Raw genomic sequence first — 115111 nt, 5'->3', positions numbered from 1 at the left:
GGTTAAATAAGCGTGAAGTGCAGAACGACACCACCGCCAGCATGGTGCATCCGGTGGCGAAAATCATCGAATATATCTCTGCGTTCAGTCCACTGTCGCCAGGTGATGTGATCATCACCGGTTCACCGGGCGGCGTGGGGAAAAAGCGCACGCCACCGCTGTTTATGTTCCCGGGTGATGAGATAGAAGTGGAAATTGAGAAGATTGGCCGTCTACATCATTACGTAGCCTAGCGCCCGTCATACTTCGAGCCGCAGCTGCGTTGACTGCGTGTGCTCACCCCAGTCACTTACTCATGTAAGCTCCTGGGGATTCTCCCACTTGCCGCGTGATTCGGCCTTCGGCCTCACCCTGTGGGCCAGCGCAAGCGCTGTTCAAAAGCGCCGTAAGGCACTTTTGTGCTGCAACTCGAATTATTTAGGGCGTGCTGTCTGTAAAAATCTCACCACGCGGCTGCGGTTCAACTGCAGCCGCAGCGCTTCGCCTTCGCGCGATATCACAAACCGCTTCTCCCACGGTCCGTCCTGCGCGGTGGCTAACACCCGACCACCTCCCAACGATTGCAAGCTGGCGCGTATCGCCGCCGGGCCGATGCCCATGATGAGGCTGTCGCCTTCAATCACCATCTCGCTGCGCCACGGCTGTGCAAACCAGCGGCCTTGCATTTGCTCAAGGCTGGCACGGTCTGCCTGCACCGGCACAAAACGACGCGGTGCATGACCAATTTCACCGACAATCGCTGTGCCAGCATGGCGTAACTGCATCGGAAACGTGCTGGAGAGTGAGACCGCATCGCCATGCGCATCGGCACGCCATAAGGTTTCACCGGCACCGAGCCAGGTCGCTGTCACGCCGTTGATCTCCAGCCAGTCGGCGGCGTCTTCCGCCACATACAGGCCAGGCGTGAGATCGTGCCCTTTCTCCGGCAGTGTACGATTAAGCAGCGCCGCCATCACGCGCAGGGCGCTTTCCGAGGTCGCGACATCCTCGCGGTTCGCGACAATCGCCACACCCAGTTTCAACTCCGGATGCAGCAAGAAATAACTTTTATATCCGGCATGCGATCCACCGTGGCCAAACAGCGTCTGGCTGCCCAACGTAGTGCTGGTGATGCCCAGCCCATAGCCGCTGATGCGGCCATCATTCAGGCTGCGTGGTGCGGTCAGGCGCTGCAGCACGCCCGCGCCTGCACCGTTGTCGGCCAGCAAGCTTTGCAGCCAGCGCGTCAGATGGTGGATGCTGCCCGTGACACTGCCAGAGGCAGAAAGATGCAAACCCGCGCTGGCGAGCTGCCACTGTGCGCCGTTTTGCCAGTATCCCGGCACCAGCCCCGGCACGACATCAAACCAGGTTTCCGGCGCGATCAAATTGATATCCAGCGGCTCACACACATACTGTTGCAGCAGATCGTTGAACAACACCCCTTTGGCTTTGAGCGCTTCCTCCACCAGACGATAGCCCGTGTTGGTGTATGAAATCTCGCTGCCGGGCGCGTAATTGAGGTCGCCTTCCTGCGCGATAAAATCCAGTAACTCTGCGGCGCTGGTGGCGTTGTACACCGACAATCCCAGCAGCGACAGGGTTTCACGCACGTCAGGCAAGCCGCTGCTCATATCCAGCGCCTGGCCGACGGTAATCTGGCCGTTAGCCCCGGTGAGCTGCGGCAGATGCTGGGCAAGCGTATCTTCCAGTTGCAGGTAGCGACGGCCTGGCCCGGTCACCAGGGCGGCAAACAGATGCTTGGTGATCGAGGCAAATCGCACCACGCTGTCAGCGCTGAAGGGCGTTTGCTGGGCTAAGTCGGCCAGCCCGGCGCAGTGGGTGGAGTGAATCTGATGGGCATCAAACAGTACCATGGCGCCGCCCGGCGCGCCTGGCTGCTGCCAGCTTTGGGTAATCTGTTGTGCCACCTCTGCGGCCTGTTGCCAGTTTGCGGTCATGCCGGTTCCTCCAGCGTCATGCTGAGATCGAAGAGTTGAGCGGTATGCGGATGTTGGATGCGCCGCGCGCGCAAATCCTCTGCGCTCAGTTGCTCCACCATCTCACCCTGCTGCATCACCCCAATGCGTTGACACAGATGCGTCACCACCGCGAGGTTATGCGTCACCATAATGTAAGTGAGTTTGCGCTCAGAGCGTAGATCGCTGAGTAAATTGAGGATTTCAGCCTGTACCGACACATCCAGCGCGGAGGTCGGTTCATCCAGCAGCAGCACTTCCGGCTCGGCGATCAGGGCGCGGGCGATCGCCACACGCTGGCGCTGGCCGCCCGACAGTTGATGCGGGTAGCGGAAACGCACGGCGGCAGGCAGGCCAACTTCACTTAATGCCTGGCTGATGCGCTGCTCCGCGCGATCAAGCTGATGTACCAATAACGGCTCATGCAGAATGCGATCAATGGTTTGACGCGGATGCAGCGAACCGAACGGGTCCTGAAACACCATCTGCACCTGGCGATAGAAGGCGCGGCTGCGTTTAGCACTCAGCTGCATGCCGCCAAACTGCATACTGCCTTGCCAGTCGGCATTCAGCCCAGCAAGCGCGCGTAAAATGGTGGATTTTCCCGAGCCGCTTTCGCCGACCATGCCAAAGCTTTCGCCGTTCGCGACGGCAAAGCTGACATCTTTCACCACCTGGTGCACGCCGAAAGCAATGCGCAGGTTATCGATTTGAATCATGAAGTTGCCTGTTAATTCTGAATGTTCTTTGTCACGGTGCGCATTAATACGTCATCGTGGCCCGTGCGGTCATTGGCCAAGTGCGCAGAAATGCGCACCCTACGGGTTTGTAGGGGCGGCATTTATGGCGACCGTGTTACCAGGCCTGGATTATTCCCGCCACGCCGCATCGCGCTGTAGTACCGGCAAACGCTCGCGAGGATGTTTCAACGACGGCAAACAGGCCAGCAACCCGCGCGTATACGGATGCTGCGCCTGCTGTAATTGCCCGGCCTCCAGCAGCTCGACGATCCGTCCGGCATACATCACCGCCACGCGATCGCAAAAGTGCGACACCAGCGGCAGATCGTGGCTGATCAAGATCAACCCCATACCGCGCGCCGACACCAGATCGTCAATCAACTTGAGGATCTCCGCCTGCACCGTGGCATCCAGTGCGCTGGTGGGTTCATCCGCAATCAGCAATTCCGGGTCCGGTGCCAGCATCATGGCAATCATCACGCGCTGGCCCATGCCGCCCGACACTTCATGCGGGTAGCGCTTCGCCACTGCGGCTGCATCACGAATCTTCACCTGCTCCAGCAGGTCAATCGCCGCCAACATCGCGGCTTTGCGGCTGCCGCCTTTGTGCTCGCGCCAGGCTTCAGCAATCTGCTGTCCAATGGTCATAACCGGATTGAGCGAATATTTTGGGTCCTGCAGGATAAAGCCCACGCGCTTACCGCGAATCTGACGCAGCACTTTCTCGCTGGCACCGCGCAGATCAATACCATCGAAACGCAGCACATCGGCGTTCACTTCGGCGTTGCCGGGCAGGAGCTGCATCAGGCTGCGTGCGGTCAGGGATTTGCCCGAACCACTCTCGCCAACGATGGCGAACTTCTCGCGGCCGACGCTAAAACTCACGCCGCGGACCGCTTCAAAGGTTTCCGTGCGACTGCGAAACGCAATACGCAGGTTTTCAATTTCCACCAACATTTAGCGCTCCTTGGGATCCAGCACATCACGCAGACCGTCGCCGAGAAAGTTAAACGCCAGTGAGGTCAGGAAAATCGCGATACATGGCATCAGCGGCACCCACCACTCGCTGAACAGGAAGCGGCGTGCGGTGGCAATCATCGTGCCCCATTCAGGCGAAGGGGGCTGTGCGCCCATACCAAGGAAGCCCAGGCTGGCGGCAGTGATGATGATGGAACTCATATCCAGCGTGATGCGCACAATCAGGCTCGGCACACACAACGGCATAATGTGGCGCAGGATAATGCGCATTGGCGAGGCACCGGTCAGCCGACTGGCGGCGATAAAATCGCTGTGGCGGAACTGCAGGGTTTCCGCACGCGCCAGACGGGCATACGGTGGCCAGGCGGTTAAGGCAATCGCCAGAATCGCACTCTCCACGCCGGGCTTGAGAGCGGCGACAAACGCCAGCGCCAGAATCAAACGCGGAAAGGCGAGGAAGATATCGGTAATACGCATCAAGGCTTTATCGACAATCCCCCCGGCATAACCGGCGATACAGCCAATCAACAGGCCGAGCGGGGCGGTCAGCACCACCACCGCGATCACCATGCCCAGCGTGGTGCGTCCGCCGTAGATAATACGCGTCCAGACATCACGGCCCAGCTCATCGGTGCCGAGCCAGTGAGCCGCAGACGGCGCGGCTAAGCGGTTATCCAGATGCTGTACACTGGGGTCAAATGGCGTTAACCACGGCGCAAACAGCGCCAGCAGTAGCATCACGGCAATCACCGCTAATCCAGCCATCGCCAGCGGGTTGCTGCGCAGACTGAGCCACAGGCGATAACGACGGCCCCACACCGCCTGACGGCGATTCGCTGGCGTGTCATCCAACAGCCAGTCACGAGAGAAGAAGATCATTTTACGCGCGGGTCCCAAAGTCGATAAAGAAGGTCAGCCAGCAGGTTGAGCAGCACATACACCGTGCCCACCAGGAGCGTTGCACCCACTACAGGGTTCATGTCGGCGTTCATCAGAGAAGTGGTGAGATACTGGCCGAGACCCGGCCAGGCAAAGACGTTTTCCGTCACCACCGCACCCTCCAGCAAACCGGCATAGGTCAGCGCCAGCACGGTCACCAGCTGCACGGCCACGGTAGGAAACGCATGCCGCCAAATCACCCGGCGTGATGATAATCCCTTGGCACGCGCGGTGATCACGAACTCGCCGCTCAATGCATTGAGCATGAAGGTGCGCGTCATACGCGTGATGTAGGCCATGCTGAAGTAAGCGAGGATTAACACCGGCTGCGCCATGTGCGCCAGCGCATCCCAGAAGGCATCGGTCTCACCTGCCAGCAGTGAGTCGATGGTGAGGAATCCGGTGACCTGCGGCACCATATCCTGCCAGATAATGTCCTGCCGACCTGGGCCGGGCGCAATGCCCAACACGGCGTAGAACACCAGCAGACTAAGTAATGCCAGCACGAACACCGGCAGCGAGTGTCCCGCCAGGCACACCACGCGAATGGTTTGATCCACCCAGGTGCTCTGCCGCACTGCCGCCCACACGCCGAGCGGAATACCGATCAGCGCCGCGATAATGATCGCGGCCGTGGCCAGCTCCATGGTGGCGGGGAAAAAGCGCGCAATATCGGTGGTGACCGGATTCGAGGTCAGAATCGATCTCCCCAGATCGCCATGTAACAGCTGGTTGAGGTAATGGCCAAACTGAATGTAGAGGGGCTGATCCAGTCCCATTTCCACCCGCACGCGATCCACTACCGACTGCGGTGCGTTATCACCCACCGCCGCCAGCACCGGATCGGTGGGCATCACGCGACCAATAAAGAAGGTCAGTACCGACAAACCAAACAGCGTCAGCACCAGGCTTCCCAGAGTGCTGACGATTTTTTTCAGTAATGGCATCAGGCTTTTTTCACCTGATCATACGGCCACTGCTCCAGCACGGTCATGTGTACATCTTTGATATTCTTGCCGCAGGCGACGTTTTTGGTCTTCTGCATCATGAAGATAAACGGACTCTTCTCACGGCCTAACTGCTGAATCTGCTGATAGAGCGCGATGCGTTTGGCCGGATCCGGCTCGTGCAGCGCCTGTTCTGTCAGCTTATTAAACTCTTCATCAGACCAACTGCAGCGCCATGCCAGGGTACGCGCACGTGCGTTGTCGCTGTTATCGGTATTGACGCAGAAAGCTTCGGTGTTGGAGTTAGGATCGAAATAGTCTGCACCCCACACGGTGAGCGCCAACTGATGCTGACGGGCACGCATTTTGGTCAACACCTGACGGTTCTCGGCGGCAATCAGCGACACTTTGATGCCAATCGCACCCAGCTGCGTCTGAATGGCCTGGGCAATATCCGGGTAAGGCTGCATGGAGTAGTGGTCGAGGGTGATCTCGAAGCCGTTCGGATAACCCGCTTCTGCCAGCAGTGACTTGGCTTTCGCCACATCTTTGTGGAATGGCGTGTCGTCCAGCGCGGCGGGGAAGCCACTCGGCAGGAAACTTTGATGGGTGATAAAGCTCATCGACAGGATGTTTTTCTGGATGCTGTCGTAGTCCAGCGCCCACTTCAGTGCCTGCCACACTTGAGGATTTTTCAGGTATTCGTTATTGGTGTTGCACGACATCAGCATGATGGCCGACAGCGATTGATTCACCAGAGACACGCTGCTGTCGTTTTTCAGCGGCAAAAGTTGTTCAGTCGTCAGATCGTAAGCCGCATCGACATCGCCTTTCTTCACCATCAACGCCTGTGCGGCAGGGTCAGCAATGTGCTTGAGGATCACGCGCTTAATCTTGCTCTGCGCGGCATATTGCGGGCTCAGCTCCAGAATCACCGTCTCACTGGCTTTCCAGGTGCGCAGGGTGAAAGCTCCCGAACCGGCGCTGTGCTGCTTCAGCCAGACATTACCAAAGTCATTGTTCTGCTGATTGGCTTCACAGGCTTTCTTAGACACGATGCTGCCCACGGTGGCGGACAGGCAATACAGCAGGAAGGTTTCTGCTGCCGGTGCGCCAAGTTTCATTTCTACGGTATGGGCATCTTTCGCCGTCACCATCTGGGTGACGTTGTCTTTGGTGAAGCCAAACTGGTTGATGATAAAGGCCGGGCTTTTATCCAGTTTAACGATACGTTCAATCGAATAGGCGACGTCTTCTGCCGTCAGTGGCGTACCGTCGGCGAATTTTGCCGCCGGATCGAGGTGGAAGGTGTAAGTGGCGTTATCGCTGCTGACATCCCAGCTTTTTGCTAACTGACCGATGACCTTATCCGCTTTTTGAGGGTCGGGGGTGACCAAGCGCTGGTACATGTTGCCGCAAATCTGCCCGCCAGTGGCTTCGAAGCTTTCATGGGGGTCGAGGCTGGTGATGTTGTCGAGCTGCATGGCCATTACCAACATGCTGGGCGGAGTATCGGCAAACGCGGTGTTGAGGCTGAGATAAGAAAAAGCAGGTACGGCTGCGCATCCTGCGAGAAAACGTCTTCTGGTTACCATGACAACTCCAAGTTATTGATTATTAAAATTAAATTATTTTATTTTGCTCTTTTATGTCTTGACTTTCCCCGTGTGCAGGGGGATTAATAATGGGATTAAGTCAATTGTTTCACGCTTGAATGCTTGCCTCTTTTTGGTGCAACCTGCCCCGCTAATTGGCAGCGCTTGCGCTTTCTCCCGAACATGGAACCGATACAACATGTCTGACACGCTTAACCTCGACATACCGGTCTTTGACGGTCACAACGATGTGCTCAATAAACTGTGGCAGCACCATCAGCCTGATGCGGTGCAGGCATTTCTGCAGGGCACTGGCCGTGGCCAGATGGATCTTCCCCGTATCCGCCAAGGAAATATGGTAGGTGGGATTTTTGCCACCTGGGTGCCGTCACACCCTCTGATTGCAAGAAGTGCGCCAGACCTCTCAGATTTTCCTCAGGAAATTATTGGCGCTGCGCGTGAGGCGACTTTTTCGATGCTGGCGCTGCTGCTGCGTATTGAGCAGGCTTCTGCAGGGCAGGTGAAAATTTGCCGCAGCGCGCGCGACATCCGCGAGTGCATGGCGAAAGGCGTGCTGGCGGTGGTGATGCATGTGGAAGGGGCCGAAGCGCTCGATACTCATGGTGAGCTGCTGGATATTCTCTATGCCAGCGGCTTGCGTACTTTGGGGCCGCTGTGGAGCCGTCCGAATCAGTTTGGGGATGGCGTGCCGTTCCTTTACCCCTCATCACCGGATATCGGCAACGGTTTGACGGCAGCGGGCAAGCAGCTGGTGCGCGATTGTAATCGCCGCCGCATCATGGTTGATCTGTCGCACATGGATGAAAAAGGCTTCTGGCATACCGCGGAAATCAGTGATGCCCCGCTGGTGGCGAGCCACTCCAATGCCCATGTTATTAGCGCGCAATCGCGCAACCTCACCGATCGTCAACTGGCGGCGATTAAAGAAACCCACGGCTTTGTTGGCGTTAACTTCGCAGTGCCGTTCCTGCGGGAAGATGGCGACCGCCATGCACCGACCACCGTTGATGCCATCGTGCAGCACGTGGAATATCTGCTGGAAAAAGTCGGCGAAGATGGCGTGGGCTTTGGCTCTGATCTGGATGGCGCGACCATGCCGGGGGATATGAAAGATGTCGCCGGTTTCCCGTTGATCGTCAACGCATTGGCGGCACGCGGTTATTCGCGTGAGCTGCTGGAAAAAATCTGCCATGGCAACTGGCTGCGGGTGCTCGAAGCCACCTGGGGCGAATAATCATGCGGCTGCGTCATATTGAAGTGTTTCAGGCGATTGTGCAGACCGGCAGCATCAGTGCGGCGGCGCGATTGCTGAATGTGTCGCAGCCGAATGTCAGCCGCGTGCTGAATCATGCCGAACAGCAACTCGGTTTCGCGTTGTTTGAGCGGCGGGCGCAAGGGATGATTGTTACCGCAGAAGGGCGGCGTTTGCTGCCGGAAGTGGAAGATCTCTACCAGCGTTTGCAGTCGATTACCCAGCTAACCGAGCAGCTGCGACGCGGCGAGGGACAAATTGTCCGTGTCGGTGCGGCACATGCTTTTGGTCAGATGGTGTTAGCCCCGGCGCTGGTGAACTGGCGTCAACAAGCGGCGTCGGTGAGCGTGGAGTTAGTGACTGAACACTTCAGTACGCTGTGCCAGATGATCATGGATAATCAGCTCGATTTTGCACTGGTGTTTGGTCAGCAGGTAGATGCCGATTTGCTCGCGGAGCCGCTGTTTCAATCCTCGATGGTGGCGTTATTGCCGCAGCACCACACCCATAACGCTCCCGCCACGCTGGAGTGGCTGTGCGCCAATAACCTGTTAATGATGCAGAACCATGACCCGCTGGGCCGGGTGCTGCATCGCGCCCTGCGTGATAAAGGTCTGGACCCGGCGGTGTCACTGTCGATTAAAACCTACTCGGTGATTGCGGATATGGTGCTGGCGGGCGGCGGTGTCGGCGTGGTGGATCTGTTCACCGCCTGCCGCTATGCCGACCAGCTGAAGTTACTGCCGGTGGCACAGCCGCTGCCGTTTGAAGTGATGCTGATTAGCCGCCGCGATCAGCCGCAATCGCAGTCAACGTTGCAGTTAAAACAGGTGATTCGCAACAAGTTATGGGAAATTGCACGTCAGTGTGAAACGCGGTTTTTTACCAGGTCGGCATAAATGCCGACCCTACGAAATCACGTGAAATCCCTGTAGGGTGCGCATGAATGCGCACCTGGATTACACCCCATCCGTAATCGGTTTACGTACTAACACCAAATACGCCAGCGCACCCACCACCGTTACACCAGCGCAGATCATCAGCGCCAGGCTAAACGATTTTGTGGTATCCAGCACCCAACCGGTGATCACCGGCGCGAACGAGGCGAAGACAAAGCTGGCGAAGTTCTGGATGCTGCCTACTGACGCCGTCATTCGCGCGGTGACGTTGGCGTGAATCAAGCCCCAGCACGATGTCCCGGCAAAGTGGATGCAGAACAGGGCCATACCGATCAAGGTAACGGCGCTGGTGGTATCTGTGGCGCGGGTGACGAAGGTCGTGAAGGCCGCAGACAGCAGCATGCCGCTGACAATCGACACCTTACGTACTTTCACCGCATCCATGCCGCGACGCACCAGTGCATCCACCACATAGCCATTCAACAGCATGCCAGCTGCACCAAACAGGAATGGAATCGCCGCCAGCAAACCGGTGCTTTTCAGATCCAGATGATAAGTGGATTGCAGATAACCCGGCAGCCAGGCGATGTAGAGCCATGCGGTGTAGTTAATGCCGCTGAAGCCAATCATCATGCCCCACATGGTGCGCTGCTTAAACAGGCCGCGCCACTCGGCAAAGCTCAGCGGCTCTTTGCGTGAGGCCACACTGCCCGCCTGCAAATAGTGGATCTCTTCGCCGCTCAGTTTGCTGTTATCGCGGTTGCGATACATCAGATACCAGCCGATGGCGAGGAACATGCCGAGCACGCCGATGGTGACGAACATGCCACGCCAGCCCATGACCAGCATCATGGCGGCCAGAATCGGAGGCGCAACGGATAAGCCGATCATCGAGGCGGCGTTAAACATGCCCATCGGCATACCGCGATCTTTGATGTTGAACCAGTCGTTGATCACTTTAACGCCGCACGGGTTCATCGGCGCTTCACCGATACCGAGCCCGATACGCACCAGCACAAACTGGGTGAAGTTATGCACCAGACCGGCCGCCGCCTGGAACAGTGACCAGATAAACATCCCCAGTGCCAGCATGATACGTGGCCCTTTACGATCAAGCAGCGCACCACAGGGCAGCTGCGCTAAACCGTAAGCCAGCGAAAAGGCTGACAGCAGCACGCCAATCTCGGTGGCTGACAGCCCCAGTTCACCCCGGATGGTCATATTTGCCACCGACAGCGAACTGCGATCAAGATAGTTAATGATGGCGGCAAACAGCAGCAGCAACATCGCCGTCACCTGAATCTTTTTAATGCGCGGTGAGCGCACTACGTCACTGCGTGCCGGGACAAAATCTTGTCCGTCTGCAGCAGGTGCGGGTGCGGTATCACGACCACGTGCGGATGTATTTTCCATTGCAACCTCCCAGGTATGGGGTCTTATCGTTATCAACTGTTGGGATCCTGCGGCAGCGAAACGGTGCTGCCACAATGGATTGCTTTGGAGACTAGAAGTAAACCGATCGGGATGTTGCGAGGATGTTTCAGATTCGTGCGGGCGCTTATGCTTTGTGGTTTTTAATCGGTTTTTAATTGTACTGACGAATACAGCGGATCATCGATGACTTCGCCGTGCCGAGATGGTTATGCAAGGCGCATAACGCTTCCACATCCCGGCGGCTAATCAAGGCTGTCAGAATCGCCATATGCTCTTCCAGTGCCACAATATTCCGCTGCTTCAAATCGGTCTCATCCCATTGATAATGCGAATGAAAAATCACCGATATAATTTCCAGTGACTGATTGAAAAACGGGTTGTTGGCGGCGGAAAGAATCAGCGTATGCATCTCCTTATCCAGTGCAGCAAAGTGGCGATAGTTGCTGGCAATGGTGTCGCGCATCGCCCGGTGGCGATCTAACAGATCACGCGCCTGAATCCAGCGCTCATCCTCTGAAGGCAGATTAAGAAAGCGCGTCAGGGCATGGGTTTCCAGCATTTCACGCAGTTCGAACAGGTTTTCAGCGTAAGTCTGATCAAACTTTTTCATGCGCCAGTGCCCGCGTTTCACGGGTTCCAGCAGATCGTAACGCATAAAGCGCAGCAGAAATTCGCGCACCACCACCGGGCTGGCTTTCACCTGCTGTGCCAGCTGCAACTCGCTAAAGTTGTCGCCGGGCATCAGCTGGCGCTGGTTTATCAGGTTAAAAAACGTCTGCTCGAACTGCAGCGCCTGCTGATCGATCGGCGGGCTGAGGGCGCTAAAACCGTCGTCTTCGCTGGGATCGCGTACGATAACGTAGGTCTCTTCGACTTTATCCAGTACGCCACGCTCATGCAGATGTTGCAGGGTGTGGCGCACGGTGGTGCGGCTGATATTAAACATTTCAGCCAGCGCTGCTTGCGGTGGCAACGGAGAACGAATGTGACGTTTGGCGATGCCCTCCAGCATTTGATTAATCACATTCTGGCGCAAATTTTGGCTTCGACTCATCGGGTTCTCCGGTTTTTTATTTATTAAAAACCACACAAAGCCCAAAAAAATGGCGCTGCTTCACACTTCCGCAGGTGCAAAAAGCGGTTATCGCTGATTTTCGCCATAACTGCGACATCAGCACAGGAGAAGCCCATGACAACAATGAAAACCCTGGTGGTTGCCGAGCCGCGCAACATGGTGTGGCAGCAGCGTGAAAAACCTACGCCTGCCGCGCACGAGATTTTGATTAAACCCATCGCCGCTGGCATTTGTGGCACCGATATTCACGCCTGGGCGGGAAATCAACCGTTCTTCAGCTACCCACGCGTATTGGGTCATGAACTCTGTGGTGAAGTGGTTGAAGTGGGCAGCCGGGCAAACGGCTTTAAGGTGGGGCAGCGTGTGGCGCTGATTCCCTATGTGTCATGCCAGCAATGCGATGCCTGCCTGAGCGGAAAAACCAACTGCTGCGAAAATATCTCGGTGATTGGCGTGCACCAGGACGGCGGCTTCTGTGAGTTTCTCAGTGTGCCGGCCAGCAATCTGCTGGCCGTGGATGAGGTGGCGCCGGAAGCGGCGGCATTGATTGAACCCTTTGCCATCAGCGCCCATGCGGTGCGCCGCGCGGCGGTAGCAGCGGATGAGCAGGTGCTGGTGGTGGGCGCAGGGCCAATCGGTTTGGGCGTCGCGGCGATTGCAGCGGCGGCGGGCGCGCAGGTGGTGGTTGCGGATACCAGCGAACCGCGTCGTCAGCATGTGGCGCAAAAACTGGGGTTAGCGACCCTCAATCCCCTGGCCGAAGATTTTGACGCGGCTTTGCGGGCAGAGTTTGGCGGGCGACTGGCGGCGAAAGTGATCGATGCCACCGGCAGCCCGGCAGCAATGAACGGTGCGGTGAAGCTGATTCGTCACGGTGGCACCATTGTGTTTGTTGGCTTGCACAAAGGCGATCTGGTGATCCCGGATATCGAGTTCCACAAACGCGAAGCCAGCGTATTAGGCAGCCGCAACGCCACCCATGAAGATTTCGCTAAAGTCGGCGAACTGATGGCGAGTGGGCAGCTGCGTGCCGACATCATGCTGAATCGCCATTTCGATTTTTCCACGCTGGCGGAAACCTTTGAGTCAGAGGTGATTAATAATCGTGAGTTGATTAAGGGTGTGATTCATTTCGCACGCTGAGATTGGGCGTATCGGGGTTATAGCCTGCTACTTTTGTCAATGAGATAACGCCAGCCAGGGCCGCTTTGGGTCCGGCGGTCCTCGCGCCGCTCACGCGGTGCCTTCACTTCTCTCGTCAGCCTGACGGACCGACGCAGACGGGACATTCCCTGTCCCGGCTGCGCCTTTCGCCCGCATCCATGCTGGCTCTCCTGGCCTCCTCATTCCGTTCAGCGCTGCGGATTGCCGGACCCAAAGCGGCCCCAGCTTGCTTCGTAGCTAAGGTGCGGAGTGGTGAAGGGCATTGTGAGGCTGCATCTATTCGGCACCCTACATTTGCAGTGCCGCAAAAAAGTGTTCCCGTACGGCTTCGGCATCCACGCCGAGGCACAAGCGCTGTGGGCGGAGTCCGGCAAACGGATCTTCACGTGAGGCGAGGGCGCTCAGGCGTCGTACTGTTTGACCGCGGCTAATCCCTTCGGTCACCACCCGCACTGGCGCTTCGGTCACCGTAAACGCGTGCGGCAATGCCAGCCATGACAGCGTCAAGGTGTCATGCAGAGCCATCCCCTCAAATCCCTCTTTTTGCAGGCTGTAAGCCAGATACGGACGGCAAATCGCGCTCAGCACCGGCTGATTTAACTGCCGGACTTCCTCTGCGGTGATCAACACCTTATGGGTGACATCCAGCGGCAGCACCACCACAGGCAGCGCCGAGGCCAGCACTTGATCGGCGGCATGCGGATCTTTCCAGATATTGAACTCGGCGAAGGGCGACACATTGCCGGAGTGGCCGTCGGTGCCGAATGCACCGCCCATGATCACCAACTCCTTTACCAGCGGGATAATATCGGGCGCCTGGTTGATGGCGCTGGCGATATTGGTCAGTGGCCCAATCGCCACAATCGTGATGGCATGCGGTTGCGCGCGCACGCTATCGATAATGAACTGCACCGCGCTGGGTGCCTCTTCGCTGTGCGGATTGTTGAAGGCATCACCCAGTCCATCGATGCCGTGCAGCGTGGCGGGCGCAGAAGGGGCCAGTGCCAGCGGACGCGAACAGCCTCGATACACTGGCGCATCAATGCCCATCTTCTGGCAAAACAGGCGGGCATTTTTCACCGCCTGACCAACCGCCACATTGCCAAATACCGTGGTAATCCCCAGCAACTGCTGAGTTTTCGCCGCGTAGGCCAGCGCAAAGGCATCATCCACACCGATGTCCGTGTCAAAAATCAGGGTACGCATTGGGATCTCCAATTTTGTATAAATGGAAGCAAAGCGAAAATATCCAGAATATGAATGTGCTACAAACTTGAGGATAAATCAGGAGTAAACATGAAAATAAAATCGCTGATATTTATCCCACCAGCAGGACATTGCCACCGTAATACAGAACTCTTTGCTTTACTCATGTTGCTTGCTCTCTCGGAGAAAGATAAGGCGGCGAATGCTGGGATGACGCGAGAAGAGTTGTTAAAGGACCTTTTTTAAGTAAAAGCGAGTGTACTCTCACGTATTGTCACCCCCGCTGCGCCAGCGTATTATCATGCCGCTAAGGTGATGGCGTGCCACCTTCCCCAACCGCCGTTCTGGAAACAGACGGCTGATGACGCCTGACAACACTCGTATCCCTGCGCGGGAGACGGCGGTGTGTCAGGCGTTTTTCTGTCCTGCCGCGGCCCTGCGCGTAACTCATTTCAGGAGCTCCAAAAGTATGTTGAAGTCGTTACTGGCTGTTGTGCTCGGTGGTGCCGTGGGCTGTTCGCTGCGCTGGCTGATCTCGTTACGTTTTAATGCGCTGTTCCCTAATCTGCCGCCGGGCACGTTGATGGTAAACCTGGTGGGCGGCTTTATCATTGGCGCGGCGCTGGCCTTTTTTGTGCGTAACCCGCACATCGATCCCTTCTGGAAGTTACTGATTGTCACCGGCCTGTGCGGCGGCTTAACCACGTTCTCCACCTTCTCCGCAGAAATTGTCGGCCTGCTGCAAACCGGAAAATACCTCTGGGCGATGTCGAGCGTAATGGTGCATGTTATCGGTTCACTGCTGATGACCTTTGCCGGTTTTGCTGTGGTCAATTTGCTGGGATAAAACCCCGGCGCATCACGGGCTTGAAATAACTCCTAAGAGGTAGATACTGGTCGGTGTTCTGTTGGCGTGACAAGCAGAACCTGTCACCGATTTATCCGGACGATTAGGGAGCCCGTTGATGCGAAGTAACCCCAAATTCCTTAACCTGGTGTTGTTAAACGGTGAACCTGAGCAAAAGCTGCGTGCCGCACGTGCAGCGGGTTTCGAGCAGGTTGAGATCTGGCGGGAAGATGTTGAAGCCAATACAGCGCCGCTGGCGCAACAGTTAGCCCTCGGCTTTACCAACTTGCAGGTGCTGCGCGATTTCACCGGTGCGCCGGATCATCTGCGGCTGCAAAAGCGCGAGGAAATGCGGCAGTTTATCCAGATTGCACAGGCGATAGGCTGCAACACGCTGCAGGCGCCCGCCACCACCCGTGAAGACTGCGTGGCTGAACGTATCGATGAAGATTTGCGCTGGATGGCATCCGAAGCCGCACGTTACAACATGCGCATCATGTATGAGCCGATGGCGTGGTGCAGCGTCGATAATACGCTGCCGCTGGCATGGGAAAGATTGCAACGACTGGATCAGCCGAATATCGGGCTGGTGGTCGATCTGTTCCACATCTGTGCGTTAGGCGGCGATGCTTCGCAGCTGGATGGTATACCCGCCGATCGGATTTACGAGGTGCAACTGTGCGATATGGCGGAGATGCCGCCGCAAGAGCCGGGTGCGCTCAGTAACTATGCGCGCCACCAGCGTTTACTGCCCGGCGACGGCATCATTGAAGTCGAACGCTTTGTCGATAAGCTGAAAAGTGGCGACTACAGTGGGCCGGTGGGCATCGAAGTGTTTAACGACCAGTTAAAAGCGCAGCCGCCGGAAGTGGCTGCGCAACAAGCCTGGCAGGCACTAAACCGCTACTGGCTTTAGTCCTGCAGGCACTGAGCGATAAAGGTCGCGGCCTGCATGGCACCCTGTGAAGAGATGGTGTGCCCGGTGGTGGCCTCATAACGCGCTTCAACCGTCAAACCCGCTGCCTGCAGACGCTGCGCGGCGGATTCCGTCTCGCTGTAGGGAATCACGCCATCCGCTTTGCCGTGAATCAGCAGTGCCGGGGTATGGGCTTGCGGGGTTAATGCGCCATCAAAAGAGAGGCGGCCAGAAAACGCCACCACGCCAGCCAATGGGTAGCGCCCCGATGCCAGCGCATCCAGCGCCATGATCGAGCCCTGAGAAAAACCCACCAGAATCACTTTATCCCAGGCGTCAGCCATCCCGTGCTGCGCCATCAGCTGCTGTAACGTCGCATCAAAGGTCGCACGCGCTTCGCGTACGCGCGCCGGACGGTTTTCTGTCGTGATCCCCGTCAGGCTAAACCACTGGTAACCCATTGCATGTTCAAACGGAAAGGGCGCATTCGGCGAGGCAAACGCCACATCCGGCAGCAGGTTGGCCCAATGGTGACCCAGCCCCGCCAGATCGTCGCCATTACTGCCGACACCGTGTAAAAAAATCACTAATGCTTTTGCCATGCCACTGCTCCTTAAAAACCGTAATCCGCCATATCGGGGCCAACCGGTACAATGCCGTTGGGATTCAACGCTTTGATTGAGTAATAACCCTGTTTGATATGGTCGATGTTAACTGTCTGACGCACACCCGAAACCGCCAGCATACTTTTCAGATAGCGATCGAGCAGCGGATAGTCGCGCAGGCGGCGCAGGTTACATTTGAACAGGCCGTGATAGGCCACGTCAAAGCGGATCAGCGTAACAAACAGACGAATATCCGCTTCGGTCAGGCGCTCGCCCAACAGGAAGGTGCGACCATCCTGCAAGCGTTGCTCCAGCTCATCGAGCTGGCTGAATACGTCGTTGAACGCCTGCTGATAGCTCACCTGAGTGGTGGCAAAACCGGTGCGATAGACGCCATTGTTCAGACGGGGATAGACCGATTCGTTGATCGCGTCGATCTCGGCACGCAGATCCTCGGGATAAAGATCGAGGCTATTGTTCGCCAGATCGCCAAATCCACTGTTCAGCATGCGCAAGATATCCGCTGACTCGTTGTTCACTATAGTCTGCGTCTTTTTGTCCCACAGCACCGGGACGGTGGCGCGACCGGTAAAGTCGGCATCTGCGCGGGTATACAATTCGTGAATGTATTCGGCCTTATTCAGCCAGTCGCGGTCGGAACCGGGATAGTCGCCGAAATGCCAGCCCTGTGCGCCCAACTGCGGTTCCACCACCGATACGCTGATGACATCCTCCAGTCCCTTCAGACTGCGCGCCACCAAGGTGCGAGAAGCCCACGGGCAAATCAGCGCCACATACAGATGATAGCGATCCGGCTCGGCAGCAAATTCACTGGAGCCGTCTGCGGTGATCCAGTGGCGAAAACTGGACGTCTGACGGACAAAACCGCCTTGTTTATCGGTGGCTTGTACCGGATGCCACTCTGCGCTCCACTTACCGTTTACCAACATCGCTCGACTCCTCTGTAATGAGGACGTCAGCATATCGCGCTGCTGGTTTGGTGATAATCCGGGCAAAATGACAATCATTGCTTCCAAATTGGAAGGAATCAGCCGGGTGGATGCTGCTGGAAATGTTCGGCGAGGAAATCAATCAGCAAGCGGGTCTTTTGCGCCAGATGGCGGGCGGGCGGATAGAGGGCAAACAGGCCCAGCGGCGGCGTAGCAAAGTTTTCCAGTAGCGAGACGATTTCACCCCGCTGTAGCGCTGGTGCGGCGATAAAACCGGGCAAACGCGCGATGCCCAAACCGGCAATCGCCGCCTGCAAACAGGCTTCGGTATTGGAAAAACATAAACGGCCGCGAATCGGCATGCTGACGCTATCCCCGCAGGGTGTGACAAACGGCCAGTGCCAGGGATCGCGAAAATTGGTGTCGCTGATACATTGATGGGCGGCCAGATCGCGCCAGTGCTGTGGCGTGCCTTGTTGCAGCAAGTAGGCGGGCGATGCCGCCACGCGAATCGGCACATCACCCAGACGACGGGCAATCAGGCTGCTGTCATCCAGCTTGCCAATGCGAATCGCCATGTCGAAGCCTTCATCGACGATATTAACCGCGCGATCGGAGAAATTGACGTCCAGTTCAATCAACGGATAGTGACGGGCGAAAGCCACTAACACGCTGGCTAGCACTGCGGTGCCGAACGTGCCAGGCGCGCTGATTTTCAGGCGACCGGTGGGCGTGGTGGCGTTTTCACGTACTGTGGCATCCAGCGTATCGAAGGCCTCCAGCAGGGTTTTCACCCGTTCATAGTAGGCCCGACCCACTTCCGTGGGCGACAGTGCACGCGTGCTGCGTTTAAACAGCTGCACCCCCAGTTCTTGCTCCAGCCGTGACACCAGCTTTGAAGCCTGACCGCTACTGGTGCCAAGACGCTCAGCGGCGCCAGCAAAACTGCCCACTTCCAGTACCGCGACAAACATGCGGTCACAATCAAGACGATCCATGGCGGTTCCAGTAAAGGGAAAAGGGTGAGTATACACATTCGTGAATCACGGACGATAAATGGTCATGCCATCATAAATTGCTAAATGCGACAATATGTCGCGCAATTGCATCTGTTGTACGTTAAGCAATGACGTATTGATAGTACCCCTTGCAACAATGTATGGGGTGATGACGACATGAGGTATAGAGATGGCAACCAGCATTCGCTTAGACGATGACTTCGTTGAAGATGTGAGAACTCATGCAGAAGCCATGAGCCGCAGCGTGCCAAAACAGATTGAGCACTGGGCTAAAATTGGCCGCATTGCAGAGGATAATCCCGATCTGACGTTCTCATTTATCAATGAGATTTTACTGGCTAAAGCAGAAATGGATAACGGCAAGGTCAAAAAATATGTGCGCAGAAAAGACCGGACAGGAAGTTGAGGTTTATCAGACCAGCCGTTTCGAGAAGGCATTTAATCGCCTGACGGAACAGGACAAGGAGGGCGTTGATGAAGAAATCGACCGCATCATTGCTAACCCAGATATTGGCGAACGCAAGAAAGGTGATCTGAGCTATCTTTGGGTGCATAAGTTTTACTTGGGTAAGCAGCAATATCTTTTAGGTTACAGTTGGGTCAATCTGAAACTGGAAATCTATCTTCTCAGCCTGGGTACCCACGAGAATGACTACGATGAGCAGAAACGCCACCGTAAAGGCGATTTAAAACTTATCGGTTAACTCAGCTCCTGTTTTAGGGTGCGGCCCTTGGGCCGCCCGATGCTCTAATACCCTGATTGGCATTCAGTGCGCCGCCTCTTTTCCCCTGCCGCAAAACCTGTTGAACTAGGCTTTCGCCTCAAGCTGGCCGGGAGCCATCAATGTCTTTGCTTCACCTGTCATCGCTGGCGGAGATTTCCGCTCTCGAATGGGATGCGCTGTTACCTGACGATCAACCTTTTCTACGCCACGCCTTTCTGCTCACTCTGGAAGAGAGTGGTTGCGTGCGGCCAGAAAATGGCTGGCAGCCCGATCACCTGCTGTGGCGTGAAAATGGCACGCTCAGCGCGGCGCTACCGGGCTATCGAAAACGCAATTCTCAGGGCGAGTATGTGTTCGACCACGCCTGGGCGGATGCCTGCCATCGCGCTAGCATCCATTACTACCCGAAATGGCTGGGGGCGATCCCCTTCAGCCCGGTGACCGGTGCCCGTTTGTTGGGGGATTCTACCGCCATTACCCAACTGCTGGCCGCAATGCCTGACTATTTACAGCAACACAGCCTGAGCGGCGCGCACATCAACTTCACCACGCCGTTCGCCAACGATGTCATGGCGCAACAACCCGACTGGCTGGCACGCCTTGGCATTCAGTATCACTGGCATAACAAAGGCTATCGGGATTTTCAGGATTTCCTCGACACCCTGATGTCGCGCAAGCGTAAACAGCTGCGTAAAGAGCGCGAACAGGTGGCGAGCAGCGGCTTTGAATTTCATTGGTATCGCGGTGATGAGCTGAGCGAAGATCAGTGGGATTTCGTCTACACCTGTTATGCCAACACCTACGCGGTGCGCGGGCAGCGCCCCTATCTGACGCGTCAGTTTTTCAGTTTGCTGGCCGAACGTATGCCGCGCTCGATACGGGTGACCATCGCCAGCGTGCAGGACCAACCGGCCGCCATGGCCTTTTATCTGGTGGATGGTAATACGCTCTACGGGCGCTACTGGGGCTGTCTGGCGGAGTTTGACCGCCTGCACTTTGAAACCTGCTTCTATCAGGGGATGGATTTCGCCATTGCCGAAGGGTTGCAGCGCTTTGATGCCGGAGCACAAGGTGAGCACAAACTGGTGCGCGGCTTTGAACCACAAATCACCCACTCATGGCACTACTTGTGCCATCCGGGATTGCGTGCAGCCGTAGAAGAATATTTAGTGCAGGAACGTGCAGGGATGCGCGCCTGGGCGATTGAAGCGCGCGATGCCCTGCCGTATCGACGTGGCGATTAATCCGCGCCGACAAAACCACCGGTCTGATGCTGCCACAAGCGCGCGTACAAACCGCCGTGCGCCAGCAGCTCGCGGTGGTTGCCCATCTCGACAATTTCACCTTTCTCCAGCACCACCAGGCGATCCATTTTGGCGATAGTGGAAAGACGGTGCGCGATGGCAATCACCGTTTTGCCCTGCATCAGGGTTTCCAGGCTCTCCTGAATCGCTGCTTCCACTTCGGAATCCAGTGCTGATGTGGCCTCATCCATGATCAGAATAGGCGCATCTTTCAGCAGCACGCGGGCGATAGCAATTCGCTGACGTTGACCGCCGGACAATTTCACCCCGCGCTCACCGACATGCGCATCCAGCCCGGTACGGCCTTGCGGATCGGACAGCAGCGGGATGAACTCGTCAGCGCGGGCGCGAATAATTGCCGCTTGCAGCTCATCCTCAGTGGCATCCGGACGCCCGTACAGCAGGTTTTCACGAATCGAACGGTGCAGCAGCGAGGTATCCTGAGTGATCATGCCAATCTGCCCGCGTAGGCTCTCTTGTGTCACCTCGGCGATGTTCTGGTCATCAATCAGGATACGCCCGCCGTTGATGTCATAGAGTCGCAGCAGCAGATTAACCATTGTGGATTTACCGGCACCGGACGGCCCGATCAAACCGATTTTTTCGCCGGGTTTGATGGTGAGATTGAGGCGATTAATCACCTGGCGGCTGCCACCGTAATCAAAACGCACATCTTCAAAACGAATCTGACCGCGCGTGACCTGCATCTCCTTCGCCTGCGGCTCATCCTGCACGCTCAGCGGCTGGGCGATGGTGTTCAAACCATCTTGCACCATACCGATGTTTTCGAAGATGCCGTTCACCACCCACATGATCCAGCCTGACATATTCACCAGGCGAATCACCAACCCGGTGGCCAGCGCAATCGCGCCCACGCTGATCAGTGACTGGCTCCACAACCACAATGCCAGGGCTGAGGTGCTGACAATCAGCAGGCCGTTCAGCGTCGACAGCGTGATATCCATGGTGGTGACCATGCGGCTGGCGTGCTGGGTTTTGTCGGTCTGCTCCTGAATCGCTTCACGCGCGTAGCGCTTCTCCAGATCGTTGTGGGCAAATAATTTGATGGTGGCGATATTGGTGTAGCCATCCACAATGGTGCCCATCAGTTTCGAACGCGCCTCGGAAGAGACCACCGAACGCTGCTTCACGCGCGGCACAAAGAAGCTCAGCGACACGCTGTAAGCGACGATCCAGATAATCAGCGGAATCATTAAGCGCCAGTCGGCTTCGGCGAACAGCACCAGCGAGGTCACGGCGTAAATCACCACATGCCAGATGGCATCCACTAACTGCACTGCGGAATCGCGTAGTGAGTTGCCGGTTTGCATAATGCGTTGGGCGATGCGCCCAGCGAAGTCGTTCTGGAAAAAGTTCAGGCTCTGGCGCAGCACATAGTTGTGATGCTGCCAGCGGATCATGCTGGTCATGCTTGGGTTAATGTTTTGATGTACCAGCATATCGTGCAGGGCAATGATCACCGGCCTTAAGATTAGGGCGACAAAGCCCATCCACAGCAGCACCGGCCAGTTATTGGTAAAAAGGGTGGCGGGTGTGGAGTGATTCACCAGGTCGATAATACGGCTGAGATAGCTAAACAGCGCCACTTCAATCAGCGCCTGCGCCAGCCCGACAATCAGCAGGGCGACAAAGCTTGGCCACACCTGACGCAGGTAGTAGAGATAGAACGGCCATACGCTGGCGGGGGGAGAATCGGTTGGTGCATCCTGGAAAATATTGATAAAACGTTCAAAACGACGATACAACATAAAGTCACTCTTTCCGTTTGGTGAGAGTTAACAGCTTAGTGCAACTAAATAGGGATTACCGACATGGATCTGATCATTCGCGGTCGCGAACCGGCCGATGCTGCCGCTTATCAACGTCTTTTTAGCCATCCAGAGGTGTATAGCTGGACCACGCAACTGCCATTTCCCAGCGTGGCCAACTGGCAGAAAAAGTTCGAGAATATGGATGCTGCTGGCTATATCGGCTTTGTGGCTGAATTAGATGGGCAGATGGTGGGTGAACTGACGCTGTTTGTGGAACAACGCCCGCGTACGCGCCATAGCATCAGCTTCGGTATCAGCGTCGATCCCGCCTTTGGTGGGCGTGGAATTGGCGAGAAACTGATCCGCAACGCCATTGATTATGCGTTCAACTGGCTGGGCGTGATGCGCATTGAGCTGGAAGCGTTTCACGATAATGCGCGTGCGATACGGCTCTATCAGCGCCTGGGTTTTGAGCATGAGGGCGTGAAGCGTAAAGCCTGCCTGCGTAACGGCGAATATCACGACATCGTGATGATGGCGAAACTGCGGGAGTAAATGAGGGGCGGTCTTGGAAACGGTGCGCATAAATGCGTTATTGAGGTCCCTGCGGCCTTTGGCCAGATGCGCATAAATGCGCATCCTACAGGGTTTGTAAGGTCGCCATTGATGGCGACCACGTAACAGTTACTGACTTTTTTCAACGTACTTCTGCATATTCTCTTTGGTCACCAGCTCGAACGGGATCCACACGTGTGAATCAATCTTCTCGCCTTTAATCAGCTTCTGCGCCGCATCCACGGACGCTTTGCCCTGACCGACGGCATCCTGGAACACCGTGACCTGCATTTTACCTTGCGCCATCGCTTTCAGACCATCCGGCGTGGCATCAATCCCGCCCACCAGTACCTTTTTGTTATTTTTCGCCAGCGCCATGGCAGCCCCGATCGCCATCTCGTCGTTGTTGGCGGCGACAATATCAATCGCTTCGCCGTTGCCGAGCCAGTTGTTCATCAGGTCCATGCCTTCGTTGCGCGCATAGTTGGCAGGCTGCTTCTGTACCACTTTCATCCCCGGATATTTTGCCACCACCTGTTCCACATCCTTGGTGCGTTGCAGCGCGCCGGCATCGGTCAGGTTGCCGATCATGATCGCCACATTGCCTTTGTAATTGGCCATTTTCGCCAGCGCTTCCATCTGTAAAGTGCCGGATTCGCGCTCGTCAGAACCGACAAACACCACACCCGCGGGCAAGGTTTTATCACCCGGCGTGCGGTTGACATACACCAGCGGAATCTTCGCCTGCTGCGCCAGCTTGGTCAGCTGTGGGGTGCTGGCGGAATCAACCGGATCGACAATGATGGCATCCACGCCCGCGCCGATAAAACTCTGTACCTGATCGGTCTGGCGACCGACATCACCGCGAGCATCTTCAAACTGCACATCGAGTCCGCGCACTTTGGCTTCTTTATCAATGGAGTGACGAATAATGGTTAAAAAGTTCTGATCGAAGTAAGCCATCGACACGCCAATTTTTTCTGCCAGCGCAGAGGCTGAACTGGACAGCAGGCCAAGTAACAGTATTGCCTTGAGGGTTTTCATCGCGGACTCCAGGGTAAGCTTGTTATTAGAATGAATATTTCAATGAAAAATAAAATGGATCATTGAAATCATTTTCAGCCTACGAGGCGGCCATCATGCTGACAATCGACATGAGTGGATTTTGCTGCGCAGCGCACATTTTGCTCACGGGTGCATCACGATTTGCAGACTCATAGTTATGTTGCGAAGTTTTTTCTCAGGGCTGGCGCACATTCCAGAGCAAAAGCATCCGGTTATTTGGCAATCTGTGCAGCGCCGCACCTCGTGTTGTGGCAGATGCCAAAACTCAGGTGAAATTAACCTATGGATTCCTCCATTCGCACAATGACCAGCTTGCATCAGGCTCTCTATAGTGGCTGAACAGCGAAATTTAAGCGGTATTCCTGATCATCATCGCTTCGGAGCAGGAGGCTCCCTTATTGAGGAATTCAGCCATGTTGCAGAGTCAAAACCGTAAACAGAATAGTCATGTGCGAATCTGGATCCTCTGTCTGATCCTGTTTTTATCCGTGGTGGCTTATGCCGACCGCTCGATCCTGTCGATCTCAGGATCGGCGATCAAAGAGGAGTTTGGCCTTTCGGCGATCCAGCTTGGTCTGATCTTGTCAGCATTTAGCTGGGCATATGTGATCGGTCAGATCCCCGGCGGCCTGTTCCTCGACCGTTTCGGCACCAAAAAAGTCTATGGCGTGACGCTGGCGCTGTGGTCAGTTTCCACCATTTTGATGGGCTTTATTGGGGAGTTTTCCAACGGCATGACCATGGCGCTGGTATTGATGTTTGCGTTGCGCTTTGCGTTGGGCCTGATTGAAGCACCCAGTTTCCCGGCCAATGCGCGTGCGGTGATCATGTGGTTCCCCGGCGCGGAACGCGGGCGTGCCTCGTCTCTGTTTGCTTCGGCGCAATACTTTGCCGTGGCCATCTTCTCGCCGCTGTCAGGCTGGCTGGTATCACGCTTCGGCTGGGAGTGGCCGTTCTTTGTGCTGGGCGGTATTGGCGTGCTGGCGGTGTTTATCTGGAGCTGGTACATGCGCAGCCCCAAACAGCATCCGCATGTCTCCGCCAGTGAGTTGCAATACATCGAGGAGGGTGGTGCGCTGGTGGACATCGACTCTGCGCAAACCCTCAAGGCACGACCGCCGTTAAGTAAAGCGATGTTTAAAACCCTGCTCAGCAACCGCATGCTGTGGTGCGCCTACATTGGGCAATATTGCATCATTGCACTCAGCTACTTCTTTATCACCTGGTTCCCGATCTATCTGGTTCAGGCGCGTGGCATGAACATTATGGAAGCCGGTTTCGCCACTATTGCGCCGGCGCTGTTTGGATTTCTCGGCGGCATCAGCGGGGGGTACATCTCTGACAAGCTGTTGGCAAACGGCTGGAGTCTGTCATGGGCGCGTAAAACCCCCTACATCGTTGGTATGCTGATGGCGGCCTCGCTGATTCTGGCTGCCGTGATCCCGACCAATGCGGGCATTATCGCCATTATGTCGTTTGCCTTCTTCGGTAAGGGCGTGGCGGCCGGCGCAGGCACCTGGACCATTGTCAGTGATACCGCACCGAAAGAAGCCGTAGGCCTGGCGGGCGCGATTTTCAACGGCATCGGCAATATGGCCGGGTTTATCACGCCGCTGCTGTTCGGCATCATCGTCGGTTTGACCGGCAGCTACAGTATTGGCCTGGTGTTCGTTGGCGCACACTGCATTGTCGCAGCACTGCTGTTCTTGCTGGTGATGGGCCCCATCGAGCGCGTTGGTGATGAACAAGATTCGTCGGTAGCATCCTATAAAACACAGGGGAAACATGATGGTATCAAAGCCGTTTAACGTATTGCTGAAAGGCCCGTTGTTGCCGCAGCGGCTGCAGGACAACCTTGATGCGCACTTCGCCACCTCGCGTTTGTGGCAGCAGGATGACCAGGCCGCGTGGCTGGCACAGCACGGTGCCAGTATTGATGCGCTGGTGACCAGCGGCAATGCCCTGATGGGCGCAAACGCGGCGTTGCTGGCGCAACTGCCGAATCTGAAAGTGATTTGCAGTAACGGCGTCGGCTATGACGCGATTGATATCGCCGCTGCCGAAGCGCGTGGCATTGTGGTGACCAATACGCCGGGAGTGCTGAATAGCTGTGTGGCGGATACCGGTATGGCATTGCTGCTGGATGTGGCGCGTCGCATCAGCGCATCCGACCGCTATGTGCGCGCCGGGGAGTGGCTCGCGAAGGGGCGTTATCCACTGACCACCAAAGTGGGCGGGAAGGTGTGCGGCATTGTTGGGCTGGGCGGTATCGGTAAAGAGTTGGCAAAGCGCGCGCAGGCATTTGATATGGATGTGCATTTTTACAACCCACGCTCGCGCCCAGATGTGCCTTATACCCGGCATGATTCGCTGCTGTCACTGGCAAAGCAGGCTGATTTTTTGGTGCTGACCCTGCCGGGCGGCGCCTCGACCCATCATCTGGTGAATGCCGAGGTGCTGCGTGCGTTAGGGCCAAAAGGCTTCCTGATCAATATCGCACGCGGCAGCGTGGTGGATGAGCAGGCGTTAATCGCGGCCCTTGAAGCGGGAGAGATTGCCGGTGCTGGTCTGGATGTCTTTGAGCAGGAACCGTCAGTGCCTGCAGCGTTATTGACACGCGATGATGTGGTGATCACCCCACACCTCGCCAGCAGCACCGTAGAAACCATGGCAGCGATGGCCGACCTGGTATTTGAAAACCTGCTGGCGTTCTCGCAGGGCGAAGCGGTGCTGACGCGGGTGGTGTAAGGCTTGCAGGTCACCATTATTGGCATAATGCTCGTCAGTTAAGCGACTGACGATAACGCCGTCTGGGGTCGCACCGGGGCTGGCGGTCCTCACGCCGCTACGCGGTACCTTCACTTCATTCGTCTGCCTTACGGACCGGTGGCGATGTAACATCCATGTTCCAGCGCCACCTTTCGCCCGCGTCCTGCGGGCTCTCCTGGCATACTCACGCCGTTCAGCGCTGCGGATGCCTGCCCCGGTGCGACCCCAGCCAGCTCATTAGCTTCAGTGCGACTTGTCAAAAAGGGCACGTTGCCTGAAGCTATGACGCCTCTGCTGCCCCCTCAGGGCTATCCACAGCGCTGAGACTTTTACGTTGGGCCAGGAGCCCCACGCGGGGAGGCGTGGGGCAGTTCGCGGCCGACCATGGAGGGTCATCCGCGAACGGTCCGTCCGGCACGACGTGGAAGTCGAAGGTACCGCGTCAGCGGCGCGAGGACGGCCCAGAGGGGGCAGTAGTGGCGGCAGAGCCCGCACAGACCCGCACAGAAAAGAAAGGCCACTTATCAATAAGCAGCCTGAGCCCTTAACTGACAAGCATTACGCCATAAATGGCAACCCTACGATGATCGTGTCTGGTTTTCGTAGGGCGATCACTGATTTAGCCCTTCACACCAAGGCGCAATGTATTGCGTCATGCGAGTCTGCGCACGCTTCTCATGATGTTTTACTGAATCCCAAATTCTTTTTGTAATCCCCTTCAAATACTGACTTTAATGTTAAATTATGCACTTGATTGCTGTGCAATCTGTCATTAGCTTTCCCGCAAGTTTTACTTTCAGGCAGGAAGCAAATGACGGGTGCAATTAAACATTTTAGAGATGATTGGCTTCAGCAATTTTTTATCTATGCCACACCGCACAGACACCCTGCATAGTTACAGACACTACCAATAACGACTGTATGTGGTCGGAAACCAACAGTGAAGAGAAGCCGAAATGAATCAGGCAAAGCGTAAGCCCACCAGTGTAGGTGATGTGCTGCAATATGAGTTCCTTGAACCCCTCCATCTTAAAGTCAATGACTTGGCTGAGATGCTGAATGTACACAGGAATACGGCCAGCGCATTGGTCAATAACAACCGCAAAATGACCACGGAGATGGCGTACCGTTTAGCGGCGGTTTTTGCGACTTCTGTCGATTTCTGGCTCAACCTGCAACGCTATCAGGACCAGTGGGAAGTGGAAAATGATGCCCGCACCCAAGAAGAGTTAAGTCGTGTCACGCCGTTAAATACCTTTTTAGCGCAGCGTGGAATTCAGGTTGCCTGACAAGCACCAAACACGCATGCCTACATAAAATGTCGCGGCGCAATATATTGCGCTTTAACCGCCGCACTGTCGCTAAAGCTATGCGCGATATCACGCCGCGACCCGATAGCACAAATCACTCCTGAAGATTATTTGCTCAGCTGCCGATACCTCTCCTTACCATCCACTGATATTAAGGAGAGATATCGTGATAAAGCTGATTACCGTTGACGAACTGCGGCAAGGAATGTTCATCCACAAACTGGAGGTTTGGTGGCTCAAGGACAAACGCATTCGCAACCAAATGCTGGTCACAGATAAACGCCAGATCGCGATGATCCGCAATGAAGGGATCCAGCAGTTATGGATCGATCTCGACAAATCGGTGCAGGCACCCGCGAAGCCTGAACCGAAAAAAGCGATTCCCCAAACCCCGTTTTTTAAAGAGCTGGATCAAGCGCAAACGCTGTTCAAGCAAGGTAAACCGCAAGTGCTGGCGATGTTCAACGAAGCGCGCATGGGGCAAGGGCTGGATCTCGACTACACGCTGGACCTGGTCGATGAGATTGCCGGATCCATCACGCGTGAACCCACGGCACTGCTCAGCGTGGCGCGCCTGAAGAATCATGATGATTACACCTATCTGCACTCGATGGCGGTGTGCGGACTGATGATCTCGCTGGGCAAGAAAATCGGTCTGGATGAGCACCAACAGCGCCGTGTAGGCATGGGCGGATTGTTGCACGATGTCGGCAAAGCCGCCGTGCCGCTGGACATCCTCAACAAGCCGGGAAAACTCACTGAAGAAGAGTTCACCATCATGCGCCAGCACCCGATTACCGGGGCGCAATTATTGATGGAGGCCGATGCCGGTGAAGACCTGTTAGATATCGCGCTGCACCATCATGAAAAAGTCGATGGCACTGGCTATCCACATGGTCTCAAAGGCGAGGAAATTTCGCTGTTCTCGCGTATGGCTGCAGTGTGTGATGTTTATGATGCGGTGACCTCCAACCGTCCTTACCGTAAAGGCTGGACGCCCGCTGAAGCGATGCACAACATGCTGAGCTGGCGCGGTCACTTCGACAATACGCTGCTGCATGCCTTTGTGCGTACCATCGGTATCTATCCGGTAGGGTCGCTGGTGCGGCTGGCCTCTGGGCGCGTGGCGCTGGTGGTCAAGGCCGGGGAAAAATCCCTGCTGAAACCGAAAGTCCATGTGTTCTGGTCGCTGCATGCGCAGCGCGAAGTCAAACCGGAAGAGTTGGATCTCGGTGACTCATTCTGTACCGACAGCATCACCGGTGCCGAAGACAGCGGCCTGTGGCAAAACGTCGATCTTAATCGCATCTGGGCGCTGGAAACCGCTTAATTCCACAGCATTTTTATACTTTCTTTACGCCAGATTCCTGCCTTTTTACCCCTTCTTTATGCCGCGCCGCGCATGCTTGCAGCACTACCAAATCCTCTGGAGGTTGCTGTGAGCGTGGGCGTGATTGCCGGCATCGTGCTGGTGTTTATTCTACTGGGCTACCTGATTTATGCCCTGCTTAATGCGGAGGCATTCTGATGGCTGCGAATGCATTTTTACTGATTGCGGTATTCCTGCTGGTGCTGATGGTGTTGGCGCAACCGCTGGGGCGTTTTCTGGCGCTGCTGGTGGCCGACAAGCCGCTGCTGCCGCGCACCGAACGCGTGCTGTGGCGACTGGCGGGTGTAGAGAGGGGGGCCATGCGCTGGCCACACTATCTGCTGGCTATCCTGCTGTTCAATGCGCTCGGTTTTGTGGTGCTGTTGGCGATTCTGATGCTGCAAGGCACGCTGCCGCTCAACCCGCAGCACTTGCCTAATCTGAGCTGGGATTTGGCACTGAACACCGCAATCAGCTTTGTCACCAACACCAACTGGCAGGCCTATGCGGGCGAAAGCACGGTGAGCTATTTCAGCCAGATGGCGGGGCTCACGGTGCAAAACTTCCTGTCTGCGGCGACCGGTATCGCGGTGGCGTTTGCGCTGATCCGTGGCTTTGCCAATCGCTCACTGGATACGCTGGGCAACGCCTGGCGTGATTTGACGCGCATCACCCTCTACGTGCTGCTGCCGATCAGCCTGGTGATGGCGCTGTTTTTTGTCTCTCAGGGCAGCATCCAGACCTTTGAACCTTACCATGCCCTCACCACGCTGGAAGGGGCGCAGCAAACGCTGCCGCTCGGTCCGGTGGCCTCTCAGGAGGCGATTAAAATGCTGGGCACCAACGGCGGTGGCTTCTTCAACGTTAACTCAGCCCACCCATTTGAGAACCCGACCGCACTGACCAACTTTGTGCAGATGCTGAGTATCTTCCTGATCCCGGCTGCGCTGTGCTTCACCTTCGGCCAGCATCTGGGCGACCGTCGTCAGGGCCATATGCTGCTGTGGGCGATGACCATTATGTTCGTGCTGGCGGTAATCACGGTGATGTGGGCTGAGGTACGCGGCAATCCACACTTCCTCGCGTTGGGGGCGGACAGCGCCATCAACATGGAAGGCAAAGAGACGCGCTTCGGCATTCTCAACTCCAGCCTGTTTGCGGTGATCACCACCGCTGCTTCATGTGGTGCGGTCAACGCCATGCATGACTCTTTCACCGCGCTCGGCGGCATGGTGCCGATGTGGTTGATGCAACTGGGTGAAGTGGTGTTCGGCGGCGTGGGTGCGGGTCTCTACGGCATGCTGCTGTTCGTGCTGCTCGGGGTATTTATCGCCGGGTTAATGATCGGTCGCACGCCGGAGTACATGGGGAAAAAAATCGACGTGTGGGAGATGAAAATGACCGCACTGGCGATTCTGGTGACGCCTACCCTGGTCCTGCTGGGCACCGCGCTGGCGATGATGACGGACGCCGGACGCGCCGGGATGGCCAACCCAGGCATTCACGGTTTCAGCGAAGTGCTGTACGCCGTCTCGTCGGCTGCCAACAACAACGGCAGTGCCTTTGCCGGTTTAAGTGCCAATACCCCGTTCTGGAACCTGCTGCTGGCCTTCTGCATGTTGGTGGGGCGCTTTGGCATCATCATTCCGGTGATGGCGATTGCCGGTTCGCTGGCGGCGAAGAAAATCCAGCCGGTGGGCAACGGTACGCTGCCGACCCACGGCCCACTGTTTATCGCGCTGCTGATTGGCACCGTATTGCTGGTGGGGGCACTGACCTTTATCCCCGCGCTGGCACTCGGCCCGGTAGCGGAACATCTGCAACTCATTCAGGGATAACGGAATCATGAGTCGTCAACAACTGGCGCTGTTTGATGCGGCGTTAACGCGCACCGCCGTGTTCGATGCGGTGAAAAAACTCGACCCGCGTGTGCAGGTGCGCAACCCGGTGATGTTTCTGGTGTGGCTCGGCAGCGTGCTGACCTCGCTGCTGGCCATCGGTATGCTGAGCGGCCATTTAAGCGGCAATGCCGGCTTTACCGCCGGTGTCGCGATCTGGCTGTGGTTCACCGTGCTGTTTGCCAACTTCGCCGAAGCGCTGGCGGAAGGGCGCAGCAAGGCGCAGGCCAACAGTTTGAAAGGCATCAGTAAAACCAGTGATGCGAAAAAGCTGGCGGAAGCGCGTTACGGTGCCGCATGGCACAGCGTGGCGGCCGATACGCTGCGTAAAGGTGATGTGGTGCTGGTGGAGGCTGGAGACATCATTCCCTGTGACGGTGAAGTGCTGGAGGGCGGCGCATCAGTGGATGAGAGCGCGATTACCGGGGAGTCTGCTCCGGTTATTCGTGAATCCGGCGGCGATTTTTCTTCGGTCACTGGTGGTACGCGCATTCTTTCCGACTGGCTGGTGATCCAGTGCAGCGTCAACCCTGGCGAGACCTTCCTCGATCGCATGATCGCCATGGTGGAAGGCGCCAAACGCCGCAAAACGCCGAACGAGATAGCGCTGACCATTCTACTGGTGTCACTGACCATCGTGTTCTTGCTGGCGACCGCGACCTTGTGGCCATTTTCCGCCTATGGCGGCACACCGGTCAGCGTGACGGTGCTGGTGGCATTGCTGGTGTGCCTGATTCCGACCACCATCGGTGGCCTGCTGTCGGCGATTGGGGTAGCGGGGATGAGCCGCATGCTGGGTGCTAACGTGATAGCCACCAGCGGGCGCGCAGTGGAAGCCGCCGGTGACGTGGATGTGCTGATGCTGGATAAAACCGGCACCATCACACTCGGTAACCGTCAGGCCACGCAGTTTATGCCTGCGCCGGGCGTCACTGAGCAGCAGTTGGCGGATGCCGCACAGCTGGCTTCGCTGGCGGATGAAACCCCGGAAGGGCGCAGCATCGTGGTATTGGCGAAGCAGAAATTTAACCTGCGCGAGCGCGATCTCAGCAGCATGGGAGCCAGCTTTATTCCGTTCTCGGCGCAGACACGTATGAGTGGCGTCAACGTGCAGGATCGTCTGATTCGCAAAGGCGCAGTCGACGCGGTTCGCCGCCATATTGAAGCGAATCACGGTCGTTTCCCGGCAGAAGTCAACGCCAGCGTGGAAGAGGTGGCACGTGCCGGGGGCACACCGCTGGTGGTGGCGGAAGGTGCGCAGGTGCTGGGCGTGGTGGCGCTGAAAGATATCGTCAAAGGCGGTATCAAAGAGCGTTTCGCCGAACTGCGCAAAATGGGCATCAAAACCGTGATGATCACTGGTGACAACCCGCTCACGGCGGCAGCCATTGCGGCGGAAGCGGGCGTGGATGATTTTCTCTCGGAAGCCACGCCGGAAGCCAAGCTGGCGCTGATTCGCCAGTATCAGGCCGAAGGGCGGTTAGTGGCGATGACCGGCGACGGCACCAACGATGCGCCTGCGCTGGCGCAAGCGGATGTGGCGGTGGCGATGAACTCGGGTACCCAGGCGGCGAAAGAGGCGGGCAACATGGTCGATCTCGACTCCAACCCGACCAAATTGCTGGAAGTGGTGCATATCGGCAAACAGATGCTGATGACACGCGGCTCGCTCACCACTTTCAGTATTGCCAACGACGTGGCGAAGTACTTCGCCATCATCCCCGCGGCGTTTGCTGCCACCTATCCGCAGCTCAATATGCTGAACGTGATGGCGCTGCATTCACCGAACTCGGCGATTCTGTCGGCGGTGATCTTCAACGCGCTGGTAATTGTGTTCCTGATTCCGCTGGCGCTAAAAGGCGTGAGTTATCGCCCGATGAGTGCCGCTGCACTGCTGCGTCGCAACCTGTGGATCTACGGGGTCGGCGGATTAGTCGTGCCGTTTGTGGGTATTAAAGCCATCGACCTGCTGCTGACGCTGTTTGGCCTGGTTTAAGGAGAAGAGAAATGAGTCAGTTACGTCCGGCTATTGTATTGTTAATACTGCTCACTTTGTTGACCGGTGCGGTCTATCCGCTGCTCACCACCGGCTTAGCGCAGTGGTGGTTCCCGGCGCAGGCCAACGGGTCATTGATTAAGCAAGATGGCACAGTGCGCGGCTCCGATGTGATCGGGCAGTTGTTTAACCAGCCGGGGCACTTTTGGGGCCGCCCGTCAGCGACGGGCGATACGCCTTACAACGCACTGGCTTCCAGTGGCAGCAATCTGGCGGCGAGTAATCCGGCGCTGGATAAAGCGGTGGCGGAACGGGTGGCCGCGCTGCGCACCGCTAACCCACAGGCGCCCACTGCGGTGCCCGTGGAGTTGGTCACCGCTTCGGCGAGTGGTTTAGATCCGGATATTTCACCCGAGGCAGCACTGTGGCAGGCGCCGCGTATCGCCGCGGCGCGCAATATGGCGCTGAAGGATGTGGAAGCGCTGATTGCCCGCAACACCGAACGCCCACTGTTGCCGTTTATCGGTGAAGAGACGGTGAACGTGCTGCGGTTGAATATGGCGCTGGATGCGTTGCAGGGATAATGACGCAAAAATGGATAACTAATGAACGACGACATCACCCGCCCTGACCCCGATGCGCTGCTGCTTAACCATAGCGACAGCCATCGCGGCAAGCTGAAAATCTACTTCGGCGCCTGTGCAGGCGTAGGGAAGACCTTTGCCATGCTGCAGGAGGCACAGCGGCTACGCACGCAAGGCCTCGATGTGCTGGCGGGCGTGGTGGAAACCCATGGTCGTGAAGAGACTGCCGCGCTGCTAAACGGTCTGGCGGTATTACCCCGTCGTGCCACCGGGCGCTCACGCCATGCAGAATTCGATCTCGATGCGGCGCTGGCACGCCATCCTGCGGTGATCCTGATGGACGAACTGGCGCACACTAATGTGCAAGGCTCGCGCCATCCCAAACGCTGGCAGGACATCGAAGAGCTGCTGGAAGCGGGCATTGACGTGATTACCACCGTTAACGTGCAGCATCTGGAGAGCCTCAACGATGTGGTCGGCGGGGTGACGGGCATTCAGGTGCGGGAAACCGTGCCCGATCCGTTTTTCGATAGCGCCGATGAAGTGGTGCTGGTGGATCTGCCACCGGACGATCTGCGCCAGCGGCTGAAAGAGGGCAAAGTCTACGTGGGCGATCGCGCCGAACGTGCGATTGAAAACTTCTTCCGTAAAGGCAACCTGTTTGCCCTGCGAGAACTGGCGCTGCGCCGCACGGCAGACCGCGTGGATGACCAGATGCGTGCCTGGCGCGATCAGCAGGGCCGCGACAAAGTGTGGCACACGCGTGATGCCATCCTGTTGTGCATCGGTGATGACACCGGCAGCGAGAAACTGGTGCGTACTGCGGCACGATTAGCCGCTCGCCTTGGCAGCGAATGGCATGCGGTCTATGTTGAAACGCCACGCCTGAATCGCCTGCCGGAAGCGCGTCGGCGCGGGATTTTGCGCACCCTGCAACTGGCACAGGAGCTGGGGGCTGAAACCGCCACCTTGTCCGATCCTGATGAAGCGCGAGCGGTGCTGCGCTACGCCCGCGAGCACAACCTCGGCAAAATTGTTACCGGACGCCAGCCGCAGCGGCGCTGGCGGCGCGACAGTTTTGCGCAGCGTCTGGGCCAACTCGGCCCCGATCTCGATTTGCTGGTGGTGGCATTAGATGAACCGGTGCGCGATGCGCCGCATCCGCTGGGAGGAAAACCGGCCAGCAGTGATAAGTGGCGGCTGCATCTGCGTGGCTGCCTGATGGCGATTGCGCTGTGTATTTTGGTCACTATTGTGGGGCGCAGGCTGCTGGTGGAGTTCGATCCTGCCAATGCCGTAATGATTTACCTGCTGGCGGTAGTGCTGGTGGCGTTGCGCTTCGGGCGCTGGCCATCGGTGTTTGCCACGGTAATCAACATCCTCGCCTTCGACCTGTTCTTTGTGGCCCCCACCGGTACGGTGGCGGTGTCGGATTTGCAGTATCTGGTGACCTTTGCGGTGATGCTGGCGGTGGGGGTGATTGTCGGGAATCTGACTGCTGGCGTGCGTTATCAGGCCAAAGTGGCGCGCTATCGTGAACAGCGTGCGCGACACCTGTATGAAATGGCGAAATCGCTGGGCAGCGCGCTTACCCCACAGGATATCGCCGCCACCAGCCAGCGGGTGATTGATGTCACCCTGCAGGCGCGCAGCCAGCTGTTGCTGCCGGATGAGCAGGGCGAGTTGCAGGCGGTCGGTGAGAGCAGCATCGGCACACCGCCGGATCTCGGTATCGCGAAATGGAGTTTCAGCAAGGCGCAACCAGCGGGAGCGGGCACGGACACACTGCCCGCCGTACCTTATCAAATCCTGCCGTTGAAGAGCGGCAATCACTGTCGCGGCTTGCTGGTGGTGGAGCCGGAAAACCTGCGCCAACTGATGATCCCAGAACAGCAGCGTCTGGTGGAAACCTTTACTGTGCTGATCGCCAACGCGCTAGAACGTATGGCGCTGTCGCAGAGTGAGGCGGCTTCACGCCTGGCAGCAGAGCGTGAGCAACTGCGCAATGCCTTGCTGTCCGCGCTGTCACACGACCTGCGCACGCCGCTGACGGTGCTGTTTGGTCAGGCTGAGATGCTGATGCTCGATTTGGCGGGGGAAGACTCAAAATATGTCGGACAAGCCAATCAAATTCGCGAACAGACGCTCAGCACCATTCGGCTGGTAAGCAACATGCTGGATATGGCGCGTATCCAGTCCGGTGGCCTTAACCTGCGTGATGAGTGGGTGGCGCTGGATGAGGTGATTGGCGGTGCATTAAGCAGCATGGGACCGTCGCTGAAAGGGCACGATTTTACACTCGATCTGCCGCCAGAGCTGGTGCTGATCAAAGGCGACAGCGCCATGCTGGAACGCGTATTCACCAACCTGATCGAAAACAGTCTGAAGTATGCCGGCAACGCGGCACAGCACGGCATTCGCGCATGGCGTGATAACGATCGGCTGGAGATTGCGGTGTGGGATAACGGTCCGGGTATCGCGGCAGAAAACCTGACGCGTATTTTCGATAAATTCGCGCGTGGGGATAAGGAGTCCGCTGTGCCGGGTGTCGGGCTGGGTTTGGCGATCAGCAAAACCATCATTGAATCCCATCGCGGGCGCATCTGGGCGGAAAACCGCCCGACAGGTGGCGCGGAGTTTCGTCTGTCACTGCCGCTGCCTGCGGCCCCTGAAATTTCTGAAGAAGGGCTGAAATAACTTCACACAAGTTCGGTTATACTCGACCACTTGTTTGTTGATTAATGGGAAATTATGGAACGTTTTATCGAAAACCTGATGTATACATCGCGCTGGTTGTTGGCCCCGGTTTACATTGGACTTTCGCTGGGGCTGCTGGCGCTGACCATCAAATTTTTCCAGGAAATTATTCACCTGTTGCCCAACATTTTCAGCATTGCGGAAAACGATTTGATTCTGCTGCTGCTTTCGCTGGTGGATATGACACTGGTCGGCGGATTGCTGGTGATGGTGATGCTCTCTGGCTATGAGAACTTTGTTTCTAAGCTGGATATTGATGAGAACAAAGAGAAGCTGAGCTGGCTGGGCAAAATGGATTCCGGCTCGCTGAAGAACAAAGTTGCGGCCTCGATTGTGGCGATTTCATCGATCCACCTGCTGCGCATCTTTATGGACGCGCGCAACGTCGATAACAGCAAACTGATGTGGTACGTGATTATTCACCTGACCTTTGTGCTGTCGGCCTTTGTGATGGGCTGGCTGGATAATATGTCGAAGGTGGAGAAGAAGTAAGCAGGTGGGGGTACCCTCACCCTAACCCTCTCCCGCAAGCGGTAGAGGGGGCCGTTCAGCGTGGTTATTGAGTTATGCACTCACTCTGCCCCAACGCTCGGGTAGCTCCCTCGCCCGCTTGCGGGAGAGGGCTGGGGTGAGGGATGCCATTCCCTCGCTCCCATCATTTCAACACCGGTTGTGTCCCCGCCAGTTTCGGCATCACATCTCTGATCATCGCGAAAAAATGGCGCATCCTGGCGGGATAATAACTGGCCCACGGATAGGTCAGCCACACCGGCAGCGGCGGGGCTTGCCACTCGGGCACCAGCTGAACCAACGCCCCTTTCGCTAAATCCTCTTGCACCACCCACGAAGAAAGAATCGCTGCGCCCATACCAGCCAGTGCCGCTTTGCGAATGGCGTACAGGCTGTCGCTAGCCAGACGTGGCGCAATCGCCAGGTTCACCGCCTGGCTGTCACTCCACCGCTGCAGCATCAGTTCATTACGGTAGAAGCTGGTCAGTGCCAGCCAGGGGAGTTCGGTGAGCTGTGTCACCTCGGCAATCGGCGGATGCTGCGCCAGCAGTGACGGGGAGGCGACCACAAAACGCGGTACTTCAGCCAGCAAAATTGCCACCAGGGAGGGATCGCTCACCACGCCGACCTGGATGGCGCAGTCAACGTTCTCACTAATGAAGTCTGGCGTGCGGTCATTGAGCATCCACTCCACCGTCAGGCGCGGATAGCGCTGCAGATAATCCACCAACGGATCAATCAACTGGTCCTGGCCAAAGGCGTGCGGTGCACGGACCCGCAGCGTGCCTATCGGATCGTCACTGGAACCGGTGAGTTCATCCTCCAGTGCATGCCAGGTTGCCAGTAACTGTCGGGCCTGCGCATAGCAGCGCTCACCATCGTCAGTAAGTTTCAGAGCATGCGTGGTGCGTAGGATCAACTTCAGACCCAACCGTTGTTCCAGCGCCTGTAATCGACGGCTGATGGTGGGCTGCGTGGTGCCCAGCTGCACGGCGGCTGCGGAAAGCGAGCCGCTCTCGACAATACGTATAAAAGTTTGCATCAGTTCAATGCGGTCAATACTGGCTGAATTGCTCATACGCACCATGCATAACAGTTCTGTGTTTGAGCAGTCTACCGCGTATGGCGGCAACGCGCTTTAATAAGCGCACTTTCACGGGGGAAACCAATATGTCAGCCATTTCGCAATCTTCTGCCATGCCAGCGGAAAAACTACCGGCACCGCTGGTGTTTACGCTCGCGGCGGGTGCCGGGCTCAGCGTGGCATCGATTTACTACAGCCAACCGATGCTGGATATCATTAGCAAACAATTTAACGTCGGTATCGGCAGCGTGGGCATGGTGCCGATGCTGACTCAGGCCGGATATGCGCTTGGCATTCTGTTGCTGGCACCGCTCGGTGACCGCCATGACCGCCGCACCATCATCCTGATTAAAGGTCTGCTGCTGATGGCCGCGCTGCTGCTGTGTGGCTTTTCTGGTGGCTTGAATGCATTGCTGATTGCCAGCTTTGTCACCGGCTTAACCGCCACCGTGGCGCAGGATATCGTCCCGGCGTCAGCCGCACTCGCGCCGGAGCGCAGTCGCGGGAAAACTGTTGGCACGGTGATGACCGGCTTGCTGGTGGGGATTCTGCTGTCACGCGTCGTCAGTGGCGTGGTGGCGGAATATTTTGGCTGGCGCACCATGTACCTGGTGGCGGCAGGCGCGGTGTTGCTGATCAGCCTGGCGTTGTGGCGGGTACTGCCCCGCTTCAAACCCGGCACGTCGGTGAGCTACCCGCGTCTGCTGCTGTCGCTGGCGCACCTGTGGCAGCATCACCAGACACTGCGTCGTGCCGCGATAGCGCAAGGGCTGCTGTCGGTAGGCTTTAGCGCTTTCTGGTCAACGCTGGCGTTGATGCTGAGTGATAAATTCCATTTTGACAGCGCCGTGGCGGGGGCATTCGGCCTGGCAGGCGCAGCAGGTGCGCTGGCAGCGCCGTTGGCGGGCAGTGTGGCGGACCGCATTGGCCCAGCGCGTGTCACGCAGTACGGTGCCTCGCTGGTGATGGTGTCATTTGCCCTGATGTTCCTGCTGCCAGTTTTACCGGTTCCGGCACAGATTGGTCTGATTATCATCAGTACGGTGGGCTTCGATTTGGGTGTGCAGGCCACGCTGGTGGCGCATCAGACGCTGGTATACAGCCTGGCACCTGAAGCGCGTAGCCGATTGAATGCGTTGATGTTTACCGTGGTGTTTATCGGCATGGCTACGGGCGCGGCACTGGGCAGTCTGGCGCTGGCTCACTTTGGCTGGACCGGTGTGGTCGCACTCTCAACGCTGGCTGCAGCGCTTGCCTTGATGATCCGTCTGGCGAGCCGCCACCTGAAAAACTGATTGGTATTCCTGTGCCAGGCTTAAGGGAGGATATGATTTAAAAACGGAGCGTTATGAACTTCCTGGCCTGGACTGCCGCCACCGGTGGTCTGCTACTTCTGATGTCACTGGCTTCCGGTTGGATTCACCGTGGGCCAGTGACTGCGTTTGGGCTTTACCTGTTCGCGGGCATCTTGTGCGGCCCGTGGATGTTCAATCTGTTGCAACTCGACATTATCGGCCACGCCAGTCTGGCCGCTCACCTGACCGAAATCGCCATGGCCGCCTCACTGTTTATCACCGGGCTTAAGCTACGTTTGCCGCTCACTGCGCATGCCTGGCGAGTGGGTGTGCGCTTAGCTTTTCCGGCCATGCTGCTCACCGTAGGTGGCATGACGCTGCTGGTGCACTGGATCACGGGTTTTGACTGGGCGCTGTCGCTGGCATTTGGCGCGATTGTTGCGCCAACCGATCCGGTGCTCGCCAGCCTGATATCGGTGAACGATGCGCGTGATGATGATGCTCTGCGCGTGGCACTCTCCAGTGAAGCCGGCATGAATGATGGCTCAGCGCTGCCGTTATTGATGCTGGCGCTGTTAATACTCGCGCCCGAATCGCTGAGTGTCAGCCATCTTAGCGCATGGGCATTAAAAGACGTGCTGTGGGCCATCGCGGGTGGGTTGGGCATCGGTTATCTGCTGGGACGCGTCATCGGCCAGTTAACCACCCATCTACGCAGTGCCCATCAAGACATCGCCCCCAATGACTTCCTCGCTCTGGCGTTAATTGCACTGAGCTATGCGGCAGCACAAGCGCTGGATGCCTCTGGCTTTCTGGCGACGTTCGCGGCGGGTGTCGGTCTGCGACGCGCAGAATTGCGGGTGGTGAAGCACTATCCGCAAGAGGCGGTGTCAGAAGAAGAGCAATACTTGCCTGCTGAGGCACGCGTTAACCCTAACCAGCGTCTGGCGCACGGCGGCAGCGGTATGGTGAAATCAGTGGGTTTGGTGATCGGTGATGCATTGTCATTTGGTGATACCATCGAGCGCCTACTGGCGGCGGGTATGATGGTAGTGCTGGGTATCACGCTGGCGCAGCACTGGAACCTGACAGGCATTGGCCTGGCGCTGCTGTTGTTTGTGGTGGTGCGGCCGCTGGCGGTGTGGATCACCACCTGGCGCTGTGAAATCCCCTTGATGCGCCGCTTGTTAATTGGCTGGCTGGGCATTCGTGGCATCGGTAGTATCAACTACATCGCTTACGCCTGGGTACATGGCCTTCATGGCCCGCAGGCGGAGCAAATGGTAGATATGGCGTTGACGTTAGTGGTATGCAGCATTGTGCTGCACGGCATCACGGTGACGCCGTTATTAAACTGGCGTGCAGCCCGTCAGGCGGCACGCGCACAACACAATCAAAAGTGATTTTCTGGAAATTACTGGAGCCTGTTATGAAAGCGTTTCTGTTTGCTCTTGTGGGACTTTCTCTGTCCGCCAGCGTGCTGGCTGCCGAGGGTGATGATAATCAGATGGAAAATGTCTACGCCAGCCAGCTGTGTCATATCGTTAGCACGGAAAAAAAGGCCAGCGATCTGGATACTTACACCGCGAAGATGAAGTCTCAGCTGGCGGCCAGCCAGTCCTCTTCAGCGGTGGATAAGCCCGAATTCAATGAAGAGACCGCGCAGGAAGTGATCAGTGCGTGGTTGGAGCTGGGCGATGATGAGCGCGCGCAGCTGCGGCACAACCAGCAGCAATGTGAGCAAACAGTGATGACCCAATTCCAGCAGCAGGATTAAAAGTTTTTATCGCCAGAATACGCGCCTTTTCTGGCGCGTTTTTTTATGGATTTTTTGTACAAAATGCGTACATAATCGCCAGCGTCGAAAGTCGACACGCATCACATAACGAGACTCAGCCCACAAGGCTGACAAATATCTTCAATACTGGCGACTGGGCATGAAACTTTCACGGCGTCACTTTTTGCTGGCAACCGGGGCTACCGTCCTCTCAATGACCACGGGCAAACTCTTTGCGCGTGATGACATCATTCCCTTATGGCCCGATGATCCACCGGGCGGCGGCGGGCCGTCTGGTCTGCTGAAAGTCAGTATGAATGGCTCCTGGACCAACATCGTTTCTCCAGCGATTCAACGTTTCCGCCCGGAAAATCCCAATGGCGAAGCGGTGATTGTGGCGGCAGGCGGCGGTTATCGCTTTATCGGGATGGGCCGTGAAGCCTGGCCCGTGGCGCGTTGGTTAAATGCCAATGGTTATACCGTGTATGTACTGAGTTATCGTTTGCCGGGTGAGAAGTGGCAGGCGGGCAATCTCGCGCCATTGCAGGATGCTCAGCGCGCTATCCGTCTGGTGCGTTCGATGGAGCGAAAAGTGCATCTGCTCGGCTTTTCTGCCGGTGGACACCTGCTCGGTATGGCTGCAGCACGCCCCGACTTTATCACCTATCCTGCGCAGGACCCGCTCGATCAAATTCGCCCAACCGTCGACAGCGTGGGGCTGATCTACCCGGTGATCACCCTTGAAGCACCGTACCAGAACACCAAAACGCATCTGATGATGGTGGGCGACCACGCGACGCCAACCCAGGAAGCGAACTGGTCGGTGCAGAACTATGTCACCCGCGCTTATCCGCCCACCTTCCTGGCGCAGGCGGAAGACGATCACACCTCTAATCCTCATAACACTGAAATGATGCGCGATGCCTGCCGCCGTATGCGCGTGCCGGTGGAATTGATTGAACTCAGCAGTGGCGGGCACGGTTTTGGTCTGGGTAAAGCGGGTACGCCATCCGCGCTCTGGGATCAGGCGTATGTGCGGTGGCTGGATAAGCAGAATTAACGCGTGGCAGGTCGCCATAATTGGCGACCCTACAACAGCGTTGGGTGTGCAGAAATGGAATGCCTACGACGATTGTGCACAGTTTTCGTAGGGTGCGCATTTATGCGCACCAGGATGGCCATCTCGTTACGTCAAATTAAAATGCTTATCTGGCTGGTGCGCTTCCGGCAACGGAAAATCATTATTCATCGCCTTCAAATTACGTTCGATATTCACGCACAGCGCATCCAGCGGCAGATGATTTGGAGCGGTGCCGAACGGATCTTCTAACTCCTCCGCCAGCGACTCCAGTGACAGGAAGGTGTAAGAAATAAACACCGATACCAGTGGCGTCATCAGATGCAAATCCGCCACCAGCGCGAACGGCAATAACGTACAGAACAGATAAACCGTGCGATGCAGAATCAAGCTGTAGGCGAACGGAATCGGTGTGCCTGCCAGACGATCGCAGCCTCCCAGATAAGCCGACAGATGGCTGAGATTCTCATCAATACTCTGCCAGACAATATCCGACACCAGACCTTCATCACGCCGCTGCGCCAGCCATTCACCCATGCACAACAACGTTTGAGAGGTGGGCATCGGATGGCCCAGCACCGCGCTGTGCCATTTTTCTGGCAACAAACGTGCTAAGTCAGCCTTTGCATCGGTTTCGCGTAAGCGATGTTTCAGCGCCCAACTAAAGGCCAGCTGCAGCCCAATAAATTCCTGCACCTGCGCTTCACTGATGCCACGCAGACATTTTATCTGCCGCAGCAGTGAGCGCTGGGTGATATGCATATTGCCCCACAGCGTGCGAGCCTCGATAAAACGCGCATAACTGGCGTTGTTGCGAAAGCCGAGGAAGATGGCGATCGACACCCCAATCAGGCTAAAGGGGGCGGTAGTGAGGTGAATGCCAAAGGTGGAGTACCACGGATAGCCGATGATGGCGGCCACCGACATCAGTAAGTTGAGCGACAGGCGAAAGACAATGCTACTCAGCACCGAGCCGTGCCAGTCAAACAGCCGGAGGAACCAGTGTTGATGAGGACGTACGATCATTTTTGCGATGGTGTTTTTTTATGATTTTGTCTGCACAGGTTACGCCCGTTTTTGCCGTGGAGGCAATGTGCATATCGGGTGTTTTTACGCTGAAAATGGGGTGTTTAAGGCGTATTTATTCTTGTAAATCAACTTTCTAAAAACAGTTTGAACAAGTTGTAAAATTCTTTGCGTTATCTCTTCTTCGCCCCTTTCTCTAAAGTTTATTCCAGCAGCACAACACACAAATTTAACGATACCTTTGAGGAATAAATCATGTCTAAACTCGACCTGCTCGACCCACAGAACTCAACTTTGATCTTCATCGACCATCAGCCGCAGATGTCTTTTGGTGTCGCTAACATTGATCGCCAGCAGCTCAAAAATAACACCGTTGCCCTGGCCAAAGCGGGCAAGATTTTCGACGTGCCGGTGATTTATACCTCCGTAGAAACCGAAAGCTTCAGCGGCTACATCTGGCCAGAACTGCTGGCGGTGCACCCGGAATCGAAACCGATTGAGCGTACTTCTATGAACTCATGGGAAGATGCCAAATTCGTTGAGGCGGTGAAGAAAACCGGTCGCAAGAAGCTGATTATCTCCGCGCTCTGGACCGAAGTGTGCCTGACCTTCCCGGCCCTGATGGCGCTGAAAGAGGGCTACGAAGTTTACGTAGTGACCGATACTTCTGGCGGCACCAGCGTCGATGCCCACGAACGTTCTGTGCAGCGTATGGTGCAGGCGGGCGCGGTGCCAGTGACCTGGCAGCAAGTGTTACTGGAGTACCAGCGTGACTGGTCACGCAAAGAGACCTACGATGCAGTGATGGATCTGGTGCGTGAACACAGCGGCGCTTACGGCATGGGCGTGGACTACGCTTACACCATGGTGCACAAAGCGCCACAGCGTCAGGCTTGAGTCACGACTGGCGCGGCAGGCTGATTTTCAGCGCATCGATAAACAGCCGCAGCGCCATCGACTGATGCTGGTTGGGCGGGAACCACAATGCCATGCCTGCCGACTGCACCCGCCAGTCGGCCAGTAGCTCGACTAACTGACCAGATTGAAGCGCCATTTCGGCGTAAAGCGACGGCACATAAGCAATGCCCAATCCGCTGATGGCCGCACTGGTCATCAGCGCGTTGTTATCCAGGGTGATAATGCCTGGCACATCGATCTCACATCTTTCTCCTGCTTTTTCATACTCCCAGCGATAGCGTTTCCCACTGGGCAAACGATGCCGAATACACTGCTGTTGCAATAAATCCTGCGGTTGCTGCACTAACGGATGTGCAGCCAGATAGGCCGGTGCGGCGACTGTCATAAAGCTCAGTGGGCCGCCTAAATGAATCGCCACCATATCCTGCGGCACATCTTCCACTAAGCGAATACCGGCATCGAATCCGGCTGCGGTGATATCCACCAGTGCACCCTGGGCGGCGAAGTCGAGTTGGATGTTGGGATAGTCACGGCTGAAGTCGGGCACCACTTTTTCCAGCAGGACAGTGATTGCCGCGTCGCTGGCGCTGATGCGCAACGTGCCCGCATGCTGCTGGCGGCGCGCGCTGACATCGTGCAGCACCTCATCCATCTCATTCAGCAGTGGGGCGAGTCGATCGAGTAACTGCTGTCCGGCATCGGTGAGTGACACGCTGCGCGTAGTGCGCTGAAACAACTGCACCCCAAGATTGTGTTCCAGCGTTTTCACCAGATGGCTGAGTGAAGAGCGTTTCAGGCCAAGCATCTCGGCGGCACGGCGAAAGCTGCGCTGTTCACTCAGCGTTTTAATGGCTTGCAGTTCTTGCCAGGAGGGTCTTCTCATTGGTGGCTTTTCCTCACCAGGTCATGCGCGATTGGGGAGATTATGACCACCAGTAAAGCGATCTACTATCAGGTTTTCAATAAGAGGACGTCAAAATGAAAACCTGGTTAATCACCGGTGCCAGCAGCGGGCTGGGCCGTTTAATGAGTGAAGATTTGTTGGCGCGTGGCGATCGTGTGCTGGCCTGCGTGCGCCGCACCGCTGCAATGGCGGATCTGCAGGCGCGATATGGCGAGCAGTTACAGGTGATTTCGCTGGATTTGGCCAACACCGTCAGCATCGCGCCTGTGGTTGCCCAAGCCTTTGCACAAGTGGAGCGCGTTGACGTGGTGGTGAGTAATGCCGCCTACGGTTTGTTTGGCGCGGCGGAAGAGTTGAGTGATGCGCAGATCGATCGCCAGATCGCCACCAATCTTACCGGTTCCATCCAGCTGATTCGCGCGGTGATTCCGCTGTTACGCCAGCAGGGCGGAGGACGCATCGCGCAGGTTTCTTCTGAAGGCGGGCAGGTGGCGTATCCTAACTTTAGCCTGTATCACGCCAGCAAATGGGGCATTGAAGGCTTTGTTGAGGCGGTGCGTCAGGAGGTGGCCAGTTTTGGCATTGATTTCCTGCTGGTTGAGCCGGGCCCAACCGCCACTAACTTTGGTGCGGGTCTGGATATTGCGGATGCGCTGGAGGCTTATCACGACTCGGCGTCTGGCCAGTTGCGCCGGGCGATCATGTCTGGTGATTTCGCCATCAAAGGGGATGCAGCAAAATCGGTTACCGCGATGATCGCCACGCTGGATCAAGCAGCCATGCCACTGCGTTTAGCCCTTGGCAGCACGGCTTACGACAATATCGAAGCGGCGCTGGCGCGTCGGTTGGCGGAGCTGCGCGCGCAAAAAGCGATCGCCTATGGCGCGGATGTTTCAGGTTAAAACGCTGAGGCGCAAACCGCACATTGTAACAGGCAAGGAGCGGGCATCGCTGCCACACTAAGCACACAGTTTAAAGGCCTGCACGAAGGGTGGAGGCGTAATTTATTGCGCGTTTTTTAAACCCAGCGCGATAAATCGCGCCGCTACAACAACGGTGCGAAGTCATTTATGCGTGCTTCAATAAGGAGAACAGCAACCATGCAAGCGATGATCCTCAAACAACCTGGCGGTTTAGACCAGCTGCAACTCACCGATCTGCCCGATCCCGGCAAACCGGGTGCTGGCGAGATCCGGGTAGCGATCCACGCGACCTCACTCAATTTCCACGATCTGCTGGTGGCAAACGGATCGATCCCCACTGCGCAAGATCGCATCATGATGGCGGACGGCGCGGGCGTGGTGGAAGAAGTCGGCGCAGGCGTCACCGAATTTAAGCCTGGCGACCACGTGGTCTCCTGCTTCTTTCCGCAGTGGCAAGATGGTTTGCCTTTCGCACAGGTCGGCAATTTTACCCAGACGCCTGGTGATGGTGCCGATGGCTTTGCGGCTGAAGTGGTGGTGCGTCCGGCTCAGCACTTCACGCTGGCCCCTCGTGGCTGGCGGCATGCGGAAGCGGCGACCATCACCACCTCCGGCCTGACGGCATGGCGCGCGCTGGTGGGCGATGCACAGATCAAAGCAGGGGACACCATCGTGACGCTGGGCACCGGCGGTGTGTCGATTACCGCACTGCAAATCGCGAAAGCAATGGGCGCACGCGTGATTGTCACCTCCTCTTCAGATGAGAAGCTGGCGAGGGCGCAAGAGTTAGGTGCAGATGCAGGTATCAACTATCGCAGCACGCCGGAGTGGGGCAAAGCCGTGCAACAGCTCACTGATGGCAGAGGCGCGGATGTGGTGATTGAACTCGGCGGGCCGGGCACCATGGCGCAGTCGATTGAGGCGGTGCGCGTGGGCGGCCATATTGCTTTGATTGGGGTGTTAACCGGATTCGAAGGTTCTGTGCCGACCGCGCAACTGATGGCGAAACAGGCGCGTATCCAGGGGTTGATTGTCGGTCATCGCCGCCAGCAGCAGGACTTTGTGCGGGCGCTGGAACAAACCGGTATTCGCCCGGTGATCAGCGACAGCTACGGTGCGTTGGGTGAGCTGCCTGCGGCCTTCCAGCATCAGCAAGCTGCGGGTCACTTCGGCAAAATTACCGTCGAGTGGTAACCCGTGTCGCCTGTTTCCCCTTTGAGGAAACAGGCTTCACCACATCAGTAGTAATCACCGTGGCGGTAATCCCATGATGGGAAGATATCTGACAGCAGCGCCATGATTTTATCGACATCCAGACCTTTGCGGATCAGCACCGGGCACGGCGTAATTTTACGTTCACCGTTTTGTTGCGGGATCAGGCGACCTTCACTATCGACCATCGACACCATCACGCCCTGTTCGTAGCGCACTTTATTGGCGTCGTTAGGCTGAATCGATTTCACGTAATCATTGGCTTCGATAATTAAATCAGCACGCGATGCAATACGCTCACCAATACCCTCAACTAAACCACGGTTTCCCTGACCTGATGGATTGGCTGAACTGGCGAAAGAGAATTTCCCGTGATCTTCCCACAGCGCTTTCGCAATATTTTCACCGGGACGACCAAATTTAATCACGAAGCAGCTGGTCTGGCGTCCATCCATCATCAGCTCCTTTGAGCCATCATCCGGAATACGCGACAGCGCATCTTCGCGCCACGGTAAAATACAGCCCAGTAAAATATCCTGATCCCAATGTTGCTGATAAATCTGATCAATTTCTGGCGTTAATTGGGCCAGTGAACGCAGTTGTTCCAGTGAGCCGCACAGCACCACGCCCGGCTTGTTGCGCTTGCGCTGCTTGGCTTCAAACTTGCGCTCCAGCCCGGCTTTATCGGAGGTCATGATGATGTAACCCACTTTGGTTGGGCTCACAATCATGCCGCCGTCCTGTGACAAAATCTCGATGGCTTCAGGCTGTAACCCGCCATTCCAGGTTATTTGTTTACCGCTCATGGATCTACCCTATCTGCGTATCAATAGTAAATATGCAGGACGATTACCTGCAATGAAATTAAGGTATTAATTAACCCTTTAATGGATCTGGATTAATTATTTTTGGAAAACCATGCTGAGGATAATAGTACGATAATTAAAAGGTTTGCAACTGATGAAAATAGCGATGGAATGTATAGGGTTAATTTTAAATAACGCCTGAAAACTGTAGTGTTATTTAAAATCTGGCGCTGAAAAGGCATTTCAGCGCCAGGGATAATTAAAACAGCATGGCGTGTGCCACACCTCGCAGTGCGATACCGAGGATGATACCCGGCACCGCGAAGCGGAAAAGACGAGGGAAACGGCTCGATAGCCCAAGGAAGATGCCAATGCCGGGCAGGTCAAAGGTCTGAATCAGCAAACCGGCCGACGCATTGATGTTGTGGGCACTGTACAGACCTTTCTCCACCAACCCCGCTACCACGCCGTAGTAGGCGGTACCCCCTGCCAGACATTTGGTGAGTGCAGGCAAAATGTAGACTTCGGAGATGTTGAGTTTATCCAGCAGCGGTGAGACCAGACGCGTGAGCATTTCAATGCCGCCGGATTCTTTCAAAATGCCTACCACGGACAGCGAGAGAATCAGCATCGGCAGCGAGCCCAGCGCCAGGCGGATGGCATCGGCGCCTGCGCTGTTGATAATCGCAATCAGCCCCATTTTGCTTTCGTTGTTGGCGACCGCTTCGTCTTCATTCAACAGTGCGGTATCGGAGAGCTTGCGGCCAAAGCAGTGATAGGTCGCCGCTGCTGCCAGCACGCCGCCACAGATGGAGATCAGCAGTGCCGCGCTCCAGTTCAGTCCTGCGGGTATTAACGGATAAAAGGCGTTGGCCTGACCCATGGCAAATAGCATCGCCAGAGTCGCCGCCATATGACGATCCGAGGTGCCGCGTTTTTCCATAATCGCTAATGCCGCCAGCGGTGCCGCGAAGCTGACGAAATTAAGCTGAATTAAGGCAAATAAGGCCAACCCGGTAATACCTAACGGTTTTAATAACGGCGTGGAATGACGTACTACAAAATCCAGTACACCTTTCACTTCCAGATATTTCATGATGAATAACATCACCACCATGATCGGAATAAGCGTATACAGTGCAACATCCACCGAAGCTTTGCCCGCGGACATAATAATAGTGATGATATTCATGCCGGTTCCCGACGCCAAATCCACTGCTCACCCTGCGTCAACATTGTGCTCACGCTCCCCTTTCTGCCATTAAAAAACGCCAGCGCGAAGGGCGCCAGCAAAGGCAGAAATAGTAGCCCGGCAGGCTACGCTTGAGTAGTGAAGAAAATGGATTTTATCTTGCGGGAAATGGGAGGAATAGATCATTGAGCACCGGACAATATCCGGCGCTCAATATTAGTCTTCCTGCTGGCGAATATTACGCGCCGTGCTTTGCAGTAATTTAAATGCGTCATATCGGTGATGATGCAGTGCCGAAACTAATGGTTCGGGATGCCAGCTATTTTCCTGGGTCGTCATGCTTTGCATCGCTGAGGTGACATCGCTGTACAGTCCGCTGGCGGTGGCGGCCAGAATCGCCGAGCCCAGCAGCACCGGTTCCGGGCACAGGGTCGATTGCACCGGAAGTTGGCAGCTGTCGGCTAACAGTTGGCGTACCAGCGGATGCTGTCCGGCACCGCCGCTGATCACGATTGAGCGGGTGACAATCCCTTTGCTGGCTTGGGCTTCAATAATTTGCCGCAGGCCATAGCCAAGGCTGCACAATCCTGCGATATACAGTGAGATAAGGCTCGCGACGTCATTGTCCATGCCTAAACCGCAAATCACCGCGCGGGCATAAGGATCGCCAAAGGGGGCACGATTGCCGGCGAACTCCGGCACGATATGCAGGCCTTCCACCAGCCGCACGGTTTCCGAGTCGCTGGCGGCGTTTTGCCGGGCCTGCTCCGCGAGATAAACCGGCAGTGAGAGGTCCGCTGCATCCGCGGCCTGCTGCGCGATGACCGCAGCAGGATGCATCTCCAGCAGGCGATCGATGGCCGCACCCGCCGCGCTTTGTCCTCCTTCGCTTAACCACAAGCCGGGCACCATCGCTGAGTAGTAAGGCCCCCACACGCCGGGCACAAAAGCTGCTTCGCGGGTCGGCGTCATGGTGCAGGATGAGGTGCCAAACACGTAAGCGAGTTTCTCTTCCGGTCGGCCATCCGCGCCCAGCGTTCCCACGCCGCCTGCATGGGCATCAATTAAGCCTGCGGCAATCGGTGTCCCCACGGGTAAACCAAAATCGGCAGCGGCTTGTGCGGTTAATCCATTACCGCAAGGCGTACCCGGTTCAACGATACGTTGTCCAATTCGGGCAAAGTTTTCCTGCGCGAATTCCGGCAGCCCGATGGCATTGAAGTAGTCCGCATCCCAGCGCTGCTCATGCGCCAGATAGTTCCATTTACAGGTCACCGTGCAGGAGGAGCGCGCCGTATCGCCAGTGGCGCGCCAGCTGAGGTAGTCGGTGAGGTCAAAGAAGTGGGCCGCCTGCTGGAATGTCTGCGGATTGTGGGTCTTCAGCCACAGCAGTTTTGGCATCTCCATTTCCGGCGAGATGCGGCCACCAACGTAGTCGAGTACCGGGTGTGCAGTGGCATTGATGGCGTCGGCCTGCTGTGTGGCGCGATGGTCCATCCACACGATGATATTGCGTTCGGCATCGCCCTGCGGGCTGACGGGCAGCGGATGGCCATTGTCATCGATTACCACCAGCGAACAGGTGGCGTCAAACCCGATACCGGCTACAGCTTTAGGATCAATGGCGGCCGTTGCAATGGCCTCACGGATGCAGTGGCTCACCGCCTGCCAAATCTCATTGGCGGATTGCTCCACCACATTACCGTGCGCCCGGAAGGTGGTGATGCGCTGTTTTGCATGTCCCAACAGATTGCCCGCCCGATCAAACACCCCGGCACGGGCACTGGCAGAACCGACATCCACACCAATCAGATATTTTTCGTTGCTCATGCTGCTTCACCTCGAACGGTTACAGGTCAACACTGTTAGGGAGAATAACGATATCGCGCACGGTCACGCCAGGCGATCGCGTCACCATAAACAGCACCGATTCCGCGACTTCAATGGGCTGCATCAGGCTGCCGTTGGCCAGCGCGTCATCCAGCTTCTCTTGCGGCCAGTCATCAAGTAGCGCAGTGACCACCGGGCCGGGCAACACCGCACCGACTCGCACGCCATGCTGCGCCACCTGACGACGGGTTGAATGCACAAAGGCCTGCACCGCGAACTTCGACGCGGTATAGATGGGTTCCCAGACCACCGGCACCACGCCCGCAATGGAACTGGTGAAAATGATGTCACCCGATTTCTGGGCGATAAGATGCGGCAGCACCGAACGCACACAACGGAAGGCGGCGCTGGTATTGAGTTTCAGCACGCGGTCCCAGATCTCGGGATCGCCTTCCGCCACCGGCCCGCCGATATAGGCCCCGGCGTTGGCGTGGAAAATATCCAGACGACCCGTCAGCTTGAGAATGTCATCGAGAATGCCGTCAACTTGTTTGCCGTCCATCAGATCAATCTGCAGCGCGAGTGCCCGAGGGCCCAGCTCCGCCACCAGCTGCTGCAACTTGTCTCCGTCCCGATCGATGAGAACGACTTTCGCACCGGCCTGAAGCAATACCTTGCTGCATTCAAGGCCGATTCCGGAAGCAGCGCCGGTAATGGCGGCGACTTTTCCGTTGAGAGGGTTATGCATGGAGAAGAGGTTCGAGTTCATCTTATAATCCTTTATCAATGGCGTTTTAGGTGGTGCTCAATCGATGAAGCACAACTATCACCCTCACTTCTAACCAGCAACAAAATGCGCAATAAAGGGATGGGTTCTGTGACGGGGATCGGCAAAAACAAGAAAACCACCATTTATGACCTGGCGGAACTCACAGGGGTTTCGGCAAGCGCGGTAAGCGCGATTTTGAGTGGTAACTGGAAGAAACGGCGCATCAGTGCCAGCACTGCCGAGAAAGTGAGCCGGGTTGCGCAAGAGCAGGGCTATGCGCTGAATCGGCAGGCCAGCATGCTGCGCACAACGCGCTCAAAAACCATCGGTATGATCGTGCCGAAATACGACAACCGTTATTTTGGCTCGATTGTGGAAAAGTTTGAGCAGATGGCGCGCGATCGCGGCCTGTTCCCGGTGATTACCTGCACGCAGCGCGATCCCGATTTAGAGCTGGAAGCCGTGCAAACCATGCTGTCCTGGCAAGTGGATTATATGGTGGTGACCGGCGCAACTGACCCCGATCGCATCACTGCACTGTGCCAGAACGCTTCCGTGCCTTCGCTCAATCTGGACCTACCCGGTTCGCTGGCTCCTTCCATCATTTCAGATAACTTCAATGGCGCACTGAGTCTGACGCGCACTTTGCTGGAGAAATGCCCGCAGGCGCTGATTTTTATCGGCGGACGCGCCAGTGACCACAACAGCAAAGAGCGTCTGCGCGGCTTTTTGGCGGCGCATCAGGAACGCCATATTGCGGTACCGGAAGAGAATGTGCTGCTGTGCGGTTATGAGCCAGAAAAAGCGCAAACCGCGTTGAAACGTTACTTTCAGCAGCATCCTGTCGGGCAGTTTGGTCTGTTTGTGAATTCGACGATTTCGCTGGAAGGGGCGGTGCAGTTTCTGCGCGCGGAGAATCTGTTAACGGATGATAAGCATCCCGTCATCGGCTGCTTTGACTGGGACCCGTTTGTGGCGCTGCTGTGCAAAGACATCACCATGGTAAAACAGGATGTGGCAAGCATGATGGACAGGGTGTTTAGTCTGATTGAGAGCGGTGAGCAAGCGATTCAGGTGGTTGAAGTGCCGGTGCTGCAGATGTGAAAAAGGCGGATTTCATTCCGCCTTATCTCTGGTCGCCATAAATGGCAACCCTATGGCGATCGTGCGAGGTTTTCGTAGGGTGCGCATTGATGCGCACCAGGATTACCGCATGGTAACGAACTCTTCAGCCGCCGTGGGGTGAATCGCTACGGTGTTGTCGAAGTCCTTCTTGGTGGCACCCATTTTCAGCGCCACGGCGAAGCCTTGCAGCATCTCATCCATACCGTTGCCGATACCGTGGATACCGACAATCTTCTCTTCTGGACCAACGCACACCAGCTTCATACGACATGGCTGGCGATGCTGCGTGACGGCGGTGTACATGGCGGTGAAGGATGATTTATACACTTTTACCTGATCGTCGCCATACTGCTCGCGCGCTTGAGGCTCGGTCAGGCCAACAGTACCAATCGGCGGATGGGTAAACACCACGGTCGGTACGTTGCTGTAGTCCAGATGCTCGTCCGGCTTGTTGTTGAACAGGCGCTCAGAGAGACGACGGCCAGCAGCCACCGCCACCGGTGTCAGCTCGACGGCACCGGTGTTGTCGCCCACTGCATAGATGCCTTTCACGTTGGTATTCTGGAACTTATCTACGTTGATATAACCTTTCTCGTTCAGCGCAACGCCGGTCACGGAGAGGTTAAGGTTATCGGTGGCCGGTTCGCGACCAATCGCCCACACCAGGCAATCAACGGTTTGCTCATGGCCGTTATCCAGTTGCAGCGTCAGGCTGCCGTCAGCATTTTTGATCACCGCTTTTGGAATCGATTCGGTGTGCAGCGTCGGGCCTTCGGCCTGCATCACTTCCACCAGCGTATCAACGATCAGCGGATCGAAGCTGCGTAGCGGTGCATGCTTGCGCACAAACAGGTGGGTTTCAGCACCCAGTGCATTCACCACGCCCGCCAGTTCCACCGCGATATAGCCAGCACCGACCACTGCAACACGTTTTGGCAGCGCATCCAGCTCAAAGAAGCCGTCAGAATCGATACCGTATTCTGCGCCAGGTACATGCGGATGGCTCGGGCGGCCGCCCGTGGCAATAAGGATATGGTCGGCGGTGAGGGTTTCACCGTTCACTTCCACGGTGTTGGCATCAATAAAGCGCGCGAAGCCTTTGATCACTTCAACGTTATTTTTACCCAGTACGTTATCGTATGAGGTGTGAATACGATCGATGTAGGCGCTGCGGTTCTTCACCAGCGTAGACCAGTCAAAGCGGTTCACGGTGGTGTCGAAACCGTAATCCGGGCCATACAAGTGGATGGCTTCAGCAATCTGTGCCGCATGCCACATCACCTTTTTCGGGACGCAGCCCACGTTGACACAGGTACCGCCCAATTCTTTCGCTTCGATCAGGGCGCACTTCTGGCCATGCATCGCTGCACGGTTAATGGAGGCGATACCGCCGCTGCCGCCGCCAATCGCGAGGTAATCAAAATGTCGGGTCATCCGGAATGTCCATCTGTTGGAAGAAAATTGGCATAGAGTGTAACGCTGCTTGCGCAAGCGGCGCAAAGGTTCAGCCTATGATTATGATAGGGTGTTATTCAGGTTTCGCTCACAGGGAAGAAAACTATGCATCTGACTTTTCTTGGCACTGGCGCGGGTGCGCCGAGCCTGCAACGCAACGTTACCGCCATTGCGCTGACGCTGTCGAAACGCGGTGACACCTGGCTGTTCGACTGCGGTGAAGCGACCCAGCATCAGTTTATGCGCTCCGCGCTTAAGCCCAGCAAGCTGGCAAAAATCTTCATTACCCACCTGCACGGTGACCACATTTTTGGCCTGCCGGGTTTGCTCACCAGCCGCTCAATGGCGGGATTGCTGGAGCCGATGACCATTTATGGTCCGCAAGGTATCAAACAGTTTATCGAGACGGCGCTCAGCCTGAGCGGCTCTTACACCAGCTTTCCACTGGAGATAATCGAAATCGAAGCCGGTGAGGTATTAGATGACGGTGAATTCCGCGTCACCGCCTATCCGATGAATCATGTGGTGGAGTGTTATGGCTACCGCATCGAACAGCATGACAAGCCGGGTTTTCTGGATGCACCAAGGTTAAAAGCCGAGGGTGTGCCACGTGGGCCGTGGTATCAGGATTTAAAACAGGGCAAACGCATTCAACTGGATGATGGACGTGAAATCGACGGTGCGGCGTATCTTGGGCCCGCCACCAAAGGCAAAGTGGTGGCGATTTTTGGTGATACCGGCCCTACCGATGTGGCGCTGCAGTTGGCCGCCAACGCGGATGTGATGGTGCATGAAACCACGCTGGAAGCAGCACTGGCCGAGAAGGCCAATGGTCGCGGCCACTCCACCACGGTTCAGGCGGCCGAAGTGGCCAGGCTGGCGGGGGTGAAGCGCATGATCGCCACGCATTTCAGTTCGCGCTATGTGTCGAGTGATCGGGAGAGATTGCTGGCGGAGTGCCAGTCGGTGTTTATGGCTACCGAACTGGCACGTGATTTCGCGGTGTTCGAGATTTAATGCTGTAACGCGGGATAAGTGAAAAACAGCAGGTGCGTCAGATTCAGCAAGAAATGCACGCCGGTGGCGACCCACACGCGTCCGCTCCAGTGCCACGCCAGGCCGTATATCAGGCCGGCCAGCGTGGCGAAAATCACCAGCAACATGCCGCCGGGGAAATGCGCCAGACCAAACAGCAGAGAGGCGATCAACAGCGCTGCCACGCCACCGATTTTCTGCCGTAGACGCTGTTGCAGATAGCCCCGGAAGAAAGCTTCTTCCGCCAGCGAGACAAAAAACAGGTTCGCCAGCATAAAGCTGCCGAGCCAGTCAGGCCAGTGAGGCTCAATCGCCAGTCCACCCAACAACACGGCGATATACAGCAGTAGCGGGATCGCCGCTAACAGCAGTACCCAGAGGATCTTGTGCGCTGGGGGAAACTTCTGTGTGCGGAACAGCGTCGGCAACGCCGCCAGCAGTACAAACGGAATCAGCGCTTTATCGAAGTTGTAGTAGAAGCTGAACGGCACGCTGTTGGGGCCAGCCTGTAAGTCTTCGATCTGGCGTGGGTTATTGAAACCGGGCAGTAGGTGCAGGAACAAGCCGCCCGCGATCAGCACCAGTAAGGCTTCGCTAATCAGCAGCACGGCACGGTTGGTGGGATTTTCCACTCGAACCCATGCCAGCAACGCGATCGCACCCAGGATGGCAAGAGCAGGCCAGTCGAGCACGTCCTGGAACAGGCCCATCAGCGTCGTCAGCAGCAGCAACAGCACGGCGAGACGTTTGGCAGGCGACAGCACCGTGAGCGCGCCAGCCAGAATGATCCACATAACAAGGGTCCTTTGAAAGAGAGGCGGCTCGGGCGACCCAAGGGCCGCACCCTACAAATCATCTGTAGGGGCGAGCCTTGGCGCGCCCGTTGGCAAGGGATGTGCTTACTCGGGTACGATCTGCGTCACGCTGTAATGGCCCGTACCTGCTGGCACCAGCTTCTGATGCAGCCAAGGCAGCAGCTCTTCCATCTGCGCTTTCAGCTTCCACGGCGGGTTAATCACGATCATGCCGGAGGCAGTCATGCCGCGCTGATCGCTATCTGGGCGTACCGCCAGTTCAATCTGCAGAATGTTGCGGATGTTGCTGGCTTCCAGGTCTTTGATCATGTGTTTGATCTGCTGGCGCAGCACCACCGGATACCACAGCGCATACACCCCGGTGGCAAAACGCTTGTAGCCTTCCTGAATCCCTTTCACTACATCCTGATAATCACTTTTCAGCTCATACGGTGGGTCGATCAAAATCAAACCACGACGGCTCAGCGGCGGGAGTTTGGCCTTCAACTGTTGATAGCCGTCACCACGTGCCACCCGTGCACGGCTGTCTTTGCTGAATTCGTTGCGCAGCAGCGGGTAATCGCTGGAGTGCAGTTCGGTCAGTTCCAGCTTGTCGTCTTCACGCAGCAGATGGCGTGCGATCAGCGGCGAGCCAGGATAGTAGCGCAAGGTGCCATGTGGGTTGAGGTTGCGCACCGCCGACAGATAGGGCTTCAGCAGCTCAGGCGTGTCCGGCTGCTGCCAGATGCGCGCAATACCTTCCAGATATTCACCGGTACGCTCGGCGTGCTCTCCGCTCAACTGGTAACGGCCGGCACCGGCATGCGTATCCAGATACAGGAACGGTTTTTCCTTCTCCATCAACGCGGTGAGGATCAGGCTTTCAACGGTATGTTTGAGCACGTCGGCGTGGTTGCCGGCATGAAAACTGTGGCGATAACTGAGCATAAAAAAGAGAGGTCCGCGGTTGGATCAAAAGGAGTAAAAAACATCGTGTGTGGCGCGATTATAGCCGTGCTGCGTAAAAATTGCTGACGTTTTGGCGCTCGCGCTTTTTTCTTCGTCGGTCCATCCTTAGTGGCATTGATTTTCAGGCTCTCTGACCGCATGTTAGAAAGATTGCGTCGCGCGAATCTCGCGCCCGAACACTACGATGAAAGGACTGCGCTTATGACCAATCCGTTACTCACCCCTTTTTCGCTCCCGCCGTTTTCCGCCATCAAACCTGAGCACGTGGTTCCCGCTGTCACTGAAGCGCTGAACAACTGCCGTGCCGAAGTGGAACGCGTGGTGGCGCAGGGTGCGCCTTACACTTGGGATAATTTAGTGCAGCCACTGGCTGAAGTGGATGACCGTCTGGGCCGTATTTTCTCCCCGGTCAGTCACCTGAATTCGGTTAAAAACAGCCCGGAACTGCGTGAAGCCTACGAGCAGACGCTGCCGCTGCTGTCAGAATACAGCACTTGGGTAGGCCAGCATGAAGGCCTGTATCAGGCTTACCGTGATTTAAAACAGGGCGACAGCTATGCCGCGCTGGATATCGCACAGAAGAAAGCCGTCGATAACGCGCTGCGTGATTTCGAGCTGTCTGGTATCGGCCTCGATAAAGAGAAGCAGAAGCGCTATGGCGAAATCGCGGCGCGTCTGTCTGAACTGGGTTCGACCTACAGCAACAACGTGCTCGACGCCACCATGGGCTGGAACAAGCTGATCACCGATGAAGCGGATCTGGCGGGAATGCCAGAGAGTGCGCTGGCGGCGGCAAAAGCGCAGGCCGAAGCTAAAGAGCAAGAAGGCTGGCTGCTGACGCTGGATATCCCGAGCTATCTGCCGGTGATGACCTACTGTGATAACGCTGCCCTGCGCGAAGAGATGTACCGTGCGTACTCGACGCGTGCGTCTGAGCAGGGGCCAAATGCCGGTAAGTGGGATAACGGCCCGGTGATGGCGGAAGAGCTGGCACTGCGTCACGAACTGGCACAACTGCTGGGCTTCGACTCCTTCGCGGATAAATCCCTTGCCACCAAAATGGCGGAAAACCCGGCGCAGGTCATCGACTTCCTGACCGATCTTGCCAAGCGTGCGCGTCCTCAGGGCGAGAAAGAGTTGGCACAGCTGCGTGCCTTCGCCAAAAAAGAGTTCGGCGTTGATGAGATGAACCCGTGGGATCTCACCTACTACGGCGAGAAACAGAAGCAGCATCTTTACACCATCAGCGATGAGCAGCTGCGCCCTTATTTCCCAGAAGAGCGTGCGGTCAGCGGCTTGTTCGAAGTGGTCAAACGCATTTACGGCATTACCACGAAAGAGCGCAAAGACGTCGATGTTTACCATCCGGACGTGCGCTTCTTCGATCTGTTTGATGAAAGCGGTGAGCTGCGTGGCAGTTTCTACCTCGATCTCTACGCGCGTGAGCACAAACGTGGCGGCGCCTGGATGGATGATTGTGTCGGCCAGATGCGTAAAGCCGATGGCAGCCTGCAGAAGCCAGTGGCGTACCTCACCTGTAACTTCAATCGTCCGGTGCAGGGCAAGCCTGCGTTGTTCACCCATGACGAAGTGACTACGCTGTTCCACGAATTTGGTCACGGTCTGCACCACATGCTGACCCGCATCGAAGCGCCTGGCGTATCGGGCATCAGCGGTGTGCCATGGGATGCGGTCGAACTGCCGAGCCAGTTTATGGAAAACTGGTGCTGGGAGCCGGACGCGCTGGCGTTTATCTCCGGCCATTACGAAACCGGTGAGCCGCTGCCAAAAGATCTGTTGGACAAGATGCTGGCAGCGAAGAACTATCAGGCGGCGCTGTTTATCCTGCGTCAACTGGAGTTCGGCTTGTTCGATTTCCGTCTGCATACGGAATTCAATCCAGAAAAAGGTGCGCAAATCCTCGAAACGCTGCGTGAAGTGAAGAAGCAGGTTGCCGTGGTGCCAAGCCCAGAGTGGGGCCGTTTCCCACACGCCTTCAGCCACGTCTTCGCGGGCGGTTACGCTGCGGGTTACTACAGCTATCTGTGGGCGGATGTGCTGGCGGCGGATGCTTACTCCCGCTTCGAAGAAGAGGGCATCTTCAACCGTCAAACCGGTCAGTCGTTCCTCGATAACATCCTGACGCGCGGCGGTTCAGAAGAGCCAATGGAGCTGTTCAAACGCTTCCGTGGCCGTGAACCGCAACTGGATGCGATGCTGGAACACTACGGAATTCAGGGATAAACCTGCTTGTGAATATCGGTTTAATCGATGAAACAGGCGCCGGAGACGGCGCCTTATTACATCTGGCGCAGCGCTGGGGTTTGCAGCATGACGATCAGTCCGTGATGGCGCTGGTGCTGACATCGGAACATCTTGAGCTGCGCAAACGGGATGAGCCGAAACTGGGCGGCATTTTTGTGGACTTCGTTTCTGGCGCCATGGCGCACCGCCGTAAGTTTGGTGGTGGTCGGGGTGAAGCGGTAGCGAAAGCGGTGGGCATCAAAGGCGGTTATTTGCCGGATGTGGTTGACGCAACGGCGGGGCTGGGGCGTGATGCCTTTGTGCTGGCGGCGTTGGGTTGCCGCGTACGCATGCTGGAGCGCCATCCGGTGGTCGCCGCGTTGCTGGATGATGGTTTACGCCGGGGATATGAAGATGCTGAGATTGGCGGCTGGCTGCGTGAACGGCTGACGTTGCTGCATGTGGTGAGCCAACAGGCGTTGAGTGATATCACACCCGCGCCGGATGTGGTGTATCTCGACCCGATGTATCCGCATCGTCAGAAGAGCGCGCTGGTGAAGAAAGAGATGCGCGTGTTTCAGTCGCTGGTGGGGCCGGATGAAGACGCTGATGCGTTGCTGGAACCGGCGCGACGCCTGGCAAAAAAACGCATCGTGGTAAAGCGCCCGGATTACGCACCGCCATTAGCGGGTGTGGAAACTCAATCTGCAGTGGTCACCAAAAGCCATCGGTTTGATATTTATCCGCCATTGGTTTAATGCTTTCCTGTTAAAAGGTCGGCATAAATGCCGACCTTACCGATGCCATGGTGCGTTGTTTGGGCAGCATTTATGCCGACCAAACAGACGGTTGCGGCTTATTCGTCGTCTGCATCACGCAGAGGCACAATCAACATATCAATGTGCACGGTGTTGATCAGCTGACGTGCTGAAGACATCAGCTTGCTCCAGAAATCCTGATGGTGGCCACACACCACCAAATCCACATCATACTTTTTAATCGCATCCACCAGCACCTGGCCAAGATCGCCGCTGCCGCTCAGGGTTTCACTGATCGGATAACCGGCGTTGGTTGACAGCTCTTTCAGTGCGGTGTGGGTCTCTTCGGAAATGCGCTTCTGCATGTCACCCAGGTTGACGTCAATCAGCCCGGTGTAGAGGTCTGAATAGTTCACATCGACGTGAATGAGAGAGATTTTAGCGTCGTAGGGGCGGGCCAGCGAAACGGCTTTATCAACCAGCAACTGGCTTTCCGGGGAAAGGTCTACTGCAATCAGGATGTGTTTATAAGCCATGATAAAACTCCTTTCTCAAGATTCTGGGGGCAACCCGAAGTTTGCCTTCACGGCGGGCGTTGTCCTTTGCGCACAATGGCGATGAAGCGCCGCCAGCCACAATTTATGCCTACAGGCGTATGTTGTTATGTTTTGAGTATAGCCAGAGTTGTTAACAAATGCTGCAATCTGCGGCTCGCTTGTGAGGAAGATCAAGCGCTATCGCGATTTTCACTCGCGATGAACGAAAATCATCGCTGGAAAAAAATTGAACAGATCTCCTACACTGAAAATGAGTGCCACCGCCGTCTGGGTTACGCGCTCGGGCTCGCATAACAACAATGCAATTCGATTCATCTGTGGCTGGTTTATTTCCCGTGGGGCGTCTACAGCATTTCCCCGCTGCATTCGACGTCATTGCGGCTCCAGCTGGGAGGGGAACATGATCAGCACTATCGCGCTTTTTTGGGCTCTGTGTGTGGTTTGTCTGGTGAATATGGCGCGCTACTTCTCTTCTTTGCGCTCGCTATTGGCTGTGCTGCGCGGTTGTGATCCGCTGCTGTATCAATATGTGGATGGGGCGGGGTTCTTCACGTCTCATGGCCAGCCAAGTAAGCAGGTGCGGCTGGTGCGTTATATCTGGGATAAGCGCTATCGCGATCATCACGACGACGAATTTATTCGCCGCTGCGAGCGCGTGCGTGGGCAGTTTGTGCTGACCAGTGGGCTGTGTTTTCTGGTGGTGGTGAGCCTGATAGCCATGGCGATCTGGCAATAAAAAAAGGGCGACATTGCTGTCGCCCCTCTGTTCTCTACGGAAGGCTTAAATAATCTTAAGGGCAATCCAGTAGAGCGAACCTGACAGCACAATACACACCGGCAGAGTGAACACCCATGCCATGGCGATATTTTTGATGGTGCGGCTTTGTAAGCCACCGCCATCAACCAGCATGGTGCCGGCAACCGATGACGACAGAATGTGCGTGGTCGACACCGGCATACCCGTGTAACTGGCGATACCAATGGAGACCGCTGCGGTCACCTGTGCCGACATGCCCTGCGCATAGGTCATGCCTTTCTTACCGATTTTTTCACCGATAGTGGTCGCCACACGACGCCAGCCAATCATGGTTCCGATGCCCAGCGCTAACGCTACAGCCATGATGATCCAGACCGGTGCGTACTCCACGGTGCCCAGCAGATCGCTCTTCAGCTTGTTGAGGAAGCGCTTATCATCAGCACTGGTCTCCGGCAGCTTCGCAGCGCGGTCAGCGGTATCCGATACGCACATCAGCAAACGACGCATCTGGCTACGCTGATCAACGGTCAGTTGATCGTAGCTGTTCAGATTAGCCAGCAAGCCTTGTGCGCGGTCGATAGCCTGAAGGGCACGACTGCTGTCGCAATGGAACTCATGCGGACCGCCCACTGACTCTTCCGGCGTCGGCACCACAGGAGGCGCCATCTGCACGATGTGCGTCAGTGAATCACCATGCTGCTGATAGTACTGCTGCAGATGATTAACGGCATCACGTGTGCGGGTGATGTCGTATCCGGAGGCATTCATGTTCACCACGAAACCGGCCGGTGCTACGCCAATCAGCACTAACATAATCAGGCCAATGCCTTTCTGACCATCGTTAGCACCGTGCGAGTAGCTCACGCCGATCGCCGAGACAATCAACGCAATACGTGTCCAGAACGGTGGCTTCTTCTTGCCATCGATCTTTTCACGGTCTGCAGGGGTCATGTGGATGCGCGAACGTTTCGTGGTGCCGCTCCAGTAGCGACGCAGCAAGAAAATCAGCGAACCCGCAATCACCAGACCGACAATCGGTGACAGAATCAGAGAAAGGAAAATATTGATCACTTTCGGCAGGTTGAGCGCGTCAACCACCGAGGTGCCGGTCATCAGGGCATTGGTGAGACCAATACCGATAATGGCGCCAATCAATGTATGCGAACTGGAGGCCGGTAAACCCAGATACCAGGTACCGAGGTTCCAGATAATGGCTGCCAGCAGCATGGAGAACACCATGGCAAGGCCATGTGCGGAACCGACGTTCAGTAGCAGATCCGTAGGCAGCATATGCACGATGGCATAGGCCACACTCAAACCGCCCAGCAAAACGCCTAAGAAGTTGAAAACACCAGCCATCACAACCGCCAACTGCGCCCGCATCGCACGGGTATAAATGACAGTAGCGACTGCGTTAGCCGTGTCGTGGAAACCGTTGATTGCTTCATAGAACAATACGAACAGCAGAGCAATAACCAAAAACAGGCCGGTGCTTAGGTCAAGACCAGCAAACAGATGCAGCATAAACGTTACGCCATTTTGGAGGACATGAACGCGGCGCATTATCTGCGACAACACGCATGATGTGAAAGGAAAATATAGTCCCTTTTTGTCTTAATTTTGTCATTAATGCAGTGAGGTAGGGCAAAAAGGCTGAAAAATAAGGCAGTTACATTATGACACATTTGCGGCATTTTTTTGACGCTGGCGCGAATTGCCGCAGATCTCTACAATCAGCGCCTTTCAATCAGGTGGGTTAAGAGCTGTGGACAAGTTTGACGTTATCATTATTGGTGCAGGCGCAGCCGGCATGTTCTGCGCAGCGCAGGCAGGACAGTTAGGTCGTCGCGTGCTGCTGCTGGATAACGGCAAAAAGGCCGGGCGTAAAATCCTGATGTCGGGCGGTGGTCGTTGTAATTTCACCAATATGTACACCGAACCGGCGGCGTATCTTTCGCACAACCCGCATTTCAGCAAATCGGCGTTGGCACGTTATACCCAGTGGGATTTTATCGATCTGGTGAACCGCCATGGCATTGCCTATCACGAGAAAACCCTCGGCCAGCTGTTCTGCGATGATTCGGCCCAGCAGATTGTCGATCTGCTGTTAAAAGAGTGTGAAGCCGGACAGGTGACGTTGCGTTTGCGCAGTGAAGTGCTGAGCGTGGCACGCGACGAGCAGGGTTACACGCTGCAACTCAACGGCTCAGAGGTTCAGGCAGAAAAACTGGTGATCGCCAGCGGTGGATTATCGATGCCGGGGCTGGGTGCCACGCCGTTTGGCTATAAAGTCGCCGAACAGTTTGGCCTGAAAGTCTTCCCGACGCGCGCCGCGCTGGTGCCTTTTACGTTGCATAAGCCGTTGCTGGATCAGCTAAACACGCTGTCGGGCGTGGCATTGCCGACTACCATCACGGCGCAAGACGGCACGCTGTTTAAAGAAGCGATGCTGTTTACCCATCGCGGTTTGTCAGGCCCGGCGGTGTTACAAATTTCCAGTTTCTGGCAACCTGGGGAATTCGTCACCATCAACCTGTCACCGGAAACCTCGCTGGAGGATTTCATCAACGTGCAGCGCGAGGCGCATCCCAATCTCAGCCTGAAAAACAGCCTGGCGAAAATCTTGCCGAAGCGGCTGGTGGAAGTGTTGCAGGAGCTTAAGCAGATCCCGGATGTCACCTTGAAGCAGCTGAATAGCAAACAGCAGGGTGAACTGGTGAATACGCTGCATCAATGGCGCGTGCAGCCCAACGGCACCGAAGGGTATCGCACCGCGGAAGTAACTCTGGGCGGTGTGGATACCACCCAGCTTTCATCAAAAACCATGGAAGCGCGCGACGTGCCCGGACTCTACTTTATCGGCGAAGTGGTGGATGTCACCGGTTGGCTGGGCGGGTATAACTTCCAGTGGGCATGGAGTTCGGCCTGGGCGTGCGCGCAGGCGCTGTAAATATCCGTTTCCATGGCCGCACACGCCAACATGACTTCGCTATTGTGCCGCTTTTCCCGCCAACGTCGAGGCGGGTGCCAGCGTGCTGGGCTGATCCTGTAACAGCACACGTCCCAACAGGCTATCTCTGTTCACCACACCGTATTTCAGATGCGTGGCGATATATTTGCGGTCAAAGCTGGTGAGTTTATACACCGGCGGCAAAATCTCCGGCAACGCATCCACCATCAGCATGCGACTCAGTTTTACCGGCCGCCAGCCGCTCAGGGTTTGATACAGCAACGCACCGGCTTCCGCCTTGCGTAGATAGAAGTTGTACTGATTCTCTTCGCGCAGTGCCTGTTGCTGCGCGATATAGACTACCAGGTAATCTGGCGTTTTAATGCCTTGCAGAATGGTGTCGTAGTTGGGCAGCGCCAGCAGTTGCTGGAAAAATGCGGCAGAACCTAATTCAACGATGGGGCGGAAACAGTCCAGCCAGCGGCCAATAAAGGCATTGTTTTTCGGTGCCGCCAGGAACCAGGATTCAATCACCGGATAATCGCGGTCGCGAATCGACTCCTCGCGATAAAAGGCGATCAGGTCATATTGTTGATCCGCATTGACCGCCAGCAGTTCATCCAGCGTGCGATTGAGAATGATGGTGGCATCCATCCAGATACCCCCATAGCGGTGCAGTAACTCCAGGCGAACCACATCACTTTTATGCGATGCGCGCATATCCGGGTGAACGAACTTCAGGTCCGGCAAATACTCGTGCATGTTGAGGTTGTTAATCACCGTCAGCGCATAGCCGGGGTTTTCACGTGCTATTTTATCAACAAAGATTTGTACTTCAGCGGGCAGCTTTTCACTTTCCCAGTACATCCAAATTTGACGCGGAATCGGCGCAGGGGAATTGGCACGGGCCTGAAAATGGATATCCTGCTCGGCGATCCTGTTGTAGTCGGGCAGGCGCTTACGGGTTGTCAGTTTTTTTTCCGCCAGCAAAGCCAACGAGACCAGATGTAATTTGAGTTTGTTGTCGAACATGGTGATTCCTGTAGCCAGGTCGCCCGCTATCCCAGTTTTTGCCCAAATATGGACCTAAACTGGCCCTGAAACAGCTGGCGCAATGAGCCGATAATGGCCCGAAAAGTGGCTTAAAATTAACAAACAGCGCCGAACTGCTCAATAAATAAACCCGAAAAACCCAACTTTAAGAGAATACGCAGAGGGTGCAGAAATCCGTGCCTTGCAAAGCAAGCGTTTAGCCTCTGTTAACCGGAGAATCTGTTAAGATCGCCGCGATTCTTTTTAAGTTGGCCAATCTCGATATGTTAAAACTCAAATTTTTGCTGCCTGCGGTTATCGTCATCAGTGCCTTGGTCTGGTGGCTGATGCCGCACTACAGTGATGAAGACAAAGGCTATTACATCGCCATGTTTTGTACGCTGACGCACGATGGGCGCGACAACTCAACCCAGGCGATGCAGCAGATCATCGAAGGCAGCAATTCCGATTACGCGCTGCAGAAAATTCATTTTCAGCCAGGTCTTGCAGACCATCTGCAAACCGTGTGGCAGGATTTAACGCCTGAACAGCAGCAACAAGCGCGGCAGGAGAGTCTCTCCTGCCGACGCGTTATGTCTGAGAAATTACTGCCGGGTAAAGTGGTCCAGTAATCATTTTACTGGCATGGCTAATACTGCATCGGTGGTTTTGATTTCAGCGAAGACATCGGCAACGCCTGCCAGTGCGCTCTGCTGCAGTACTTTATGGTCGACGACTTTGTTATCCCAGGTAGCCAGATCGCGCGTGGCGGTGGCATCTTCTGGAATAATCACTGAGTAACCCAGTGGCACTGCATCTCGTGCAGTGGACGAGACGCACATATGCGTCATCAGGCCGGTCACAATAATTTGTTTAATGCCCAGCGCATCCAACTGCTGTTGCAAGTCGGTGCCGACAAACGAGCTTGGCGTGGCTTTGCTAATCACGCGGTCATTTTTACCCGGCTGCAAATCTTTGTGGAATTCGGCGAAGCGGCTGCCTTTGGCGAACAGTGGGCCATCCGCCGCGCCGAGATGCTGCACGAAGAACACCGGCATGCCGTTTTTATGGGCAAATTCAACGATACGCTTACTGTTCTTCAGTGCTTGCATGCCATCGGGAATGGGCATCTTACCGCCGGGGAAATACTCGTTTTGAATATCGATAACGATAACGGCGGTTTGCTTAGCGGTGAGTTGCGTAGTGGCGGTGGCCCCGCTCATGGTGCGAATGGTCGGTGCGTTTTCTGCCGTACGCTCTTCTGCGATGGCACAGCCTGAAATTGCCATCGCTAATGCCAGGGTGCTTGAAGCAAAGAAGTTTTTCATAGTTTGTAATCCTGGGGGTTAAGAGGAAATCAGGGTGACTTCCGATGCCCAGCAGTATGGCGATTCCATCCAGAGTGAAGGAGTACATGGCATGACAAATAGCGTTCACTTTGCGCCAAAAGTGGCTCGCGCAGATGCGCCGATTAAAGTGGGTGTTGTGGTGTTCGACGACATCATCCCGTTCCATCTTTCCGTACCCTGCGCGGTATTTGAGAGGGCGGAACGCGAGGATGGCAGCGCGTGCTACCAGTTGATGATCTGCGCGACCCATGCAGGGCCGCTTAAAACCAACAGCGGGTTTTCAATTATCGCTGAGCATGATCTGGCTCAGTTGGCTGAGGCCGATGTGGTGGTGGTGCCAAGCTGGAGTGATCCGGCAGTCGCTCCACCGCCAGCGTTATTGCAGGCGCTACAGCAGGCTGCGCAGCGTGGTGCGCAGATGGTGGGGTTATGTCTCGGCGCTTTTGTACTGGGCGCTGCCGGGCTGCTGCATCAACAGCGTGCCACCACCCACTGGCGCTGGATGGCCGATTTCGAGCGGCTTTATCCGGATGTTGAGATTGATCGTGATGTGCTCTACATCGACCAGGGGCAGATTGTGACCTCGGCGGGAACGGCGGCGAGTATCGATTGCTGCCTGCATCTGGTACGAGAGCAGTGCGGGGTGGATGTGGCGAACAGCGTAGCGCGCATGCTGGTGGTGCCGCCGCATCGGCAGGGCGGCCAGGCGCAATACATCGAGCAGCCGGTATATCACTCATCGGGCAACGACCGCTTTATGTCAGCGTTGAGCTGGGCAACAGAAAACTTGCAGCAGGCACTTACCCTGGAGCAACTGGCGGACAAGGCGTTGATGAGCCGCCGCAGTTTCACCCGGCGTTTTACCCAAACCACGGGTGGCTGCTTCAGCGAATGGCTGGTGAATCAACGGCTGGCACTGGCGCAGCGATTTTTAGAAAAAACCGATCAACCAGTGGAATTGATTGCGGAAAAAGCCGGATTCTCTTCACCATTAATGTTACGAAGACATTTTAAAAAACATCTGAATACCTCGCCGCTGCTTTACCGAAAAACGTTTCGCGGACGAATGTGAGCCCTGTGTCGTTAATCAGCATTCAATTTATTGAAGTGTTTAAATGACAAAGCAACGAACTTCAATTAAGACCGGAATATTTTTTGATGTAAATGATTCACATTGCAATGAGCGAGCGGGTGACGTATCACCCGTCTTAATGTCACGCATGCTTATTTGATAAATTAAAAAGTTGTAGAGATGGATAAGGGAAATAATCCCTCAAGTTATTAACGCATTACACAATCTATGCGTGCGGGAAATTTCCCATTTCGGGTTACCGGTACGCGCATTTCTTTCACCGTTTCAGTGCTATCAAATTCTTGCTTTCGGCAAATGGCACAGGGATCGGTACTGTCCTGGAAAGACTGCTGGACGTCAGCGCTGAGCTGACGCTTGCGGCAGGCGAGCGGGGTGCATCCCATCATCTGCTTAAACGAGCGCGTGAATGATTGCTGACTTTCAAAATGGTATTTAACCGCCAGGCTGATGATGGGTGCGTTGCTGTATTTCAGCTCGCTAACACAACAAACCAGTTTCTTTTTACGGATGTAATGCGCCAGCGTTTCATGATGATAACGGGCAAATAACTTCTGCAAATACCATTTTGAATAACCAGACTTCAGGGCGATATCATCAATACTTAGACGCTGATCAAGGTTTTCCATAATCCATTTGGTCACCGAGTCAATAACCCCTTCGTTGTATTTCTTCTGCATCATTGTGATCCTCCATTAACTCGGCACAGTGTAAAATAATTAATCTTTCCAATCATCCGATTAACGTAAAGTTTTATCAGGAATTGACTGTTTTATTATTTGTCATCAAGACTGGTCTTGGTTTTCGTGAAAATAAACAATTTCTTGTTGTATCGATGTTGGTTATTTACGCTAATTACTGCCGTTATTATTAACTCAAATTTTTCATCGCTTTGCCGGGCTTAACAGTGAAAGCCTCAACCGAGGCAGGCACACCTCATCAATACGCGATGGCGAATAACGTGCCAAACTGATGGTTTTTTCACTGTCCAGGAGAGGCATGCATGGCTTTTCATTTCTCAGTAAAACAGTCACTTGCTGCAACGTTGATGTCTATATCGTTACTGCAAGCGGCCCCGGCGTTTGCCGCCACAGTGTATGGCGAGCAGCTGGAAGGTTTTTCCTACCCGCATCCGCTGCAGCATTTTAATTTTTCCTCTCAACAGCAGTCGCTCAGCATGGGTTATATGGATGTAAAACCCACGCAGCAGGCCAATGGGCAAACGGTGGTATTGCTGCATGGCAAAAATTTCTGCGGCGCAACGTGGGACGACACCATTAATGCACTGAGCCAAAAGGGCTATCGCGTCATCGCACCGGATCAGATTGGCTTCTGCACCTCAACCAAACCCGCTAACTATCAATACAGCTTCCAGCAACTGGCGCTGAATACGCATCAGCTGTTGCAGCAGTTGGGTATCGAGAAAGCGATTATCGTCGGACACTCAACCGGCGGCATGCTGGCCACGCGCTATGCGCTGATGTACCCGCAGCAGACGCAGAAGCTGGTGCTGGTCAATCCGATTGGGCTGGAGGACTGGAAAGCGAAAGGTGCGCCGTGGCGCTCGGTGGATCAGTGGTATCAACGTGAGCTTAAGCTGAATGCGGCGGGCATTAAAAAGTACGAGCAGAATACCTATTACAGTGGTCAGTGGAAGCCGGAGTATGACAAATGGGTAGATATGCTGGCAGGGTTAAACAGCGGGCCTGGTCACAAGAAGGTGGCGTGGAACTCGGCGCTGATTTACGACATGATTTTTACCCAACCGGTCTATTACGAATTTAAAGACCTGAAAGTACCGACCACCTTAATGATCGGCACGGCGGATACCACGGCGATTGGCAGCGACATCGCACCACCTGCCATTAAGGCGCAGTTGGGACACTACAACGTGTTGGGTAAGCAAGTGGCGCAGATGATTCCTGGCGCGCGTTTAATCGAGTTCCCGGGTTTGGGACACGCGCCACAAATGGAAGAGCCGCAGAAATTTAATCAGACGTTAATAAGCGATTTAGCGCGGTAATTGAAGGCGCGGGCGGCCTGTGTAGGCCGCATCTTACAGGCCGAACGTAGGGGCGTGCCTTGGCACGCCCGGGATGTTATCGCGCCTGCTGCTTTTTGCCGTTCTTGGCGGCGTACATGCGCGCATCGCTGCTTTCCAGCAACTGTTCCAGCGATTGCGGCTGCTCCGGGTCAAATTCCACGATGCCGGACGAGAAGTGCAGCGCATAGCGACGTTCCAGATCGCTGGTTTGCTGTTGCAGGAAGCGATCAAAACGCGCCAGTACGCCCTCCGCATCGTCCTGTTGCAAGCCGTTGAACAGCACCACAAACTCGTCTCCGCCTAAGCGGGCAAAGATATCGGCATGGCGGAAGCTGACCTTCATCGCATCGGCAAAGTCCATCAGGGCGCGATCGCCTTCACGGTGGCCCAGCGTATCGTTGATGGCTTTAAAGCGATCGAGATCGAGGAAGGTCAAGCTGGCTGGCAGCTGCTTCACCTGGCACTCATTCAGCGCCAACTGGCCGAGTGTCATAAACCCACGGCGGTTGGTGATTTGCGTCAGCTCATCCGAGGTGGCGGTCTGGAATGCCACCAGTTCCGCTTCGGCCATCGCCGCGAGATCACGCAGCGTATGCACATCGTCAGCATTAAATTCGCGTGCATGGTGGTCAACGATGCACAGTGTGCCGACCTTCGCACCCGCGGGCGTGCGCAGCGGACAACCCGCGTAGAAACGGACCGGGTTATCGGCGGTATTCACTAAGGGATTATCGTGGAAGCGCTCATCTTCGAGGGCGTTCTCCACTACCATGATATCGTCCTGCAAGATGGCGTGGCCGCAGAACGAGGTATTTCGAGGGGCGGTGGTGCCGCTGGACCCGGCAATGGATTTGAACCATTGATGGTCCTCTTCCAGCAGGCTGACAAGCGCCACCGGCACGCCAAACAAACGACGGGCAAGGCGGGTTAATCGGTCAAAACGCTCTTCTGCAGGCGTGTGCAGAATGTTGAGCGCACGTAACTGGGTCAGACGATGTGACTCGTCCGCAGGCAGTGCAGGTGCTTTCATCGCGTGACTCTTTCTTTTGAATTATTCGGGTACAACATCACTGGTGTTTTACTGCCACGAGGGCATAAAGCGCTTAGCAACAGCTGCGATGTCCGTTGCTAAGCGTAACGATTATCAGAGCACTTTTTGCTCGGCAAGATCAAGGGCGAAATAGCTGAAAATCAGGTCTGCACCGGCCCGTTTAATCGCGCCAAGGCTTTCCAGAACCACATTACGTTCGTCGATAGCACCGGCTTGGGCTGCGAATTTGATCATCGCGTATTCACCGCTCACCTGGTACGCAGCCAGCGGCAGAGTAGTGCGCTCGCGGATATCGCGCAGAATATCCAGGTAGGCACCTGCCGGTTTTACCATCAGTGAATCGGCCCCTTCGGCTTCATCGATCAGTGACTCGCGAATCGCCTCACGGCGGTTCATCGGATTCATCTGATAAGTTTTACGATCGCCTTTCAACGCCGTTCCGGCTGCCTCACGGAACGGGCCGTAGAACGAGGAAGCGAATTTGGTGGAGTAAGACATGATGGCGGTATCAGTGAAACCGGCGGCGTCCAGCGCCTGACGGATGGCTTTGACCTGACCATCCATTGCCGCAGAAGGCGCAATGAAATCGGCACCGGCTTGTGCAGCGACAACGGCCTGTTTGCCGAGGTTGATCAGCGTCTGGTCGTTATCAACGCCGTGATCGCACAGCACGCCGCAATGGCCGTGGCTGGTGTATTCGCAGAAGCAGGTGTCAGACATCACGATCATTTCTGGCACGGTGTCTTTGCAGATGCGTGACATACGCGCCACCAGGCCGTTTTCATTCCACGCATCGCTGCCGGTGGCGTCGGTGTGATGGGAAATACCAAACGTCATCACTGAACGGATACCCGCTTTGGCAATGCGTTCAATTTCATACGCCAGACGTTTTTCTGGAATACGCATCACGCCCGGCATCGCATTGATCGGTACGTAATCATCCACGCCTTCTTCCACGAAGATCGGCAGGGCCAGATCGCTTAGACGGAGGTGGGATTCCTGGAACATTTCACGCATCGACGCGCTTTTACGCAGTCTTCTTGGGCGCTGGATCAGATTGAATTCAGACATGCTTAAACAACTTATGCTGGTGAAAAAAGTGACGACAGTTTACCCCTTTTAGCCAGCGGGGATGAAGGATTGTGTGCTGCGTGGGGAAGAACGGAGGCAGGATTGAAGGGGCGCGCCTTGGCGCGCCCTCTACAAAAGATGTGAGAAGATTACTCGTTGATGTCCGGATGCTGCTGCACCAGGTTTTTGCGTTTCGCCTCTAGCTTGGCGATCTCTTCATCAATATCTTCAATTTTCTGCTCAATATTGTCGTGATGTTCCTGCAGGATCTCACGCGCTTCTTCAATATCTGAAGCCGCAGGTGTGGCACCGCGCAGAGGCTTGTTGGCGGTCTCTTTCATGTAGACGCCGGTGATCAAACCAATCACCGCCACCACCATCAGGTAGTAAGCCGGCATGTAAAGATTATTGCTTGTCTCGACCAGCCACGCGGCAAAGGTCGGCGTCAAACCGGCAATCAGTACCGAGATATTAAAGGCGCTGGCCAACGCACTGTAGCGGATATGTGTCGGGAACATCGCAGGCAGAGAAGAAGCCATCACGCCGGTAAAGGCATTCAGGATCACCGCCAGCAGCAACAGGCCGGCAAAAATCAGGCCGAGCACGCCGCTGTTGATCAACATAAAGGCCGGAATCGAGAAGGCAAACAACGCGATACTACCAATGATGATGAACGGACGGCGACCGAAGCGGTCACTCAGCATGCCCATCACCGGCTGCACAAACAGCATCCCCATCATAATCGCGATGATGATCAGTACACCGTGATCTTCCGAGTAGTGCAGGTTATGCGACAGGTAGCTCGGCATGTAGGTCAGCAGCATGTAGTAGGTCACGTTGGTGGCAATCACCAGACCGATACAAGCCAGCAGACTTTTCCAGTGTTTGGTGGCGATCTCTTTAAACGAAACTTTCGGACCGTCGCGCAGACCCTCACGGTCGCCTTGCTCCAGCTTATCAACGTGCTGTTGGAACGCTGGGGTCTCTTCCAGCGCATGACGCAGATAAAGACCAATAATACCTAATGGCAGAGCAAGGAAGAACGGCAAACGCCAGCCCCACTCGAGGAACTTCGCTTCACCAATCACGGTGGAGATCAGCACCACCACACCCGCACCCAGCACGAAGCCGGCGATCGAACCGAAGTCGAGCCAGCTGCCCATAAAGCCACGTTTGCGGTCTGGTGAGTATTCCGCCACAAAGATCGAAGCACCGGTATATTCACCGCCCACCGAGAAGCCCTGCGCCATTTTCGCCAGCAGCAGCAAAATAGGAGCCCAAATACCAATGGTGGCGTAAGAGGGGATTAAGCCGATACAGAAGGTACTGATCGACATAATGACAATAGTGATAGAAAGGATTTTTTGGCGTCCGTACTTATCACCGAGCATGCCGAAGAACAGGCCACCAAGCGGACGAATCAGGAAGGGAACGGAGAATGTACCCAGTGCAGCAATCATCTGCACACTTGGCGAAGCATCAGGGAAGAACACCTTACCCAACGCATAAGCCACAAAGCCATATACACCAAAATCAAACCACTCCATCGCGTTACCCAGAGACGCGGCGGTAATGGCTTTACGTAAACGGGCGTCATCGATAATCGTGACATCATCCAGCCCAATCGGTTTTACACGCTTCCTACGTAGTTTCATGAGGTTACCCTGTATTGAAATTCACAAAATCCTCAACGCTGCGGACTAGCATTTAGCGATAGTCCGCGGCGTTGAGAAAATTAAAGCATAGCCGCGAAATAGCATTTTTCCCTGGCCAGCCATAGCAATAATTAGGGGGGTAATTATTACATTACGCGACAGAGTATACCGTTTTTGTGTGATATTTGTCATGTTTCAGCCGTTAGTTGTCTATTTTTTGGCTAAAGATAGGGTTTTAACGAATGGAAAGCGTAGCAAATATAATCATGATGATCGTGCGGAAGGCCGCATGTTGCGTAGGTTTTCTGATGGTCTGCGTTGACGAGCGCGTGGCAAAACAAAAATTATATTTTTTCAAGATTGCATGGCGAAAGCTGGCCGGATTGTTGGTGTTATCAGCTGTGGACCGGTGGTCGAACAATCAATTGTGCTGAGATGCCTTGATAGGGTGATAGCAGCGAAATTGTCGCGCAAATAAATAAGAAAATCTTATCAATAAGCGAGGCGGTAAGCTTTGCTTGCCAGCGTGTCCTCATTCGGTAATACTCTGCCGCCTGGCTCAGGTGGAGTGTTCATGTCGAGAAAAAACGCCCGATTGTTTGAGAATCCCTGGCTGTCGCAAATCGACAGTGTAGAAAGGAATCTTATCAATTACGCGCCTGATGCACGGCGTGTTGCGTCTGTTCCTTTGGCTCCAGTGGGTTGGATTGACTGCGGGGAGCGTGCCGATGCGCAGTTAGCTTTACTGGCGCAACAGCCTGATGAATTGCTTAAACGCTTAAAAGACTGGCGGCAAGCAGGGTTGCTCACACGCCAGGCCGCAGAAAGTTTTCGTCAATTACAACGTCTGACACAAACCAGTATTGCGCGTAACCAACCCATTACGCAGCTTGAAGAGTATCAACAGCTGGTTGGGCAATTAACGCCAACCCTCGAACGGATTAACCAACGGCTTAATGCCCAGCGGCAGCCCACTAATATGGCGGATGACAGCCTGGAAGTGGCGTTACGTATCGCTGAAAAGCGCCGCCGATCAGAGTAACGAACGCAGCGGTGCGCCGGTGACCCATCCCTGAATATCTTCAACGGCCTGCGTGAAGTAGGTGCGATAGTTGCTGTCAGCAACATAGCCCAGATGCGGTGTGGCCAGCACGTTGGGCAGCAGACGCAGCGGATGGTCAGCAGGCAGCGGCTCTTGTTCAAACACATCCAGGCCAGCACCGGCTAACTGACCGGATTGCAATGCGGCAATCATCGCCGATTGCTCGACAATGGCGGCGCGCGAGGTGTTAATCAATAAGGCTCCCGGCTTCATCTGCGCGAAAGCGTGGCTGTCGATCAGATGATGGGTGCGTTCACTCAACACCAGATGCACTGAAACAGCATCACTTGCCGCGAGCAGTGCATCCAGCGAGGCCATGCGCTCTACACCACATTCCGCCGCACGTGCCTCAGTGAGGTTCTGGCTCCACGCGCAGACGCGCATGCCAAACGCCTGCGCCACTTTTGCCATTTCGCCACCAATTTTGCCCAGTCCCAGCAGGCCCAACGTTTTGCCCTGCAAACCGAGTCCTAAAGTGTGCTGCCATGGTCCGTTACTGCGCAATGCTTGCTGCTCGGCATAAATGTGACGAGCCAGGCCGATCAGCAATCCCCAGCTCAGTTCCATCGGCGCGGCGCTGCTGCTGGCCGTTCCGCACACCGCGATATAGCGCTCGGCGCAGGCGTGCAGATCAATAGAGGCATTGCGCATGCCGGAGGTGACCACCAGTTTGAGATTCGGCAACCGACCAATCAGTTCGGCGGTGAGTGGGGTACGTTCACGCATCACCACCAGGATATCGGCCTGTTCGATGTGACTGACCAGCTCGTCCTGATTGTCATAGTGTTGAGTGAGTGCGGTCGTGCGAACGGTGGGTTCAAGCGTTGCCCAGTCAGCAAGCGACAGCGCAACGCTTTGATAATCATCAAGAATGATGCAATTCAGACTCATGGTGTTCCTCAACGAGAAGCGGCTGAGAACCCTGCTCATTGAGCCAGGCACGAAGCCGGTCATTATCCATCGGACGGGCATAATAATAGCCCTGAATAAATACCACGCCACGTTGTTGCAGGTAGGCAAATTGTAACGAGGTCTCAACGCCTTCACCTAACACATCCAGTTCCAGCTTGTGGCACAGGTTGATGATGGCATCTAACACCGGCGTTTCCACATCCAGCCCTTCAATGGCGTTGATAAATCCACGATCGATTTTCAGATAGTCCAGTGGGAAAGTCAGTAGATAGGAGAGCGAACAGTGACCGGTACCGAAGTCATCGATGGCGACTTTCATACCGTGGGATTGCAAATGGCGCAGCTTGCGAGCCACCAGTTCACCGTCGTCAATCAGGCTGCGTTCGGTGAGTTCTAAGGTTACCACCATCTGCTTATCTTTAATGCGGCGCGCGAAGCGCTGAATATCCTGCACAAAATCGGCGTGCTGCAAATGTTCTGCTGCCACATTCAGCCCAATATGGAAGCCGGGTTCCACTTCCCAGCTTTGAATATCTTCCGCCATCAGATCCAGCAGATGCTGGGTGAGCGGCACGATCATGCCTTCAGATTCCGCATGGCTGATAAAGATGTCTGGCCGAATCATCTCTCCATTCGGCAGTTGCCAGCGCAGCAGTGCCTCTGCGCCGCTGGTGCGTTGCAGTGCCGTGCTGTAAACCGGCTGATAATGCACGGAAAATTGACGACCCCGTATGGCGCGGCGGATCTCATCGGCCCATGAAATACGGCGGCGCAACCAGTTGGACGTCAGGACCATCAGCAAAATCGAGAAAATGGCGGCCATTGGCAGGAAAATAAACAGTGCCTGGCGCCAGGCTTTGAGCAGTTCCGACCCCGGAATGGAGACGGTGACGCTGATGGGATAGCGGTTTGATTCCGCCCGATAAGCTTCACTCTTGAAATAGAGTTGAGGGGTAACCTCACTTGGTCCGCTGGCAATCACCGCGCCGTTGCTGAACTGCAGGCTCATCTGATAACCGCGTGATTCGCCAATCGCCTGCATAAAGTCCATTAAATACTGGCCGTCAATCACTGCCCAAAAGCCAGTGGTATCGGGCAGTTGACGCACAAACACCACAGCCGGACGGTCGGGTACGCCAAAAGTCCCTTTGATTGACACACTCCACCAGGCTTTACCGGTGATGGGGGGAGGTTGCAGCATCATCTGCGTCAGGGTGCCATTGGTCAATCCAAAGGCCGAGGAACAACTGATATCTTCACCCCGCAGCAAACCCACCGAACGAAAATAGGCGTTCAGCGTGCCGACACGTTGCAGCTGGTTCTCAATTTTTTCACAAGGCTGGTAATGGTACTGACGCAGCTGGGTAATCATATCCCAGGCGTTATCACTCATCTTTTCGGCTTGCGCTAACAAGGCGTTAGCGGTGGAAATCTGTTGCTGGCTCACCGTATGGCGCGCTTCGATGGCTGTGCAAAGGATGCCCAGTACCAGGGGTAATAACCCGGCACAGACAATTAACAGCCAGCGAAAATCACGCGTTCGTTTTTGCGGAGGCACCAGACTTTCCTCGGTCGGTTTAAGCAACAGGATATTGAATACGCTGCGGCGTCAGCAGCATATCACTTCACGGGGCCGTGCATGGTAGCGATTTGATTTTCCTCTGAACTGATACAGGTCAATTTACCGTGTCGCTTTGCGTTAATTGACAATGTTTTGCCGTTATTGGCATTTCCCTGCGGGAAAAGCGCTGTGCCACGATGTCAGGAAAGCATATTGACCTGAAATGAGGAGTGAAAATGAGCACGGAAACCCTGGATGTCATCACCCTGCGGCAGCGGATCAGCGAAGGCGAATGGCAAGCGCGAGTGAAACTGGCTCAGGCCTATCATCTTGCGGCTAAACTGCGCTGGACTGACCATATCTACACCCATTTTTCCCTGCGCGTGCCGGGTGATCAGCCCCATTTTCTCATCAACGCTTTTGGGCAAACCTTTGATGAGATCTCGGCAGAGACGCTGGTGAAAATCGATATCGACGGCAACATCATTGATGATCCCACTGGACTGGGGATCAATCGCGCTGGGTTTGTGATTCATAGCGCGATTCATCGGGCGCGCCCGGATGCGCATGCCGTGCTGCATACCCACACGGCGGCGGGCATTGGCGTCTCGGCACAGCGCAACGGTTTGTTGATGATTTCCCAGCACAGCACGCGTTTCCATAACCGTCTTGGCTACCACGATTATGAGGGTATCGCGCTGGATCTTGATGAGCAGCAGCGCATTGTGGCCGATCTCGGCGATCTCAACGCCCTGATCCTGCGTAATCATGGGCTGCTTACCAGCGGGGGCAGCATTGAAGAGGCGTTTTACAATCTGTACTACCTTGAGCGGGCTTGCCAGGCTCAGCTGGCGGCGCAGTCCGGCGGGGCGGATCTGATCATCCTGCCGGATGAGGTGGCGGAAAAAGCCGCACAGGCGTTTGATAACAGCATTCGCAACCACAAGTATCAGCTGCACTGGGATGCTTACATCCGTCAGCTCAACCGCAACGCACTTTGAGAGTCTCTTGATGAAATGGCTGAAACCGACAGTTTCTGCGCTTCTGCTGTGCGCGTCATTTGCCAGCCAGGCGGCGCCTGATTTAACCAACGTCACCCTGGTGCTGGGCGATCAGGCGCGCAATTTACGCTCGCTGATCGAAGCCGCCGATGTGATGAAAGATGCCCCTTATCACTATCGTTGGGCCAACTTCCAGGGCGCGGCACCGCTGTTTGAAGCGCAGCGTGCCGGTGCGGTGGATACTTCCTACGCCGGAGATTTGCCGGTGCTGATGGCGGCCTCTGGCGGCGTGCCGCTGAAGATTATTGCCACTAACGTGGGAGATGCCGGTTCGAATGGGTTGATCGTCCCTGCGGATTCACCGATCCATAGCGTGAAAGATCTGGCTGGAAAGGAAGTGGTAGTGTCATCGGCGCGTGGCAGCATTTCGCAGCATCTGCTGTATGAAGCGCTGGAAGAGGCGCAGATAAAACGCGATGCGGTGCCGGTGCGTTTTGTGTTGCCGACCGACGCCAGCGCCGCATTTAACTCCGGGCAAATCGCCGCCTGGGCCACCTTTGACCCTTATCTGGGGATTGCAGAACAGCACGGTGCGCGTTTACTGCGTGACGGTAAAGGCTTAACCACCGCACTATCATTTGTCACCGCCACCCAAAGTTCGCTAGACGATCCCGCTAAGCGCGCGGCGATTGCTGATTTCACCCAGCGTTTAGCTAAGGCGCGTGCGTGGGCGCTGGAACATCCGCAGCAGTACAATGCGGTGTACGCACAGCTGACGCGCCTCTCTCCGGAGGATGCGCAGAAAATAACGCCGCGTATTTCGCACGGTATCCGCCCGGTGACGCCGGAGGATGTAGCGAAAGTGCAGAAGGTGTCGGATTTGTTTAGTGAGTTAAAGATTCTGCCCAATAAAGTCAATGTGCAGGCAATTACGGATAACAGCGTGTTTGTTTCTCAGCCTTGAACATGCGCGAGAAATACGCATGTTAGTGCGTAATGCTTGTCAGTAAAGCGCCTGAAGGTCGCCATGAATGGCGACCCTACAAGAATAGATAGGGTTGATCGTAGGGTGCGCATTTATGCGCACCAGCATAAATATTTTTGGCTTAGCTGAGCGGTATTGCGCGATTTCATTCGATTAACGCGGTCGCGATCCCGGCCGTCCATTGCCCAACATAATGGCTAAACGGCTGCCGCCCGGCGTGGTCTCCATTAAAATCTTCGTGACGCTGGTCAGTGGAACCGACAGCAACATCCCTATCGGCCCGAGTAGCCAGCCCCAGAAAATCAGTGACAGAAATACCACCAACGTCGAAAGCCCCAATCCGCGCCCCATTAGCTTCGGCTCCAGCATATTGCCAAACACCATGTGAATTGCGCCAAATAACGCTGCAACAAATAGCGCATCGTAAACACCATTGAGCACCAGTGCCTGAACAAACGGCGGGATGCCCGCGATAATCGGTCCGATGTTGGGAATGAAGTTAAGGATAAAGGCGACGACGCCCCAGAACAGCGCAAACTTCACGCCAATCAACGCCAGCACCAGCCACACGGCAGCACCGGTAATCAAACTGACCAGGGTTTTCAGAGCCAGATAATGTGTGACGCCTTTGAAGGCCTTATGCAGCCCGGCAATGCGGATTTGCGGGTTAATCATGGCATTACGCATCTTATAAGGCAGGTGGCGTACCTCAAACAGCATAAATACCACGGTAAGGATCAGCAGAAGCACATTGGTCATGGCACCGGAAAACTGCTTCAACAGCGTGGTGGCCATATCCATCATCACATTGGGATCGAGCCGTGCAGCCAGCGCTTCGGTAGAGATATTGATATGAAAGCGTGCGGCAACATGCTGAACCACGGCGAGTTTCTGCTCCAGCAAGCTACGAATTTGCGGATAGGTATCGCTGAAGTCACTGGCTGAGCTGGCCATCACGCCTATCAGCAGCAATATGAAGATGAAAATCACGCTAATCACCAGGGTGATCGCCAGGCTGCGCCGCACGCCGCGCCGCATCAGCAGGGTCACCAGCGGGTTAAGCACAATCGCCAGAAAACTGGCGAGTAGAAAGGGAACCAGAATCTCTGATGCGGCGCGAATGCCCGCCAGAATGATCACCAGCATCGCCATCTTGACCAGCATGTTCTGGCCAATTTTTTCCTGTGGCAGGTTGTTCATGCACTCTCCTGAGTCATTTATGGCTCAGGAGAGTGTAGTCGAATGAGAGTAAGTGGTTGTTTAATTAGGAATAAGCGAAACGCTGCATTGCGGTCCTCAACCAGGTGAGCATAAATGCGCACCCTACGGGGGGAGGTAAATGTAGGGGCGCCATTTATGGCGACCAAGGATGCTATTTCCCCTGACGCTGCATTAGGGCGGTAGCGCCCAGCATCAAGGTCAGGCTGGCGAGCAGCGTGACGGTTGCCATCGCCATGCCTTGGCCTACTGAACCTTGTTCAAACTGCCGCCAGATAAAAATCGCCACGGTCTGCGTGCCAGCGGGGGCCAGTAGTAACGAGGTCACCAGCTCACGTGAAGCTACCGCGAACACCATCATCATCGCCGCCAGCAGGCTGGGAGCCACCAGCGGTAGCACAATCAAACGCAGTGCCTGCAAACGTGAAGCGCCATGCACACGCGCCGCCGGTTCCAGCGTCGGAGCCAGTTGACGCAACGCGCTACTGACATAGCGCACCGGCCAAGGCAATAACAAACAGCTGTAGGAAAGCAGCAGGATAAACATTGTGTTGTAAGGCGATACTGGCCAGAAGCCGCGATTCCACAGCAAAATCAACCCAACGCCGACCACCACGCCCGGCATTGCCGCCGGCAGCAGCGCCAGCCCATCCATCATTGCCAGCAGGCGCGTTTTGCCTTCTGAGACGCGCCAGGCAATCAGGAACCCGAGCAGACCGGTCAGCAGTGCCGCCCCGAGCGCTAGCCCAATGCTGGTGGAGAAAGCCCCCAGTGCATCGCCTTGCTGACTAAACAGCGCACCGAAGTGGCGCAGCGTCAGGTTATCCAGATGCAAGCCGCCGGAGAGGGTATTCAGTAACCCGCTCAGTGTCATCGCCCCCAGCGGCAGGATCACCGCCAATACCAGCGTCAGTACGAAGGGCAATAACATCAGCGGTAACCAGCGACCGCCATGGGCGAGTTCCTGCACCACCGGTTTGCCATTGACCGCAGTCACATCACTGCTGCCAGTCAGTTTCCGCTGCAGGAACCAGGCCGTCAGCGCCACCAAACTCAACATTAATGAGAGTGAAGCAGCACCCGGTAAATCAATCGGCCAGTCCGCCAGTTTGGTCTCGATACCGACGGTCATCAGCGTGAGATGCGCCTGGGTACCCAGCGCGGCGGGCACGCCGTACTCTTCAATCGCCAGCGTAAACGCTAACAGCACGCCACCGGCCAAAGCGGGCAAGGTCAGCGGTAGCGTAATCCGAACGAAAGCGCGCCACGCCGAAGCCCCATGCACGCGAGCAACCCAGGCAAGGCGTTGCCCGCTCGCCATCAACGAACGCGACACGGCAAAATAGACCACCGGGAAGATATTCAGCGTCATCACCAGCGTCATGCCGGTGCTGCTGAACAGCAGGCTGTCAAAGTTAACGCCGGTGAGTTGTTCAATATACCCGTTGCGTTGCAGCGCCAGCGTCCATGACAGCGCCACAATGTAGGGCGGGGTGAGGAAGGGGATCAGAAACAGCAGGTCCCAAAGCGCCGCACCCGGCAGGCGAAACAGGCCGCGCAGCGCGCCGAGCGGTAAGCCCAGCAGCAAACTGCACAGCGCGACGCCAGCACCGATTTTCAACGTGCCCAGCCACATCGGCACCAGCTGTGGATCCTTAAACAGCGCCGGTAACGCGCTAAAGGCGCCGCTCCAGTTTCCCTCACCCAGCTGCGGAAACAGCGCTTGCAGCACAATAAACAGCAGCGGCAGCGCCACCAGCAGCACCAGCGCCAGTAGAATCAATCCATTCAGGGCACGCGACATGACTTACTGTCCAAAGAGCGTGCCAAAGCGCTTCAGCACTGCCGCACGTTCACTGCTACCGTCGTTATTAGCGGGCAGCAGTTTGATCTCGGTGAACAGCGGACGCTGCGCTTTGATATCTGTACGCGCGGGCATCAGCCAGGCTTTGGCAACCTGCTCCTGACCTTCATCCGACAGCACATAATCAACGAATTTTTTCGCATCCTCGGCGTGTTGGCTGCTTTTCAGAATCATCATCGGACGCGGTGCGACCACGGTGCCATTCTCAGGGAAGATCACCTTCACGCTCTCGCCCTGCGCGATGTTGTTATAGGTAACGTAATCCACGGCCCCAAACACCGCCGCTTTAGCGCCTTGCAACACTGGCGTGACCGCCTGCGCATTCGGACCACTCATCACCATGCCGTTGGCTTTCAACTGGTCAAACAGCTGCCAGGCTTTTTCACCTTCGCTGTTTTGCAGGCCAATCAGCAGGTCAAGTGACGCACCAGACAGCGCGGGATCCGGCGTAGTGACTTTGTCTTTAAAAGCAGGCGCGGTCAGGTCTTGCCAGGTTTTCGGCTCAGGTGTGCCGCTTTTGGTGTTCCACACAATACCAAGGGCGGAAATACCCTGTGCCACGTAGTTGGCGGTTTTGAACTGATCCGGCACTTTCGCCGCGTTGCTGCTCTGATATGGCAACAACCAGCCACGATTTTGCAGATCTTCGGCGGTATCCCATGACGCGGAGATCAACACATCGGCTTGTGGATTCGCCTGTTCCGCTTCGAGACGTGCCATCACCTTACCGGTGGTGGCCTGGAAGATATTCACTTTAATACCGGTTTGTTTTTCAAATCCGGCGGCAAGACTTTTCGACAGCGAACCCGGACCTGCGGTGTACACCGTCAGTGCGTGGGCGTCATTCATCATCATGGCGGAAGTCAAAATCATCGCGCTGATGGCTCCTTTGTGGCTGATGGCGTTTTTAACTGACTTGAGAGATGGCATTGCGGTCCCCTGAGAGGTGAGTAACGGAAACAATCTGGCCCTGAGCCAGGTGAATAATGCGGTCGGCGAGCGTGTTGGCCTCCTCGCGATCATGCGTGACATACACCGCGGTAATGCCCGACGCGCGCAGCAGATCCGCCATGGTGTGCACCAGGGTTTCGCGCAGGTCGCGGTCAAGGTTGGAGAGCGGTTCGTCGAACAGTAAAATCGCGGGTTTGGCCACCAGGGCGCGGGCCAGGGCGACACGCTGCTGCTGTCCGCCCGAGAGCAACGCCGGTTTACGATCGCCGAAATCGGCGAGACCGACCTGCGCGAGCGCGGCATCGGCCTGTTGCTGGGCGGCGGCTTTTTTCATTCCGCGCATGCGCAGCGGAAACGCCACGTTTTGCACCACGGTCATGTGCGGCCACAGGGCGTAATCCTGGAACACCATACCGAGGTTACGCATTTCCGGGGCATCACAGTGACGCGCAGAAGCAACACAGCGATCGCCAATCCACAGCTCGCCTGCGGTGGGTTGCAGCAAGCCCGCCAGCAGTTTCAATAGCGTGCTTTTGCCGCAGCCGCTCGGGCCGAGCAGCGCCAAAATTTCGCCTGCGGGAATGGTCAGGGAGAGATCGTGCAGAATAGTCAGGTTGTTCACCGACCATCTGAGGTTTTTCAGTTCGATAGGCACGGCATGCTTCACAGACCACCTCCGGTAAAGGAGTGGCACTGAAGCGCGCGCGCCTGACAGCACATCAGGGGCGTCATAACATTTCCTTAATACCCTAAATTTTTCGCGTTGTAGCAAGGCGACAACGTGAAGAATGACGGGTATATCCTCTTTGGGATTTCGTTGCGGGCGAGTTTACGAGGGCGTTATGACGAAATGATGACCAAAAATTAGGGCGTTCTGCGGATGCACCGCGCGTGAAAAGGCGTATAGTTAGTCTCCTATACAAAAATTCCGTCACCCACGAGCGCAATTACTCATGCCTGACCAGCCTGCCGCCGCCCCTGAACACGGCCGACTTCGCCTTAATCTCCTGATCCTCTCCATCGTCAAATTCAACTTTGCCAGTTATCTGACTATCGGCTTGCCATTGGCTGTGCTGCCCGGCTATGTCCATGATGGATTGGGCTACAGTGCCTTCTGGGCGGGGCTGGTTATCAGCCTGCAATACATTGCCACGCTGCTAAGCCGTCCTCATGCCGGTCGATATGCGGATATGTGGGGGCCAAAAAAAGTGGTGGTACTGGGATTGGTGGGCTGTTTGATCAGCGGCATCTGTATTTTGCTCTCAGCGCTCACTGAAGGTCAGGGCGTGCTCAGTTTGATTTTGCTTTGTCTGGGGCGTGTGATCCTCGGCGTCGGGCAGAGCTTCTCCGGCACCGGCACCTCATTGTGGGGCGTGGCGCGTGTGGGGTCGCTGCATATTGGCCGGGTGATTTCGTGGAACGGCATCGTCACTTACGGCGCGATGGCGATTGGTGCACCACTCGGCGTAGTGATCTTCCGCAGCGGCGGTTTGCTGCTGCTGTCTGGCATCATTATTGCCATCTGTGTACTGGCAATTGCGCTGGCCCTGCCGCGTGCGCCGGTCAAAGGCAGTAAAGCCAAACCGCTGCCGTTTCGCGATGTGCTGGGGAAAATCTACGGTTTTGGCCTGATTCTGGCGATGGGTTCGGCGGGGTTTGGCGTGATCGCCACCTTTATCACCCTGTTCTATCAGGATAAAGGCTGGGATGGTGCTGCCTTTGCACTGACGTTGTTCAGCGCGGCCTTTGTCGGCACGCGACTGCTGTTCCCCAATTCAATTAACAAGCTCGGTGGCCTGCGCGTGGCCAGTATCTGCTTTGCGGTGGAAGCGGTGGGGCTGTTTTTGGTGGCCGGGTCCTTCGATCCGTGGATGGCGAAGATGGGTGCCTTCCTTACAGGTGCGGGTTTCTCGCTGGTGTTCCCGGCGATTGGCGTGGTGGCGGTGAAAGTGGTGCCGCAGCAAAACCAAGGCAGCGCACTGGCGACCTACACCGCGTTTATGGATTTGTCGCTGGGCATCACCGGACCAATCGCCGGTTTCATCATGAGTTATGCCGGCGTGTCTCTGGTGTATCTGCTGACCGCGTTGCTGGTTTGTTTAGCGCTGTTTTGCACACTGCGTATGATGAAGCGCATGCCAGAAGAGACGAGGGTGGAGATTAAAGAGAATGCGTAATGCTGCGTGACGACTCAGGCATCCTCTAAATAGTTCAAGTCAGAGCAAGGCGGCAAGTTTGCAAGTCCCCGGGAGCTTACATCAGTAAGTGACTGGGGTGCGCAAACGCAGCCAACGCCGCTATGGCTTTAACTATGACGAGGATGAAAAAAAGGCCTCCGACCGAGGCCAACACTAACAAAACGTGTCATCAGACACAGATAAGGGTTCGTTTCAGGCTTGCAGCAACTCAATGCTGCGGCGAATTTCGCGTTCTATCTCTTTCGCGCCCCATTTTTCCAGCTCAGACGAGAACGGCTCAAATGCATAGATGCCTTTGTAGCCGAGCATCTCCAGGCGTTTCACCTGCGCCACGCTGTTCAGCACATCGCGGTCGCTGAGCATAATGCGTTCTTCATCGGTCAACTCTGCTGTTGGGCGGGTATCCTCCACGCCTGAGAGATGCACCAGACCAATACGGTTTACATCAATTTCCTGCGGAAATTCCTGTTCAGCGTTCTCATACAAATGATGATGGAACGTATCCAGCAGCAGTTTGAACGGCACCTCTGCTTGGGCGATCAGCTTCTGCGTCAGTACCGCAGAACGCAGCGAACTCACCGGGAAACCCAAGGGTTCCACATATCCCTGAATGCCGTATTCAGCAAACAGCGGCGCCAGCTTTTGCATCGCTTCCTGTGTCTGTTCCGGCGAAATCGCGATGCCTTCATTCAACGGACACATCACCAGCGCTTTAGCGCCAATGGCTTTCGCCTCTTGCAACAGAGCCGTGGCTTTCGCCAGTAACGCTTCATCAGGACGGTTGAACGGATAAAGCGCGTTAATGGTCTCGATCTCAATATGGTACTTGTCCGCCAACGCCCGCAGTTGGGATGCGCTCAGGTCGTCGGTGACTTTGCCGCCAGTCATGTCATTGCGCAGCTCGACTTTGCTCAATCCCAGGCGTTGTACCAACTGGAAGAAGGCTTCAATCGAGAGGGCCGGCGCAATTTTACGGTTGATACAGAAACGGGTTGGATCGATGGCCATATTCGGCTCCTGTAAGAGTATGCGGGTAAGATGCTGCAAAGAGAACATTTATTTCATTGTTAGTGAATTATGAAATATCAGATATTGGATCTCCCTCGCAAAAATTTCATATTTCGTTTCGCGTAGTATCAGGCTGGCGTGATTTCAGGGGAATCAGTGTTGTCACAGAGGGTTAGCATTTGCGGAGGAGTGGGCGGGTTTAGCGCCTGTGGAGCAGGGTTTGCGCCCGTATGGCAGCGTAGAGAGAAAAAATGCGATCCATGCCGCTAAAAGGAAATTTTCCAAAAAGAAGTATTTGAAAAATTTATTTCATTGTAATAGCTTCATAGCACGCTTTTCGTATTGCCTGATCAGGTGGCGTTGCGGTGTTAATCGACTGCCTGCAGGGAACTTCACATCAAAGAGGCAACGACATGACTATCGTAGGAAACTTTATCGGCGGCAAGATTACCCACAGCGCCAGCAATGAAACTATTCCGGTATACGATCCGGCCACCGGCAAAGTAGCGCGTGAACTCACCCAGAGCACCTCTGCTGAAGTCGAAAAAGCGATTGAAATCGCTCACGCTGCGTTCCCTGAATGGTCGAAGACTGCGCCGCTGCGTCGTGCCCGCGTGATGTTCAACTTCAAAGCGCTAATGGAAAAGCATCGTGATGAGCTGGCTGCGCTGATTGTCTCTGAGCACGGAAAAGTGTGGTCAGATGCGCTGGGCGAGCTGACGCGCGGTATCGAAGTCATCGAGTTTGCCTGCGGTATTCCGCACCTGATCAAAGGTGAGAACTCCCCAAGCGTGGGAACGGGCGTTGACAGTTACTCGCTGATGCAGCCAGTGGGCGTGGTCGCCGGTATCACCCCATTCAACTTCCCGGCAATGGTGCCATTGTGGATGTTCCCTATCGCACTGGCCTGCGGTAACACCTTTATCCTGAAGCCACCGGCGCTGGACCCATCAGCCTCTGTACGTATGGCGGAACTGCTGAAAGAAGCGGGCTTGCCAGATGGCGTGTTCAACGTAGTGCACTCTTCGAACGAAGATGCCGAACAGCTGTACAAAGACCCGCGCATTGCAGCGGTGAGCTTCGTCGGTTCTTCCGGTGTGGCTGAGCACATCTACAAAACCGCCAGCGCCCACGGTAAACGTGTTCAGGCGTTTGGTGCGGCGAAAAACCACGCTATCGTGATGCCAGATGCCGATCTGGATGCCACCGTGAATGCCATTATGGGCGGCGCGTTTGGCTCAGCCGGTGAGCGCTGCATGGCGTTGCCTGTAGTGGTTGCCGTAGGCAACGACACCGCAGACAAACTGATCGCGCGTTTAACGCCACTGATCAAAGCGTTGCGCGTGGGTCCTGGCATCCAGAAAGGGGCTGAAGAGAACGAAATGGGGCCGGTGGTTTCTGCGGCGCACCAGAAGAAAGTGTTGGGCTACATCGACAAAGGTGAAGCTGAAGGCGCGAAACTGGTGGTAGATGGCCGTGGTATCAAAGTGGCTGGCCATGAAGAAGGTTACTACGTTGGCGGTACCCTGTTTGATAACGTGACGCCTGACATGGTGATCTGGCGCGAAGAGATCTTCGGACCGGTGCTGAGCATCATGCGCGCGACGGATTTCGACAGCGCACTGAAGCTGGTGAACAGCCATGAATTTGGTAACGGCAGCGCGATCTTCACCAGCAATGGCCATACTGCACGTGAATTCGTCCAGAACGTGGAAGCGGGCATGGTGGGTGTCAACGTACCGGTGCCGGTACCAATGGCCTTCCACAGCTTCGGCGGCTGGAAACGTTCGGTGTTTGGTGCCCTGAATGTGCATGGCCCAGATGGCGTGCGCTTCTACACCCGCATGAAAACGGCGACTGTGCGTTGGCCGAGCGGTCAGCAAACGGTTTCTGAGTTCAGCATGCCAACGCTGGGCTAATCTCGCGCAAACAGGAGGAAGAGGATGTCTCTGATTTCGAAAGTGCAGCAGCCAGACAGCAACGGTCGTATTCAGCATGTGACGCCTGAAAGTGCAGGTTGGGAGTACGTCGGTTTTGATGCCTATCTGCTGAAGAAGGGCCAAAGCCTGAAACTGAGCAGTGGCGATAAGGAGCTGTGCCTGGTGCTGGTGGCCGGATTCGCGTCGGTGAAAACCCGTCACGCGGAGTTCCCAAACCTCGGCAAACGTCTGTCACCGTTCGAGCGTATTCCGCCTTACTCAGTTTACGTGCCGCACAACGATGAAGTGGAAGTCTACGCGGACAGCGATCTGGAGCTTGCGGTCTGTAATGCACCGAGCAAGGGTAGCTTACCGGCACGCTTGATTGCGCCGGAAGATGTCGGTGTTGAACATCGTGGCAAAGGGCGCAACCAGCGTCTGGTGCACAACATTCTGCCGGACAACAAAGAAGCCGATAGTTTGCTGGTGGTGGAAGTGTATACCGACGAGGGGGCGACCAGTTCGTACCCGAGTCATAAGCATGACCAGAAAACCAGCCCGGACGAAACCTATCTGGAAGAGACCTATTATCACCGTTTCGATCCAGAACCCGGCTTCGCTATGCAGCGCGTTTACACCGACGACCGTTCACTCGATGAGTGCATGGCGCCGTATAACCGCGATGTCGTGACCGTGCCGCGTGGTTATCACCCGGTGGCCACTATCGCGGGGTACGATAACTACTATCTGAACGTGATGGCCGGTCCGGTGCGTCTGTGGAAATTTACCTGGGAGAAAGATCACGCCTGGGTGAACAGCGACCAGTATCCGCGCAGCAAGTAACCTGTTCGTTGTGCCGTTTTTGTAGGGTGCGCGTTGATGCGCACCAGGCAGACACAGTATGACGCAGATGTAAAAAGGGCAGCCAAATGGCTGCCTTTTTTACATGCATCACGGCCGGCGAAGTTACTCGCCGGTAGTGGTGTTATTCAGCGCTAAAGAGACGGCCAGCGTTTGCGCCAGGCAGAGAGAGGCAACCTGTGAACGGAAGCCATCCACCTGGGCTTCACGCACCACAAAACACACATCGCTGAAGGCGGCGAGCGGGCTCACCTGGCTGTCGGTGATGGCAATGAGGTGTGCGCCGCGTTTGGCACCCAGCTCGACTAACTCCACCGCTTCACGGGCATACGGCGAGTAGCTGATCGCAATCACCACGTCTTTTGGATTCACCATGCTCAGCTGCTCGGTGAACATGCCGCCGAGGCCGTCAATCAGGAAGGCACGACGCTCCAGATGACGCAACGCATACACCAGGTAAGACGCAACGCTAAATGAGCGGCGCAAACCAATGATGTAAATGTTCTCGGCTTCGTCGAGCATCTTCACGGCTTTATTCAGCTGGTCCGGATTCACCTGCATCGCTAACTGTTGCAATGCCTGGCTGTTCACCATGGTGAAGACGTTAAGGATTTCAACCGGGCTTTCCGGGGAGCTGGCACTGTCGTCTGTGGCGGTCTGGCGGAACAGGCGCGCGCGCTCGGTGTAGTTCACGGTCTCTTCCATCAGATGCTGACGGAAAACCTGTTTCATTTCGTTGAAGCCGCTGAAGCCAAACGCATTGGCAAAGCGGATCAGCGTGGAGGGCGGCACATCAGCTTGCTGCGCGATAGAAGCCACGGTGTCGAAGGCGATACTGTTGCTGTTATCAAGAATATAACGAGCCACTTGCTTCAGGCGTTTACTCAGCGTCTCATAGCGACGACGGATATCGTCCTGTAACAAGGTTAATTGGGTTGGATTATTGGTCATTACTTCGGCCCGCTAAAAAAGAAAATATGGCTGGATAATGAGCGCTATAGTACCAGATGGATGGAAAATTTCATTCGTTTGACGCTTTCGTGAAGCTTATTTCATCGGTTTATGAAATGCCTCACAAAATAAGGTGGTTAATGGCGAGAAGGGTGGGAAGCCAAAGAAGAGGCGGCTTTGCAGCCGCCTTTAGGCGCACCAAGGTGCGCCACTACCACGATAACAACCTGTCAGCCGCGTGCCGCGCGCCAGTAGCCAATCAATCGCAGATAATTGCCTTTCACGGTTTCAATCAGCGCTTTGTCATCCAATTCGCCGTTCAGCCACTGGCGTGAAGGTTGACCAAAGATGGTGCGACCCACCGCAAAGCCTTTCACCCACGGTGCCTGTGCGGCGGCGGCGAAACCGGCTTTCAGTTTCTCTTCCGGCGCGTCGAGGCCGAGCAGCAAAATGCCGCGGCAGTGGGGATCGTTTTGTTCGATCAGCCCGCTGATTGACTGCCAGCTCTCCGCCGACAGCGGCGGTAATTTCCACCAGTCTGGCTGAATCCCCAGACTGTAGAAGTGGCTCAGCATATCGTAATAGTAAGATTCATTACGGTCGGGATTGCTCTCCGGCAGAATCACTTCCAGCAGCAATTCGTGGCCGCTCTTATTACAGCCGTTCCACACATCAAGAATCAGCTCATCCTGTTCTTGGCGCAGTTCTGCACTGTCATGTGGATGGTAGAACACCAGACATTTCACCACGTGTTCTGCCGGCCAATCGACCAGCTGTGAACCGATATTACCGTGCTCCAGACGCAGTGGGCGGGAGCTTGGCAGTTCGATGGGGCGACCAATCCACCAGTTTTTGCCGGTAATCGCGTTCAGCGCCTTCTGGCCGTATGTGGTGTCCGCGAGAATACCGCTTTTCTCATTCAAACCGGCTTCGTTTGCCGCTTCCTGCGCAGCCTGCAACAGCAGTACTTTCAGTTGCGGAATCAGATCTTCGCTCACGCCCGCTTCGCGTGCCATGTCGGCCAACTGCTTGCGGTGGTCGAATGCGAACACATTCAGCTCTGGCCACTGCTGTTTACGCGTGGTGACGCGATGCAGATGGTTCAGACGTGCATCAAGATCGGGACGTTTCACGTCTTTATCGCGGCCAAGGAAATCGTCCAGCTCTTCTTTGGTTGGCATCGCCGGGGCGCAGCCATGGCGCGAAACCACCAATGCACCGCACGCGTTGGCATAACGGCAAGCCTGTTCCCAACTCTCGTCGTTCAACCAGCCACGCAGCAGGCCAGACATAAAGGCATCGCCGGCACCCAGTACGTTCAGGACTTCGACACGTACGCCAGTTTGCAGCTTCGTCTGTTCCCAGCTATCTGGAATATCGCCTTCAAACACCACGCAACCGAGCGGACCGCGTTTGCACACCAACGTCGCTTTGCTCGCCTTACGCACATTTTTCAGGGCCGTCAGCGTATCGGTGCTGCCACCCGCGATATGGAACTCTTCTTCCGTTCCTACCACCAAATCGAAATAGTGCAGCACTTCCTGCAGCTGTTGGGTCACTTCACCGGATTCAACGAAACGGGTCTCGCCATCACCCAGTGAAGTCAGCCCCCACAGCACGGGACGGTAATCGATATCCAGCGCGGTACGCAGCCCGTTGCGCTTGGCGATATCCAGCGCTTTCAGCACCGCAGCACGTGTTTGCGGATGTGACAGATGCGTACCCGTCACGGCCACGGCACGGGAAGAGGTGATAAATTCTTCTTTAATATCTTCTGGCACCAGACCCATATCGGCGCAGTTGTCGCGGTAGAAAATCAGCGGGAAGGTGTCTTCATCTTTAATACCGAGGATCACCAGGCCGGTCAGGCGGTTTTTATCCGTAATCAGCCCGTCGGTGTTGCAACCGACACGCTGCAGTTCTTCACGCAGAAAACGGCCGTTGTGTTCATCCCCTACGCGCGCCAGCATCGCTGATCTCAGCCCCTGAATCGCGGTGCCGTATGCCACGTTGCCGGAGGAGCCGCCCAGATACTTGTTGAAGCTGGTCATATCTTCCAGGCGTGATCCGATTTGCTGACCGTAGAGGTCGACGGCGATGCGTCCGATACAAATCACATCAAGCCGCTTCTGTTGTGTACTCATACCTATTGTTTCCTTCTGTGATAAGCAGACACTGCGGGCGAGGCCGCCCTACATCGAGCGCTATGCTTCCGGGTTCTCAAGGTGCCTTATTGGCTTTGGTGGCAGTATGAGGAATAAAAATTCCAAATACAATATGAAATGAAACATCCATCGCGATTTTGTGAGCCAGGTAAAACTCTGATTGATGCGCTGTCTCGGCCGGTCACACTGCATGAGTTTCACGGATGCTCTGGCTTGTGAGCCAGGTCGCAGGAAAATGCCGTGAAATAAAGGAAGCTACTGAAGTGAAATGAAATTTCGTTATCCCGGTTAAATGGCAATGTGCTGTTCCACTTTCTTCCTTATCTTTACTCCCGTATCCCACGTTTCATCGCTGAATTTGATCTCCATCGCAAAATGAAATGTTTCTTCTGTAATCGTGTTTAATGAAAAAAATATTTGTTTATAATCGCCACACGTTTCACTTATCCGCGGGCGCCATTTACGGCAGCTAAACCCGAACCGCGTTGTACTCATCACCTGGGTACCAGCATGTAAAGGAAGAAGCATATGGGCACAATCAGACTTACCACGGCACAGGCGCTGGTGAAATTCCTTGATAATCAGTATCTGAACGTAGATGGCGTTGAAACCAAATTTGTGAAAGGCATTTTCGCCATTTTCGGTCACGGCAATGTGCTGGGACTCGGGCAGGCGCTGGAGCAAGACAGCGGCGATCTGGTGGTGCATCAGGGCCGAAATGAGCAGGGCATGGCCCACGCGGCGATTGGTTTTGCCAAGCAATCACTGCGTCGTCAGATTATCGCCTGTACCTCATCGGTAGGACCGGGTGCCGCGAACATGATCACCGCCGCCGCTACCGCAACGGCTAACCGCATTCCTTTACTGCTGCTGCCAGGCGATGTGTTTGCCACGCGTCAGCCTGATCCGGTGTTGCAGCAGATCGAACAGAGTCACGATCTCAGCATCAGTACCAACGACGCCTTCCGTGCCGTGAGCAAATACTGGGACCGCGTCAGCCGTCCTGAACAGCTGATGACCGCCTGTATCAACGCCTTGCGTGTGCTAACCGATCCTGCCGAAACCGGCGCGGTGACCATCGCCTTACCTCAGGATGTACAGGGTGAAGCCTGGGACTTCCCGGAATATTTCTTCCAGAAGCGTGTACACCGTCTGGACCGTCGTTTACCAACGGCTGCCCAGTTGGAAGATGCGCTGGCATTGATTGCCCGTAAGCACAAGCCGCTGATCATTGTCGGTGGTGGCCTGAAATATTCAGATGCGGGTGACGCGCTGCTGAAATTTGCCGAGCGCTTTAACATTCCGTTCGCAGAGACGCAGGCGGGGAAAGGCACCATCGTGTCTGACCATCCGTTGAATGTGGGTGGTGTGGGTGAAACCGGCTGTCTGGCGGCGAACCTGCTGGCGAAAGAGGCCGACTTAGTGATCGGTATTGGTACGCGTTACACCGATTTCACCACGGCATCGAAATGGATTTTCCAGAATCCAGAGGTGAGCTATCTGAACCTCAACGTCAGCAACTTTGACAGCTACAAACTGGATGCGGTGCAGCTGCTGGCCGATGCGCGCGAAGGTCTGACGGCGCTGGAAAGTGGCCTGAAAGGCTTCGAAAACCATTGGGGCGGTCAGATTGACCAGGCGCAGAGCAAGCTGTTGAAAGAGACACAGCGCGTGTATGCCGCCACTTACAACACGGACGATTTCATTCCTGAAATCGCCGATCACGCCGACCGTGAAGCGCTGTTTGCTGAGTTCGAGCGCCTGACCCAGTCGGTGCTGACGCAGAGCAGCGTGCTGGGCACCTTAAACGAGCAGCTCCCAAAGGATGCAGTGATTGTGGCGGCAGCGGGCAGTCTGCCGGGCGACCTGCAACGCGTGTGGCGCACCAAAGATTACAACTCGTACCACGTTGAGTATGGCTACTCGTGCATGGGCTATGAAGTTAACGCCGCACTGGGCGTGAAGCTGGCGCAGCCGCAGCGTGAAGTTTACGTGATGGTGGGTGATGGCTCCTTCATGATGCTGCACTCCGAGCTGGTGACCTCGATCCAGGAAGGGGCAAAAATCAACGTGGTGCTGCTGGATAACATGACCAACGGTTGTATCAACAACCTGCAGATGGAACACGGTATGGACAGCTTCACCACCGAGTTCCGCTTCCGTAACCCGGAAGGTGGCAAGCTGGATGGCGGTTTTGTCCCGGTAGACTTCGCCGCAATCGCGGGCGGTTACGGCTGCAAAACCTATCGCATCACCACGCTGGCGCAGTTAGAAGCCGCCTTGATTGATGCGCAGAAACAAACCGTTTCAGTGCTATTCGACATCAAAGTGCTGCCAAAAACCATGGTGCACAAATACTTCAGCTGGTGGCACGTGGGTGTGGCGCAAACCTCCACCTCCGAGCGCACGCAGGAAGTGGCAGACAAGCTTAACGTGCACATCCAACAAGCACGTAAGTACTAATACCCTTTAGGCCGGCGTCCGTCGGCCTTGTTTACTCTCTATATCCGACTCTACAGGTGTAACTATGACGCTCAAACTCGGTGTAATTGGTACCGGTGCAATTGGTCAGGAACACATTCGTCGCTGCAATAACGTATTGCAGGGCGCGAAAGTGGTGGCGGTTTCAGATATCAACGTTGAAGGGGCGCGTGCTGCGCTGCAACGTCTGAATATCGAAGCTGAGGTGTATCAGGATGGCCATCAAGTCATCAACTCACCCGACGTCGATGCGGTGCTGGTGACATCATGGGATCCCACACACGAAGAGTTTACGCTGGCTGCGATCGCGGCGGGCAAACCGGTATTCTGCGAGAAGCCGTTGGCGATGAGCGCTGAGGGCTGCCGTCGTATAGTTGATGCTGAGATCAAACACGGCAAACGACTGGTGCAGGTGGGCTTTATGCGTCCTTACGACGCGGGCTACCGTGCACTGAAGAAAGTGATCACAGACGGTGAAATCGGCGAGCCGCTGATGCTGCACTGCGCGCACCGCAACCAGAGCGTCGCTGAGAACTACACCACGGACATGGCGATCACCAATACCCTGATTCATGAGTTGGATGTGCTGCGCTGGTTGACAGAAGACGACTATAAGACGGTGCAAGTGGTATTCCCACGCAGTACGTCTAAAACCCATCCGAAACTAAAAGATCCACAAATCGTCCTGTTCGAAACGCAGAAAGGCATCCGTATTGATGTCGAGATCTTCGTGAACTGCGCTTACGGCTACGACATTCAGTGTGAAGTGGTGGGCGAAGAGGGCATTGCCAAACTGCCTGAGCCTTCTGCCATCCAAACGCGCAAAAACGCGCGTCTCGGCAATGCCCTGCTGACCGACTGGAAAGACCGCTTTATCGAAGCTTACGACGTTGAGTTGCAGGCGTTCATTAATGACGTAAAAGCGGGCCAGCTGTCGGGACCGTCTGCCTGGGATGGTTTCGCCGCTTCCGTGGCCGCTGATGCTTGCCACAAAGCGCAGGAGAGCGGGGCGATTGAGCCGGTTACCATGCCGCCACGCCCGGCATTTTACGCGAAGTAATTGAGCTTACTCTTCTCTCAAAGAATCAGGGATTTGCAATGAACAAAGACAACGTAAAACTGGCGATTGCGCCAATCGGCTGGACCAACGATGACATGCCAGAGCTGGGCAGCGAAAACACCTTCCAGCAGACAGTGAGCGAAATGGCACTGGCGGGTTTCACCGGCAGTGAAGTGGGTAGCAAATACCCGAAAGATCCGGCGGTATTGAAACCGATGCTGGATATTCGCGGCATCCAGATCTGCAACGCGTGGTTCAGCACCTTCTTCGCGAACGGTGACAAGGCGAAAACCATTGACGAGTTCACTAATCATATGAACTTCCTGCATGCGATGGGCGCGCGCGTGATTGGCTGCTCAGAGCAGAGCAAAAGCATTCAGGGCACTACGCTGGCGGTTCTGGAGCAGAAGCCGAACTTTACCGATGAAGAGTGGCGTCTGACGGCAGAAGGCTATAACGAACTGGCTGAGATCGCGGCGAAAAAAGGCATGCGCTTGACGCTGCATCACCATATGGGCACCGGTATCCAGACGCCTGCTGAAATCGATCGCTTTATGGAATCGACCAATGACAACGTTGGCCTGCTGTATGACACCGGCCACATCTACTACTCCGAAGGCTCACAGCAGGTGATGCTGGATGTACTGACCAAATATCTGCCACGTATTTTCCATGTGCATCTGAAAGACGTGCGTGACAGCGTGGTGGCTGAAGTGCGCGCCAAGTCGCTGTCGTTCCTTGATGGCGTGAAGAAAGGCACCTTCACCGTACCGGGCGATGGTGTGATTGATTTCAAACCGGTGTTCAAAATTCTCGACGATTACGGCTACAAAGGCTGGATGGTGGTAGAGGCGGAACAGGACCCGGCGCTGGCCAACCCGTTCGAATACGCGGTGAAAGCGCGTAAATATATTCGTGAGAATACCGGGCTGTAATAAAAAAATGCACCTGAAAAGGTGCATTTTTATGCGGTGCGCATGAATGCGCACACTATATGTAAGGTCGCCATTTATGGCGACCTTTTTATTACGATGCCAGTGACAGCGCCGGTTTCTGACCGTTGGCCGCCAGCCATTCGCGAATGCGCGCCTGCTCTGCTTCCGTCAACCACATGCCCTGTTTGGTACGACGCCAGATGGCATCATCCAACTCGCGCACCCACTCGTGTTTCACCAGGTAACGCAGTTCGGCTTCATAAAACTCATGGCCGAAGTTCTCACCCAGATCAGCCAGGCTGGTTGCGCCTTCCAGTAATACTTCAGTACGGCTGCCGTAAGTACGGGCGAAGTGGCGCGCCATCCCTTCACTGATAAACGGATAACGACGACGCAGACCTGCGGCGTAATCTTCACGTGAACCGGAGAAATCACCGCCCGGCAACACCGCCGTTTTGGTCCAGGCTGGACCCGCATTAGGGTAGTACTTGGCCAGTTTTTCCAGCGCGTGCTCGGCCAGCTTACGGTAGGTGGTCAGCTTGCCGCCAAACACGGACAGTAGCGGTGCCTGACCGTTGTCGTCGTGCACATCCAGCGTGTAATCACGGGTGATCGCCTGCGGCGAATCTGATTCGTCATCGCACAGCGGACGCACACCAGAGTAAGTCCAGACAATGTCCTCTTTGCTCAACTGCTGTTTGAAGTGTCCGTTGAACACTTTCAGCAGATAGCTGATTTCGTTGTCATCAATCTTCACCTCTTTCGGATCGCCTTTGTACTCCACGTCGGTGGTGCCGATGATGGAGAATTCATCCATCCACGGAATCACAAACACGATACGGTTATCTTCGTTCTGCAGAATATAGGCCTGCTTTTCGCGGTGTACGCGCGGTACCACAATGTGGCTGCCTTTGATCAAGCGAATGCCATACGGCGATTTCAACTTCAGACCGTCGTCAAACAGCTGTTTCACCCATGGGCCGGCTGCGTTAACCAGGCCTTTGGCGCGCCAGGTAAAGGTTTTGCCAGTATCGATATCTTCGGCTTCCACCATCCACAAGCCGCCTTCGCGCCATGCGCGGTTGACGCGGGTACGGGTGCGGACTTCACCACCCTGTTTCACCACTTCTTGCGCATTGAGCACCACCATGCGCGCATCGTCCACCCAGCAGTCCGAATATTCGAATCCGCGCGTGATTTCAGGCTTAAGGGCCGATTCCGCGCCAAAACGCAGGCCTTTACTGCCGGGTAAAGTAGTACGTTTGCCGAGGCGGTCGTACATAAACAGGCCCAGACGGATCATCCACGCCGGACGCAGGTGCGGACGGTGCGGCAAGCGGAAGCGCATAGGGAAGGCAATATGCGGTGCCATTTTCAGCAGCACTTCGCGTTCAGCCAACGCTTCGCCCACCAGGCGGAATTCGTAATGTTCCAGATAGCGCAAGCCACCGTGAATCAACTTTGAGCTATTGGAGGAGGTCGCACAGGCCAAATCCCGCGCCTCCAGCATCAGCACTGACAGTCCGCGTCCTGCAGCGTCCACTGCAATGCCGGCTCCGTTAATGCCGCCGCCGATCACGATCAGGTCTTTGGTTTCCACGTCATCTCCTCCGATGTTCGGAATAGTTCTAAAATGTTCGTTTTCGAGCGTAATAATAATCGGAAACCAACATTGATGCCAGCGCTTAACTCAATAAAAACATTTTTGCGTGATATAGCTAACATTCCTGCAGGAAAAAAAATCCATAGCCTTAACTTTTGTCAGGTTATCGCGGCGGCTTCTCAGGTTAAACTAGGCGCTAATTGTGACGACCTAATGAGAGACACCATGGAAAACTTCGAATGTATTACGGTTCAGCAGGCTAACGAGCACCTGGCACAAGGCGCGCAGCTGGTGGACATCCGCGATCCGCAAAGTTTTGCAATGGGCCATGCTACGGGCTCGCTACATCTTTCTAACGACAACCTCGCTGACTTTATTGCACAGGCCAATCACGACTTGCCGGTACTGGTGATGTGCTATCACGGCAACAGCAGTAAAGGCGCAGCACAATTCCTGTCAGGACAAGGATTTAACGCGACCTACAGCATTGATGGCGGTTTTGACGCGTGGCGTGCCGCCTTTCCGGCGCAGGTGGCAACAGGCAGCGTCTGAGCCGATCTCTAAAAGGAAGGAGAGTACGCACGATGCGCATTACACAATTTAACCATCCTCGTATGGCGCAGGCATTTGTCGATTACATGGCCACGCGTGGCGTCACGCTGCGCATAGAGCGCGAGAGTCACTATGTGATTATGCTGGATGATGAAACGCAGCTTTCGCTGGTCGAAAACGAACTTGCGCAGTTCGTTCGCGATCCCAACCATCCGCGTTATCAGGCCGCCAGTTGGCACACCGGTAGCACCGAATCGGGCTTACGTTATGAGCGCAGCAACATCTGGGCGAACATTCGTGAACGCGCAGGCCCGCTCACCATGACCATCATGATCGCCTGTGTAGCGGTGTTTATCATGATGCAGATTGTGGGTGATGATGTGGCACTCGACTGGCTGGCGTGGCCGGCCGACTCCTCACAGTATTTCCAGGTCTGGCGCTGGTTTAGCCATGCACTGCTGCATTTCTCACTGCTGCACATCTTGTTCAATCTGATGTGGTGGTGGTATCTCGGTGGGGCAGTTGAGAAGCGCATTGGCAGCGGAAAGCTGTTTGTGATTATGCTCATTTCCGCGCTTTTAAGCGGTTGGATGCAGGCCAAGTTTAGCGGCGTACTTTTCGGCGGATTGTCCGGTGTGGTCTACGCGCTGATGGGATATTGCTGGTTGCGGGGCGAGCGCGATACCGAAAGTGGCATTTATCTGGAGCGTGGTTTGATGGGCTTCGCTATTGTATGGCTGATTATTGGCTGGTACGGCGCCTTTGGCTTGTCGATTGCCAATGCCGCCCACGTCACCGGCTTGCTGGTGGGTCTTGCTATGGCCTTTGTCGATACGCGCAATATCGCGCGTCGTTAGACAACAAAGAAGAAAACGGCGTTAAGCCGAGGAGAGGGATGTGAAGCAGACGCAACGTCATGACGCCATTATCGATCTGGTCCGGCGTCAGGGATATGTCAGCACGGAAGAGCTGGTGGATCACTTTGAGGTGAGTCCGCAAACTATCCGGCGCGATCTCAACGATCTGGCCGATCAAAATAAAATTCAGCGCCATCATGGCGGTGCGGCGCTGCCTTCCAGCTCCGAAAACACGGCGTGGCAAGATCGCAAAATGATGTGGTCGGCTGAGAAAGCGCGCATTGCTGAGCGCGTGGCGAGCCAGATCCCGGATGGCGCGACGCTGTTTATTGATATCGGCACCACGCCAGAAGCGGTGGCGCATGCGTTGCTCAATCACAACAACCTGCGCGTTGTCACTAACAACCTGAATGTCGCAACCTTGCTAATGGCGAAGCCGGATTTCCGTGTGATTATCGCGGGGGGTGAAATCCGTACCCGCGATGGTGGCATCATGGGCGAAGCCACGCTGGATTTTATCTCCCAGTTTCGCCTGGACTTTGGCATCCTGGGCATCAGCGGTATCGATATGGATGGTTCACTGCTGGAGTTCGATTACCACGAAGTCCGCACCAAACGCGCGATCATTGAAAACTCGCGTTGCGTGATGCTGGTCGTCGACCACTCGAAGTTTGGTCGTAATGCGATGGTGAACCTCGGCAGCATGAGCCTGATTGACTATATGTATACCGATCAAACCCCACCTGCCAGTGTCCTGAAGGTGATTGAGCAGCACGAAGTTCACCTCGAACTGTGTTGATGAATATGCGGGTGCGCATCTTAATGCGCACCCTAGGATCGCCGTAGGGTTGCCATTTATGGCGACCAAAAAGTAGTAGGCAATGCACTGCGCGATGAATCGCACTGCATTAACATTAGTCTGCCTCAACATCGTTTTTTTTCACCACTACCGCATTTCCCTGTCGCTTTTTTCTTCACCTCTGACTTAACTTATCCTTTCTGGTTATGCGCTCGCCCGTCTTTACCGTTAACGGACTCGAAGGGATTGATATGTCGCAGCAAAAATTTAATAAAACACGTTTCGACGCCGCACTTACCCGCCAATGGCAGCATCTTGGACTCACTTCCGCCCAGCAAATGACACCGCACCAATGGTGGCAAGCGCTGAGCAGTGTGTTGGCTGAAATGCTCGCCACCCAACCGCCCGCCACACCGCGTGTGGGCCAGCGCCATGTTAATTATCTGTCGATGGAATTTCTGATTGGTCGTTTGACCGGCAATAACCTGCTCAACCTCGGCTGGTACAACGAGGTACAGGCTGCGCTGGCCGAGCATCAGGTAGAGCTGAGCGAATTGCTGGAAGAAGAGATTGATCCTGCGCTGGGCAACGGCGGATTAGGGCGCTTAGCCGCCTGCTATATGGATTCAATGGCGACCGTCGGGCAGGCGGGAATGGGACATGGGCTCAACTATCAATATGGCCTGTTCCGCCAGACCTTTGATGATGGGCAGCAAAAAGAGGCGCCGGACGACTGGCAGCGTGATAGCTATCCCTGGTTTCGCCATAACGCCGCGCAGGATGTGCAGGTGGGCATTGGCGGTAAAGTGAAGAAAAATGAGGATGGCACGCTGCAATGGCGGCCGAAATTTCATTTAAAGGGAGAAGCCTGGGATTTGCCGGTGGTGGGGTATCGTAATGGTGTGACCTTACCGCTACGTCTGTGGAAAGCCACCAGTGCTCACCCGTTTGATCTCACCCTGTTCAACAATGGCAAATTCCTGCAGGCCGAACAACCGGGGATCGACGCCGATAAACTGACTAAGGTGCTCTATCCCAATGATAATCATGCCGAAGGCAAGCGACTGCGCCTGATGCAGCAGTATTTCCAGTGCGCCTGTGCGGTGGGGGATATCCTGCGGCGTCATCATTTTGCCGGGCGTTCGATTCACAGCTTGCCTGAGTTCGAAGTGATTCAACTCAACGATACCCATCCCACCATTGCCATCCCGGAAATGCTGCGTGTGCTGCTGGATGAACATCAACTGAGTTGGGATGAAGCCTGGTATATTACCAGCCGGGTATTTGCTTATACCAACCACACGTTAATGCCGGAAGCGCTGGAGCGATGGGATGAGCAACTGGTTCGCGACCTGCTGCCGCGCCATATGCTGATAATCCGTGAGATTAACCAGCGCCTGAAAAAAGTGGTGAAGAAGCAGTGGCCGGGTGATCGCGAGATTTGGCACAAGCTGGCAGTGGTGGCCGAAGGGCAAGTGCGAATGGCAAACCTGTGCGTGGTGAGCTGCTTTGCAGTCAACGGTGTTGCCGCGCTGCACTCTGAACTGGTGGTGAAAGATTTGTTCCCGGAATATCACCAACTCTGGCCAAACAAATTCCATAATGTCACCAATGGCATCACGCCGCGTCGTTGGCTTAAACAGTGTAATCCCCTGTTATCTAACCTGATTGATGAAACACTGCAGGTCGAGTGGGCTAACGATCTGGATGCGCTGGAGTGGCTGGCACCTTACGCACGTAAGAAGGCCTTTCGTCAGCAGTTCCGCACCATTAAGCAGCAAAACAAGCTGCGCCTGACGGTATATATCAAACGCGTCACCGGCATTGATGTGAACCCCGATGCGCTGTTTGATGTGCAGATTAAGCGTCTGCATGAGTACAAACGCCAGCACCTCAGCCTGCTGCATATGCTGCACTGTTATCGCCAGCTACGTGAAGATCCTAAAAATCCTGACTTCGTACCGCGCGTGTTCCTGTTTGGCGCAAAAGCCGCGCCGGGTTATTACCTCGCTAAAAACATCATTTATGCCATCAATAAAGTGGCAGAAGTGATCAACAACGATCCGAAGGTGGGCGATCGGCTCAAAGTGGTGTTTATTCCGGATTACCGCATCACGGCGGCGGAATTGATGATTCCCGCCGCCGATCTTTCTGAACAGATCTCCACCGCCGGTTATGAAGCTTCTGGTACCGGTAATATGAAGCTGGCGCTCAACGGGGCGCTCACCATTGGTACCCTGGACGGTGCCAACGTCGAAATTGCCGATGCGGTGGGCGAAAAGAACATCTTTATCTTCGGCAATACCGTCGATGAGGTGAAGGCGCTCAAAGCCAACGGCTATAGCCCGAAAAAACTGCGCAAAAAGAACCCGTATCTCGATGGCTTGTTGAAGGACCTGGAGAAGGGCAAGTTTAGCGATGGCGATAAACAGGCGTTTAATCTGCTGCTGGATAGCCTGACCAAAAATGGCGATCCCTGGCTGGTGCTGGCGGATTTCGATGCATACATCGCCGCACAGCAGCAAGTGGAAGCACTGTGGAAGAATCCAGAGGCCTGGACCAAGGCGGCCATCCTTAATACCGCGCGTACCGGGCGTTTTAGTTCAGATCGATCCATCCGCGATTATCAACAGCGCATCTGGCAGGCCGCACGCTGATGCCAGGTCGCCCAAAATGGCGACATGGCAACGCGATTACACGATTTTGTAGGGTGCGCATTTAGGCGCACCGCGCCAAAGGAGAAAACCATGACGTTCAGCAAACTGGATCAGGACGCGCTGGCCGCCGGTATCGCTGTGGAGTTTATCAACGCCAAAGGTGAGCCGGAAAACATCAGTGATGAGACTAAGCGAGCCCTGCTAGCGGTAATGGATACGCCAGCAGGTAAGTTGCCGCCGCTGCCGCCGGTGCAGGTCTTTACACCGCGCGCCAAACGGCAGCTTATGCCGCAGGGCAAAGGCGAGTTTAGCTGGCAGCTCCAGAGCGAACAGGGCAAAACCTTCAGTGGGACCCTTCAGGGTGGGGAAGCGTTAGCGCTCCCGCCGCGCCTGCCGCAGGGCTATCACAGCTTCACGTTGCGTCAGGGACGCAAACAGTGGCAAACGCGCATCATTATCGCACCACGCCGTTGCTATCTGCCCGAGCCACTGCAACAGGGTGAAAAGCGCTGGGGTGCATTGGTACAGCTTTACACGCTGCGATCTGACAACAATTGGGGCATCGGTGATTTCGGCGATTTGCAGCAGATGCTGGAGCAGGTTGCGGCCAACGGCGGTGATTTTGTTGGCCTCAACCCTCTGCACGCGCTCTATCCGGCTCAACCGGACCATGCCAGTCCCTACAGCCCAACGTCGCGCCGCTGGCTGAATGTGCTCTACATTGATGTCAACCAGGTGGCGGCTTTCGCGCACAGCACCGAGGCGCAGCGCTGGTGGAAGCTCGCCAAAACCCGTAATGCATTAAAACAAGCTCGTGCCACTGATTGGGTGGACTACAACGCGGTCGCGGCGTTGAAAATAGCGGCATTGCGTTTTGCCTGGCAGAGCTGGCAGCCCGAAGCCGATTTTCAGCAATTTGTTGCTGAGGGCGGCGACGCGCTGCGTTATCAAGCGGCTTTTGATGGCATTCTTACGGAACGTGCCGCCAGTCATCCTGACGAATGGGGCTGGGAGAAATGGCCGGAAGGTTGGCGTCACGCGCACCAGCCTGAGGTGCAGCAGTGGTGTGCCGATCATGAAGATGAGATTCGGTTCTGGAGTTGGCTGCAGTGGCTGGCGCAGCAACAGTTTGCGGCCTGCTGGCAGCGCAGCCAGCAACTGGGTATGGCGGTTGGGCTGTATCGCGATTTGGCGGTTGGGGTGGCGCAACACAGCGCAGAAACCTGGCTGGACCCGCAGCTCTATAAGCTTTGCGCGTCAGTGGGCGCGCCGCCCGATCGTCTCGGTCCACTGGGGCAAAACTGGGCGTTGCCGCCGCTCGATCCACATGTGATGCGTGCACGTGGATATCAACCGTTTATCGACCTGCTGCGTGCCAATATGCGTGACTGCGGCGCGTTGCGCATCGACCATGTGATGGCGCTGCTGCGGCTGTGGTGGATCCCTTATGGCGAAGGTGCTGACAAGGGCGCATACGTTTCGTATCCGGTCGACGAGTTGATGGCGATCCTCGCACTGGAAAGCCAGCGGCATGGCTGCATGGTGATTGGCGAGGATTTAGGCACGGTGCCACCGATGATTGTTCGTATGTTGCGTAGTCACGGCATCTTTTCCTGGAAGGTTCTCTTTTTTGAACAGGAAAGAGATGGCCGATATCGCCCACCTTCTGCCTATCCTCGCCAGTCGATTGCCAGCGCCAGTACGCATGATTTGCCGACGTTAAGTGGATTCTGGCAGGCCGGTGATTTGACGTTGGGCGAGAAACTGGGGATGTATCGCGGAAGTGTACTGCAATCACTGCAACAACAGCGGGTCACGCAGAAGCAAGCGTTACTGGATGCATTGCAGCAGGCGGGGGCGGCAATGTCTGCACCAGGCACTGAGCTAGCGAATGAACAATCCCTCACACCTGCGCTAAATTTGGCGATGCATCGTTTTCTTGCTCAGACGGGCAGTGCTTTACTAGGGCTACAACCGGAGGATTGGCTGGGAATGACTTCGCCAGTCAATGTACCGGGTACAGTGAATGAATATCCGAATTGGCGACGGAAGTTGAGCGTCACGCTGGAAGAAATGTTTGATGATAAAGCGGTGCAGCAGGTGATGAAAGCGGTCACCGTGGGGCGCAAAGAAGCATAATAGAGCGGCAGCACGGATGCGCTGCCGCCATAAAATCAGTAGTAAGAGTGCTCACCGCGCTGGTGTTCAGTAAGGTCACGCACACCTTTCAGCTCAGGGAAGGCTGCCAGCAGCTCTTTCTCGATACCATCTTTCAGCGTCACGTCGATCATTGAACAGCCGTTACAGCCGCCGCCAAACTGCAGAATGGCATAGCCGTCATCGGTGATTTCCATCAGCGATACGCGACCGCCATGGCCAGCCAGTTGCGGGTTGATCTGCGCCTGGAGCAGATACTCTACACGCTCAACCATTGGCGCATCGTCAGACACTTTGCGCATCTTGGCGTTCGGCGCTTTCAGCGTCAGCTGGGAACCGAGGTTGTCAGTGACAAAATCGATCTCGGCATCTTCAAGATACGGAGCGCTCAGCTCATCGATATAAGCTGACAGCTTTTCGAACTTCATTTCGGTGTCAGTGGCTTCTACTGCATCGGGTGGGCAGTAAGAAACGCCGCATTCCGCGGTTGGCGTACCCGGATTAATGACGAATACGCGAATTTGCGTGCCGTCTTCTTGTTTCGACAGCAATTTTGAGAAGTGCTCTTGCGCAGCATCAGTAATAACGATCATGGCGATTGCTCAATAGTTGACTAAATTACTTGGTTATAATACGCCCAACACCGACGCTCTACAAGGTACGGCACAGGCAGCCAATATGTACGCTGGACGCGCCTTGCGCCAGTAGGATGCGGCTGATTTCTGCCACCGTGCTTCCGGTGGTCACCACATCATCGATAAGTAAGATATGACGTCCGCGCACCGACATTTCAAGGCGAAAGGCGCCACGCAGGTTTTTTTTACGGGCGCTGGCACGCAACGCATGTTGTATAGCACCCTGCCTTCGACGGCGAACGCCTTCGCGATATTCACAGCCTAACCAGTGCGCCAGCGGCTTAGCCACCAACTCGGCCTGATTGTAGCCACGTCGCCAGGCCCGGCGGCGATGCAGCGGTACACTCAACACTAAATCTATGCGTGGTAAAAGGTTATTGCGCCGATTTGTTAATAATTTTAACAAAAGTAGCCGTGCCAGCATCACTCTAAGTGCGGTCGCGCGGGAAAATTTTAGCTGTAATACCCAATCGCTGACCGGCGGCTGGTAATCACTGACACAGGTTAAGCTCTGCCACGGCAGCGGATGGCGGATGCAGCGGCCGCAGAGCTGGGTACCGCAGGCGGGTAATCCACAACAAGGACAGAGTGTGGGTAAGGGGGGAATCTGCCTGATACAACGGCTGCATATGCCATGTCCCGCGATCTGCAGCGGCAAGCGGCATAGCCAACACAGCGCGGGGATTGATAGCATAGCGGCCTCTTTTTCACTTTTCGGGAGTGTAACCGATGAGTTCGCTTTACTGGCACACCACAGGCGAAGGCGATCGCGATCTTGTGCTGCTGCACGGCTGGGGACTAAACGCGGAAGTGTGGCAAAACATCGTTCCTCGACTTAGCCCGCATTTTCGCCTGCATTTGGTGGACCTGCCGGGCTTTGGCCGCAGCCAGGGCTTTGGGCCGCTGACCTTAGCCGATATGGCGCAACAGCTGCTACCGCAACTGCCCGCGCGTGCGGTGCTGCTCGGTTGGTCGTTGGGAGGATTGGTTGCCAGCCAAATCGCCTTGACGCAGCCGCAACGCGTTAGCGCATTGGTTAGCGTTGCCTCTTCGCCCTGTTTTACCGCTCGCGGCGAGTGGCCTGGCATCAAGCCGGAAACGCTGGAAAGTTTTCAACAGCAGCTAAGTAATGATTTCCAGCGTACCGTGGAACGCTTTCTGGCGTTACAAACCATGGGCACGGAGAATGCGCGCCAGGATGCTCGTCAGTTGAAGGAGGTGGTGCTGTCGCAGCCGATGCCTTCAGTTGAAGTGCTTGAGGGTGGGCTGAAGATCTTGCATGAGGTGGATCTTCGTACTGAGTTACCGCACCTGACGCTGCCATTGTTGCGTTTATACGGGGCGCTGGATGGCTTGGTTCCGCGTCGTATTGCGCCGATGCTGGATGAAGCATTACCAACTTCCCCATCAATCGTGATGGAAAAGGCGGCACATGCGCCATTTATCTCTCACCCTGACGCATTTTGTCAGCATATTATTGAGTTCATCCAATTAGTTGCGCGTTAATTCTGTTGCTGCGGTGGCAAATTTGTCACCAGCGGCAATACTTTTGACGTGAGCTGCACCGCTGCGTGGTGTGAACCTGTCTTTTTTCTCGCCTGTTGTGCTTCGCGGACGCTTACATCCCAATAATGGAAAATATGGATGAGGGTAATGCTATGAAGATGATGAAATGGGCTGTGGCTTCTCTGGTGATGAGCGCGGTGTCGTTTTCAGCGTTCGCTGCAAAGGAAGTGACCAAAGAAGAAGTGCAAAAAATGAATCTTGAAAAAATCGGTACGGTGACAACAACAGCGGAAACGACGTCACCAATGGATGCGAAGCGCGAACTTTCCAAAGCGGCTGACGAAAAAGGCGGGAAGTACTTTCTGGTGATTGCGGGCCGTGAGCATGGCAAATTCAGCGCCACGGCTGATGTTTATAAGTGATTAATCTCGCAGCCACATAAACTGCCAGGCAGCGAGCGATAATGGCTCGCTGCCATCAATTTTCTCCCCGCTGATGACATCCTGATAAAGCTTTGACTGTGGCATTTGTGTCGTGATCTCGCGGCTGCTGAGGTTGAAGATACAGAGTAACCCCTCCTCACTGCCTGACTGATGGCGGCGTAGCATCAGCAGCGCATTTTCACTCTCTAATAACGTCATCGGGTTGTCGGGGTGAAAGGCAGACTGGCGCGTTCGGAGTTGAATCAAGGTGCTCAGGCGTTCATACACCTGCTGACGCAGTGCGTTGCCACCGCTGATCCATGCTTCCATTTCATGCAGGCTGTATTTTTCTCGATTGATCGCGCGGTTATGTCCGGCGGCATGCACGCCTTCATTATCATTGCGCGAACCGAGGATGCTCTGGATGTAAATCGCCGGCACGCCGGGGAATACCAGCAAAATGGCGTGTGCGAGCAAGAATCGACGTAAACGCGTGTCATCATCATCGGTTTGATGATTGAGCGCATCGAGGTAGGTCACGTTGATCTCATAAGGGCTGGTGGTGCCATCGGGATTGTTCTTGTAAGAGACCAGAGCGCCCTCCAGCGCTAACTCACGCACCAGCGCCACAATTTCGATTTCCGACAAAATCCCGCGCGCCGGGTTTAGGCCTATGCCATCGTGCGAAGCGAGGAAGTTGAAGAAAGTGGTGGTGCCATTTCCCGTGTCCAGCGTGCTGGCCCACTGGCGTAACGCACGTGATGAGCCAGAGTGAATGGCGTGCAGCACCAACGGCGGCAGGGAGAACTGATACACCATTTGCGCTTCGTCATGACCGTTGCCAAAGTAGCTGATGTTGTCTTTATGCGGCACGTTGGTTTCGGTGACAATCACCGTACCGGGCGCAACCTCGTTGGCAATGGCACGAAACAGCTTCACTAACTGGTGTGTTTTTGCCAGGTGGATACAGTGGGTTCCAGGCGTTTTCCACATATAGCCGACGGCATCAAGCCGCACATAGTCGGCGCCTTTATTGAGGTAATCCAGTAGCACGCCCACCATGCGAATCAACACTTCCGGATTGGCGAAGTTGAGATCGATTTGGTCGGCACTGAAAGTGGTCCAGATAAAGCGTGTCTCGCCGTTAGCCAGGGTAAAAGGGGTGAGCAGCGGCGAAGTGCGTGGTCGTGTCACCGCACTGAGGTCCGTGGCGGGCGGCATGCTGATAAAAAAATCATCCCAGCCGGGGTCCTGCGCCAAAAAGTGATGAAACCACTGGCTGTGCGCGGACATGTGATTACAGACGAAATCGAACATCAGCCGGGTTTCACTGTGCAAGGCAGCAATATGCTGCCAGTTGCCGCAGACCGGATTGACCTGGTGATAATCAATCACCGAGAAACCGTCATCAGACGAATAAGGGAAAAACGGTAGCAGGTGCACCAGGCTGAAGGTCGATTGTAAGTGCTGCTGATAAAAGCGTGAGAAGCTGGCGAGCGTGGGCTGATCGGATTCGCGGAACTGATCGGCATAGCTGATCAACACCACATCTTTTTCATCCCAGTGCGCTTTGCGTGGCAGTTTAGCGGTATCACGCGCAGCGCGAATGTGCGAAAGCAGGCGCTCACGTGCGGCGACGGGAAAGCGGCCTTCGTAAATCTCATCAAGTAATGCGTTGATTTTGTCCATCAGATCGTTGGGCCACGCGGAAGGTCATTTTTTCACACGGATTTTTTCAGCGTAGACGGTAGGGAGGATTTATCAACTTGAAAGGGGCTTGCAGGGGCGCGTTTTAGGGCGGCCTGAAGGCCGCCCTACACATGATAAGTTTAGCGCTTTTTACCGAAAGCTGCGGCCAGCGCATCGCCCATGGCGCTATTGCCTGCTGGCGCACTGGCAGGTTTTCCGCGAGCCTTGTTGTTAGCGGCTGGGCGGTTCTGCTCTTTGCCACTGCTGCGGTTATTACCGCCGCGCGCATTGCTTTCGCCAGGTTGCTCATCCAGACGCATGGTGAGGGCAATACGTTTGCGCTGCATATCCACTTCCATCACCTTCACTTTGACAATGTCGCCGGCTTTCACCACTTGATGCGGATCTTCAACGAACTTGTCGGAAAGAGATGAGATGTGAACCAGACCATCCTGGTGAACGCCGATATCGACAAAGGCACCGAAGTTGGTGACGTTGGTGACTGCGCCTTCCAGAATCATGCCTGGCAGCAAATCATTCAGCGTTTCTACACCTTCAGCAAACTGCGCAGTTTTGAATTCAGGACGTGGATCGCGGCCCGGTTTCTCCAGCTCTTTAATGATGTCAGTAACGGTCGGCAGACCAAAACGCTCATCGGTAAAGTCACGCGCGTTGAGGTCACGCAAACCACCAGGATTGCCCATCAATTCGTTCAATGCCTGCTCGGTTGCCGCCAGAATACGCTCAACCAACGGATAGGCTTCTGGGTGCACCGTTGAGGCATCCAGCGGGTTATCACCCTGGTTGATGCGCAGGAAGCCCGCACACTGCTCAAACGCTTTGGGCCCAAGGCGGCTCACTTTCAATAGCTGCTGACGGTTCTGGAAGCGACCGTTCTCATCACGCCAGCTGACAATGTTCTGCGCCATCATGCGCGTCAAACCTGCCACACGGGTCAACAGCGCCACCGAGGCGGTATTGAGGTCAACCCCTACGGCGTTCACGCAGTCCTCTACCACGGCGTCCAGTTTCTTCGCCAGCTGGCTTTGGCTAACGTCATGCTGATACTGGCCCACACCGATAGATTTCGGATCGATTTTCACCAGTTCGGCCAGTGGATCTTGCAGACGGCGTGCGATGGAAACGGCTCCGCGCAAAGAAACGTCTAAATCCGGGAACTCCAGTGCGGCCAGTTCAGAAGCCGAATAAACGGAGGCGCCCGCTTCGCTGACGATCACTTTCTGCGCGTGAATCTGTGGGAACTGCTTCTGCACGTCGAGGAAGAAGCGCTCGGTCTCGCGTGAAGCGGTACCGTTGCCGATGGCCACCAGTTCAACCTGATGTTTGGCACAGAGCGCGGCAACGGAGTTCGCCGCTTTTGCGACTTGTCCGGTGTGCGGATAAATCGTGTCGGTCGCGACTAATTTGCCGGTGGCATCCACCACGGCGACTTTTACACCGGTACGCAGGCCTGGATCGAGGCCCATGGTCGCGCGCATGCCAGCCGGAGCCGCCATCAGCAGATCGTGCAGGTTGCGGGCGAAGACATTAATTGCTTCATCTTCCGCGCGTTCACGGATGGTGCCCATCAGCTCGGTTTCGAGGTGCAGCAACACCTTGATACGCCAGGTCCAGCTCACCACGGCTTTACGCCAGCTATCCGCCGGAGCGTTATTCAGACGCAGTTGCAGGTGCTCGGTAATCAGTGTCTCACCGTGGCTTTCACGGGGTGCTTCGTCAAATTGCGGATCGGCATTCAGCGACAGTTGCAGCACGCCTTCATTGCGACCACGGAACATCGCTAATGCACGGTGCGAAGGCACAGAAATCAGGGCTTCATGATGATCGAAGTAATCGCGGAATTTCGCGCCTTCCTCCTCTTTGCCTTCCACCACGCGGGACACGACGTGCGCATTCTTCCACAGATAATCACGCACTTTCGCCAGCAGCGTAGCGTCTTCGGCAAAGCGTTCCATCAGGATGTAGCGTGCGCCGTCCAGTGCTGCACGCACGTCGGCAACACCTTTATCCGCATCGACATAACCCGCTGCCAGCTGTTCTGGGTCCTTTGAAGGATCGTGCCACAGCGTTTCGGCCAGCGGTTCCAGACCGGCCTCAATGGCAATTTGACCACGGGTACGACGTTTCTGCTTATAAGGCAGGTAAAGGTCTTCCAGCTCGGTTTTGTTCAGTGTGTTATTGATCGCGCTGGCGAGTTCTGGGGTAAGTTTGCCCTGTTCGTCGATGGATTTTAGAATCGACTGACGGCGATCTTCCAGCTCACGCAGATAGCCAAGACGGCTCTCAAGCTGACGCAACTGGGTGTCGTCCAGCCCACCGGTCACTTCCTTACGATAACGTGCGATAAACGGCACGGTGTTCCCTTCATCCAGCAAGCGAACGGCTGCGTCAACCTGGTCGGCGCGCGCCTTCAGCTCACTTGCGATAATCTGGCTCAGTGAATCTTTCATCATCATTAACAATGCTTACACAGGGTTGGAAATAGGGGACAGTTATACGGATTGAGACTGCAAATTGCCAGCCGGGGCCAGGTGAATCCGTCTTTTTCTGAATACAGCGCGCACATTACGGGGCATGCCTTGCTGAAGGTTGAGCAGTCGCTTATTGTTGGCTTATTGAAGACCTGAAATGCAGTTACCACGAGTAGATGTGATGAAAACTCAACTGATTACCCGCGAAGGCTATAACAAATTACGTGCCGAGCACGACCATTTGTGGAATGAAAAGCGTCCGGAAATCACCAAAATTGTCTCCTGGGCTGCGAGCCTGGGCGATCGCTCAGAAAATGCCGATTACACCTACAACAAGCGTCTGTTGCGCCAGATTGACCGCCGTGTGCGCTATCTGCGCAAGTGCCTCGCCGATCTCAAAATTGTTGACTATGCCCCACAGCAGGAAGGCAAAGTGTTCTTTGGTGCCTGGGTGGTGGTGGAGAATGAGCAGGGCGAGGCAAAGCGGTTTCGTATTGTTGGGCCCGATGAAATTTATGGTGAAGGGATAAAAGATTACATCTCAATTGATTCGCCGATGGCGCGTGCGTTGATCAAGAAAGAAGTGGATGACGAGGTGACGGTGAACACGCCAGAAGGACAAAAAATCTGGTTTGTGAACAGCATTGAATACGTTAAGGATACGGAATAAAAAAGAGGCGGAGAATAATGGCTTGGGTAAAAAAGCCTTGGGCGCTACTTATTCTCCGGTGGCGAAATGGGCTGGCAGTAAAAAGGGAAAAGCGCCGCAGCCTTGCCGCGCTCTGAAGATACGAATTATTTGCCGGGCGTGGTGGCTGTGGTGGTAGACGTGCTGCTTGAGCCTTTGTCACCCCCACCCATGGTGGCTAATGCCACGCCAAGCAGTGCACCAACGGCACCGACGCCAATGGCGTCTGAATTACCTTTAGCTGTGGTTGAGGCTTGTGCCCCTGCCGCTTCGCCCGCGCTGGTGGCAGCCTGCGCCTGAGAAAGGCTGGTCAGAACCAGTGCACTCAGCAAGACCATCGTTTTTTTCATTTTTCTTTCTCCAAATAGACGCAATATCTGCAGGAACCCGTGCAGTTTCTGAGATCCATGTCTGAGAGGAAAGTGATGTTTACTCACTGATTAATAAGTCTTTATTTAATACTGGACTTGATTGGCGCGGATTGGGCAATGTTCCGAGAGCAGTCGGATACCTAAAACAGAAAGTGCCAGATAATCTGCTGCAATTATCCCGATATCGAAAGATACTTCCCTGGCGACTTAAGCCAAATGGCACGGCATAGCCACGTGAGATGCGGCTAAAGGCAAAATGATCCAGACGCGAACAGAAAATCACGCGAATTTTCAGATAAGGGCTAAGCGGGTTGAAAGTACAGACAAAAAGCGCGAGATAATGCGCATTTCAGGGCTAAAATTAAATATAAGCTGCTGTTTAATATGCTTTGTAACAATTTCGGCTAGAATATAAACCATTAATGACTGTCACATGTAGGCATCTTTTTTACACAATATTGGCTCAGGCAATGGCGCCTTTGGGAGTTGAACATGCAAGAGAACTACAAAATTCTGGTCGTCGATGATGATATGCGTTTGCGCGCACTGCTCGAACGTTATCTCACCGAACAGGGCTTTCAGGTGCGCAGTGTCGCCAACGCCGAGCAGATGGATCGTCTGCTGACTCGTGAATCATTCCATTTAATGGTGCTTGATTTAATGCTGCCAGGCGAAGATGGCTTATCCATCTGCCGTCGCTTACGTAGCCAGAGCAACCCGATGCCGATCATCATGGTCACCGCCAAGGGTGAAGAGGTCGATCGTATCGTTGGGCTGGAAATCGGTGCCGATGACTACATTCCTAAGCCGTTTAACCCACGTGAGCTGCTGGCGCGTATTCGTGCCGTGTTGCGTCGTCAGGCGAATGAGCTGCCGGGTGCACCTTCACAAGAAGAAGCGGTTATCGCCTTTGGTAAGTTCAAGCTGAACCTCGGTACGCGTGAAATGTTCCGTGAAGACGAACCCATGCCGTTAACCAGTGGTGAGTTTGCCGTGCTGAAAGCCTTGGTGAGCCATCCGCGTGAGCCGTTGTCACGTGACAAGCTGATGAACCTGGCGCGTGGTCGTGAGTACAGTGCGATGGAGCGTTCTATCGACGTGCAGATCTCGCGTCTGCGTCGCATGGTAGAAGAAGATCCGGCGCATCCGCGCTACATTCAGACCGTATGGGGTCTTGGCTACGTCTTTGTTCCGGACGGCAGCAAAGCATGAGGCGATTGCGCTTCTCTCCTCGCAGTTCGTTTGCCCGCACTTTGCTATTGATCGTTACCTTGCTGTTCGTCAGCCTGGTAACGACCTACCTGGTGGTGCTGAATTTCGCCATTCTTCCCAGTCTGCAGCAGTTCAATAAAGTTCTCGCATACGAAGTCCGTATGTTGATGACTGACCGGTTGCAGCTGGAAGATGGTACGCAGTTGGAAGTGCCTCCGGCATTTCGCCGCGAGATTTATCGTGAGCTGGGTATTTCGTTGTATACCAACGCGGCGGCGGAAGAGAGCGGCTTGCGCTGGGCGCAGCATTACGAATTCCTCAGCGAGCAGATGGCGCAACAGCTTGGTGGCCCGACCGATGTGCGTGTCGAGGTGAATAAGAATTCCCCAG

104 protein-coding genes and 1 riboswitch (2 of these 105 cut by a window edge) are annotated in these 115111 nt (G+C 55.4%); of the genes, 56 read left to right on the top strand and 48 right to left on the bottom strand.

The window, feature by feature from the left end; genetic code table 11:
• A protein-coding gene (locus QMZ30_RS15505) for a fumarylacetoacetate hydrolase family protein (protein WP_283228056.1) crosses the window boundary here: on the top strand, positions 1-233 show its 3' portion. 604 nt of this gene lie to the left of the window's left edge; 233 of the gene's 837 nt are visible here — the last part of the coding sequence; the start codon falls outside the window, past its left edge; the stop codon is at positions 231-233.
• A gap of 180 nt (positions 234-413) precedes the next feature.
• On the opposite strand, the gene QMZ30_RS15500 is transcribed toward QMZ30_RS15505, so the two are convergent.
• The 6 genes from QMZ30_RS15500 to QMZ30_RS15475 form a co-directional block, all read right to left on the bottom strand.
• Entirely contained in the window at positions 414-1940 is a 1527-nt protein-coding gene (locus QMZ30_RS15500) for a serine hydrolase domain-containing protein (protein ID WP_283228055.1), read from the bottom strand.
• Positions 1937-2677 (bottom strand): ABC transporter ATP-binding protein, encoded by a 741-nt coding sequence (locus tag QMZ30_RS15495; RefSeq protein ID WP_283228054.1) that lies wholly within the window; start codon positions 2675-2677, stop codon positions 1937-1939. The genes QMZ30_RS15500 and QMZ30_RS15495 overlap by 4 nt, the downstream gene beginning before the upstream one ends.
• Before the next feature lie 150 nt (positions 2678-2827).
• Positions 2828-3655: an ABC transporter ATP-binding protein gene (locus QMZ30_RS15490; RefSeq protein ID WP_039333346.1), complete on the bottom strand. Its 828-nt coding sequence runs from the start codon at positions 3653-3655 to the stop codon at positions 2828-2830.
• Positions 3656-4555: an ABC transporter permease gene (locus QMZ30_RS15485; protein WP_058970158.1), complete on the bottom strand. Its 900-nt coding sequence runs from the start codon at positions 4553-4555 to the stop codon at positions 3656-3658.
• Positions 4552-5562 (bottom strand): ABC transporter permease, encoded by a 1011-nt coding sequence (locus QMZ30_RS15480; protein ID WP_058970160.1) that lies wholly within the window; start codon positions 5560-5562, stop codon positions 4552-4554. Before QMZ30_RS15480 ends, QMZ30_RS15485 begins: the two co-directional genes overlap by 4 nt.
• Positions 5562-7157 (bottom strand): ABC transporter substrate-binding protein, encoded by a 1596-nt coding sequence (locus QMZ30_RS15475; protein WP_283228053.1) that lies wholly within the window; start codon positions 7155-7157, stop codon positions 5562-5564. The genes QMZ30_RS15480 and QMZ30_RS15475 overlap by 1 nt, the downstream gene beginning before the upstream one ends.
• A 199-nt stretch (positions 7158-7356) precedes the next feature.
• Here QMZ30_RS15475 and QMZ30_RS15470 point away from each other — a divergent pair, with 199 nt between their 5' ends.
• A complete protein-coding gene (locus QMZ30_RS15470) occupies positions 7357-8412 on the top strand; it encodes a dipeptidase (protein ID WP_039333335.1) in 1056 nt (351 codons plus the stop codon).
• A 2-nt stretch (positions 8413-8414) separates the two neighbouring features.
• Positions 8415-9329 (top strand): LysR family transcriptional regulator, encoded by a 915-nt coding sequence (locus QMZ30_RS15465; protein ID WP_039333333.1) that lies wholly within the window; start codon positions 8415-8417, stop codon positions 9327-9329.
• 60 nt (positions 9330-9389) lie between these two features.
• Here QMZ30_RS15465 and QMZ30_RS15460 read toward each other — a convergent pair whose 3' ends face one another.
• Positions 9390-10742 (bottom strand): MFS transporter, encoded by a 1353-nt coding sequence (locus QMZ30_RS15460; RefSeq protein WP_283228052.1) that lies wholly within the window; start codon positions 10740-10742, stop codon positions 9390-9392.
• 172 nt (positions 10743-10914) lie between these two features.
• On the bottom strand, positions 10915-11817 hold the full coding sequence (locus QMZ30_RS15455) for a GntR family transcriptional regulator (protein WP_283228051.1): 903 nt from the start codon (positions 11815-11817) through the stop codon (positions 10915-10917).
• 135 nt (positions 11818-11952) lie between these two features.
• On the opposite strand from QMZ30_RS15455, the gene QMZ30_RS15450 reads away from it, so the two are divergent.
• A complete protein-coding gene (locus QMZ30_RS15450; RefSeq protein ID WP_283228050.1) occupies positions 11953-12981 on the top strand; it encodes a zinc-binding alcohol dehydrogenase family protein in 1029 nt (342 codons plus the stop codon).
• 309 nt (positions 12982-13290) lie between these two features.
• Here QMZ30_RS15450 and QMZ30_RS15445 read toward each other — a convergent pair whose 3' ends face one another.
• Positions 13291-14208, bottom strand: a complete 918-nt coding sequence (locus QMZ30_RS15445) for a nucleoside hydrolase (protein ID WP_283228049.1) — start codon at positions 14206-14208, stop codon at positions 13291-13293.
• A gap of 90 nt (positions 14209-14298) precedes the next feature.
• Here QMZ30_RS15445 and QMZ30_RS15440 point away from each other — a divergent pair, with 90 nt between their 5' ends.
• From QMZ30_RS15440 to QMZ30_RS15430, 3 genes are all read left to right on the top strand, one after another.
• Positions 14299-14454 (top strand): hypothetical protein, encoded by a 156-nt coding sequence (locus QMZ30_RS15440; RefSeq protein ID WP_283228048.1) that lies wholly within the window; start codon positions 14299-14301, stop codon positions 14452-14454.
• 56 nt (positions 14455-14510) lie between these two features.
• Positions 14511-14586, top strand: a riboswitch (Fluoride riboswitch).
• Between the two features lie 91 nt (positions 14587-14677).
• Complete coding sequence (gene crcB / locus QMZ30_RS15435) at positions 14678-15055, top strand: fluoride efflux transporter CrcB (protein ID WP_039333080.1); 378 nt, start codon at positions 14678-14680, stop codon at positions 15053-15055.
• Positions 15056-15173: 118 nt separating this feature from the next.
• Positions 15174-15971 carry a sugar phosphate isomerase/epimerase family protein gene (locus tag QMZ30_RS15430; RefSeq protein ID WP_283228047.1) on the top strand — a complete coding sequence of 266 codons (798 nt, stop codon included), beginning with the start codon at positions 15174-15176 and terminating at the stop codon, positions 15969-15971.
• Here the strand turns inward: QMZ30_RS15430 and QMZ30_RS15425 are convergent.
• The 3 genes from QMZ30_RS15425 to QMZ30_RS15415 form a co-directional block, all read right to left on the bottom strand.
• Positions 15968-16573 (bottom strand): alpha/beta hydrolase, encoded by a 606-nt coding sequence (locus QMZ30_RS15425; RefSeq protein WP_283228046.1) that lies wholly within the window; start codon positions 16571-16573, stop codon positions 15968-15970. The two genes, QMZ30_RS15430 and QMZ30_RS15425, sit on opposite strands and share 4 nt — an antisense overlap.
• 11 nt (positions 16574-16584) lie before the next feature.
• A complete protein-coding gene (locus QMZ30_RS15420; RefSeq protein WP_283228045.1) occupies positions 16585-17526 on the bottom strand; it encodes a glutathione S-transferase family protein in 942 nt (313 codons plus the stop codon).
• Between the two features lie 98 nt (positions 17527-17624).
• Positions 17625-18524: a LysR family transcriptional regulator gene (locus QMZ30_RS15415; RefSeq protein ID WP_283228044.1), complete on the bottom strand. Its 900-nt coding sequence runs from the start codon at positions 18522-18524 to the stop codon at positions 17625-17627.
• A 190-nt stretch (positions 18525-18714) separates the two neighbouring features.
• On the opposite strand from QMZ30_RS15415, the gene QMZ30_RS15410 reads away from it, so the two are divergent.
• The 3 genes from QMZ30_RS15410 to QMZ30_RS15400 all read left to right on the top strand — a co-directional run bounded on the left by QMZ30_RS15410 (position 18715) and on the right by QMZ30_RS15400 (position 20514).
• On the top strand, positions 18715-18951 hold the full coding sequence (locus tag QMZ30_RS15410) for a ParD-like family protein (RefSeq protein ID WP_084936699.1): 237 nt from the start codon (positions 18715-18717) through the stop codon (positions 18949-18951).
• Positions 18920-19249 carry a type II toxin-antitoxin system RelE/ParE family toxin gene (locus QMZ30_RS15405; RefSeq protein WP_283228043.1) on the top strand — a complete coding sequence of 110 codons (330 nt, stop codon included), beginning with the start codon at positions 18920-18922 and terminating at the stop codon, positions 19247-19249. Before QMZ30_RS15410 ends, QMZ30_RS15405 begins: the two co-directional genes overlap by 32 nt.
• 140 nt (positions 19250-19389) lie before the next feature.
• Entirely contained in the window at positions 19390-20514 is a 1125-nt protein-coding gene (locus tag QMZ30_RS15400; protein WP_283228042.1) for a GNAT family N-acetyltransferase, read from the top strand.
• Here QMZ30_RS15400 and QMZ30_RS15395 read toward each other — a convergent pair.
• The gene (locus QMZ30_RS15395; protein WP_283228041.1) at positions 20511-22343 is read right to left on the bottom strand and encodes an ABC transporter ATP-binding protein; all 1833 of its coding nucleotides are present in this window, start codon (positions 22341-22343) and stop codon (positions 20511-20513) included. The two genes, QMZ30_RS15400 and QMZ30_RS15395, sit on opposite strands and share 4 nt — an antisense overlap.
• A 63-nt stretch (positions 22344-22406) precedes the next feature.
• Here QMZ30_RS15395 and QMZ30_RS15390 point away from each other — a divergent pair, with 63 nt between their 5' ends.
• Entirely contained in the window at positions 22407-22901 is a 495-nt protein-coding gene (locus QMZ30_RS15390) for a GNAT family N-acetyltransferase (protein WP_283228040.1), read from the top strand.
• Positions 22902-23030: 129 nt separating this feature from the next.
• Here QMZ30_RS15390 and QMZ30_RS15385 read toward each other — a convergent pair whose 3' ends face one another.
• A complete protein-coding gene (locus QMZ30_RS15385) occupies positions 23031-23945 on the bottom strand; it encodes a sugar ABC transporter substrate-binding protein (protein ID WP_283228039.1) in 915 nt (304 codons plus the stop codon).
• Between the two features lie 434 nt (positions 23946-24379).
• Between QMZ30_RS15385 and QMZ30_RS15380 the strand changes: the two genes are divergently transcribed.
• Positions 24380-25774: an MFS transporter gene (locus QMZ30_RS15380; RefSeq protein WP_283228038.1), complete on the top strand. Its 1395-nt coding sequence runs from the start codon at positions 24380-24382 to the stop codon at positions 25772-25774.
• Complete coding sequence (locus tag QMZ30_RS15375) at positions 25755-26714, top strand: 2-hydroxyacid dehydrogenase (protein WP_502921485.1); 960 nt, start codon at positions 25755-25757, stop codon at positions 26712-26714. Before QMZ30_RS15380 ends, QMZ30_RS15375 begins: the two co-directional genes overlap by 20 nt.
• 128 nt (positions 26715-26842) lie before the next feature.
• Here QMZ30_RS15375 and QMZ30_RS15370 read toward each other — a convergent pair whose 3' ends face one another.
• A complete protein-coding gene (locus QMZ30_RS15370) occupies positions 26843-26995 on the bottom strand; it encodes a hypothetical protein (RefSeq protein WP_283228036.1) in 153 nt (50 codons plus the stop codon).
• A 696-nt stretch (positions 26996-27691) separates the two neighbouring features.
• Between QMZ30_RS15370 and QMZ30_RS15365 the strand changes: the two genes are divergently transcribed.
• The 8 genes from QMZ30_RS15365 (at position 27692) to QMZ30_RS15330 (ending at position 37141) form a co-directional block, all read left to right on the top strand.
• The gene (locus QMZ30_RS15365; protein ID WP_039337346.1) at positions 27692-28024 is read left to right on the top strand and encodes a HigA family addiction module antitoxin; all 333 of its coding nucleotides are present in this window, start codon (positions 27692-27694) and stop codon (positions 28022-28024) included.
• A gap of 187 nt (positions 28025-28211) precedes the next feature.
• Entirely contained in the window at positions 28212-29375 is a 1164-nt protein-coding gene (locus QMZ30_RS15360; protein ID WP_283228035.1) for an HD-GYP domain-containing protein, read from the top strand.
• Positions 29376-29483: 108 nt separating this feature from the next.
• Complete coding sequence (kdpF, locus tag QMZ30_RS15355; protein ID WP_100701897.1) at positions 29484-29573, top strand: K(+)-transporting ATPase subunit F; 90 nt, start codon at positions 29484-29486, stop codon at positions 29571-29573.
• On the top strand, positions 29573-31252 hold the full coding sequence (kdpA, locus tag QMZ30_RS15350) for a potassium-transporting ATPase subunit KdpA (RefSeq protein WP_283228034.1): 1680 nt from the start codon (positions 29573-29575) through the stop codon (positions 31250-31252). Before kdpF ends, kdpA begins: the two co-directional genes overlap by 1 nt.
• A 7-nt stretch (positions 31253-31259) precedes the next feature.
• The gene (kdpB, locus tag QMZ30_RS15345; RefSeq protein ID WP_283228033.1) at positions 31260-33308 is read left to right on the top strand and encodes a potassium-transporting ATPase subunit KdpB; all 2049 of its coding nucleotides are present in this window, start codon (positions 31260-31262) and stop codon (positions 33306-33308) included.
• Positions 33309-33319: 11 nt separating this feature from the next.
• On the top strand, positions 33320-33892 hold the full coding sequence (gene kdpC / locus QMZ30_RS15340) for a potassium-transporting ATPase subunit KdpC (RefSeq protein WP_283228032.1): 573 nt from the start codon (positions 33320-33322) through the stop codon (positions 33890-33892).
• 21 nt (positions 33893-33913) lie between these two features.
• The gene (gene kdpD, locus QMZ30_RS15335; RefSeq protein ID WP_283228031.1) at positions 33914-36589 is read left to right on the top strand and encodes a two-component system sensor histidine kinase KdpD; all 2676 of its coding nucleotides are present in this window, start codon (positions 33914-33916) and stop codon (positions 36587-36589) included.
• A gap of 54 nt (positions 36590-36643) precedes the next feature.
• Positions 36644-37141: a TIGR00645 family protein gene (locus tag QMZ30_RS15330; RefSeq protein ID WP_039328365.1), complete on the top strand. Its 498-nt coding sequence runs from the start codon at positions 36644-36646 to the stop codon at positions 37139-37141.
• Positions 37142-37304: 163 nt separating this feature from the next.
• On the opposite strand, the gene QMZ30_RS15325 is transcribed toward QMZ30_RS15330, so the two are convergent.
• Complete coding sequence (locus tag QMZ30_RS15325) at positions 37305-38237, bottom strand: LysR family transcriptional regulator (protein WP_283228030.1); 933 nt, start codon at positions 38235-38237, stop codon at positions 37305-37307.
• 92 nt (positions 38238-38329) lie between these two features.
• Here QMZ30_RS15325 and QMZ30_RS15320 point away from each other — a divergent pair, with 92 nt between their 5' ends.
• The 4 genes from QMZ30_RS15320 (at position 38330) to QMZ30_RS15305 (ending at position 42375) form a co-directional block, all read left to right on the top strand.
• Positions 38330-39538 (top strand): MFS transporter, encoded by a 1209-nt coding sequence (locus QMZ30_RS15320; RefSeq protein ID WP_283228029.1) that lies wholly within the window; start codon positions 38330-38332, stop codon positions 39536-39538.
• A gap of 53 nt (positions 39539-39591) precedes the next feature.
• Positions 39592-40941: a cation:proton antiporter gene (locus QMZ30_RS15315; RefSeq protein ID WP_283228028.1), complete on the top strand. Its 1350-nt coding sequence runs from the start codon at positions 39592-39594 to the stop codon at positions 40939-40941.
• A gap of 26 nt (positions 40942-40967) precedes the next feature.
• Entirely contained in the window at positions 40968-41315 is a 348-nt protein-coding gene (locus tag QMZ30_RS15310) for a hypothetical protein (protein ID WP_283228027.1), read from the top strand.
• A 214-nt stretch (positions 41316-41529) separates the two neighbouring features.
• Positions 41530-42375, top strand: a complete 846-nt coding sequence (locus QMZ30_RS15305) for an alpha/beta hydrolase (protein WP_283228075.1) — start codon at positions 41530-41532, stop codon at positions 42373-42375.
• A gap of 126 nt (positions 42376-42501) precedes the next feature.
• Here QMZ30_RS15305 and QMZ30_RS15300 read toward each other — a convergent pair whose 3' ends face one another.
• Positions 42502-43419, bottom strand: a complete 918-nt coding sequence (locus tag QMZ30_RS15300) for a bestrophin family protein (RefSeq protein ID WP_283228026.1) — start codon at positions 43417-43419, stop codon at positions 42502-42504.
• 255 nt (positions 43420-43674) lie between these two features.
• Between QMZ30_RS15300 and QMZ30_RS15295 the strand changes: the two genes are divergently transcribed.
• Positions 43675-44316, top strand: coding sequence for a hydrolase (locus tag QMZ30_RS15295; protein ID WP_039328370.1), 642 nt, complete (start codon positions 43675-43677; stop codon positions 44314-44316).
• 1 nt (position 44317) lies between these two features.
• Here QMZ30_RS15295 and QMZ30_RS15290 read toward each other — a convergent pair whose 3' ends face one another.
• Positions 44318-45220 carry a LysR substrate-binding domain-containing protein gene (locus QMZ30_RS15290; RefSeq protein WP_283228025.1) on the bottom strand — a complete coding sequence of 301 codons (903 nt, stop codon included), beginning with the start codon at positions 45218-45220 and terminating at the stop codon, positions 44318-44320.
• Positions 45221-45315: 95 nt separating this feature from the next.
• Here QMZ30_RS15290 and QMZ30_RS15285 point away from each other — a divergent pair, with 95 nt between their 5' ends.
• Complete coding sequence (locus tag QMZ30_RS15285; protein ID WP_283228024.1) at positions 45316-46143, top strand: SDR family oxidoreductase; 828 nt, start codon at positions 45316-45318, stop codon at positions 46141-46143.
• A 198-nt stretch (positions 46144-46341) separates the two neighbouring features.
• Entirely contained in the window at positions 46342-47358 is a 1017-nt protein-coding gene (locus QMZ30_RS15280) for a zinc-dependent alcohol dehydrogenase family protein (protein ID WP_283228023.1), read from the top strand.
• Positions 47359-47402: 44 nt separating this feature from the next.
• Here the strand turns inward: QMZ30_RS15280 and QMZ30_RS15275 are convergent, their stop codons facing one another.
• The 4 genes from QMZ30_RS15275 to QMZ30_RS15260 all read right to left on the bottom strand — a co-directional run bounded on the left by QMZ30_RS15275 (position 47403) and on the right by QMZ30_RS15260 (position 51973).
• Positions 47403-48182, bottom strand: a complete 780-nt coding sequence (locus QMZ30_RS15275) for an L-threonylcarbamoyladenylate synthase (protein ID WP_283228022.1) — start codon at positions 48180-48182, stop codon at positions 47403-47405.
• A gap of 259 nt (positions 48183-48441) precedes the next feature.
• Entirely contained in the window at positions 48442-49374 is a 933-nt protein-coding gene (locus QMZ30_RS15270) for a nucleoside recognition family protein (protein WP_283228021.1), read from the bottom strand.
• A 216-nt stretch (positions 49375-49590) separates the two neighbouring features.
• Positions 49591-51204, bottom strand: a complete 1614-nt coding sequence (locus QMZ30_RS15265; protein ID WP_283228020.1) for an FGGY-family carbohydrate kinase — start codon at positions 51202-51204, stop codon at positions 49591-49593.
• Between the two features lie 19 nt (positions 51205-51223).
• Positions 51224-51973, bottom strand: a complete 750-nt coding sequence (locus tag QMZ30_RS15260) for an SDR family oxidoreductase (protein ID WP_283228019.1) — start codon at positions 51971-51973, stop codon at positions 51224-51226.
• Between the two features lie 108 nt (positions 51974-52081).
• Between QMZ30_RS15260 and QMZ30_RS15255 the strand changes: the two genes are divergently transcribed.
• On the top strand, positions 52082-53077 hold the full coding sequence (locus QMZ30_RS15255) for a LacI family DNA-binding transcriptional regulator (protein WP_283228018.1): 996 nt from the start codon (positions 52082-52084) through the stop codon (positions 53075-53077).
• 102 nt (positions 53078-53179) lie between these two features.
• Here QMZ30_RS15255 and gorA read toward each other — a convergent pair whose 3' ends face one another.
• A complete protein-coding gene (gene gorA, locus QMZ30_RS15250) occupies positions 53180-54532 on the bottom strand; it encodes a glutathione-disulfide reductase (protein ID WP_283228017.1) in 1353 nt (450 codons plus the stop codon).
• 126 nt (positions 54533-54658) lie between these two features.
• On the opposite strand from gorA, the gene rnz reads away from it, so the two are divergent.
• Positions 54659-55570, top strand: coding sequence for a ribonuclease Z (gene rnz / locus QMZ30_RS15245; RefSeq protein WP_039328381.1), 912 nt, complete (start codon positions 54659-54661; stop codon positions 55568-55570).
• On the opposite strand, the gene QMZ30_RS15240 is transcribed toward rnz, so the two are convergent.
• A complete protein-coding gene (locus tag QMZ30_RS15240; RefSeq protein WP_283228016.1) occupies positions 55567-56382 on the bottom strand; it encodes a CPBP family intramembrane glutamic endopeptidase in 816 nt (271 codons plus the stop codon). The two genes, rnz and QMZ30_RS15240, sit on opposite strands and share 4 nt — an antisense overlap.
• A gap of 105 nt (positions 56383-56487) precedes the next feature.
• Positions 56488-57330 carry a 23S rRNA (adenine(2030)-N(6))-methyltransferase RlmJ gene (locus QMZ30_RS15235; protein ID WP_283228015.1) on the bottom strand — a complete coding sequence of 281 codons (843 nt, stop codon included), beginning with the start codon at positions 57328-57330 and terminating at the stop codon, positions 56488-56490.
• A gap of 222 nt (positions 57331-57552) precedes the next feature.
• Here QMZ30_RS15235 and prlC point away from each other — a divergent pair, with 222 nt between their 5' ends.
• Both prlC and rsmJ read left to right on the top strand, forming a co-directional pair.
• Positions 57553-59595, top strand: coding sequence for an oligopeptidase A (gene prlC, locus QMZ30_RS15230; RefSeq protein WP_283228014.1), 2043 nt, complete (start codon positions 57553-57555; stop codon positions 59593-59595).
• Between the two features lie 8 nt (positions 59596-59603).
• On the top strand, positions 59604-60353 hold the full coding sequence (gene rsmJ / locus QMZ30_RS15225) for a 16S rRNA (guanine(1516)-N(2))-methyltransferase RsmJ (protein ID WP_039328385.1): 750 nt from the start codon (positions 59604-59606) through the stop codon (positions 60351-60353).
• Between the two features lie 98 nt (positions 60354-60451).
• Here the strand turns inward: rsmJ and uspA are convergent, their stop codons facing one another.
• Positions 60452-60889, bottom strand: a complete 438-nt coding sequence (gene uspA, locus QMZ30_RS15220; RefSeq protein WP_039328387.1) for a universal stress protein UspA — start codon at positions 60887-60889, stop codon at positions 60452-60454.
• A 421-nt stretch (positions 60890-61310) separates the two neighbouring features.
• On the opposite strand from uspA, the gene uspB reads away from it, so the two are divergent.
• Positions 61311-61646, top strand: a complete 336-nt coding sequence (uspB, locus tag QMZ30_RS15215) for a universal stress protein UspB (protein WP_039328388.1) — start codon at positions 61311-61313, stop codon at positions 61644-61646.
• A gap of 45 nt (positions 61647-61691) precedes the next feature.
• On the opposite strand, the gene pitA is transcribed toward uspB, so the two are convergent.
• Positions 61692-63191, bottom strand: coding sequence for an inorganic phosphate transporter PitA (pitA, locus tag QMZ30_RS15210; RefSeq protein WP_283228013.1), 1500 nt, complete (start codon positions 63189-63191; stop codon positions 61692-61694).
• 208 nt (positions 63192-63399) lie between these two features.
• Between pitA and QMZ30_RS15205 the strand changes: the two genes are divergently transcribed.
• Positions 63400-64617 (top strand): BaiN/RdsA family NAD(P)/FAD-dependent oxidoreductase, encoded by a 1218-nt coding sequence (locus QMZ30_RS15205; protein ID WP_283228074.1) that lies wholly within the window; start codon positions 63400-63402, stop codon positions 64615-64617.
• A 39-nt stretch (positions 64618-64656) separates the two neighbouring features.
• Here the strand turns inward: QMZ30_RS15205 and QMZ30_RS15200 are convergent, their stop codons facing one another.
• Positions 64657-65649 carry a glycosyltransferase family 32 protein gene (locus QMZ30_RS15200; RefSeq protein WP_283228012.1) on the bottom strand — a complete coding sequence of 331 codons (993 nt, stop codon included), beginning with the start codon at positions 65647-65649 and terminating at the stop codon, positions 64657-64659.
• Between the two features lie 284 nt (positions 65650-65933).
• Here QMZ30_RS15200 and QMZ30_RS15195 point away from each other — a divergent pair, with 284 nt between their 5' ends.
• Positions 65934-66281 (top strand): hypothetical protein, encoded by a 348-nt coding sequence (locus QMZ30_RS15195; protein ID WP_283228011.1) that lies wholly within the window; start codon positions 65934-65936, stop codon positions 66279-66281.
• On the opposite strand, the gene QMZ30_RS15190 is transcribed toward QMZ30_RS15195, so the two are convergent.
• Positions 66282-66977, bottom strand: a complete 696-nt coding sequence (locus QMZ30_RS15190; RefSeq protein WP_283228010.1) for a cysteine hydrolase family protein — start codon at positions 66975-66977, stop codon at positions 66282-66284.
• Between the two features lie 91 nt (positions 66978-67068).
• Here QMZ30_RS15190 and QMZ30_RS15185 point away from each other — a divergent pair, with 91 nt between their 5' ends.
• Positions 67069-68070 carry a GlxA family transcriptional regulator gene (locus QMZ30_RS15185; protein WP_283228009.1) on the top strand — a complete coding sequence of 334 codons (1002 nt, stop codon included), beginning with the start codon at positions 67069-67071 and terminating at the stop codon, positions 68068-68070.
• A gap of 209 nt (positions 68071-68279) precedes the next feature.
• On the opposite strand, the gene QMZ30_RS15180 is transcribed toward QMZ30_RS15185, so the two are convergent.
• Complete coding sequence (locus QMZ30_RS15180; RefSeq protein WP_283228008.1) at positions 68280-68771, bottom strand: helix-turn-helix domain-containing protein; 492 nt, start codon at positions 68769-68771, stop codon at positions 68280-68282.
• A gap of 320 nt (positions 68772-69091) precedes the next feature.
• Between QMZ30_RS15180 and QMZ30_RS15175 the strand changes: the two genes are divergently transcribed.
• A complete protein-coding gene (locus QMZ30_RS15175) occupies positions 69092-70111 on the top strand; it encodes an alpha/beta fold hydrolase (RefSeq protein ID WP_283228007.1) in 1020 nt (339 codons plus the stop codon).
• A 76-nt stretch (positions 70112-70187) separates the two neighbouring features.
• On the opposite strand, the gene QMZ30_RS15170 is transcribed toward QMZ30_RS15175, so the two are convergent.
• From QMZ30_RS15170 to proP, 3 genes are all read right to left on the bottom strand, one after another.
• Positions 70188-71162, bottom strand: coding sequence for a GGDEF domain-containing protein (locus QMZ30_RS15170; RefSeq protein WP_283228006.1), 975 nt, complete (start codon positions 71160-71162; stop codon positions 70188-70190).
• Positions 71163-71276: 114 nt separating this feature from the next.
• Positions 71277-72254: a porphobilinogen synthase gene (gene hemB / locus QMZ30_RS15165; protein ID WP_283228005.1), complete on the bottom strand. Its 978-nt coding sequence runs from the start codon at positions 72252-72254 to the stop codon at positions 71277-71279.
• Between the two features lie 149 nt (positions 72255-72403).
• Positions 72404-73909: a glycine betaine/L-proline transporter ProP gene (proP, locus tag QMZ30_RS15160; RefSeq protein WP_039328400.1), complete on the bottom strand. Its 1506-nt coding sequence runs from the start codon at positions 73907-73909 to the stop codon at positions 72404-72406.
• Between the two features lie 574 nt (positions 73910-74483).
• On the opposite strand from proP, the gene QMZ30_RS15155 reads away from it, so the two are divergent.
• Positions 74484-74951, top strand: coding sequence for a hypothetical protein (locus tag QMZ30_RS15155; protein WP_283228004.1), 468 nt, complete (start codon positions 74484-74486; stop codon positions 74949-74951).
• On the opposite strand, the gene QMZ30_RS15150 is transcribed toward QMZ30_RS15155, so the two are convergent.
• Both QMZ30_RS15150 and QMZ30_RS15145 read right to left on the bottom strand, forming a co-directional pair.
• A complete protein-coding gene (locus tag QMZ30_RS15150; RefSeq protein ID WP_283228003.1) occupies positions 74943-75902 on the bottom strand; it encodes a D-2-hydroxyacid dehydrogenase family protein in 960 nt (319 codons plus the stop codon). The genes QMZ30_RS15155 and QMZ30_RS15150 overlap by 9 nt on opposite strands.
• A complete protein-coding gene (locus QMZ30_RS15145; protein ID WP_283228002.1) occupies positions 75877-77481 on the bottom strand; it encodes an EAL domain-containing protein in 1605 nt (534 codons plus the stop codon). The genes QMZ30_RS15150 and QMZ30_RS15145 overlap by 26 nt, the downstream gene beginning before the upstream one ends.
• A 239-nt stretch (positions 77482-77720) precedes the next feature.
• On the opposite strand from QMZ30_RS15145, the gene QMZ30_RS15140 reads away from it, so the two are divergent.
• Positions 77721-78485: a class II aldolase/adducin family protein gene (locus tag QMZ30_RS15140; protein ID WP_039328405.1), complete on the top strand. Its 765-nt coding sequence runs from the start codon at positions 77721-77723 to the stop codon at positions 78483-78485.
• A 10-nt stretch (positions 78486-78495) separates the two neighbouring features.
• Positions 78496-79449: an ABC transporter substrate-binding protein gene (locus tag QMZ30_RS15135; protein WP_283228001.1), complete on the top strand. Its 954-nt coding sequence runs from the start codon at positions 78496-78498 to the stop codon at positions 79447-79449.
• A gap of 174 nt (positions 79450-79623) precedes the next feature.
• On the opposite strand, the gene QMZ30_RS15130 is transcribed toward QMZ30_RS15135, so the two are convergent.
• From QMZ30_RS15130 to QMZ30_RS15115, 4 genes are all read right to left on the bottom strand, one after another.
• Positions 79624-80670 (bottom strand): AI-2E family transporter, encoded by a 1047-nt coding sequence (locus QMZ30_RS15130; protein WP_283228000.1) that lies wholly within the window; start codon positions 80668-80670, stop codon positions 79624-79626.
• Between the two features lie 172 nt (positions 80671-80842).
• Positions 80843-82492, bottom strand: coding sequence for an ABC transporter permease (locus tag QMZ30_RS15125; RefSeq protein ID WP_283227999.1), 1650 nt, complete (start codon positions 82490-82492; stop codon positions 80843-80845).
• A 3-nt stretch (positions 82493-82495) separates the two neighbouring features.
• Positions 82496-83482 carry an ABC transporter substrate-binding protein gene (locus QMZ30_RS15120; protein ID WP_283227998.1) on the bottom strand — a complete coding sequence of 329 codons (987 nt, stop codon included), beginning with the start codon at positions 83480-83482 and terminating at the stop codon, positions 82496-82498.
• On the bottom strand, positions 83460-84170 hold the full coding sequence (locus QMZ30_RS15115; protein ID WP_283227997.1) for an ABC transporter ATP-binding protein: 711 nt from the start codon (positions 84168-84170) through the stop codon (positions 83460-83462). Before QMZ30_RS15115 ends, QMZ30_RS15120 begins: the two co-directional genes overlap by 23 nt.
• A gap of 286 nt (positions 84171-84456) precedes the next feature.
• Here QMZ30_RS15115 and QMZ30_RS15110 point away from each other — a divergent pair, with 286 nt between their 5' ends.
• Positions 84457-85680, top strand: a complete 1224-nt coding sequence (locus QMZ30_RS15110) for an MFS transporter (RefSeq protein ID WP_039328412.1) — start codon at positions 84457-84459, stop codon at positions 85678-85680.
• Positions 85681-85893: 213 nt separating this feature from the next.
• Here QMZ30_RS15110 and QMZ30_RS15105 read toward each other — a convergent pair whose 3' ends face one another.
• Positions 85894-86709, bottom strand: a complete 816-nt coding sequence (locus QMZ30_RS15105) for a TIM barrel protein (protein WP_283227996.1) — start codon at positions 86707-86709, stop codon at positions 85894-85896.
• A gap of 413 nt (positions 86710-87122) precedes the next feature.
• Here QMZ30_RS15105 and QMZ30_RS15100 point away from each other — a divergent pair, with 413 nt between their 5' ends.
• Together QMZ30_RS15100 and iolB are read left to right on the top strand one after the other, a co-directional pair.
• Positions 87123-88628 (top strand): CoA-acylating methylmalonate-semialdehyde dehydrogenase, encoded by a 1506-nt coding sequence (locus QMZ30_RS15100; protein WP_283227995.1) that lies wholly within the window; start codon positions 87123-87125, stop codon positions 88626-88628.
• 24 nt (positions 88629-88652) lie between these two features.
• The gene (iolB, locus tag QMZ30_RS15095; protein WP_283227994.1) at positions 88653-89471 is read left to right on the top strand and encodes a 5-deoxy-glucuronate isomerase; all 819 of its coding nucleotides are present in this window, start codon (positions 88653-88655) and stop codon (positions 89469-89471) included.
• Positions 89472-89594: 123 nt separating this feature from the next.
• Here the strand turns inward: iolB and QMZ30_RS15090 are convergent, their stop codons facing one another.
• Both QMZ30_RS15090 and QMZ30_RS15085 read right to left on the bottom strand, forming a co-directional pair.
• Entirely contained in the window at positions 89595-90440 is an 846-nt protein-coding gene (locus tag QMZ30_RS15090; protein ID WP_283227993.1) for a MurR/RpiR family transcriptional regulator, read from the bottom strand.
• Between the two features lie 230 nt (positions 90441-90670).
• Positions 90671-92584 carry a bifunctional 5-dehydro-2-deoxygluconokinase/5-dehydro-2-deoxyphosphogluconate aldolase gene (locus tag QMZ30_RS15085; RefSeq protein ID WP_283227992.1) on the bottom strand — a complete coding sequence of 638 codons (1914 nt, stop codon included), beginning with the start codon at positions 92582-92584 and terminating at the stop codon, positions 90671-90673.
• A 549-nt stretch (positions 92585-93133) separates the two neighbouring features.
• Here QMZ30_RS15085 and iolD point away from each other — a divergent pair.
• The 3 genes from iolD (at position 93134) to iolE (ending at position 97081) form a co-directional block, all read left to right on the top strand.
• Positions 93134-95068 carry a 3D-(3,5/4)-trihydroxycyclohexane-1,2-dione acylhydrolase (decyclizing) gene (iolD, locus tag QMZ30_RS15080; RefSeq protein ID WP_039328425.1) on the top strand — a complete coding sequence of 645 codons (1935 nt, stop codon included), beginning with the start codon at positions 93134-93136 and terminating at the stop codon, positions 95066-95068.
• Between the two features lie 64 nt (positions 95069-95132).
• On the top strand, positions 95133-96146 hold the full coding sequence (gene iolG / locus QMZ30_RS15075) for a bifunctional inositol 2-dehydrogenase/D-chiro-inositol 1-dehydrogenase (RefSeq protein ID WP_283227991.1): 1014 nt from the start codon (positions 95133-95135) through the stop codon (positions 96144-96146).
• 38 nt (positions 96147-96184) lie between these two features.
• Positions 96185-97081 carry a myo-inosose-2 dehydratase gene (gene iolE, locus QMZ30_RS15070; protein ID WP_283227990.1) on the top strand — a complete coding sequence of 299 codons (897 nt, stop codon included), beginning with the start codon at positions 96185-96187 and terminating at the stop codon, positions 97079-97081.
• Between the two features lie 91 nt (positions 97082-97172).
• Here the strand turns inward: iolE and glpD are convergent, their stop codons facing one another.
• A complete protein-coding gene (gene glpD, locus QMZ30_RS15065) occupies positions 97173-98681 on the bottom strand; it encodes a glycerol-3-phosphate dehydrogenase (RefSeq protein ID WP_283227989.1) in 1509 nt (502 codons plus the stop codon).
• A gap of 228 nt (positions 98682-98909) precedes the next feature.
• Between glpD and glpE the strand changes: the two genes are divergently transcribed.
• The 5 genes from glpE to malQ all read left to right on the top strand — a co-directional run bounded on the left by glpE (position 98910) and on the right by malQ (position 105688).
• A complete protein-coding gene (gene glpE, locus QMZ30_RS15060; RefSeq protein ID WP_039328433.1) occupies positions 98910-99236 on the top strand; it encodes a thiosulfate sulfurtransferase GlpE in 327 nt (108 codons plus the stop codon).
• A 32-nt stretch (positions 99237-99268) separates the two neighbouring features.
• Positions 99269-100093: a rhomboid family intramembrane serine protease GlpG gene (glpG, locus tag QMZ30_RS15055; protein WP_283227988.1), complete on the top strand. Its 825-nt coding sequence runs from the start codon at positions 99269-99271 to the stop codon at positions 100091-100093.
• Positions 100094-100133: 40 nt separating this feature from the next.
• Positions 100134-100892 carry a DeoR/GlpR family transcriptional regulator gene (locus QMZ30_RS15050; protein WP_283227987.1) on the top strand — a complete coding sequence of 253 codons (759 nt, stop codon included), beginning with the start codon at positions 100134-100136 and terminating at the stop codon, positions 100890-100892.
• Between the two features lie 251 nt (positions 100893-101143).
• Positions 101144-103549 (top strand): maltodextrin phosphorylase, encoded by a 2406-nt coding sequence (gene malP, locus QMZ30_RS15045; protein WP_283227986.1) that lies wholly within the window; start codon positions 101144-101146, stop codon positions 103547-103549.
• A 90-nt stretch (positions 103550-103639) separates the two neighbouring features.
• Positions 103640-105688, top strand: coding sequence for a 4-alpha-glucanotransferase (malQ, locus tag QMZ30_RS15040; protein WP_283227985.1), 2049 nt, complete (start codon positions 103640-103642; stop codon positions 105686-105688).
• Between the two features lie 35 nt (positions 105689-105723).
• On the opposite strand, the gene nfuA is transcribed toward malQ, so the two are convergent.
• Together nfuA and QMZ30_RS15030 are read right to left on the bottom strand one after the other, a co-directional pair.
• The gene (gene nfuA / locus QMZ30_RS15035; RefSeq protein ID WP_039332658.1) at positions 105724-106299 is read right to left on the bottom strand and encodes a Fe-S biogenesis protein NfuA; all 576 of its coding nucleotides are present in this window, start codon (positions 106297-106299) and stop codon (positions 105724-105726) included.
• A 58-nt stretch (positions 106300-106357) separates the two neighbouring features.
• Positions 106358-107035 (bottom strand): phosphoribosyltransferase family protein, encoded by a 678-nt coding sequence (locus QMZ30_RS15030; protein WP_283227984.1) that lies wholly within the window; start codon positions 107033-107035, stop codon positions 106358-106360.
• 35 nt (positions 107036-107070) lie between these two features.
• Between QMZ30_RS15030 and bioH the strand changes: the two genes are divergently transcribed.
• Positions 107071-107847, top strand: a complete 777-nt coding sequence (bioH, locus tag QMZ30_RS15025) for a pimeloyl-ACP methyl ester esterase BioH (RefSeq protein ID WP_283227983.1) — start codon at positions 107071-107073, stop codon at positions 107845-107847.
• A gap of 152 nt (positions 107848-107999) precedes the next feature.
• Positions 108000-108269, top strand: coding sequence for a YdgH/BhsA/McbA family protein (locus tag QMZ30_RS15020; RefSeq protein WP_034820058.1), 270 nt, complete (start codon positions 108000-108002; stop codon positions 108267-108269).
• On the opposite strand, the gene QMZ30_RS15015 is transcribed toward QMZ30_RS15020, so the two are convergent.
• Both QMZ30_RS15015 and QMZ30_RS15010 read right to left on the bottom strand, forming a co-directional pair.
• Complete coding sequence (locus tag QMZ30_RS15015) at positions 108270-109958, bottom strand: sugar phosphorylase (protein WP_283227982.1); 1689 nt, start codon at positions 109956-109958, stop codon at positions 108270-108272. It abuts the gene before it with no gap.
• A 140-nt stretch (positions 109959-110098) separates the two neighbouring features.
• Complete coding sequence (locus tag QMZ30_RS15010) at positions 110099-112429, bottom strand: Tex family protein (protein WP_502921484.1); 2331 nt, start codon at positions 112427-112429, stop codon at positions 110099-110101.
• Positions 112430-112631: 202 nt separating this feature from the next.
• Here QMZ30_RS15010 and greB point away from each other — a divergent pair, with 202 nt between their 5' ends.
• Positions 112632-113120, top strand: a complete 489-nt coding sequence (gene greB / locus QMZ30_RS15005; RefSeq protein ID WP_283227981.1) for a transcription elongation factor GreB — start codon at positions 112632-112634, stop codon at positions 113118-113120.
• 125 nt (positions 113121-113245) lie between these two features.
• Here the strand turns inward: greB and yjbE are convergent, their stop codons facing one another.
• Positions 113246-113488, bottom strand: a complete 243-nt coding sequence (gene yjbE, locus QMZ30_RS15000; protein ID WP_039332668.1) for an exopolysaccharide production protein YjbE — start codon at positions 113486-113488, stop codon at positions 113246-113248.
• A gap of 513 nt (positions 113489-114001) precedes the next feature.
• On the opposite strand from yjbE, the gene ompR reads away from it, so the two are divergent.
• Both ompR and envZ read left to right on the top strand, forming a co-directional pair.
• Positions 114002-114721 carry an osmolarity response regulator transcription factor OmpR gene (ompR, locus tag QMZ30_RS14995; RefSeq protein ID WP_001157751.1) on the top strand — a complete coding sequence of 240 codons (720 nt, stop codon included), beginning with the start codon at positions 114002-114004 and terminating at the stop codon, positions 114719-114721.
• Positions 114718-115111 carry the 5' portion of a two-component system sensor histidine kinase EnvZ gene (envZ, locus tag QMZ30_RS14990; RefSeq protein WP_283227980.1) on the top strand. 968 nt of this gene lie beyond the right edge of the window, so 394 of the gene's 1362 nt are visible here — the first part of the coding sequence; it begins with the start codon at positions 114718-114720; the stop codon falls past the right edge of the window. Before ompR ends, envZ begins: the two co-directional genes overlap by 4 nt.

The sequence above is a fragment of the Pantoea sp. EA-12 genome, assembly GCF_030053355.1.
In the GTDB taxonomy this organism is placed as follows: domain Bacteria; phylum Pseudomonadota; class Gammaproteobacteria; order Enterobacterales; family Enterobacteriaceae; genus Pantoea; species Pantoea vagans_C.
Note: the sequence above shows the minus strand (reverse complement) of the source record. Positions and strands in the feature narration are given on the sequence as shown.

Excerpts from the sequence above, each read along its gene's own strand:
- QMZ30_RS15500 (WP_283228055.1), bottom strand. The coding sequence starts at position 1,940 with ATGACCGCAAACTGGCAACAGGCCGCAGAGGTGGCACAACAGATTACC.
- QMZ30_RS15495 (WP_283228054.1), bottom strand. The coding sequence starts at position 2,677 with ATGATTCAAATCGATAACCTGCGCATTGCTTTCGGCGTGCACCAGGTG.
- QMZ30_RS15490 (WP_039333346.1), bottom strand. The coding sequence starts at position 3,655 with ATGTTGGTGGAAATTGAAAACCTGCGTATTGCGTTTCGCAGTCGCACG.
- QMZ30_RS15485 (WP_058970158.1), bottom strand. The coding sequence starts at position 4,555 with ATGATCTTCTTCTCTCGTGACTGGCTGTTGGATGACACGCCAGCGAAT.
- QMZ30_RS15480 (WP_058970160.1), bottom strand. The coding sequence starts at position 5,562 with ATGCCATTACTGAAAAAAATCGTCAGCACTCTGGGAAGCCTGGTGCTG.
- QMZ30_RS15475 (WP_283228053.1), bottom strand. The coding sequence starts at position 7,157 with ATGGTAACCAGAAGACGTTTTCTCGCAGGATGCGCAGCCGTACCTGCT.
- QMZ30_RS15470 (WP_039333335.1), top strand. The coding sequence starts at position 7,357 with ATGTCTGACACGCTTAACCTCGACATACCGGTCTTTGACGGTCACAAC.
- QMZ30_RS15465 (WP_039333333.1), top strand. The coding sequence starts at position 8,415 with ATGCGGCTGCGTCATATTGAAGTGTTTCAGGCGATTGTGCAGACCGGC.
- QMZ30_RS15460 (WP_283228052.1), bottom strand. The coding sequence starts at position 10,742 with ATGGAAAATACATCCGCACGTGGTCGTGATACCGCACCCGCACCTGCT.
- QMZ30_RS15455 (WP_283228051.1), bottom strand. The coding sequence starts at position 11,817 with ATGAGTCGAAGCCAAAATTTGCGCCAGAATGTGATTAATCAAATGCTG.
- QMZ30_RS15450 (WP_283228050.1), top strand. The coding sequence starts at position 11,953 with ATGACAACAATGAAAACCCTGGTGGTTGCCGAGCCGCGCAACATGGTG.
- QMZ30_RS15445 (WP_283228049.1), bottom strand. The coding sequence starts at position 14,208 with ATGCGTACCCTGATTTTTGACACGGACATCGGTGTGGATGATGCCTTT.
- QMZ30_RS15440 (WP_283228048.1), top strand. The coding sequence starts at position 14,299 with ATGAAAATAAAATCGCTGATATTTATCCCACCAGCAGGACATTGCCAC.
- crcB (WP_039333080.1), top strand. The coding sequence starts at position 14,678 with ATGTTGAAGTCGTTACTGGCTGTTGTGCTCGGTGGTGCCGTGGGCTGT.
- QMZ30_RS15430 (WP_283228047.1), top strand. The coding sequence starts at position 15,174 with ATGCGAAGTAACCCCAAATTCCTTAACCTGGTGTTGTTAAACGGTGAA.
- QMZ30_RS15425 (WP_283228046.1), bottom strand. The coding sequence starts at position 16,573 with ATGGCAAAAGCATTAGTGATTTTTTTACACGGTGTCGGCAGTAATGGC.
- QMZ30_RS15420 (WP_283228045.1), bottom strand. The coding sequence starts at position 17,526 with ATGTTGGTAAACGGTAAGTGGAGCGCAGAGTGGCATCCGGTACAAGCC.
- QMZ30_RS15415 (WP_283228044.1), bottom strand. The coding sequence starts at position 18,524 with ATGGATCGTCTTGATTGTGACCGCATGTTTGTCGCGGTACTGGAAGTG.
- QMZ30_RS15410 (WP_084936699.1), top strand. The coding sequence starts at position 18,715 with ATGGCAACCAGCATTCGCTTAGACGATGACTTCGTTGAAGATGTGAGA.
- QMZ30_RS15405 (WP_283228043.1), top strand. The coding sequence starts at position 18,920 with ATGTGCGCAGAAAAGACCGGACAGGAAGTTGAGGTTTATCAGACCAGC.
- QMZ30_RS15400 (WP_283228042.1), top strand. The coding sequence starts at position 19,390 with ATGTCTTTGCTTCACCTGTCATCGCTGGCGGAGATTTCCGCTCTCGAA.
- QMZ30_RS15395 (WP_283228041.1), bottom strand. The coding sequence starts at position 22,343 with ATGTTGTATCGTCGTTTTGAACGTTTTATCAATATTTTCCAGGATGCA.
- QMZ30_RS15390 (WP_283228040.1), top strand. The coding sequence starts at position 22,407 with ATGGATCTGATCATTCGCGGTCGCGAACCGGCCGATGCTGCCGCTTAT.
- QMZ30_RS15385 (WP_283228039.1), bottom strand. The coding sequence starts at position 23,945 with ATGAAAACCCTCAAGGCAATACTGTTACTTGGCCTGCTGTCCAGTTCA.
- QMZ30_RS15380 (WP_283228038.1), top strand. The coding sequence starts at position 24,380 with ATGTTGCAGAGTCAAAACCGTAAACAGAATAGTCATGTGCGAATCTGG.
- QMZ30_RS15375 (WP_502921485.1), top strand. The coding sequence starts at position 25,755 with ATGGTATCAAAGCCGTTTAACGTATTGCTGAAAGGCCCGTTGTTGCCG.
- QMZ30_RS15365 (WP_039337346.1), top strand. The coding sequence starts at position 27,692 with ATGAATCAGGCAAAGCGTAAGCCCACCAGTGTAGGTGATGTGCTGCAA.
- kdpA (WP_283228034.1), top strand. The coding sequence starts at position 29,573 with ATGGCTGCGAATGCATTTTTACTGATTGCGGTATTCCTGCTGGTGCTG.
- kdpB (WP_283228033.1), top strand. The coding sequence starts at position 31,260 with ATGAGTCGTCAACAACTGGCGCTGTTTGATGCGGCGTTAACGCGCACC.
- kdpC (WP_283228032.1), top strand. The coding sequence starts at position 33,320 with ATGAGTCAGTTACGTCCGGCTATTGTATTGTTAATACTGCTCACTTTG.
- kdpD (WP_283228031.1), top strand. The coding sequence starts at position 33,914 with ATGAACGACGACATCACCCGCCCTGACCCCGATGCGCTGCTGCTTAAC.
- QMZ30_RS15330 (WP_039328365.1), top strand. The coding sequence starts at position 36,644 with ATGGAACGTTTTATCGAAAACCTGATGTATACATCGCGCTGGTTGTTG.
- QMZ30_RS15325 (WP_283228030.1), bottom strand. The coding sequence starts at position 38,237 with ATGAGCAATTCAGCCAGTATTGACCGCATTGAACTGATGCAAACTTTT.
- QMZ30_RS15320 (WP_283228029.1), top strand. The coding sequence starts at position 38,330 with ATGTCAGCCATTTCGCAATCTTCTGCCATGCCAGCGGAAAAACTACCG.
- QMZ30_RS15315 (WP_283228028.1), top strand. The coding sequence starts at position 39,592 with ATGAACTTCCTGGCCTGGACTGCCGCCACCGGTGGTCTGCTACTTCTG.
- QMZ30_RS15310 (WP_283228027.1), top strand. The coding sequence starts at position 40,968 with ATGAAAGCGTTTCTGTTTGCTCTTGTGGGACTTTCTCTGTCCGCCAGC.
- QMZ30_RS15305 (WP_283228075.1), top strand. The coding sequence starts at position 41,530 with ATGACCACGGGCAAACTCTTTGCGCGTGATGACATCATTCCCTTATGG.
- QMZ30_RS15300 (WP_283228026.1), bottom strand. The coding sequence starts at position 43,419 with ATGATCGTACGTCCTCATCAACACTGGTTCCTCCGGCTGTTTGACTGG.
- QMZ30_RS15295 (WP_039328370.1), top strand. The coding sequence starts at position 43,675 with ATGTCTAAACTCGACCTGCTCGACCCACAGAACTCAACTTTGATCTTC.
- QMZ30_RS15290 (WP_283228025.1), bottom strand. The coding sequence starts at position 45,220 with ATGAGAAGACCCTCCTGGCAAGAACTGCAAGCCATTAAAACGCTGAGT.
- QMZ30_RS15285 (WP_283228024.1), top strand. The coding sequence starts at position 45,316 with ATGAAAACCTGGTTAATCACCGGTGCCAGCAGCGGGCTGGGCCGTTTA.
- QMZ30_RS15280 (WP_283228023.1), top strand. The coding sequence starts at position 46,342 with ATGCAAGCGATGATCCTCAAACAACCTGGCGGTTTAGACCAGCTGCAA.
- QMZ30_RS15275 (WP_283228022.1), bottom strand. The coding sequence starts at position 48,182 with ATGAGCGGTAAACAAATAACCTGGAATGGCGGGTTACAGCCTGAAGCC.
- QMZ30_RS15270 (WP_283228021.1), bottom strand. The coding sequence starts at position 49,374 with ATGAATATCATCACTATTATTATGTCCGCGGGCAAAGCTTCGGTGGAT.
- QMZ30_RS15265 (WP_283228020.1), bottom strand. The coding sequence starts at position 51,204 with ATGAGCAACGAAAAATATCTGATTGGTGTGGATGTCGGTTCTGCCAGT.
- QMZ30_RS15260 (WP_283228019.1), bottom strand. The coding sequence starts at position 51,973 with ATGAACTCGAACCTCTTCTCCATGCATAACCCTCTCAACGGAAAAGTC.
- gorA (WP_283228017.1), bottom strand. The coding sequence starts at position 54,532 with ATGACCCGACATTTTGATTACCTCGCGATTGGCGGCGGCAGCGGCGGT.
- rnz (WP_039328381.1), top strand. The coding sequence starts at position 54,659 with ATGCATCTGACTTTTCTTGGCACTGGCGCGGGTGCGCCGAGCCTGCAA.
- QMZ30_RS15240 (WP_283228016.1), bottom strand. The coding sequence starts at position 56,382 with ATGTGGATCATTCTGGCTGGCGCGCTCACGGTGCTGTCGCCTGCCAAA.
- QMZ30_RS15235 (WP_283228015.1), bottom strand. The coding sequence starts at position 57,330 with ATGCTCAGTTATCGCCACAGTTTTCATGCCGGCAACCACGCCGACGTG.
- prlC (WP_283228014.1), top strand. The coding sequence starts at position 57,553 with ATGACCAATCCGTTACTCACCCCTTTTTCGCTCCCGCCGTTTTCCGCC.
- uspA (WP_039328387.1), bottom strand. The coding sequence starts at position 60,889 with ATGGCTTATAAACACATCCTGATTGCAGTAGACCTTTCCCCGGAAAGC.
- uspB (WP_039328388.1), top strand. The coding sequence starts at position 61,311 with ATGATCAGCACTATCGCGCTTTTTTGGGCTCTGTGTGTGGTTTGTCTG.
- pitA (WP_283228013.1), bottom strand. The coding sequence starts at position 63,191 with ATGCTGCATCTGTTTGCTGGTCTTGACCTAAGCACCGGCCTGTTTTTG.
- QMZ30_RS15200 (WP_283228012.1), bottom strand. The coding sequence starts at position 65,649 with ATGTTCGACAACAAACTCAAATTACATCTGGTCTCGTTGGCTTTGCTG.
- QMZ30_RS15195 (WP_283228011.1), top strand. The coding sequence starts at position 65,934 with ATGTTAAAACTCAAATTTTTGCTGCCTGCGGTTATCGTCATCAGTGCC.
- QMZ30_RS15190 (WP_283228010.1), bottom strand. The coding sequence starts at position 66,977 with ATGAAAAACTTCTTTGCTTCAAGCACCCTGGCATTAGCGATGGCAATT.
- QMZ30_RS15185 (WP_283228009.1), top strand. The coding sequence starts at position 67,069 with ATGACAAATAGCGTTCACTTTGCGCCAAAAGTGGCTCGCGCAGATGCG.
- QMZ30_RS15180 (WP_283228008.1), bottom strand. The coding sequence starts at position 68,771 with ATGATGCAGAAGAAATACAACGAAGGGGTTATTGACTCGGTGACCAAA.
- QMZ30_RS15175 (WP_283228007.1), top strand. The coding sequence starts at position 69,092 with ATGGCTTTTCATTTCTCAGTAAAACAGTCACTTGCTGCAACGTTGATG.
- QMZ30_RS15170 (WP_283228006.1), bottom strand. The coding sequence starts at position 71,162 with ATGAAAGCACCTGCACTGCCTGCGGACGAGTCACATCGTCTGACCCAG.
- hemB (WP_283228005.1), bottom strand. The coding sequence starts at position 72,254 with ATGTCTGAATTCAATCTGATCCAGCGCCCAAGAAGACTGCGTAAAAGC.
- proP (WP_039328400.1), bottom strand. The coding sequence starts at position 73,909 with ATGAAACTACGTAGGAAGCGTGTAAAACCGATTGGGCTGGATGATGTC.
- QMZ30_RS15155 (WP_283228004.1), top strand. The coding sequence starts at position 74,484 with ATGTCGAGAAAAAACGCCCGATTGTTTGAGAATCCCTGGCTGTCGCAA.
- QMZ30_RS15150 (WP_283228003.1), bottom strand. The coding sequence starts at position 75,902 with ATGAGTCTGAATTGCATCATTCTTGATGATTATCAAAGCGTTGCGCTG.
- QMZ30_RS15140 (WP_039328405.1), top strand. The coding sequence starts at position 77,721 with ATGAGCACGGAAACCCTGGATGTCATCACCCTGCGGCAGCGGATCAGC.
- QMZ30_RS15135 (WP_283228001.1), top strand. The coding sequence starts at position 78,496 with ATGAAATGGCTGAAACCGACAGTTTCTGCGCTTCTGCTGTGCGCGTCA.
- QMZ30_RS15130 (WP_283228000.1), bottom strand. The coding sequence starts at position 80,670 with ATGAACAACCTGCCACAGGAAAAAATTGGCCAGAACATGCTGGTCAAG.
- QMZ30_RS15125 (WP_283227999.1), bottom strand. The coding sequence starts at position 82,492 with ATGTCGCGTGCCCTGAATGGATTGATTCTACTGGCGCTGGTGCTGCTG.
- QMZ30_RS15120 (WP_283227998.1), bottom strand. The coding sequence starts at position 83,482 with ATGCCATCTCTCAAGTCAGTTAAAAACGCCATCAGCCACAAAGGAGCC.
- QMZ30_RS15110 (WP_039328412.1), top strand. The coding sequence starts at position 84,457 with ATGCCTGACCAGCCTGCCGCCGCCCCTGAACACGGCCGACTTCGCCTT.
- QMZ30_RS15105 (WP_283227996.1), bottom strand. The coding sequence starts at position 86,709 with ATGGCCATCGATCCAACCCGTTTCTGTATCAACCGTAAAATTGCGCCG.
- QMZ30_RS15100 (WP_283227995.1), top strand. The coding sequence starts at position 87,123 with ATGACTATCGTAGGAAACTTTATCGGCGGCAAGATTACCCACAGCGCC.
- iolB (WP_283227994.1), top strand. The coding sequence starts at position 88,653 with ATGTCTCTGATTTCGAAAGTGCAGCAGCCAGACAGCAACGGTCGTATT.
- QMZ30_RS15090 (WP_283227993.1), bottom strand. The coding sequence starts at position 90,440 with ATGACCAATAATCCAACCCAATTAACCTTGTTACAGGACGATATCCGT.
- QMZ30_RS15085 (WP_283227992.1), bottom strand. The coding sequence starts at position 92,584 with ATGAGTACACAACAGAAGCGGCTTGATGTGATTTGTATCGGACGCATC.
- iolD (WP_039328425.1), top strand. The coding sequence starts at position 93,134 with ATGGGCACAATCAGACTTACCACGGCACAGGCGCTGGTGAAATTCCTT.
- iolG (WP_283227991.1), top strand. The coding sequence starts at position 95,133 with ATGACGCTCAAACTCGGTGTAATTGGTACCGGTGCAATTGGTCAGGAA.
- iolE (WP_283227990.1), top strand. The coding sequence starts at position 96,185 with ATGAACAAAGACAACGTAAAACTGGCGATTGCGCCAATCGGCTGGACC.
- glpE (WP_039328433.1), top strand. The coding sequence starts at position 98,910 with ATGGAAAACTTCGAATGTATTACGGTTCAGCAGGCTAACGAGCACCTG.
- glpG (WP_283227988.1), top strand. The coding sequence starts at position 99,269 with ATGCGCATTACACAATTTAACCATCCTCGTATGGCGCAGGCATTTGTC.
- malP (WP_283227986.1), top strand. The coding sequence starts at position 101,144 with ATGTCGCAGCAAAAATTTAATAAAACACGTTTCGACGCCGCACTTACC.
- malQ (WP_283227985.1), top strand. The coding sequence starts at position 103,640 with ATGACGTTCAGCAAACTGGATCAGGACGCGCTGGCCGCCGGTATCGCT.
- nfuA (WP_039332658.1), bottom strand. The coding sequence starts at position 106,299 with ATGATCGTTATTACTGATGCTGCGCAAGAGCACTTCTCAAAATTGCTG.
- QMZ30_RS15030 (WP_283227984.1), bottom strand. The coding sequence starts at position 107,035 with ATGCTATCAATCCCCGCGCTGTGTTGGCTATGCCGCTTGCCGCTGCAG.
- bioH (WP_283227983.1), top strand. The coding sequence starts at position 107,071 with ATGAGTTCGCTTTACTGGCACACCACAGGCGAAGGCGATCGCGATCTT.
- QMZ30_RS15020 (WP_034820058.1), top strand. The coding sequence starts at position 108,000 with ATGAAGATGATGAAATGGGCTGTGGCTTCTCTGGTGATGAGCGCGGTG.
- QMZ30_RS15015 (WP_283227982.1), bottom strand. The coding sequence starts at position 109,958 with ATGGACAAAATCAACGCATTACTTGATGAGATTTACGAAGGCCGCTTT.
- QMZ30_RS15010 (WP_502921484.1), bottom strand. The coding sequence starts at position 112,429 with ATGAAAGATTCACTGAGCCAGATTATCGCAAGTGAGCTGAAGGCGCGC.
- greB (WP_283227981.1), top strand. The coding sequence starts at position 112,632 with ATGAAAACTCAACTGATTACCCGCGAAGGCTATAACAAATTACGTGCC.
- yjbE (WP_039332668.1), bottom strand. The coding sequence starts at position 113,488 with ATGAAAAAAACGATGGTCTTGCTGAGTGCACTGGTTCTGACCAGCCTT.
- ompR (WP_001157751.1), top strand. The coding sequence starts at position 114,002 with ATGCAAGAGAACTACAAAATTCTGGTCGTCGATGATGATATGCGTTTG.